At 38.8% G+C, this 115343-nt stretch carries 93 protein-coding genes (2 of these 93 cut by a window edge); 39 read left to right on the top strand and 54 right to left on the bottom strand.

The genetic code is table 11. From position 1 onward, the window contains the following. On the top strand, positions 1-993 hold the 3' portion of the coding sequence (locus H5115_RS00720; protein ID WP_182753076.1) for a TonB-dependent receptor. It extends 1977 nt beyond the left edge of the window; the window shows 993 of its 2970 coding nt (coding positions 1978-2970); the start codon falls outside the window, past its left edge; its stop codon occupies positions 991-993. Between the two features lie 78 nt (positions 994-1071). Continuing rightward, complete coding sequence (locus tag H5115_RS00715) at positions 1072-7233, top strand: pectinesterase family protein (protein ID WP_182753074.1); 6162 nt, start codon at positions 1072-1074, stop codon at positions 7231-7233. Between the two features lie 609 nt (positions 7234-7842). On the opposite strand, the gene H5115_RS00710 is transcribed toward H5115_RS00715, so the two are convergent. From H5115_RS00710 to H5115_RS00685, 6 genes are all read right to left on the bottom strand, one after another. Further along, a complete protein-coding gene (locus H5115_RS00710) occupies positions 7843-8862 on the bottom strand; it encodes a LacI family DNA-binding transcriptional regulator (RefSeq protein ID WP_024609071.1) in 1020 nt (339 codons plus the stop codon). A gap of 190 nt (positions 8863-9052) precedes the next feature. After that, positions 9053-10354: a TRAP transporter large permease gene (locus tag H5115_RS00705; RefSeq protein ID WP_182753072.1), complete on the bottom strand. Its 1302-nt coding sequence runs from the start codon at positions 10352-10354 to the stop codon at positions 9053-9055. Further along, a complete protein-coding gene (locus H5115_RS00700) occupies positions 10354-10842 on the bottom strand; it encodes a TRAP transporter small permease (protein ID WP_182753070.1) in 489 nt (162 codons plus the stop codon). Before H5115_RS00700 ends, H5115_RS00705 begins: the two co-directional genes overlap by 1 nt. 9 nt (positions 10843-10851) lie before the next feature. Further along, positions 10852-11829 carry a TRAP transporter substrate-binding protein gene (locus tag H5115_RS00695; protein ID WP_033020923.1) on the bottom strand — a complete coding sequence of 326 codons (978 nt, stop codon included), beginning with the start codon at positions 11827-11829 and terminating at the stop codon, positions 10852-10854. Positions 11830-11870: 41 nt separating this feature from the next. Further along, positions 11871-12713, bottom strand: coding sequence for a 5-dehydro-4-deoxy-D-glucuronate isomerase (kduI, locus tag H5115_RS00690; RefSeq protein ID WP_182753068.1), 843 nt, complete (start codon positions 12711-12713; stop codon positions 11871-11873). A 23-nt stretch (positions 12714-12736) separates the two neighbouring features. Beyond that, positions 12737-13501, bottom strand: a complete 765-nt coding sequence (locus H5115_RS00685) for an SDR family oxidoreductase (RefSeq protein WP_182753066.1) — start codon at positions 13499-13501, stop codon at positions 12737-12739. 186 nt (positions 13502-13687) lie between these two features. Between H5115_RS00685 and H5115_RS00680 the strand changes: the two genes are divergently transcribed. Genes H5115_RS00680 through H5115_RS00670 form a run of 3 tightly spaced genes read left to right on the top strand, consistent with a single transcriptional unit; the run spans position 13688 to position 17582 of the window. After that, on the top strand, positions 13688-15145 hold the full coding sequence (locus tag H5115_RS00680) for a tagaturonate reductase (protein WP_004334823.1): 1458 nt from the start codon (positions 13688-13690) through the stop codon (positions 15143-15145). Position 15146: 1 nt separating this feature from the next. After that, positions 15147-16634 (top strand): UxaA family hydrolase, encoded by a 1488-nt coding sequence (locus H5115_RS00675; RefSeq protein WP_182753065.1) that lies wholly within the window; start codon positions 15147-15149, stop codon positions 16632-16634. Continuing rightward, a complete protein-coding gene (locus H5115_RS00670) occupies positions 16635-17582 on the top strand; it encodes a sugar kinase (RefSeq protein WP_182753063.1) in 948 nt (315 codons plus the stop codon). A gap of 205 nt (positions 17583-17787) precedes the next feature. Here the strand turns inward: H5115_RS00670 and H5115_RS00665 are convergent, their stop codons facing one another. Then, entirely contained in the window at positions 17788-18540 is a 753-nt protein-coding gene (locus tag H5115_RS00665; protein ID WP_182753062.1) for a siderophore-interacting protein, read from the bottom strand. A gap of 110 nt (positions 18541-18650) precedes the next feature. Here H5115_RS00665 and H5115_RS00660 point away from each other — a divergent pair, with 110 nt between their 5' ends. The 3 genes from H5115_RS00660 (at position 18651) to H5115_RS00650 (ending at position 20812) form a co-directional block, all read left to right on the top strand. Further along, a complete protein-coding gene (locus tag H5115_RS00660) occupies positions 18651-19070 on the top strand; it encodes a MarR family winged helix-turn-helix transcriptional regulator (protein ID WP_182753061.1) in 420 nt (139 codons plus the stop codon). Between the two features lie 81 nt (positions 19071-19151). Further along, on the top strand, positions 19152-19565 hold the full coding sequence (locus H5115_RS00655) for a S24 family peptidase (protein WP_004334808.1): 414 nt from the start codon (positions 19152-19154) through the stop codon (positions 19563-19565). Beyond that, on the top strand, positions 19553-20812 hold the full coding sequence (locus H5115_RS00650; RefSeq protein WP_182753060.1) for a Y-family DNA polymerase: 1260 nt from the start codon (positions 19553-19555) through the stop codon (positions 20810-20812). Before H5115_RS00655 ends, H5115_RS00650 begins: the two co-directional genes overlap by 13 nt. An 11-nt stretch (positions 20813-20823) precedes the next feature. On the opposite strand, the gene H5115_RS00645 is transcribed toward H5115_RS00650, so the two are convergent. The 5 genes from H5115_RS00645 to H5115_RS00625 form a co-directional block, all read right to left on the bottom strand. Further along, the gene (locus H5115_RS00645) at positions 20824-21294 is read right to left on the bottom strand and encodes a hypothetical protein (RefSeq protein WP_182753059.1); all 471 of its coding nucleotides are present in this window, start codon (positions 21292-21294) and stop codon (positions 20824-20826) included. Positions 21295-21733: 439 nt separating this feature from the next. Further along, positions 21734-22252 carry a DUF4240 domain-containing protein gene (locus tag H5115_RS00640; RefSeq protein ID WP_182753058.1) on the bottom strand — a complete coding sequence of 173 codons (519 nt, stop codon included), beginning with the start codon at positions 22250-22252 and terminating at the stop codon, positions 21734-21736. Beyond that, complete coding sequence (locus H5115_RS00635; protein ID WP_004334795.1) at positions 22252-22443, bottom strand: YwbE family protein; 192 nt, start codon at positions 22441-22443, stop codon at positions 22252-22254. The genes H5115_RS00640 and H5115_RS00635 overlap by 1 nt, the downstream gene beginning before the upstream one ends. 68 nt (positions 22444-22511) lie before the next feature. Further along, complete coding sequence (locus tag H5115_RS00630) at positions 22512-22793, bottom strand: hypothetical protein (RefSeq protein WP_182753057.1); 282 nt, start codon at positions 22791-22793, stop codon at positions 22512-22514. A gap of 15 nt (positions 22794-22808) precedes the next feature. Further along, positions 22809-23021 (bottom strand): hypothetical protein, encoded by a 213-nt coding sequence (locus H5115_RS00625; protein ID WP_004334789.1) that lies wholly within the window; start codon positions 23019-23021, stop codon positions 22809-22811. A 100-nt stretch (positions 23022-23121) separates the two neighbouring features. Between H5115_RS00625 and H5115_RS00620 the strand changes: the two genes are divergently transcribed. Further along, a complete protein-coding gene (locus H5115_RS00620; RefSeq protein WP_004334787.1) occupies positions 23122-23928 on the top strand; it encodes an ion transporter in 807 nt (268 codons plus the stop codon). Positions 23929-24011: 83 nt separating this feature from the next. On the opposite strand, the gene H5115_RS00615 is transcribed toward H5115_RS00620, so the two are convergent. From H5115_RS00615 to H5115_RS00525, 19 genes are all read right to left on the bottom strand, one after another. Beyond that, positions 24012-25151: a DUF748 domain-containing protein gene (locus tag H5115_RS00615; RefSeq protein WP_182753056.1), complete on the bottom strand. Its 1140-nt coding sequence runs from the start codon at positions 25149-25151 to the stop codon at positions 24012-24014. Positions 25152-25380: 229 nt separating this feature from the next. Continuing rightward, complete coding sequence (locus H5115_RS00610) at positions 25381-27270, bottom strand: bifunctional diguanylate cyclase/phosphodiesterase (protein ID WP_220487150.1); 1890 nt, start codon at positions 27268-27270, stop codon at positions 25381-25383. 338 nt (positions 27271-27608) lie between these two features. Then, entirely contained in the window at positions 27609-28748 is a 1140-nt protein-coding gene (gene asd, locus H5115_RS00605; RefSeq protein WP_182753054.1) for an aspartate-semialdehyde dehydrogenase, read from the bottom strand. Between the two features lie 203 nt (positions 28749-28951). Beyond that, positions 28952-31648, bottom strand: coding sequence for a TonB-dependent receptor domain-containing protein (locus H5115_RS00600; protein WP_182753053.1), 2697 nt, complete (start codon positions 31646-31648; stop codon positions 28952-28954). A gap of 64 nt (positions 31649-31712) precedes the next feature. Next, the gene (locus H5115_RS00595; protein ID WP_182753051.1) at positions 31713-35801 is read right to left on the bottom strand and encodes a hypothetical protein; all 4089 of its coding nucleotides are present in this window, start codon (positions 35799-35801) and stop codon (positions 31713-31715) included. A 296-nt stretch (positions 35802-36097) separates the two neighbouring features. Then, entirely contained in the window at positions 36098-37426 is a 1329-nt protein-coding gene (locus H5115_RS00590) for a lipopolysaccharide assembly protein LapB (protein ID WP_182753049.1), read from the bottom strand. Between the two features lie 44 nt (positions 37427-37470). After that, positions 37471-38076 (bottom strand): energy transducer TonB, encoded by a 606-nt coding sequence (locus tag H5115_RS00585; RefSeq protein WP_182753220.1) that lies wholly within the window; start codon positions 38074-38076, stop codon positions 37471-37473. Positions 38077-38088: 12 nt separating this feature from the next. Further along, positions 38089-38502, bottom strand: a complete 414-nt coding sequence (locus H5115_RS00580; RefSeq protein WP_004334764.1) for a biopolymer transporter ExbD — start codon at positions 38500-38502, stop codon at positions 38089-38091. Positions 38503-38555: 53 nt separating this feature from the next. Beyond that, positions 38556-39083, bottom strand: a complete 528-nt coding sequence (locus tag H5115_RS00575; RefSeq protein ID WP_182672359.1) for a MotA/TolQ/ExbB proton channel family protein — start codon at positions 39081-39083, stop codon at positions 38556-38558. 3 nt (positions 39084-39086) lie between these two features. After that, positions 39087-40454: a MotA/TolQ/ExbB proton channel family protein gene (locus H5115_RS00570; protein ID WP_182753047.1), complete on the bottom strand. Its 1368-nt coding sequence runs from the start codon at positions 40452-40454 to the stop codon at positions 39087-39089. 10 nt (positions 40455-40464) lie between these two features. After that, complete coding sequence (locus H5115_RS00565) at positions 40465-41217, bottom strand: DUF3450 domain-containing protein (RefSeq protein WP_004334751.1); 753 nt, start codon at positions 41215-41217, stop codon at positions 40465-40467. A gap of 251 nt (positions 41218-41468) precedes the next feature. Next, positions 41469-42083 (bottom strand): DsbA family protein, encoded by a 615-nt coding sequence (locus H5115_RS00560; RefSeq protein ID WP_182753046.1) that lies wholly within the window; start codon positions 42081-42083, stop codon positions 41469-41471. Between the two features lie 13 nt (positions 42084-42096). Next, on the bottom strand, positions 42097-43179 hold the full coding sequence (locus H5115_RS00555) for a GGDEF domain-containing protein (protein WP_182674677.1): 1083 nt from the start codon (positions 43177-43179) through the stop codon (positions 42097-42099). A gap of 5 nt (positions 43180-43184) precedes the next feature. After that, positions 43185-45074: a methyl-accepting chemotaxis protein gene (locus tag H5115_RS00550; protein ID WP_182674679.1), complete on the bottom strand. Its 1890-nt coding sequence runs from the start codon at positions 45072-45074 to the stop codon at positions 43185-43187. A 256-nt stretch (positions 45075-45330) separates the two neighbouring features. Continuing rightward, positions 45331-46587 carry a sugar MFS transporter gene (locus H5115_RS00545; RefSeq protein ID WP_182753044.1) on the bottom strand — a complete coding sequence of 419 codons (1257 nt, stop codon included), beginning with the start codon at positions 46585-46587 and terminating at the stop codon, positions 45331-45333. An 88-nt stretch (positions 46588-46675) separates the two neighbouring features. Further along, positions 46676-47566 carry an ABC transporter substrate-binding protein gene (locus tag H5115_RS00540; protein ID WP_182753043.1) on the bottom strand — a complete coding sequence of 297 codons (891 nt, stop codon included), beginning with the start codon at positions 47564-47566 and terminating at the stop codon, positions 46676-46678. A 78-nt stretch (positions 47567-47644) separates the two neighbouring features. Further along, entirely contained in the window at positions 47645-48157 is a 513-nt protein-coding gene (locus H5115_RS00535; protein ID WP_024595017.1) for an RNA methyltransferase, read from the bottom strand. After that, positions 48157-48669 carry a YcgN family cysteine cluster protein gene (locus H5115_RS00530; protein WP_004334734.1) on the bottom strand — a complete coding sequence of 171 codons (513 nt, stop codon included), beginning with the start codon at positions 48667-48669 and terminating at the stop codon, positions 48157-48159. Before H5115_RS00530 ends, H5115_RS00535 begins: the two co-directional genes overlap by 1 nt. Positions 48670-48766: 97 nt before the next feature. Continuing rightward, positions 48767-50608, bottom strand: a complete 1842-nt coding sequence (locus tag H5115_RS00525; RefSeq protein ID WP_182753041.1) for a DUF885 family protein — start codon at positions 50606-50608, stop codon at positions 48767-48769. Positions 50609-50762: 154 nt separating this feature from the next. Between H5115_RS00525 and H5115_RS00520 the strand changes: the two genes are divergently transcribed. Together H5115_RS00520 and H5115_RS00515 are read left to right on the top strand one after the other, a co-directional pair. After that, the gene (locus H5115_RS00520) at positions 50763-52040 is read left to right on the top strand and encodes an amidohydrolase family protein (RefSeq protein ID WP_182753039.1); all 1278 of its coding nucleotides are present in this window, start codon (positions 50763-50765) and stop codon (positions 52038-52040) included. Between the two features lie 218 nt (positions 52041-52258). Continuing rightward, complete coding sequence (locus H5115_RS00515) at positions 52259-54679, top strand: TonB-dependent siderophore receptor (protein ID WP_182753037.1); 2421 nt, start codon at positions 52259-52261, stop codon at positions 54677-54679. 138 nt (positions 54680-54817) lie between these two features. Here H5115_RS00515 and adhP read toward each other — a convergent pair whose 3' ends face one another. Further along, positions 54818-55828: an alcohol dehydrogenase AdhP gene (adhP, locus tag H5115_RS00510; RefSeq protein WP_039487721.1), complete on the bottom strand. Its 1011-nt coding sequence runs from the start codon at positions 55826-55828 to the stop codon at positions 54818-54820. Between the two features lie 204 nt (positions 55829-56032). Between adhP and H5115_RS00505 the strand changes: the two genes are divergently transcribed. Further along, complete coding sequence (locus H5115_RS00505; protein WP_024596846.1) at positions 56033-56578, top strand: GbsR/MarR family transcriptional regulator; 546 nt, start codon at positions 56033-56035, stop codon at positions 56576-56578. Between the two features lie 40 nt (positions 56579-56618). Here the strand turns inward: H5115_RS00505 and H5115_RS00500 are convergent, their stop codons facing one another. Together H5115_RS00500 and H5115_RS00495 are read right to left on the bottom strand one after the other, a co-directional pair. Beyond that, positions 56619-57635: a lytic transglycosylase domain-containing protein gene (locus H5115_RS00500; RefSeq protein ID WP_182672371.1), complete on the bottom strand. Its 1017-nt coding sequence runs from the start codon at positions 57633-57635 to the stop codon at positions 56619-56621. Next, positions 57628-57915, bottom strand: a complete 288-nt coding sequence (locus tag H5115_RS00495; protein WP_008134235.1) for a YcgL domain-containing protein — start codon at positions 57913-57915, stop codon at positions 57628-57630. Before H5115_RS00495 ends, H5115_RS00500 begins: the two co-directional genes overlap by 8 nt. Before the next feature lie 155 nt (positions 57916-58070). On the opposite strand from H5115_RS00495, the gene minC reads away from it, so the two are divergent. Genes minC through minE form a run of 3 tightly spaced genes read left to right on the top strand, consistent with a single transcriptional unit; the run spans position 58071 to position 59855 of the window. After that, positions 58071-58775, top strand: a complete 705-nt coding sequence (gene minC, locus H5115_RS00490; RefSeq protein WP_024596847.1) for a septum site-determining protein MinC — start codon at positions 58071-58073, stop codon at positions 58773-58775. Between the two features lie 5 nt (positions 58776-58780). Beyond that, the gene (gene minD / locus H5115_RS00485) at positions 58781-59590 is read left to right on the top strand and encodes a septum site-determining protein MinD (protein ID WP_004334708.1); all 810 of its coding nucleotides are present in this window, start codon (positions 58781-58783) and stop codon (positions 59588-59590) included. Between the two features lies 1 nt (position 59591). Continuing rightward, positions 59592-59855, top strand: coding sequence for a cell division topological specificity factor MinE (gene minE, locus H5115_RS00480; RefSeq protein WP_004334706.1), 264 nt, complete (start codon positions 59592-59594; stop codon positions 59853-59855). 371 nt (positions 59856-60226) lie between these two features. Here minE and rnd read toward each other — a convergent pair whose 3' ends face one another. The 3 genes from rnd to H5115_RS00465 form a co-directional block, all read right to left on the bottom strand. Beyond that, complete coding sequence (gene rnd / locus H5115_RS00475; RefSeq protein WP_182753035.1) at positions 60227-61357, bottom strand: ribonuclease D; 1131 nt, start codon at positions 61355-61357, stop codon at positions 60227-60229. A gap of 51 nt (positions 61358-61408) precedes the next feature. After that, complete coding sequence (gene fadD / locus H5115_RS00470; RefSeq protein ID WP_002960239.1) at positions 61409-63061, bottom strand: long-chain-fatty-acid--CoA ligase FadD; 1653 nt, start codon at positions 63059-63061, stop codon at positions 61409-61411. Positions 63062-63176: 115 nt separating this feature from the next. After that, complete coding sequence (locus H5115_RS00465; protein WP_182753033.1) at positions 63177-64028, bottom strand: alpha/beta hydrolase; 852 nt, start codon at positions 64026-64028, stop codon at positions 63177-63179. A 411-nt stretch (positions 64029-64439) separates the two neighbouring features. On the opposite strand from H5115_RS00465, the gene H5115_RS00460 reads away from it, so the two are divergent. Continuing rightward, complete coding sequence (locus H5115_RS00460; RefSeq protein WP_182733022.1) at positions 64440-65729, top strand: alkaline phosphatase; 1290 nt, start codon at positions 64440-64442, stop codon at positions 65727-65729. A 95-nt stretch (positions 65730-65824) separates the two neighbouring features. Here the strand turns inward: H5115_RS00460 and H5115_RS00455 are convergent, their stop codons facing one another. From H5115_RS00455 to H5115_RS00435, 5 genes are all read right to left on the bottom strand, one after another. Continuing rightward, positions 65825-66154 (bottom strand): hypothetical protein, encoded by a 330-nt coding sequence (locus tag H5115_RS00455; protein WP_182753031.1) that lies wholly within the window; start codon positions 66152-66154, stop codon positions 65825-65827. 68 nt (positions 66155-66222) lie between these two features. Beyond that, positions 66223-66924 carry a tRNA (adenosine(37)-N6)-threonylcarbamoyltransferase complex dimerization subunit type 1 TsaB gene (gene tsaB, locus H5115_RS00450; RefSeq protein ID WP_182753029.1) on the bottom strand — a complete coding sequence of 234 codons (702 nt, stop codon included), beginning with the start codon at positions 66922-66924 and terminating at the stop codon, positions 66223-66225. Positions 66925-66933: 9 nt separating this feature from the next. Continuing rightward, a complete protein-coding gene (locus H5115_RS00445; protein WP_002960248.1) occupies positions 66934-68850 on the bottom strand; it encodes an ATP-dependent DNA helicase in 1917 nt (638 codons plus the stop codon). Positions 68851-68956: 106 nt separating this feature from the next. Next, a complete protein-coding gene (locus tag H5115_RS00440) occupies positions 68957-70819 on the bottom strand; it encodes a M28 family metallopeptidase (protein ID WP_182753028.1) in 1863 nt (620 codons plus the stop codon). Between the two features lie 64 nt (positions 70820-70883). Beyond that, positions 70884-73070, bottom strand: a complete 2187-nt coding sequence (locus tag H5115_RS00435) for a M4 family metallopeptidase (RefSeq protein WP_182753026.1) — start codon at positions 73068-73070, stop codon at positions 70884-70886. Between the two features lie 648 nt (positions 73071-73718). Between H5115_RS00435 and H5115_RS00430 the strand changes: the two genes are divergently transcribed. Together H5115_RS00430 and H5115_RS00425 are read left to right on the top strand one after the other, a co-directional pair. Next, positions 73719-75002: a sodium:proton antiporter gene (locus H5115_RS00430; protein WP_182753024.1), complete on the top strand. Its 1284-nt coding sequence runs from the start codon at positions 73719-73721 to the stop codon at positions 75000-75002. A gap of 283 nt (positions 75003-75285) precedes the next feature. Continuing rightward, entirely contained in the window at positions 75286-77139 is a 1854-nt protein-coding gene (locus H5115_RS00425; RefSeq protein WP_182753218.1) for a cytochrome c/FTR1 family iron permease, read from the top strand. Positions 77140-77253: 114 nt separating this feature from the next. On the opposite strand, the gene H5115_RS00420 is transcribed toward H5115_RS00425, so the two are convergent. Continuing rightward, positions 77254-77490, bottom strand: coding sequence for a hypothetical protein (locus tag H5115_RS00420; protein WP_002960256.1), 237 nt, complete (start codon positions 77488-77490; stop codon positions 77254-77256). Between the two features lie 419 nt (positions 77491-77909). Between H5115_RS00420 and hisG the strand changes: the two genes are divergently transcribed. The 10 genes from hisG to H5115_RS00370 all read left to right on the top strand — a co-directional run bounded on the left by hisG (position 77910) and on the right by H5115_RS00370 (position 85832). Continuing rightward, complete coding sequence (gene hisG, locus H5115_RS00415) at positions 77910-78809, top strand: ATP phosphoribosyltransferase (RefSeq protein WP_002960257.1); 900 nt, start codon at positions 77910-77912, stop codon at positions 78807-78809. 5 nt (positions 78810-78814) lie between these two features. Next, positions 78815-80116 (top strand): histidinol dehydrogenase, encoded by a 1302-nt coding sequence (gene hisD / locus H5115_RS00410; protein ID WP_008138593.1) that lies wholly within the window; start codon positions 78815-78817, stop codon positions 80114-80116. Beyond that, a complete protein-coding gene (gene hisC, locus H5115_RS00405) occupies positions 80106-81215 on the top strand; it encodes a histidinol-phosphate transaminase (RefSeq protein WP_182753022.1) in 1110 nt (369 codons plus the stop codon). Before hisD ends, hisC begins: the two co-directional genes overlap by 11 nt. Then, the gene (gene hisB, locus H5115_RS00400; RefSeq protein WP_182753020.1) at positions 81212-82273 is read left to right on the top strand and encodes a bifunctional histidinol-phosphatase/imidazoleglycerol-phosphate dehydratase HisB; all 1062 of its coding nucleotides are present in this window, start codon (positions 81212-81214) and stop codon (positions 82271-82273) included. Before hisC ends, hisB begins: the two co-directional genes overlap by 4 nt. Next, positions 82270-82860 (top strand): imidazole glycerol phosphate synthase subunit HisH, encoded by a 591-nt coding sequence (hisH, locus tag H5115_RS00395; protein WP_002960265.1) that lies wholly within the window; start codon positions 82270-82272, stop codon positions 82858-82860. Before hisB ends, hisH begins: the two co-directional genes overlap by 4 nt. Before the next feature lie 33 nt (positions 82861-82893). After that, positions 82894-83628: a 1-(5-phosphoribosyl)-5-[(5-phosphoribosylamino)methylideneamino] imidazole-4-carboxamide isomerase gene (locus H5115_RS00390; RefSeq protein WP_002960267.1), complete on the top strand. Its 735-nt coding sequence runs from the start codon at positions 82894-82896 to the stop codon at positions 83626-83628. Then, positions 83610-84389 carry an imidazole glycerol phosphate synthase subunit HisF gene (hisF, locus tag H5115_RS00385; RefSeq protein WP_002960269.1) on the top strand — a complete coding sequence of 260 codons (780 nt, stop codon included), beginning with the start codon at positions 83610-83612 and terminating at the stop codon, positions 84387-84389. Before H5115_RS00390 ends, hisF begins: the two co-directional genes overlap by 19 nt. Continuing rightward, positions 84380-84994: a bifunctional phosphoribosyl-AMP cyclohydrolase/phosphoribosyl-ATP diphosphatase HisIE gene (hisIE, locus tag H5115_RS00380; RefSeq protein WP_182753018.1), complete on the top strand. Its 615-nt coding sequence runs from the start codon at positions 84380-84382 to the stop codon at positions 84992-84994. The genes hisF and hisIE overlap by 10 nt, the downstream gene beginning before the upstream one ends. 108 nt (positions 84995-85102) lie before the next feature. Next, positions 85103-85642 (top strand): hypothetical protein, encoded by a 540-nt coding sequence (locus H5115_RS00375; protein ID WP_182753016.1) that lies wholly within the window; start codon positions 85103-85105, stop codon positions 85640-85642. Position 85643: 1 nt separating this feature from the next. After that, positions 85644-85832, top strand: a complete 189-nt coding sequence (locus H5115_RS00370; protein ID WP_165723885.1) for a DUF1289 domain-containing protein — start codon at positions 85644-85646, stop codon at positions 85830-85832. Between the two features lie 72 nt (positions 85833-85904). On the opposite strand, the gene H5115_RS00365 is transcribed toward H5115_RS00370, so the two are convergent. After that, on the bottom strand, positions 85905-86420 hold the full coding sequence (locus H5115_RS00365; RefSeq protein WP_182753014.1) for a gluconokinase: 516 nt from the start codon (positions 86418-86420) through the stop codon (positions 85905-85907). Between the two features lie 150 nt (positions 86421-86570). Here H5115_RS00365 and gntU point away from each other — a divergent pair, with 150 nt between their 5' ends. Next, entirely contained in the window at positions 86571-87914 is a 1344-nt protein-coding gene (gntU, locus tag H5115_RS00360; RefSeq protein WP_182753012.1) for a gluconate transporter, read from the top strand. Positions 87915-87995: 81 nt separating this feature from the next. Here gntU and gntR read toward each other — a convergent pair whose 3' ends face one another. The 3 genes from gntR to H5115_RS00345 form a co-directional block, all read right to left on the bottom strand. Further along, positions 87996-89006, bottom strand: coding sequence for a gluconate operon transcriptional repressor GntR (gntR, locus tag H5115_RS00355; protein ID WP_182753010.1), 1011 nt, complete (start codon positions 89004-89006; stop codon positions 87996-87998). A gap of 224 nt (positions 89007-89230) precedes the next feature. Further along, the gene (locus H5115_RS00350; RefSeq protein ID WP_101162859.1) at positions 89231-90502 is read right to left on the bottom strand and encodes an O-acetylhomoserine aminocarboxypropyltransferase/cysteine synthase family protein; all 1272 of its coding nucleotides are present in this window, start codon (positions 90500-90502) and stop codon (positions 89231-89233) included. A gap of 310 nt (positions 90503-90812) precedes the next feature. After that, the gene (locus tag H5115_RS00345) at positions 90813-93332 is read right to left on the bottom strand and encodes a bifunctional diguanylate cyclase/phosphodiesterase (RefSeq protein ID WP_220487148.1); all 2520 of its coding nucleotides are present in this window, start codon (positions 93330-93332) and stop codon (positions 90813-90815) included. Between the two features lie 204 nt (positions 93333-93536). On the opposite strand from H5115_RS00345, the gene H5115_RS00340 reads away from it, so the two are divergent. Both H5115_RS00340 and map read left to right on the top strand, forming a co-directional pair. After that, entirely contained in the window at positions 93537-93743 is a 207-nt protein-coding gene (locus tag H5115_RS00340; protein WP_024596935.1) for a ParD-like family protein, read from the top strand. Further along, on the top strand, positions 93736-94512 hold the full coding sequence (gene map, locus H5115_RS00335; RefSeq protein WP_024605997.1) for a type I methionyl aminopeptidase: 777 nt from the start codon (positions 93736-93738) through the stop codon (positions 94510-94512). Before H5115_RS00340 ends, map begins: the two co-directional genes overlap by 8 nt. Before the next feature lie 105 nt (positions 94513-94617). Here the strand turns inward: map and H5115_RS00330 are convergent, their stop codons facing one another. The 3 genes from H5115_RS00330 to H5115_RS00320 form a co-directional block, all read right to left on the bottom strand. Beyond that, positions 94618-96789 (bottom strand): S46 family peptidase, encoded by a 2172-nt coding sequence (locus tag H5115_RS00330; RefSeq protein ID WP_182753009.1) that lies wholly within the window; start codon positions 96787-96789, stop codon positions 94618-94620. Positions 96790-96887: 98 nt separating this feature from the next. After that, positions 96888-98966 (bottom strand): bifunctional diguanylate cyclase/phosphodiesterase, encoded by a 2079-nt coding sequence (locus tag H5115_RS00325; RefSeq protein ID WP_182753007.1) that lies wholly within the window; start codon positions 98964-98966, stop codon positions 96888-96890. 179 nt (positions 98967-99145) lie between these two features. Continuing rightward, positions 99146-100933, bottom strand: a complete 1788-nt coding sequence (locus tag H5115_RS00320; RefSeq protein WP_182753005.1) for a M61 family metallopeptidase — start codon at positions 100931-100933, stop codon at positions 99146-99148. A gap of 204 nt (positions 100934-101137) precedes the next feature. Here H5115_RS00320 and H5115_RS00315 point away from each other — a divergent pair, with 204 nt between their 5' ends. From H5115_RS00315 to H5115_RS00290, 6 genes are all read left to right on the top strand, one after another. Continuing rightward, complete coding sequence (locus tag H5115_RS00315; protein ID WP_182753004.1) at positions 101138-102673, top strand: GGDEF domain-containing protein; 1536 nt, start codon at positions 101138-101140, stop codon at positions 102671-102673. A 62-nt stretch (positions 102674-102735) separates the two neighbouring features. Next, entirely contained in the window at positions 102736-104079 is a 1344-nt protein-coding gene (gene ppnN, locus H5115_RS00310) for a nucleotide 5'-monophosphate nucleosidase PpnN (RefSeq protein ID WP_182753002.1), read from the top strand. A 10-nt stretch (positions 104080-104089) separates the two neighbouring features. Beyond that, a complete protein-coding gene (xni, locus tag H5115_RS00305) occupies positions 104090-104863 on the top strand; it encodes a flap endonuclease Xni (protein WP_024596930.1) in 774 nt (257 codons plus the stop codon). 69 nt (positions 104864-104932) lie between these two features. Continuing rightward, positions 104933-105316, top strand: a complete 384-nt coding sequence (locus H5115_RS00300) for a DUF3192 domain-containing protein (RefSeq protein WP_024596929.1) — start codon at positions 104933-104935, stop codon at positions 105314-105316. A gap of 11 nt (positions 105317-105327) precedes the next feature. Next, positions 105328-107016 carry a hypothetical protein gene (locus H5115_RS00295; RefSeq protein ID WP_182753000.1) on the top strand — a complete coding sequence of 563 codons (1689 nt, stop codon included), beginning with the start codon at positions 105328-105330 and terminating at the stop codon, positions 107014-107016. A gap of 206 nt (positions 107017-107222) precedes the next feature. Then, on the top strand, positions 107223-108230 hold the full coding sequence (locus tag H5115_RS00290; protein WP_002960311.1) for an isocitrate dehydrogenase: 1008 nt from the start codon (positions 107223-107225) through the stop codon (positions 108228-108230). Positions 108231-108300: 70 nt separating this feature from the next. Here H5115_RS00290 and H5115_RS00285 read toward each other — a convergent pair whose 3' ends face one another. Next, positions 108301-111315 (bottom strand): immune inhibitor A domain-containing protein, encoded by a 3015-nt coding sequence (locus H5115_RS00285; RefSeq protein WP_182752998.1) that lies wholly within the window; start codon positions 111313-111315, stop codon positions 108301-108303. A 489-nt stretch (positions 111316-111804) separates the two neighbouring features. Between H5115_RS00285 and H5115_RS00280 the strand changes: the two genes are divergently transcribed. Then, the gene (locus H5115_RS00280; protein ID WP_182752996.1) at positions 111805-113529 is read left to right on the top strand and encodes an acetolactate synthase 3 large subunit; all 1725 of its coding nucleotides are present in this window, start codon (positions 111805-111807) and stop codon (positions 113527-113529) included. Next, on the top strand, positions 113529-114026 hold the full coding sequence (gene ilvN / locus H5115_RS00275; RefSeq protein ID WP_002960314.1) for an acetolactate synthase small subunit: 498 nt from the start codon (positions 113529-113531) through the stop codon (positions 114024-114026). Before H5115_RS00280 ends, ilvN begins: the two co-directional genes overlap by 1 nt. A gap of 93 nt (positions 114027-114119) precedes the next feature. Here ilvN and H5115_RS00270 read toward each other — a convergent pair whose 3' ends face one another. The 3 genes from H5115_RS00270 to H5115_RS00260 form a co-directional block, all read right to left on the bottom strand. Continuing rightward, on the bottom strand, positions 114120-114395 hold the full coding sequence (locus H5115_RS00270) for an HU family DNA-binding protein (protein WP_002962474.1): 276 nt from the start codon (positions 114393-114395) through the stop codon (positions 114120-114122). 210 nt (positions 114396-114605) lie between these two features. Next, the gene (locus tag H5115_RS00265) at positions 114606-115145 is read right to left on the bottom strand and encodes a DUF3833 domain-containing protein (protein ID WP_024596925.1); all 540 of its coding nucleotides are present in this window, start codon (positions 115143-115145) and stop codon (positions 114606-114608) included. A gap of 1 nt (position 115146) precedes the next feature. Then, a protein-coding gene (locus tag H5115_RS00260; protein ID WP_165724281.1) for a chalcone isomerase family protein crosses the window boundary here: on the bottom strand, positions 115147-115343 show its final stretch. 292 nt of this gene lie beyond the right edge of the window; 197 of the gene's 489 nt are visible here — the last part of the coding sequence; its start codon lies beyond the right edge, outside the window; its stop codon occupies positions 115147-115149.

The following is a 115343-nucleotide window of genomic DNA, read 5'->3' as shown; positions in this document are numbered from 1 at the left end:
TTTTTCCCGAGTATTCATGTTCGCTATGAGCCGAGCGATCAAATTTTGGTACGTACTTCATTATGGACCAGTTACACCCGGCCTTCTTTTAAACAAGCTCGTGGTTTTGCTAAGTTTGATGACGACATAAGCCTATGCAATCCAACAACGAACAACTGTTACAGCTCGCCAGATGGACAGAGCGCCATTGACCTTCAAGGTTATATTTTAGGACCCGATAACGCAGTACAAGTTGGTAATCCTAATCTAGTAGCCATGACATCTGACAACTTTGATGCATCATTTGGCTGGTATCCATCAAAAGAGTTATTTATGGAAGCTGCGGTATTTTACAAAAATATCGATAACTTCATCGTCGATGTCACCGGTATTCAAATGGGGATAGACGAATTACCACTGACTTTACCAGTTAATCAAGTGTCTGACTTTGCAATTCCACAAGATCTTGTTCTTAATCAGGTCGATATAACTTTAAACGGCGATAAAGCGACTGTTTATGGTATTGAATTGAGTTACAACCAGTTCTTTGAGAATGGCTTATTTTGGCAAAGTAATATGACATTTGTAAAAAGTGAAGCTGAGCTCGATGCCACTATTCGTCATGATAAAATGCCACTGCCTGGTCAGGCTGACGTTACCGGTAATATTGCGGTGGGCTGGGAAGATGAGTCATTCTCATTGCGTCTAATTAGTAATTACCGCTCAGATATTCTTGAAGAGGTTGGCTCTTGTCCCGTATCAGCTTCTGTATCAGACCCACATACCTGTAAGTCATGGGCTGATATCTACCAAGACGATATCTTAACCTTTGATATGAAAGTGAAATATGACTTTACGAAAAGCCTCAGCGTGTATTTTGACGCGATTAACTTAACCGATGAATCAGATTTACGTTATTTCAAAGGTAATGATTTATCCGGTGGTGAAATCCTCTATCAACGTGAAGATTATGGTCGTACGTTCCAGTTAGGTATGAATTATAAGTTTTATTAACAGCTACTAATAATGAAAAACGTTAATTTCACACACAATTAACGCGTTAATGACGCGCTTTCATCCTTGGAGGGATGCATGAATAATACAATAAAAATACCATCATGTTTGCTGATCACCGCGATTTTAGCAGGCTGCGGTGAAGAAAGTTCTATCAATGTCAAAGAAGCCCCGTTACCACCAGTGCAAGGGGTGTTTGTTGACAGCCCTGTTGCAGGTTTAACTTATAATAGCCCATCGGTTACTAATGGCGTAACCACAGCTGATGGACAGTTTGATTACTTTAGGGGGGAGGCTGTCGTGTTCTCCATTGGTGAGCTTACCTTCCCTACAGTTGCCGCAGCAAATGTGCTTACGCCACTCGCTGTATTTTCAACCGATACAGTATTTCATCCAGCAGTTATTAATAGCTTGCGCTTATTACAATCGTTAGATGTTGATGGCGATCCAAGTAATGGGATTACCATTAGCGCACAGGCGGCACAAGCAGCACAGATGACGCTTGGTGAAGGACAAACAGTTACTGATTATTTCAGTAGCGACGAGTTTGAGGCGAACGTTAATGCGTGGCTCGCTGATGCAGGCTCGGCTAATACAGCGTTAGTGCCTGCTGATCAGGCTATTGTGCACTTTGTTGATTTTATTTTTAAGCAATACAACAGCACGCAACCTTTAGCATTTAATACTGCCGATTTTAGCGGAACAATGTATAACCCATTAGTGCAAGGCAGTGAGGCAAGTATTGCACAGTTGATATTAACGCCCGTTGATGAAGCAAACCTTAGTGGAACATTCAGCCAAGTAGTGGATGGTAGCGAAACAGTAACAGGCAATTATTCGTTTTTATTTGGTAATCGCGTACTTGCACTGACCTCAGGTGAAGGCGAATCAGCTACCACTGAGTATATAATTTCTCGTTCCCATAATACGGTTAATAATACCTATAGTGTTTGTGCCACCAGCGATCCAAGTGCATTGGCAACACTGGTGCTTACTTGTGATAGTAATGATGATGCTAAAAACAATATTTTAGTGTTCTCCGAACAACAAGCTCAAGAAGAGTTAGTTAAACTCAACGATTTAGCTCAGCAAGCTGGTTTAGCCTTAATTGAAGAGTTTGATACTGACACTGAAACATTTTTCTCATCGAGCTATAAAAGCTTATCGGATGAGCAAGGCAGCGGCCCGTTATATTTTAAAAGTGGCGGTAGTGCAAAAATTGACGATGTAGCAGGCCAACTAATTCTTGAAGGCGACCGTATTACCATCGGTAATACCCTGCCCGGCAAAGAATCAACAGCGACTGATAGCTCAGGTGTGGGGATTTATAATTTAAGCGAAGGGTTTACCATTAGCTTTGATGTTGTTTCTCATAATAGTGCTGGTGGATTATCGCTTTATGTTGATAATAATACTGCCAGTCAAAGTAATTCAGTGCATGGTGGCGCTTCAAAGTTTTATGGTAAAGACATAAACGAAACCAACACCCCTGCAGGTCAACGGTTTTCATATACCTACATTCCAGGCGAAGATGTAAATACTGGCCCTGATCTGACTCATGTCGATGCCCGCGGTATTTTAAATCCTGAGATTAAAAATTCATATTTCCAAATACGTACAGACTCTGCGGCAATGATTGTCATTGATAATTTAACTATTGAAACGGTGGCGACAGATGTGCCAGATGTTGAACCGCCCGTTGAGCCACCCATTGATCCGCCTATAGAAGGTGAGATCCCAACGGTAGAATTACCAATCACCACTGACTTTACCACGCTCACTGCAGATATTTTCTCTGTTGATCATCAAAAAATTATTGATGCTAACGGCGATGAAATCCCCATGTTTAGCAAAACAGGCGGCTCAGTCACTGTGATTGATACTGGATTAGAACTCAATGGAGGTCGTTTCACATTAGGTAACACCACCCCAGGTATTGAAACAGCAGCAACAGATACCACCACCAGTGGAGCGCTGGATTTGTCTCGTCCGTATCAAGTGGTGATGGATATCGTCAGTGTGAGCGACCCTGAAGGGGATAATAAATTCCAAATCTATGTGGATAACAACTCATCAAGCAGCTCTAAATCAATCCATGGTAATGACTCACGTTTTTATAATGAATTGATCAACTCGCTTACTGCTGGTCAAACTTTAACAGTTCCAGGCCAACTTGCGACTAAAAATTCATTTTTACAGCTACGTACTGAAACAGGTGGCACTGTGGTTATCAATAACCTCAGAGTTGAGTATGTTAAAGATCCATCAGTATTTAGCTGCGCAGATGCGCCAGAGCTGTATTTTTGTGATGACTTTGCCAATGGTGATTTAACTAATTGGCAAATTTTAGCCAAGCCAGATAACACTGAAGCCCCAATGGGTGAGTTTGATGTACTCAACATTATGGGTAATAACATGATGCGATACACCGCAGGCGGTGCTGGTGGCGAGCTAATTTTGGCAACCGAAGAAGCTATGGCAAACGTGCCTGCTACGGGCAACTATTTTGTTGAAGCGAAAATTCGCCCACGTCAGAACTCTACAACAGCCTATAAGCAGATCTTTTTGATGGCACGCTATTTAAATGCCGGTAACTGGTACGCTGGTGGCTTAAATGTGCAAAACTCATCAAGCAGTACCCAAGTGGAAGTTGCCGTTAGTAGCGAAGGATCAATTTCGCGTCCAGTACAAACAAAATCACCAATCTTACTCGGTGAAAAAGGCGCTACAGAAGATGGCGTTTGGTACACCACTCGATTTGAGATGATTGATGATCAACTTACCGTATACTTAGATGGTGAGAAAATGGGCTCTGCGACTGATACCAGCTATACAGCGCGTGGCTTAATTGGTGTGTTTACGAATAATCGTTCGTTTGAAATTGATGATGTAAAAGTGGGCGACCCTAGCATCAAGCCAATTCAGTTAACCCTTGATTACAAAGAGCCTAATTGGGATACAAGTACCAGTATGGATCCATTGTTGATCAACGTTACAGCGATTAAAAACGACGGTATCACAGCCGACACCTACACGGTCACTTCAAGCAATGAAGCAGTGGTGAGCGTTACAATCGATGCAAATACGATCACCCTTACACCGATTGCTGCAGGCGATGCAACGGTCACGTTTGTATCGGGTTCAGATCCAAGTATTACGCGTACTATTAAAGTCTCTGTTGCAGAAGGCTTTGTTATGCCAACCGCTGACTATGGTGACTTAACAGATAAAGTGATGCCAGCGATTGCTAGCGATAACCAATTTGTTGATACCCAGTTATCGCTTACTTTTGATAATGCCCCTACGTTTGGCAGTTTAGGTGAAGTACGTATTTATAAACAAAACGACAACTCCCTTGTTGATACCCTCAAAGTCGGTAAAAATGTCGATGTGATTGGTTACACCGGCCAAGATAGATTGCGCTCTGTGTACTACTACCCACTCACGATTGAAGGCAATACCTTAACCATTAAACCGCATAATAATTTGCTTGAATATGGCCATACCTATCGTGTTGTCATTGGTGATGACGTGGTACTAGGCGCACAACTAAACGGTGATGATTTTATTGGCCTCGGTGATAACAGCCAATGGACGTTCACCACTAAAGTAACAACGCCTGCAGGCAACCAGGTACTAGTTGATGATGACGGTGTTGCTGACTTTAGAACCGTGCAAGGTGCACTTAACTTTGCAATGGCAAGCCTTTCTAAAGATGAGCAAACTATCATTTCAGTCAAAGATGGTTTCTACAACGAACTGCTGTTCTTACGTAATAAAAATAACGTAACAATACAAGGACAAAGCCAAGACAATACTATTATTAAGTACGAAAACTACGAAACTCTGAATATTGGCTCAGGTGGCAGTGCGCCAGTAGGTTCAGGCACACCGAACGGTGGTCGTAGTGTATTTTTAGTTGAAGGTGCCGATATGTTGACTCTCAACAACCTAACATTGAAAAACACCCATTTGCGTAACAAGGCTGATGAAAATCAAGCTGAAACGATTTACTTTAATAGTAATGGTCGTTTAGTGGCTAATAATGCCAGCTTTATTAGCGAACAAGATACCCTATTACTTAAAGGTTACACTTGGTTTTATAATAGCTTAGTTGCAGGTAATGTTGACTTTATTTGGGGCTACCCGGTCACTGCATTATTTGAAGACAGTGAAATTCGCACCATTGGTGACTCCAAAGATGGTGATCCAACTAAAGACTCATCAGGTGGTTATGTGTTACAAGCCCGCGTACCTGTGCAAACAGATCCTGGCTTTATCTTCTTAAATAACCGCTTTACTCATGGCCCAGGACCAATTGGCAATGATGTGTTAGATAATTCAACCTATATTGCGCGCAGTGGTGGTAGTGGTAGTGATAGCTACTTTGATAACATTACGCTTATCAACAATAAGTTTGACACTCACATTGCAACCTCAGGTTGGTCATTAAACAAGGTTCCAAATCCTGAAATTGCAACGGCTACCAGTGGCTGGCGCGAGTATGGCAGCATGGATTTAGCAGGTAATGCCCTTGATTTAAGTGCCCGTGTTGGCGGTTACATTATGCAAGACAGCGACGTGGTTAACTTACTTGAGCGTAACGCTATTTTTGCAAGCTTTAATGATGGCCAAGGTTGGACACCTGAACCACTCGCTATCCCAATCTTGCCAGATGAGCCAATTGCAATAACACCGGTGAATAATAGTCTGGGTTTTGCTGGTTATAATTTTAACCTAACCGGTGGCGAAGGTGGAACAGTAGTGACCGTTGATAATGGCACAGCGCTTAAATCGGCTTTAGCACAAGCAAAATCATCAGGTGTTCCAGTGACTATTTATGTCGATGGTGTCATTACTGATGCAAACAGTGGCGGCGATAATTCTTCTATCGAAATTAAAGATATGGATAATATCTCAATCATTGGTGTGGCAGATCGTGGTGAGCTAAGTGGTATCGGCATTGCTATTCGTCGTGCTAATAACATCATTATCCAAAACTTAAAAATCCATGAAGTACTTACCGGCGGTAAAGATGGTATTTCGATTGAAGGTGATGAAAATAAACCTACCGCGAATATCTGGATTGATCATAACGAACTATATTCATCGTTAAATGTTGATCAAGATTATTATGATGGTTTAATCGATTCTAAATCGGGTGCTGAAAACATCACCATTTCATATAACTATATTCACGATAGTTGGAAAACATCGCTACATGGTCACAGTGATGATGACTCAAGTAGCAACAAAAATCGCCATATTACATTCCACCATAACCGCTTTGAAAACATCATATCGCGGGTTCCTTTATTTAGATTTGGCTTTGGCCATATATTCAATAACTATTACAACAATATCACCTCTAGCGCGATTAACTCACGAATGGGCGCAGAGCTACATATTGAGAATAACTACTTTGAGCATACTAAAAATCCTGTGGTCTCTTTTTACTCAAAAGTAATTGGTTATTGGAATACCTCGGGTAACTACCTAGGTGAAGGTGTTACTTGGGGTGATGTGGCTGACGGAGATGTGGCTGCAGAGGTTACTGCCACTGGTATGACACCCACCAGCTCATACCAAGCACCTTACGAGTATAAGTTAACACCAGTAATGGATGTTAAAGCGCATGTTATTGCCCATGCCGGCATTGGTAAAACGGATCAAAGCGATTTAGACATCCCTGACATTGCAGCGCCAAGTGAACCACCTGTTCAAGAGCCGCTTGGGTTACCCTTTACTGAAAATTTTGCTGCAGCGAATACGGACGAGTTTTTTAGTAATAGTTATCGTGACTTATCGGGCTTAGCTGGATCTGGTACGCCGCTGTTCCACCGTGTAACAGGCGCTATTGATGTATCAGCAAGCCAATTAACCATGACAGGGGCACGCATTAGTATAGCGAATACTACCCCTGCGGTTAGTACAACCTCAGCAGATGCAAGCACCACGGGGTTACTTGATTTAAGTAACAGTTATCAAGTGAGCTTTAAAGTCGTGACTGTAGCAGGCAATACTACAAAAAGCTTCCAAATATATGTAGATAACAACACCTCTGGTAGCGCTAATTCAATCCACGGTGGTTCATCGAAGTTCTACTCAGTACAGCTTCAAGACTTAGTCCCAGGTCAAACGTACACCGTCGATGGGTTGGTAGCCACAGCTACCTCATTCATCACTCTCAGAACGGAAAGTGAAGCAACTATCACATTGGATGAAATAACCATCCAATAGTTGTAATGGGAGAAGCCAAGCGCTGCTTTCACACAATTTGATAGTTACCAATACCCTCGCCCCGTACAGCAAGGGTATTTTTTTATCCATATCATTCCTTTCTCTTTGTGCAATAAAATCTTCAAGTTAATAATTCACAAAGAGATTAACAGGCGCTGCGGTTAAAGAGCGAGGGCATGAAGTTAACGTTATTAAATTGAGTTAGTAATTTTTCAAGTACGACTGCATAGATGCAGGAGATAGAGTAATGCAGGAGCAATTGCCAAGAACACCCTATCAAAATTTCTGCCTTGTTATCACTGTATTTATCTGTCGCTATAAATGGTCAGTAACTTAATACGATTAATATCAGGCGGTGCTTACAGCGCTCAAAATGTTCCAGATATTAAAAACGAGCGCTATGCATTTTATCCTTTAGGCAGCATATCGGCCGTTTCGTTTAACACCGATATTTCATGCTCTTTTATCAAAGGTGCTCCTCAAATTTAATTAACTCATGAATTAAATCAAAAAATTATCATTGGATTACGGGTAGGAGTAAGCGCCATAGTGTCAGTAAGACGCTTTGTATGCCTGTAACAAAAATATTATGAGAGGGGGTTAATCGGACTATTTAGCGCATCTGTTGGTAGATTCACGCTTCACTAAATAAGGGGTGACTACGTCATCTAATTTAATTTTTTCACTTTGTGTCGATTGGCTTTTATTGATGAGTTTTTGCACCGCTAAACATGCCATATTTTGTACCGGTCTTCGAATAGTCGTTAGCGATGGAATGATCCTTGAAGCCAAAATATTATCATCAAAACCTGCCACTGATAGCTGTTCTGGTACTTTGATATTTAAATTACTGGCAACCCGTAATACCCCCGCCGCCATTTCGTCGTTGTTAGCAACAATGGCCGTTGGTCTTGGTTCAGTGCTTAACAACGTCATAGCGCATTCAATACCACTTTCGTAACTATTTTTTCCTTCAATAATACGATTTCCAGGCAGTTGCACATTACATTGTTGCAGTTCAGCTAAAAAGCCGGCTAAGCGTTCGATTGAAGAACGATAAACTTGCGGTCCAGAAATAAAACCAATGTCTTTATGGCCAAGTTCAACCAAGTAGCTGGCCATTTCTTTCATTGCTTCGCGTTCGTCTGAGACCACAATGTTATCAGCATCATCTAAATCTACCGATGCTAAGCGCACATAAGGACAACCAGCTTCACGAATTGCTGCAGCTAACTCTTTGTTCTCAGATACTGGCGGTAAAATAATCACGCCATCAAGCTTAGAGCGAGAGATAAATGACAGGCAATCATCAATAAATTCAGCTCTTTTAGAGTAACTAGGATGAACAACCAATTCATAGCCAAGTTCAGAGCAGACGCTTAATGCACCTCGTTGCACCTGATCAATATACAATGCATCGGGGTTATCATAAATTAAACCTAATAAGTAAGAACGACTCGATGCCAGCCCCCGTGCTTGTTTGTCAGGAGAAAAACCAACTTCGCTGATAATTTTAAGCACTCGCTCCCGCGTCGCTTCACCCACAGCGGGAGAGCGGTTGATCACACGTGAAACTGTGCGCTTTGAAACACCGCACAGCTTAGCTACATCATTAATCGTTACTGACATAAAAGTTCCTATTTAGGATGATTGCAAAGTTTAACACTAACCGTAGATCCATAGAAGTAGTTAGTCAGCTCTTGTTATACATTGACTACTTTGATTTAAAAGAAAAATGGAGCTGTAGAGCTCCATCACAGATTTGTTTGATTAAGTTGATCTAAACGCTGATAAATAAATTATCCTAAGTTCAGGTTAGTTACTCGATTAAACCAAATAAACGCGGTAACGTTTCACTGATTGCCGGTACATATGTGACCAACATCAAGACTAAAAACATCACAGCATACAACGGCATCATTGGCCTAATTATTTTATGTAACGATGTTTTCGCCACCGCACAACTGACAAACAGCACACTCCCAACTGGCGGAGACACCAAGCCAATTGATAAGTTTAATACAATCATAATACCAAATTGAATCGGCGACATACCAAATTGCTCAGCTACCGGTAAAAAGATCGGTGTAAAAATCAATACCGCAGGTGTCATATCAATAAACGCGCCAACCAAAATTAAAATCAGGTTGATCAACAACAAGATTAAAATCGGATTATCACTGAGTGTTAAAAAGAACTCACTGACCAGCTGTGGAATATGTGTATATGACAATAACCACGACATGCCCGATGACGCGGCAATGATCAGCATTACAATAGCCGTTGTTTCACAAGCTTTTAGCAATATAGCGGGCATTTCAACTATATTGATTTCTTTGTAAATAAATACCGACAGTACTAAAGCATAAATAACGGCAATAGCGCCTGCTTCAGTTGCGGTAAATACACCGCCAATAATGCCGCCAATAACAATAAAAATAAGCAATAAGCTTGGCAAAGCTGCGAGTATTTTTTTCATCACAATGTTAAATGGCAGTCTTGCTGTTACAGGGTAATTGTTGCGAATAGAGTAAATAGCGCAAACAATCATCAACGCTAGCCCCACTAAAATTCCCGGTAAGTAGCCAGCAATAAATAATGCCGCAATCGACACCCCACCACTGGCGATGGCATAGATAATTAAAATATTACTCGGTGGTATTAACATGCCCGTAGTGGCTGCACTTGCGGTAACCGCCGCAGCAAAACTAGCACTGTAACCATGTTTTTTCATTTCTGGCACCATAAAACTACCAATCGCCGATGTGGCTGCAACGGCAGATCCTGATATTGCACCAAATAACATGCACGACATTACATTTACGAGTGCCAAGCCGCCGGGTAAAAAGCCTATCATCGCCATAGCACATTCAATCAGCCGTTTAGCAATACCGCCTTGGCCCATTATCAATCCTGACAAGATAAAAAATGGGATTGCCAATAATGCGAAACTATCAATGCCACCGGCCATTTGCTGGGCTATGGTCGTGGTGGCAGGCGTAAAATCAATGTGCATTAATAACGCTGCTAATGTTGATAGCGCAATACACAAAGAAATAGGTACATTGATAAATAACAATACAAAAAAACAAACGATTAAAACAATTGCTGTTGAGTCCATTACGCTTGCTCCGTGAATGTTTGCTGTGCATAATTGATGAGGTTTTCAATGCAATTAATCACAATCAACACCCCGCTCAGCGGTAAAACGATATACACATAACCCATGTTGATCTCAAGCGCCGCTGACATTTGCTTTAATTCAAAGCTCAACATCATCAATTGGCTGCCGCCATACACTAAAATACTTAACGCCGTGATCAGCACGCAGATTTCGATTACAAATGAACACTTATACCTAAGTGACGGGATCATTTTTTGATAAAAAAGATCAAGCCCTAAATGTGCTTTGGTGCGATACGCATACGAAGCGCCCAAGACACCAATCCAAATCAGGATAAAACGCGCTAACTCTTCGGTGTATGAGCTCGGTGCACGTAAAATAAATCGTGAAAATACTTGCCAACAAACAACGGTTACAATTGCTATCATGGCCAAAATCAGTAATCGCTCGATGATGCGATTTAAGTGTGTGTTGAGTTGTCGCATTGTTTGCTCCTACATGCTTTTTATTTTTTTTATGTGAGCTGCAACCGCTGTATCAGCGAACGAAGCATGAAAATCAGCCACTTTATCTTGAAACGCTTGTTTGTTAGGATAAGTCACTTGTACGCCTTCTGCGATCACGGCTTTAAGCGCCTCATCAGATGCGTTTTGCCACAATGAACGTTGGTACTCAACTGAGTCGGCCATTGCTTGGGTTAACCACTGTTGTTGTTCATTGTTAAGTGAGTTCCAAACTTTTAAGCTTGCTAAAATCACATCAGGAACAAACGTATGTTCGTCCAGCGAATAATATTTAGCGATTTCGTAATGACGAGATAAGTAATAGCTTGGCGGATTATTCTCTGCGCCATCAACTACACCTTGTTGCAGTGCGGCATACAATTCGCCCCATGCAATCGGTGCTGCAGCGCCGCCTAACGCTTGTACCGTCGCCACAGCTGTAGGGCTATTTAACACGCGAATTTTTTTTCCTATTAAATCATCCGGGGTATTAATCGCGCCATTGGTGGTATAAAAGCTGCGGCTGCCTGCATCGTAATAGCCCAAACCTTTAAGCCTTGCAGTGCTTACTTTATTAAGTAGCTCGGTGCCTAAATCGCTTTTAAGTACACGCCAAAAATGTTCGCTATCGCGAAACAAATACGGAATGCCGAATACTTTCATTTCTGGTACAAAACCTTCCAGTGGGCTTGCCGACACTTTGGTGATTGATAAACTACCGATTTGCAACAACTCAATGAGTTCACGTTCAGACCCCAACTGACCACCTGGATAAATAACAATTTCCATTGTGTCATTAGAATAAAATGCCAAACGTTTAGCCATATATTCCATTGCTTGATGTACCACATGACGCGTGTCTAATGTATGTGCTAAAGTTAATCGCACTGTTTTTTTGTCATCGCTGCAACTAGTTAGCAAAAATAACGACAAAAACAGCATTATCTTTATGAGAAGATTTCTATTCATTATTATTTCTTCTTATCGCTATATGATCATGAAAGAGCTGATTATCTCAGCTCGCCCGGTTGATATTTATCCATATCATCATAATCGAGGTTTTCGCCTGCCATACCCCAAATAAAACTGTAGTTTTGTGTGCCAGCACCCGAGTGAATTGACCACGGTGGCGATACCACGGCTTCCTCGTTATGTACCCAAATATGGCGTGTTTCAGTCGGCTCGCCCATAAAGTGACACACAGCTTGCTGCTCTGGCACTTCAAAATAAAAATACACTTCGTTACGACGATCATGCTGATGAGCAGGCATGGTATTCCAGACGCTGCCTGGTTTTAATTCCGTTAGCCCCATTTGTAGTTGGCATGTTTGTACTACGGTATTGATCAGCATCTGATTAATATCGCGCTCATTGGAGGTTTCAAGCGCACCTAAATGCAATACATTAGCATCATTACGCGTCACTAACTTATTTGGATATTTGTGGTGAGCTGGTGCAGAATTAAGATAAAATTTTGCAGGATTGCCACTGTCATGACTAGTAAACAGCACCTCATTGGTATCTTTACCTAAATACAAGGCATCTTTATAGCCAAGCTGAAAATCTTCTCCATCAGCAGTTATCGTGCCGCTGCCGCCAACATTGATCACACCAAGCTCTCTACCTGTTAAAAAGTTTGCTGCTTTTAAGTTGTCTACCGTTTCTAACCTAAGCGGTGCTCTGGTTGGCACCGCACTGCCCACCATGAAACGCTCGTAGTGGGTGTATAACCAATAAATGGTGTTCTCTTGCATGAGTTTGTCGACCAAAAACTCATCTCTTAACTGTTGGGTGTCATAGCCTTTAACTTCATTTGGACCAACGGCATAACGTGACTCTATTTGTGTGTTCATAACATGCTACCTAAAATTAAAAATTATCGTGCTAACCAGCCACCATCAACGGCAAGAATATGGCCATTGACATAGTCACTGGCTGTTGAAGATAAAAATATGGCTGAACCAATTAAGTCTTCTGCTTCACCCCAACGCCCCGCAGGGATACGCCTTTCAATTTCACTATTACGGGCGGCATCATCTTGTAATGCTTGGGTGTTGTCGGTTCTAAAATAACCTGGCGCAATAGCATTAACCTGAATATTGTGTTGCGCCCATTCGTTTGCCAGCGCTTTAGTAAGACCCGCTACCGCATGTTTGCTCGCGGTATATGCTGGTACTGTCATACCGCCGCTGTATGACAGCATTGAGGCAATATTAATTATTTTTCCAAACCCTTGTTTGATCATGTTTGGCGCAACCGCTTGGGCCAATAAAAAACTGGCATCAAGGTTTACTTTCATCACGTTCTGCCACTGCTCATACGGGTAGTCAACCGCTGGGCTGCGAAATATAGTGCCGCCAACATTGACCAAAATATCTATTTCGCCATGTTCCGTTAACGCTTTGTTTGCTAATGCATTAACTGAGTCTGCATTACTCAAATCAGCAGCATAATCAAAAGCCACACCGCCACGTTCTTCGATCATCTGACACGTTGCTTGGCAGCCACGCTCTTTGCTACTACTGCAAATAACCTTTGCGCCAGCAGCGGCTAAACCCAGTGCAATTTGTTGACCCAGGCCGCGGCTTGCACCTGTGACGAGTGCTGTTTTTAAAGTTAGATCAAACAAGGTGGCTGTCATTTTAAACTCCTGTATTAAAGTATTTATTACGTAATTACTAATTCAATGTAAATTGAATTAACTAAACTTGTTAACACTCATTCTTCGCTACCGGTGGCAATTTGTCAAATACTATTTGCCACCGGTGGCAAATATGACTAAGATATAAATATCAATCAGCCCATATAACGTTTATAGGTTCTTATTATGCAAGCACTGAATAGAAAAAACTTTAATAAAGACAAATACCCAACAAAAATAATGCAATACGGTGAGGGGAATTTCTTGCGTGCATTTATCGATTGGCAAATTGATAAACTCAATGAAACAAGTGTTCTAAACGCCGGCGTTGCAGTTATTCGTCCTATTGATTATGACGCAATTCCTTTACTTAATGTTCAAGACGGTTTGTATACCACTATTATTCGTGGCTTAAACGAGCAAGGTGAAACCGTCGCCGATCATCGTATTATTAGTTCAATCAATGAAGAAATTCCTGTCTATAAAGATTTTCCGCGTTATATGGCATTAGCTGAGAATCCGGATCTGAAAATTATTTTTTCAAATACCACTGAAGCTGGTATTGAATATATTGATACTGATAAACTCGACGACGCTCCCGCTAAAGCATTCCCAGCTAAATTAACGCAGTGGTTGTTCCATCGCTTTAATCACTTTAACGGCTCAGCTGACAGCGGTATGGTGATCATCCCTTGTGAGTTAATTGACTACAATGGCGAGAAACTCAAAGAAATCGTGTTTCAATACTGCCAACTTTGGCAACTACCTGAGGCGTTTTCAAGCTGGTTGAATGAAGCTAACCACTTTTGCTCAAGCTTAGTTGACCGTATTGTCACCGGCTTCCCCCGTGATGAGCATCAACAACTACAAGAATCGTTAGGTTATTTAGATAACTTTATGGTGACCGCTGAGTACTTTCACTTGTTTGTTATTCAAGGACCGCAGCATCTAGCACAATTATTGTGCTTGCAAGACAGTGATCTAAATATAAAAATTGTTGATGATATTTCACCTTACAAACAACAAAAAGTCGGTATTTTAAATGGTGCTCATACGGCTTTAGTGCCACTAGCTTACATGGCGAACATTGATTCTGTTGGCGATGCGCTCGCCGAGCCTTTGTTTGAAAAATACTTAACACAATTAATCTTTGCTGAAATTATTCCCACTCTTGATTTACCTGAAGATGAATTAAAGCGCTTTGCCAATGATGTACTGAATCGCTTTAGAAACCCGTATATTTGCCATTTATTACTGTCTATTTCGCTCAACAGTATGACTAAATTTAAGACACGTATTTTGCCGCAGTTGCACACCTATATGAAAACAAATAACGCAGTACCGAATATGATGGCACTGGCGATTGCAGGGCAAATTTTGATGTATAAAGGTCTACGTAATAAGCAGCAAATTGAATTGAGCGATGCACCACAATGGTTAGAACTATTTAATACCCTGTGGCATGACTTTGATAACAATACCCTGTCCTTAAACGCGCTTGTTGAACAAGTACTAGGGGCACAGTGGCACTGGGAAAGCGATTTAAATACGCTGCCAGAATTAACCAATACAGTCACAACTCACTTACGTAATATGCTCATCGAGGGTGTAGTAAGTACACTAACCAAACAGTTAGGCCAATAATATGAAACCATTAATTAAACTACACCCAACTGATGATGTTGCCATTGCAATGCGTAATATCACCGCTGGTGAAATATTGCCCGTTGATGGCGAAGAGATCTTAGTCAATGAGAACATTGATAAAGGCCATAAAGTGGCGCTGCGTGATATTAATAAACAAGAGAATGTTATTAAATACGGTGCCCCCATTGGCTTTGCCCTAGAGAATATTCAAAAAGGCGGTTGGGTGCATACCCATTGCGTTAAAACCACCCTCAATGATGAACTGGATTATCAGTATATTCCCGAGTTTATTGAACAAAGTGAAGCGACCCCTTCGCCTGAAGTAAATATTTATCGTAGACAAAACGGTGAAATTGGCATTCGTAATGAAATCTGGCTGATCCCTACGGTAGGCTGTGTCAATGGCATGATCAACCAAATGATCAAAGAGTTTAAACTGCGTCATCCACAATTAGAAATTGATGGCATTTATGCGTTTCCTCACCAGTTTGGGTGCTCTCAGCTCGGTGATGATTTAGACACAACACGGATACTGCTACAAAACATGGCACTGCATCCAAATGCTGGTGGCGCTTTAGTCGTTGGCTTAGGCTGTGAAAATAATCAATTACCGGCATTTCGTGATGGCTTAGGGGATTACGATGAAGGCCGCATTAAGTTTTTGATCACCCAACAAGCGGATGACGAAATTGAAGAAGGCGTTGCGCTAGTTGAACAAATTTATGCCCAAGTAAAACAAGATAAACGTCAACCAGGTACTTTATCTGAAGTAAAGTTTGGCCTTGAATGTGGTGGTAGCGATGGTTTGTCTGGTATTACGGCGAATCCGATGCTGGGTTATTTTTCAGATTATTTAATTGCTCAAGGTGGCACAACGGTATTAACCGAAGTACCTGAAATGTTTGGCGCTGAAACTTTATTAATGTCGCGCTGTAAAGACGAGGAAACCTTTAACAAGCTCGTTAACATGGTTAATAACTTTAAAGGTTATTACAAAGCTCATAATCAACCTATTTATGAAAATCCGTCGCCAGGTAATAAAAAAGGCGGGATCACTACCTTAGAAGATAAATCATTAGGGTGTACGCAAAAAGCCGGCACCAGCAAAGTACAAGCGGTTTTGCACTATGGTGAGCGCCTGCAAATACCTGGATTAAATCTATTGGATGCACCAGGTAACGACCCTATTGCCACCAGCGCACTTGGTGCTGCAGGTTGTCATATGGTGTTATTTACCACTGGTCGCGGTACGCCTTATGGTGGATTTGTGCCAACGTTAAAAATTGCTACTAATTCAGAACTTGCCAATAAGAAAAAACGCTGGATAGATTTTGACGCTGGCGTTTTAATTAACGATGTCTCAATGGAGCAAGTCCACGGGGAGTTTGTTGAACTGCTAGTCAACATCGTAAACGGCCAGCCAACTTGCAATGAAATAAACGACATTCGTGAAGTCGCTATTTGGAAAAAAGGAGTGACGTTATAAATGACAGCTAAGTCCATCGCAATTATTGGCGAATGTATGGTTGAGCTTAGCGGCCAACCATTTACTGCCATGCAACAAAATTATGGCGGCGATAGCATGAATACCGCCATTTACTTAAAAAAACTCGCAGGCAATGAAGTAAACGTCAATTACGTCAGTGCCATGGGCACTGATCCACTAAGTCGTGCACTGATTGAAAAATGGCAAGCTCACCATATTAATACTGACAATGTGCTGCTCAGTCATAACAAACAACCGGGTTTGTATATGATTCAAAACGATGTGTCAGGGGAGCGTACTTTTCAGTATTGGCGTAGCGACTCAGCCGCTAAATATTTATTGCAACATGCTGATTTTAAAAAAGTGCTAACCAGTCTTGCCGAAGTTGATGCTATTTATTTATCGGGGATCTCGCTGGCAATTTTAGCAGAGCAAGATTGCCATACTTTACTCAGCCATTTAGCGTTACTAAAACAGCAAGGGATAAAAATTATTTATGATAGCAACTATCGCCCTGCATTATGGTCAAGCAAAATGCACTGCCACCTTGCCAATAATAAAGCATATGCACTAGCCGATTTAGCATTAGTGACCTTTGACGATGAAGCACAATTATGGGGAGATAGTAATGTTGCGAAATGTACCGAACGTTTGCACCAACAAGGGGCTCACGAGGTCGTTGTAAAACTCGGCGCGGATGGCTGCCAATACAGTATAAAACACCCTGATAATTCAATTTCAGTCGAGCTATTTAATACTGTCACTGTAGAAAAAGTGATCGACACTACCGCCGCAGGTGACTCATTTAATGCCGGCTTTTTATCTCAGTGGTTAACAGAGCAGCCTATAAAGCAGTGCGCGCAAGCAGGTAATTTACTGGCCACCCAAGTGATCCAAAAGCGTGGAGCAATTGTCGAGATTAACATTGCGACAATCAAAAACTACTAATGCAGTTAGCGCTTTATTTAGCCCGCTAGAAGTTAAATGCTTAAATCGATTAGTTAAGACTCTTTAACGTCTGACACCGAACCTGAGTGCATACCTAAGTTTACTTATTCTAAAGTAAGTGCTGTGAGACGCTTATTTTTTTTAAGTAAACTTCCTCTCATGGGTATGCACTCTAATTTATCATTACTACAACATTCACTTATGGCTAAGGGGCTGGTTTGCCATCGGCATCGATGCCACGCTTCCAATACGCTGAACACACTATTTTTGCACTGGGGACCGCAAACTGCTCTTTCGCAAGGTTTTGAATTGTGCGCACAAGTGAGCCTTCAAGCCCCATAAAAACTAATGGTGTGCCCGTGTACTTATTTAAACAGTGCGCGACCTGCTCTACTAACTCTATTTGTGGCTCAGTCGTAACTAACCACTTAATACGATGTTTAGTATGCACCTCTATTGTATCTAATTTGATGATATCTTGGGAGTCTGTAACGTGTATGACCACATCAACATCAGCTGTTGCAGGTAGTTGTTGTAAATAGCCGTTAATAGCATTAACTGAGGTTAAATCAGCAATCATCAAATACTGCGACTGACTAAAATCCCCCAACTTTTTAGGGCCAGGGCCTGCAATTGCGAGTTTATCACCAGGTTTTGCTTGTTTAGCCCAATCAGTTGCGATACCACGATGCTGATTGACGACAAAATCAAGCGTAATTGTATGGTTAATAGTATCAATCGCTCTGATTGTATATGAGCGCTTAGGTGCTGGTTCAGCTGCTTTGAGGTCAATTTCAACCTCATCTTGTCCAGCATGTGGTAATAGTACTTTTACGTACGCACCTTGTTGATCCGCAGGAAAATCATGAAACTCATCTGAGCCAACAACCAAACGCTTTAAATGCGGAGCTATCGCTGTTGTGCTTATTACGGTTGCACGACGTACTTTTCTACTCATTTTCATCTCCTCAGAAGGTTTATTTACATGTTTAATTGCACAACGCCCCATTGGTTGATAAAATCAACTATAACAAATTAATTGACTTTGTCAACTACATTGAGAGTTTTATGAATACACCTTTATCAAATACGCTGTTTGAATTGATACAAAATTACCGCGTCACAATTCGTGAAGCAATTAACGCAGGCGAACTTGGTATAAATGCTATGCACGTACGCTGCATACATATTATTGCGAACGTAAATAACTGTACGGCTAACGATATTGTTACTAAAACGCAGCGCGACAAAGCGCAAATAGCACGTTTAATTAAAGATCTTATTGGCTTAAATTTAATAAATAAACAGGCAAGTGAGCACGATAAGCGCTGCTTTATTTTGTCGCTCACAGAGCAAGGTAAAGTTCTTTTTGATAAGTTATTAGCCTCAGAGCAGAAAATAAATAATCAAATGTGTAAAAACTTAAACCCTCAGCAAATCAAAGACTTTTTAGATATCGCACAGCAAATGATCAAAAATATGGATTGATCGGTTATACATTCCTTGGCATAACTTACACAAAACACATATACTGTACACTTATACAGTGTATGCATTTTAGGTTGTGTTATGTTTGTAATTCCCATTTATATAGAAGCAGGCGTGTGTGGTTTTGAATCGCCCGCAGCGCAGTACACCGAGCTAGGTGTAACCCTTGATGAGCTTTTAATAAAGCACCCAAATGCTACCTTTATTGGCCTAGCATCGGGCAACTCTATGCAAGAAGTCGGAATTTTTGAAGGGGACTTATTAGTTATCGACCGTGCAGAGCCTGCAGAAAATGGTGACGTTATTGTTGCTAACTTAAATGGTCTTTTTGTATGCAAACTGCTTGATAAAACCAATGCGCGGCTGCTTTCAGCGTCTTCTTTACATAAGCCTGTACAACTCACCTCTGCAGACGAGTTTCAGCTCGAAGGCGTAGTAACGCTATCAATAAGAATGCACAGGCAAAGCCCAGAGTTACTAAAATGTATGCCTTAGTTGATGCTGTGTCGTTTTATGCCAGTGCCGAAAAAGTATTCGACCCTGCTATTCGATCCAAACCCGTGGTTGTACTTACCAATAACGATGGCTGTGTATGCGCTATTTGCCCTATTGCTCGGCGCTTAAATATTCCTAAATTTGGCCCGTACTTTAAAGTTAAGCATTTACTTGAGCAAAACAACGTTGTTATTCGCTCTAGCAATTACGAGCTTTATGCTGATTTAAGCGACAAAATGATGAATATCATCGCTCGCTTTTGCGATACACAGCACATATACAGTATTGATGAATCGTTTTTGCACTTTGATGGCTACACATCATTAATTAAAGACTGGCATGAATACGGTCATACAATAAGGCGCACAGTATGGCGCGAAACAAAGCTTCCTGTAGGTGTTGGTTTTGGCCCGACCCCTACTTTAGCAAAAGCCGCTAACCATGCCGCTAAAAAGCTCAGTGGTTTTAATGGTGTTGCAGTAATAAATAGCGAACAAACTCGCCAAGCTATTTTACAAAGAATGAGCTGCGAAGATGTGTGGGGAATAGGCCGGCGGCTAGCTAAAAAACTTAAAATAATGAATATACACACCGCCTGGGATCTTGCTCAGCAAAACCCTAGAGCAATGCGCCGTGCATTTAGTGTGATTGTTGAACGCACAGTAAGCGAGCTTAACGGGATAACATGTTTAAACTGGGATGATGTACGACAAGATAAGCGGGAGATTTATTCAACCCGTAGTTTTGGAGAGCGCATATGTGAGCCAACAGCACTTAAAACAGCGCTAATTAACCATGTAACCACAGTGGCTAATAAATTAAGAGCGCAACACTCGCTCACTCACCAGCTTTATATTTTTGCAGCCAGTGGCGCGCACGAAAATAGATATTATAAAAAATCGTTTGTGTATAAGTTCCCCTCACCCACTAACGACACCTGCGTGATGGCTAATGCTGTATCTGAGGTATTTAATAAGATTTACCAACCCGGTATACGGTTTTATAAATGTGGTGTAGGCGCGGTAGAGCTAATATCAGAACAGTTTCAGCAAAATGACTTATTTAATAAAAGCCCTGATAATCCTAAACTTATGCAATGCTTAGACACAATTAACAATCGATACGGAAAAGGAATGCTAAGCCTTGCAAGTAGTAAATTAAATGACCGGTGGCACATGAACCGTGATTTTTTGTCGCCGCAGTACACTACGCGTTGGCGCGATATCCCTAAAATATACTGCGAATAATTTGCTACTTACTAGATGCTTTCTTTACTCTCATCTGCTTTTTTAAATGTGCACTCTACATTAGGTTCGCTCAATGTGTATTTGAGTGTGTTATCGGCTAAAAACTTGATACTTTGACTGATTGTTTTTTCGTTTGCTGGGCTTTCACAACGGCTCATTCTTAAGCCGTTTTCAAGGCCATCACTTTTATATTTAAGCGTGCTGGTTATAAAGCAAAAGTTTGGTTTTTTAATGGTTCGGGTACCATTGTGGAGCGATCCAAATACAATTTGCTCACCAAGTTTAAAACCCGCACTTAAATCACTTTCATCTGTCAAACTCAAATTGCTGTTAACGCATAACCCTGAGTTGCTCGACATAACTTCGTAGGCACCTAATTTTGACTTTAAAAGCGGTATAAATCGTGTTTTATTACTCGGCTCAGAAAAAGCATTTGCACTTGTAAAAGCGACAGTTAATAAAGCGAGTGTTAAATATTTCATTTCGTGGGTGTATCCTCGTGAGTCAGCGTGTTAAATAATAGCAAAATGCCTAATCACTTAGCTTTTATAACTTTTAACAACTATAACAGAGATTTACTATAAAAGGAGAGAAGTCGTATTCAGGAACCAAGACACGAGCAGCTAAGGGAGCTTTGCTCGACTATTACTAATTCTTACATGTGTGTAAGCCAGTAAGATAACGCAAGAGCAATTACCGTTCCCATTAGGTTACAAACCTCGTGCCGCGAATAAATCCCTTAGATTGAACACATTTAAATCCACAAAGATTCCTCCTAGATACCACATTACAAACCATTTTGCTGTTAAGTACTTTAGTTAATACGTAGTTAAACAACAAAACGATTTATATCAATGCGCTTACTTGTAGGGAAATTGAACTCATTAAATTGTTTAAATAGTGTACAAATTACTATTTATTTTATTGCCAGTACTTTGCAAATAATAAAGGGTAGCTTTGCTTTAAAAACTTAGGTTTGCCTTTAAAACGTTTACCTTTGGGTTCATCACTGCCTGATGGAATAAACGGTAATTCATCTTCGCTGCGTTCTTCAAATAATAAACCGGCTATTAAATCATACTCATCAATATACGGGTAAGGCTGCTCATTTAAGTAATAAACAGGTGTACACTGCGCTAACGAATCAGCATTTTCTAAAGCGTTTTCGAATACTGTTTTACCGCGTGAAATTAACCAACATCTAAACTCGCTAAAACCGTAATCGTCGTTACATCCAGCCATCACAAAGGCGGCACCAAACAAATCCCAGGTAAAACATTTACGCATATGTATGCCAAAGTGTTTATCAAAATCAATAAGGTGCTGATCGCTTAAATCATTCAGTTTGTTTTTTAGGTTATCGCTCACACTTTGCGGATCGAGCCCTAAATCCGGCGTTGTTACTAAATCCCAAAAAGCCTGCTCTGTTAACGTAGCCATTATAAAATCTCTTTTACTCGGCCAACTTGACCATCTTCTAAACGTACTTTAATGCCGTGTGGGTGATTTGGTGATTTTGTTAAAAGGCGCTCAACCACACCTTCTGTTAATGTGCCGCTGCGTTGATCTTCTTTTAATACAATATTTACTGTGGTACCTGGTGAAATTTGCGAACGCGAAGGAACAGCCATAATTTAAACCCTAAAAATAATTTATCTAATTATAACGTCCATGTGATGTCATACCAACTAAACCGCTGTTAATTGGCTAAAAATGAGATGTGTGCTGGTTTTGCGTTCAACTTAATAGCTGTTAGCTGGCTAAGTATAATCTGCGTTAACTCATCAAGTTGCGGTTTTGCATCTTCACCGGCTATCTCATCAATAAAGTAACATTGTACTTTTAACGTGTTTACTTCGTTATTTAAATCAACTGTATGCGTTAGATAATCAAAACCAATTACCATTTCTTTTATTGCTTCGCATGCATTAGTAAGCGCTAAGCGAATTTGCTTATCGCGCTGTTTTTGAGTTTTAGTCATAAATATAAAGGTTACTTATTTAGTCTGGGCTTGTTGCTGTTTTTTAAACTCTTCGTAGTTAGAGTCTTGTTTATCTAGGCATTCGTAATATTCTTTGTCAGCTTTATAGTTACACTCATCAAGGCGCGCCGATTGTAATTCATGAAAACGTGCATCAGAGCTGCAACCAGCCAAAACACATGATCCAATAATAAGTAATGCGCTGCTTTTTAGTTTATTGATAAACATTAAATTTCCTTACACTTTCTATATCGAAAAAGCGTTAAATTATTACGATACTATTGTATATTAGCGCCATAAAATCTTAATATCCAAAGGATCTATTACTATGATGTCGCAGTTACAAAAGTTGTTTCAGCGTATAGACAAAAGCAAGATATTTCAATCATTTGTTATAGCTGTAATTATTGTTTCTGCCCTTACAGTAGGTGCACACACTTACTCACTACATCCTACCGTAGAGCTTGCTCTTAATTGGATGGACGTTGGCATTACTGCATTCTTTTTAATTGAACTAATAATCCGCTTTGTTGCAAGTAAAGGCATTAAAGACTTCTTTTCTAAGGGATGGAATATATTTGACACTATCATAGTATTGGGCAGTTTATACCCTGCTGCTGGCTCTACAATGTTAATTGCTAGGCTGTTGCGCATATTTAGAGTGTTACGATTGGTTTCGATGATCCCAGAGCTGCGCTTATTGGTTAACTCATTGCTCAAAGCCATTCCGCAAATGGGTTATATAGCCCTGTTAATGTTTGTTATTTTTTATATATACGCTGCAATGGGTAGCATGATGTTTGCTGAAATCAACCCTGTACTTTGGCAAGACGTCTCAATATCAATGCTTACCTTGTTTAGAATAGCAACGTTTGAAGATTGGACCGACATAATGTACGAAACAATGGCGGTGTACGAATTAAGCTGGATTTATTACCTTACGTTTATATTCTTAACTGCATTTGTATTTTTAAACATGATGGTAGGTGCAATACTTGAGGTAATGAGTGAGGAGCACCGAAATGCCCGAGAAGAGCTTGCGGATAACGATTCTCTACCTGCAACACAAGGTCAGGTAAATGAGCTACAAGTACAAATTGCAGAGCTTAAAGCGCTATTAAGTAAAGACAAATAGAAATATCTAAACTAAGTAACACCAACATCAATGATGTTGGTGTTACTTTGAGTTAAACGTTTAATTTGGGAAATATAAATACATTAATTACTTTTATTACTTTTATAACTTAAAGATTCATCACTCTTTGGATCTTCAAAAGAAATAACATTATCCACTTTCATTTTAAACGCATCAAAAAAAGCATTTTCTAAAACCGAAATAACAGCTTGAAAAGTCGAAACATCCGTATTATCTAATTGCCCCTCTATAGGAATGCGTGCAGCAACAAGTTTAGACTCATCGTTTTCAAGTATAGAGCCCAGTAAATCTACACTGCCTTCAAATATAGCAGTAAAGATACCGTCATCATCTTTTTCTATATCTTCTCGCCAAGAAAATACACTCAGGTTTTGAACACCCGCTTTTACATAACCATTTAAGTTATTATCTTTAGCCACAAGTTCCATAGCGCCATCAATGCCCCCCGCTTCAATATCAAACGGTGTATACACTTTAAATACAGTGTCGAGATTTTTAACTGAGAAGCGCTGTACCTCTGCGTTAAAATCAAAATTAGCGTGTTTACTAAAAGGGTCTAGTTTGCCATGAAGCTTTAATGCGGCCTCCCCCATTAACGCCCCCTCTACGTTTAGAGTAGTCACAAGTGTTTTTGATAGGTTTTGCGCATTCGTTATATTTTCAATTTTGGCATTAATATTTGATATAAAAGTGGGTTTTTCACCGCTATTGGTTGAGTTAACTAAGGTTAACTTGCCTTGCTCAATTATTAAGGTATCAATAGAAAACAGTACTAAGTCATTCGCCAGTCCCACCCAAGTGGTTTCATCTTTTACTTGTTTATTTTGCTCAGAAGCATTGGGGTCTTTATCGTAAATAACTATCTCAGGACGCGTAAAAGCCATATTTGTGACTAAATTCCCTTTTAAAAGGGCTGACCACGCAAGTGAAAAATCGAGAGTTTGAATACTCAGTAAAGGCTTAGGAGCTGAAGTTGCATCAACAGCGTAAATTTCAACGTCGTCAATCGCGTAGGCACCGCGATATAAAAACAAATCTACATCACCAACATGCCCCGTAACACCTTGCGTATGTTTTAGCTGATAATTTACGTACTGCTGAAGCGCATAAGGTGCGGCTATTCTGGCAATAATAAGGACTAATAAAATAACCGCAAATGAGTTAAACCATTTGCTATGAAATACATTAGAAACCGAGCTCATTGTAATTTCCTTTACCTAATACTTTCAAATGAGTATTTTAAACATGTAAGAATTACGCAAAATTGTAACAACACTACGTAAATCGTATTTAAAATACATCGCTAATAGCCTAAGTGAAGTTAAAGTGGCTAATTTAAGTATTAACAGCAAAGGTTATACCAATTTAAGATTGCTACAAAAAATTGGGTTTATGCAGCAATGCTTAACTAAGTATAAACAGCTAGTGACTTTAATATATCAAGGATAGTGCTTGATCAAATCTAACTGGTTTACTGAATATAAAACCTTGGTATTTATCAATCTCTAAGCTTTGTAATAACGTTAACTGAGCGGAGTTTTCTACGCCCTCCGCTATTACTTCGCAACCAATCATATGCGACATGTTAGTTACCGCAGATACAATACTTTTATCTTTTGAGCATTCACAAATGTTATCAATATAAGATTTGTCTATTTTAATGTAATCAACTGACAGCTCTTTTAAAACCGATATAGAAGAAAACCCAGTACCAAAGTCATCAATAGAAATACGCACTCCAGTATTTTTTATGGCCGTAATCACTTTTGACAAATACGGTAAATTTTTAATCATGACTGTTTCTGTTATTTCTAAATGCACATTGTATGGTTTAACTGCGTATCTATTTAAAAGCGCAACTAAAAAATCTAAAAAGTTATGGTTTTCTAGTTGCAGCACCGACACATTAATCGACAATCCAATATTACTATTTACGGCATTTAGCCTACTTAAGCTCGCAATAGCTTGCTCTAGTACAAATTCGCCGAGTATATTAATTTTTCCATATCGCTCTGCAATATCTATAAATTCTGAAGGGGGAATAAATTCATCATTAAACTGCCAACGAAGTAGTACTTCAAACGTGGTTATTTCATTTGTGCTTATATCAACAATAGGTTGATAGCACAGATGAAAGTCACCTTTTTCTACGCACTCTTTAATTGAGCTGCGCAGTACTTCTTCTCTTTTAAGCGATTCATGCATTCGCTCGTCAAATACCGATATTTCATTACGGCTTTTCTTACCTTCATACATAGCTACATCAGCGTATTTAATCGCCTCTGCAAGGCTAAAATTTTCGCGCGTAAAATACAGCCCAACCTTAAAAGAGGGATTTACTTGATAGCTGTCCATGCTTACTGTTTTCGTTAAGGTTTTAACTAATCTAAAAACACAGTCAAAAAGTTCATCTTCGGTATTGGTGCGAGAATAAAAAATAAACTCATCACCTCCCCATCGACAAGCAATAAAGTCGCCTTGGGTTTGTGTTTCAACTAATCGTTTACCTGTTTGGGCCAGCACAAAATCACCAAAGTCATGACCGTATTTATCGTTGATAATTTTAAAATCATCCATATCTAAAAATAAAACGGCTTTAATATCATCATTTTGATTGGCTAAATCAAGTTCAACATTAGAAACAAAACTCCCCCTGTTAAACAATTTAGTTAGATTGTCTTTTTGTTCTAAAGAAATTATTTGTTCGGTACGAAGTTGTACTTCGTTTTCTAAGTTTTCAATAAATTGATCTAACTTAAGTTCGTTATTAATTGATGATTTTACATCTTTTGCACTACGCGAAGCCGTTATAAAACACAAAATAAACCATAAAACGAGCCCTAAAATACCGAGTACATTCTCATCTTCAATAGGCTGTAAAAGTAATAAAATACTAAAAGGAACTAGTAAACAGGTTATATACGACAAGGATGAACGAATATCAGAAGCTAAAACGTTTACACCGCCACCAGCAAGTGAGCTAAAAACAACAAGTGATACAAATTTTTCCTGCATTTGCATGTTTTCGTAAAACAAAATAGGGAAAGCAGCCCATGTTAAAGCCGTTAGTAATAAACCTATAAAATACAGGTGATATTTAAAAGCATGGGTGTTGTTAACAAATACATGGCTGGCTATTCGAAGTAATGAAATAAATGATAACGTAAAAAGCCAATAGAGTTTTTCTTGCGAGGCGCTATGGTTAATACTGCTAAAAATAAGAAAACAAGAAACAACCGTATTTATAGCAATTGCAGAACTAAAATAGGAGCTAACAAATGCCAATCGCTTATTGGCAAAGTTATTTGTGTGAGAGGTCATTAATATTACTTGAATAGGCTGTTGCACAATGTAAACAGTTTACTTAAGTTCAATAATAAACAAAAGTGAACATTCATAAAAAAGTATTATTTTAGCCTCTTAAGCGGTTTTATAAGCCATTGAACTAAAAAGGGCTGGCAAATTGCCAACCCCTTTTGTTAATACTGATTATATATTATACCAATTCGCTTAATTAAGTGATCTATTTTGAGGGAAGAAAATCGTGTCGATAACAAGGCAAAAATTTCGTTATTTAGTTGTTCTATATCAGAAATATTTAACGTAGTTAGCGTCAGATTTAACCCCTCAAATTGATTAAGTATTATTGCGAATTGGTATTACTCACCATCAACAATTATGCGTAACATACGACGAAGTGGCTCTGCCGCGCCCCATAAAAGCTGATCGCCTACTGTAAATGCGCTAAAGTATTTTGGTCCCATCGCTAATTTACGAATACGCCCAACAGGAATACTTAACGTACCAGTTACTTTAACAGGTGTTAAGTCTGTGGCACTGATATCGCGCTCATTTGGAATTACTTTAACCCACTCGTTGTGAGACGCTAAAATTTTTTCAATTTTTTCTACGCTAATATCTTCACGCAATTTAATAGTCATCGCTTGTGAATGACAACGCATAGCGCCAATACGAACACATAAACCATCAATAGGCACTGGTTGCTTAGAAGAGCCTAAAATTTTATTGGCTTCTACTTGCGCTTTCCACTCTTCTTTAGACTGACCGCTTGGCATAGGTACGTCAATCCATGGGATTAAACTGCCCGCTAGTGGCACACCAAATTGGTCTTGTGGTAAATCGCTTGATGCCATTGTTTCACTGACTATTTTATCAATTTCTAAAATAGCAGAGCTTGGGTTATCTAGTTTATCTGCAACAGTTGCATGAATAGCGCCCATTTGTGCAATAAGCTCTTTCATATTTCGTGCACCAGCACCAGAGGCTGCTTGGTAAGTCATTGGGCTTACCCATTCAATTAGGTCTTGCTCAAATAAACCGCCTAATGCAAGTAGCATTAGCGATACTGTACAGTTACCGCCAACAAAAGTTTTAACGCCTTGCTCTAAGCCTTGTTCAATAACATCTTTGTTTACGGGATCTAGCACTATTATGCTGTCCTCACTCATACGCAGTGCTGAAGCTGCATCAATCCAGTAACCATCCCAACCCGACTCGCGTAATTTTGGATATACCGCATTGGTGTAGTCACCGCCTTGGCAAGTAACAATAATATCCATTTTAGCAAGTTCGCTAATGTCACTTGCATCTAGCAATGGTTTTGCGTCGCCTGCTATATCAGGGCCTAGTTGACCCGCTTGTGAGGTGGTGAAAAAGGTGGTGTCGATATGGGCAAAATCACTTTGCTGCTGCATACGTTCTAATAACACAGAGCCTACCATGCCACGCCAACCGACTAATCCTACTTTTTTCATTGTTTGTTCCACTGTTTGATTCATAAAAGATGCCTTAATACATTAAAAATTAAATTCATTGCGTGAGATTTAATTTTCATTAACGTCAAAATAACACCACCAGCGCGCTAAAACTAGTGAATAAAGTAGAACTTAAATATTTTTCATAGTCATAAAAAAGCCCTGTATTAAATACAGGGCTAATAGGTAATTAGGTTTTATTATATCCCCCTTCCTTGGGTATAAAATTAAAACTCGTAGCTAAAGCTTAAACTAAACTCAGTGCCTTCTTCTTGACGCCAAAGTGTTAAGTTTTCTTGTTCAATTTCTTTTTCTTGGCCAAGTATATTTTTAACTTTAAAATTAACTTTAGTATTAAAGTTAGGGAAGTAAGAATAAACTAAATCAAGAGAATGAAATGACTTTTCCTCTGCGTCTTCGTTACCACGCGTACCTGGTACGATTATGCGCGGCCCAAACACGTTATAAACAACTGAAGTAGAATGAAAACCATCAGCAGAGTCATAACCCATTTGTAAGTTTGCTACCCATTCAGAATGACCAACTAAACGACGTTTATTATTAGTAACAATGTTAGAAACAGAGTCAGCTTCAAGCGCCTCTTTTAGTTGTTGTTCAAATAATGAATCAACCCCATCAGCATCGTTTATGCCAAGCTCAACACTTGAATCCGATAGAGTAACGTTACCTGATAAAAATATGGCAGATAAATCACTATGAATAAAACTAAAGTCAGTTAAAAAGTCTACCTCAATACCTGTTAGTTCACCCGACTGCGCATTTGCTGTTAGTAATTGCGGAGCAGCTCCACCAACACCCGCTAACTCAACCATTTCAATTGGGTTTTCAATATCTTTATAAAACAAAGCAACTGATAGATTGTTTCCTGAAGGCATGTACCACTCAAACCTAAAGTCAGCATTTTTTAGCTTAGAGCTTTGAAGTGTAGGCGAGCCTCGCACTAAAAACTCTGTTAGTGGGTCAACATAATAAGTTGAGCTTACATCACGCATATCTGGGCGAATCGTCGTTTCACTTAAATTTAAGCGAAACTGCATTTCTTCATCCATAATATAAGTAATTGCTAAAGAAGGAAAAAAGTTATCTTCTTTTATTGCAACTTCGCTCACTTCTTCAATTGTTCCATCAAAGAAATTAGTATGAGCCTGAAAAGGCACTGATATTTGAGAAAAGTCTTCCCAACGAATACCACCGGTTATACGCCATGTGTTTTCGTAGAAAAAGTCGGCCATAAAATAATAAGCGTCTAACTTATGTGCAGCGCTGTACTTATCACCATCTGCGGTACCATCATCAAAAATACCAGAGCCTGTAATACTTGTATAAAACTCACTATTAGCTAAATTTTCGTCAGAAAAAATTTGGTCTATGTTTGAGCCAAATGTATATTCATCTGTTATACCACGGTGCGTAATACCAAATTGAATATTACTTGCATCACGTTTTTTTTCAGAAAAATCGCCACCCACCTTAAGCTCTAACTCATAGCCATCACCATAAAATGGGATACTCATATTCCAACCATATGTATCTACGTCATCATGCAAAGTTTGATAATCACGCGTTACGTTAGTAGCAGCAACATCTTGTAACTGTTCTGATTCAAAAACACCATCATTTAAGTTAGTTTGAAAAACAACATCCAATGCGCCAGGAGCATCTCTGTTGGCGCGGCTTGTACCGGCATACCAATCAAAAAATAAATTTTCTAATTCAGGAAAGTTATGCGTCCCTTTGAGCTGCGTAGAGAACATTTCACGCTCTTCATACATAACGTCAACACGGCGTAACTCAGTAACACCTTCTTCAGACTCGTTAGCATCGAAAAAGTCACGATTACGCACTCTGTCACTCATATCATGAAGAGCTATATTCGTTAGTTCAAATTTATGGTTATTATTAAATTCATAACCTAAATTTAATGTGCCACTCCAACGAACGGTTTGTTCAGTAGATATGCCATCATAAGTTTGTGCAAAACATTTATCTTCGCAGCCCAAACTCCCTAAATTTGTACCGCTTTGCTCTTTAACTACTTCCCATTCATTGTCATAGGAAACAGCGGCTAGAACGCCAAAAGTACCTACTTCAGACTCAAACCTATCACCTAGTGCTACTGAAAAATTCATGCCTGGATCAACGTCTTTCTCATTAGGTCCAACTTGCCAATCTAGAGATTGTAAGAGCGCTTGACGCTGCTCAAGCGTAGTACTGCTGTCACCTTCAAGTCCTGCATCACTTTTAAGCGCTGTAGAAATTAATGAAGGTAAAGCACGTGTACCATCATCGCGCCCCATCCAATCATCATCACCACCACTGTAAAAATAACCGGTGTCACTGTTAGAGGTGTTATATGTAGTACCTAACTGTATTTTAAACAAAAAATCAGAAGGAATAGATTTGGTGCGTATATTTACATTACCACCACCAAAGTGCGCTGGCATATCAGGAGAAAACGATTTCTGCACACTTAAACTTTCAATAATATCCGATGGAAATAAATCCAGTGGAACAACTGATCGAGTGGGATCTGGGCTTGGAACATACATGCTATTAAGTTGGGTACTTGAATAACGCTCACCCAAACCACGAACATAAATATATTTACCATCGACTAAGGTTAAACCAGTCACACGACGAAGCGCTGAAGCTGCATCGCCATCACCTGTGCGTGATATTTGATCAGCACCCATAATATCAGCAACAAATGCCTGATTTTGACGCTCTTGTAGTACTGCGCCTGCACTACCTTTTAGTCGCTGGCCAACAGCAACTACTTCTTCTATTTCTTGCTCTTCGGCTTCGGCTGCTATAGCTGTGTTTACTGATAGCCCCATAATTGCAGCCATAACTGCGCAATTTAGTTTACATAGAACAAGAGAAGAGGGTTTAAAAGATTTCATTTTTATACTCCGAAACAAAACAAGACATTAGCCGAGCTTTCGCTCGGCTATAATGTGGTTTGGATTAAAGGCCTACCTTAACCCAACCTGCTGTCCAGTCTGTTTGTGCATCCATTGCACCAATGTAATCTACTGAATCAAAGTAACTATCTAGGCTTGAAGAATCAAAACCATTACCTAACAGTAATGACTCAGCCGAAGGCATATATCCGTTATCTGCTAAACCAAGGTCTGTGGCTGCTTGCACAGAGTTACCTGTTTGACCTAAGAACCAAGACTCAACATTACCAGTACCAATAGCTTGTGTACCAAAGTTATTTGCCGTTTCACATGCAACAACTGAGTGAGTAACAGTTAATGTACCATCCTCTGCGCGAGGAGCTGAATCTGAACCTACACGTAAACAATTTGAATAATCTGCCCCGCCTGTCACAACCACGTTCTTAAGCATACCCGCAGTGCCTGCACGTAGACGTATACCGTTAACCCCAACATTACCAATAATAGTAACATTAGAAATTGTAGGCATTGTGAGTGGAGTTGCACTTGAATCAAACTCAGAGTTATCCGCCTCAATTGCATTATCACCTGTTGAGTCAGCTTGCTTGATAAGTACGTATTGCGCTTTACCCGTCCAACCAAATGACCAATCTAGTGAGTCATCACCAATATTAGTTAAAACCAGGTGACTGATGTTTGCAGTACCACCGAAAAATTCTACACCATCGTCCAGATTTTCATGAACGTGAATGTAATCAAGCTCTGTTTGACTACCAACACCAGCAAGCGTAATGCCGTTTAGCTCATCTCCGTTACCAAGCGTTTTACCTGCTTGTTTAACTGCCACGTATTTTAAAGTACCTGAGTTATCTTCTGGGTCATTACCACCAAATTGGCCAGCGTCACCTTCAGCAGACACACCACAGTTTGCAAGCTCATCAGCGGTAGCTTCGCCTTCTTGATCGCCACACGAGTTAGCCGGTGCATTACCTAAAAGCACTAAACCGCCCCATTGACCAATAGTCGTTTCGCCACCAGTAACATCTTCAATAGACGTCATAGTAATTGGCTGAGTTGCACTGCCCACAGCCTCTATTTTAGAACCACGGCGAACAACTAAAAAGTCATCACCCGACTCGCCAATAAGCGTAGTACCAAATTGAACATATAAAGTCGTTTCATCAGCGCGGTCATTACCTACGGCTGTACGGCCTTTGAGAATCCAATGGGCATCGTTAGTTAATGTTACGTCTGAAGTGAATACAACATCAGAAGTTAACTGATAAACTGGCTTGTCTGTGATTTCAGGAAAGCTCGCTGATACATCAGTAGCAAAACCCTGCTCTAAGGCATTTTGAATATCATCAGGAAAACTTGGTGTTATAGCAACTGTCCAACCATCCATCCAGTTATTATCGCCATCAAACGCACCAATATAATCTGTTTTAGTAAAGAACGAATCAAGGTCTGACGAATCAACACCCGAACCTAATAATGGTGAGCTAGATTTAGGTGTAAAGCCATCGGTTGCTAAACTAAGGGCAGCAGCTGTAAGCGTTTGGTTACCTGTTTGGCCTTCGAACCAAGATTGCACGTTACCACCACCAATTGCTTCACTACCAAAGTTATTATCTTCACTACATGCCACTACTGAGTTTTCAATAGAAAGCTCTCCAGATTCTGCATTTGCTACAGAGTCAGAACCCACACGTAAACAGTTTGAGTAACCTTCAGGTCCTGTAATTACTACATTACGTAGAACGCCCGCTGTACCTGCACGTAAACGAACACCGTTAGTGCCATCAGCACCCACAATTGTTACGTTAGAAATTAGTGGCTTTGTTAAAGGTGTAGCATTTGAATCAAATTCTGAGTTATCCGCTTCAATAGCGTTATCACCACCAACAGCACTTTGTTGAATATAAATATTTTGCGCACGACCTGTCCAACCAAACGACCAATCAAATGCATCATCACCAATATCAGTAAGTACTATGTTACGAACATTTACAGTACCACCAAAAAACTCAACGCCATCATCAAGGTTTTGATGAACTTGGATATATTCTACTTTTGTTGCAGAGCCTACACCCGCAAATGAAATACCATTAAGCTCATCACCGTTACCAAGAGTTTTACCTGCGTGCTTAACGACAATATAACGAAGAACACCTGAGTTATCATCGCTAATATCGCCACCAAACTGACCAGCGTCACCTTCTGCAGATACACCACAGTTAGCAAGTTCTTCAGCTGTCGTTTCGCCAGTTTGATCGCCACACGAGTTAGCAGGAGCATTACCTAAAAGTACTAAACCGCCCCATTGACCAATTGTTGTTTCAGCGCCTGTTACATCTTCAATAGATGTCATTGTAATCGGTGCAGTTGCATTACCATTTGCGTTAATTTGCGAACCACGACGAACAACTAAAAAGTCATCACCTGATTCACCAATTAATGTCGTGCCGGCTTGAACATAAAGTGTTGTAGCGTCTGCACGGTCATTACCTACTGCAGTACGGCCATTTAAAATCCAATGTGCGTCATTTGTAAGTGTTACATCCGCTGTAAACGTTGTATCTTCAGCTAAGCGATATACTGGCTTATCTGTAATTTCTGGAAATTCGCTAGATACGTCTGAGGCTAAACCTTGTGATAGCGCATTATCAATATCAGTAGGGAAGCCACCATTGATACCAACAGTCCAACCTTCCATCCAATTAGTTGAGCCATCAAAAGCACCAATTTGCGTATTTGCAATAAGTGGCGAGCCAGCAAGAGGTGTATAACCGTTGTCATCTAACATTAAATCAGCTGGGGTAAGTGTTTGGTTAGCGTCTTGGCCTTCAAACCAAGATTGTACATCGCCACCGTTAATAACTTCGCTGCCAAAGTTATTCGCTGCAGTTTGACAAGCAACTATAGAGTTTGTAATCGTAAGTGTGCCATCCTCTGCACGAGGTACTGAATCAGAGCCTACACGTAAGCAGTTTTCATAAGTAGCTGGGCCCGTTACAAATACATTTTTAAGAACCCCAGCAGTACCCGCACGTAAACGAATGCCGTTATTGCCCTCAGCACCCACAATTGTAACGTTTGAAATAGTAGGTAAAGTTAATGGCGTGGCACTTGAATCAAATTCAGAGTTATCAGCTTCAATAGCGTTATCGCCTACGTTAGCCGCTTGCTGAATATAAACGTTTGTAGCTGAGCCCGTCCAACCAAAAGACCAATCTAGCGAATCGTCACCAATATTTGTAAGTACAACATTGCTTACATTAACGGTACCACCAAAAAACTCGATACCATCATCAAGATTTTCATGTACTTGAATATAATCAACCGTAGTTGCAGAGCCAACACCGGCAAACGTAATACCATTTAACTCATCACCATTACCTAACGTTTTACCGGCTTGCTTAACAAGTACATACTTTAAAGTACCTGAGTTATCATCACTGATATCGCCACCAAACTGACCTGCATCACCTTCAGCCGACACACCACAATTAGCAAGTTCATCAGCTGTTGCTTCACCTTCTTGGTCGCCGCAAGAATTTGCTGGCGCGTTACCTAATAATACTAAACCGCCCCACTGACCAATCGTTGTTTCTTGAGCTGTAACATCTTGAATTGAGGTCATTGTAATGGGCTGACTTACAGTCCCTACCGATTCAATTTGTGAACCGCGACGAACAACTAGGAAGTCATCTCCTGTTTCGCCAATAATCGTTGTACCTTGCTGAATATAAAGCTTGGCGTTATCTGCGCGATCATTACCAACCGCAGTACGGCCATTTAAGATCCAGTGTGCGTCGTTTGTTAACGAAACATCAGTAGTGAACACAGTATCTGCAGCTAAGCGATAAACGGGCTTATCTGTAATAGATGTAAACTCACTAGAAACATCAGTTGCTAAACCTTGAGTTAGTGCATTATCAATATCAGTAGGAAAGCCAGTGGTAGCATTTTGTGAATCATCACGTGATGACGTTTCACCACTTGTATCGTCACCGCCTTCAATAACGTTAGTTACTGTATCACCTTCATTAATAGTTGTGTCGCCTTCAGATACTACTAAGTCTCCACCACAACCAGCTAAAGATACTGCAGTTGCAATCAAACTTACTTTGAATAAGTCAGATAATTTCATTGTTCACTCCGTTAAAGTATTTAATTATTTTTTAGGTGCTCAAATAAACTCAAGTCACCATAAAACACTTAAATAATGCTTTAAGGTCACTTGAGTTTAGCTGCGGTTACAATACGGGAGACTTATGACAAAGTAGTTACAGTTTAATAACCATAAGATGACAAAAGTAACTTATTTAAAATCAAACAATTGGATGCTTTTAGAGACGATAAAAACCGCCCTGAGGCGGTTTTAGTGTTGCGATTATGAACTGGTTTTACACGCGTTACTTGTTAATTAGTAAAGCGCTTTAAAATTTACAGTAAAGCTGTTCTAAGTGTTTCTGCATGCACTTTTTCGCGCTTTACATATTTGATCCACTGCTGTGCTAAACGCTGAGATTTTTTATGTTTTTCTGCCTGCTCAAACGCTAAAATTGATGCATCAAAATTTTGCATGTTGTACTGCGCCATACCCAGTGCAACAAATGCATTTGATTCAAAATCAAGACCACCTTTATCAAGTGCTTTACGCGCTGCATCGGCGGCTTCTTCATATTGCTCTGTATTTACAAATACTTCGGCTAAACGTTGATCGTATTTACCGTGTTCAGATAAATCAGCAGCTTTTGCAAAGTAGGTAATAGATTTTTCATCTTCTTTAGCTTGGATCATCGCCTCAGCAACAAAAGCGTAGTTTTTTGCTGTTTTTTCAGCAATATCTTTATCAATGGCATCGCTCATCACTTTTGCAGCTTTAAACGCTAAACCATTATATAAATACACTTGCGCTAATTGGCGTAAATCAGATTTTGAGGTTAAAAATCCTTGCTGGTAAGCGGCTTCAATTACCGCCAACTGTTGTTTTTCCCTACCTGTTTCACCATACATACCCGATAACTGCACCCAATACTCAGGCTTATTATAAAGCTTTACCATGCGCTCAAGCACTTCAACAACTTTGTCAGTTTGATTAAGCGAGTAATACATTGCACGCTGTAGTACTAACCAGTTTTCCTTAGGGATTTTGCCTTCGCTGTCGCTTAAAGCAATCACTTGAGATATGTACTCAAGCCCTTTTTTATAGTCTTTTAACTGATAGTATGTTTGAGCCCTTAACAAGTAGTAGCCTTCTGTTTTAGGCTGGGTGTTAATACTGTCCCAGTCATCTAAAAAAGAGATAACTTTAGTGTAATCACTATTAGCCATAGCCAATTGAGCCAAGCTAAATGTAGTGCTTAAACGAAGTGACTCAGGAATGGCTTCCTCAGCTACCACTTTTTCAAACGAAGCAATCGCTTTTGGTAAGTCGTTTTCGTTGTAATAAATAAACCCGTAAAAGTTATGCATCATTGCCACTTCGTACGAGTTCATGCTTGCAGCTCGCTCTTGAATGCTATCAAGCGCTTCAAGTCCACCTTTAACATCACCATCGTCAGCAAGTTTTTGCGCACGAGCAAGCTGGCTATAAACCTTTTCACGCAGTGCTGGTACACGTTTCGTTTTTTGTTCTTGCTCTGCATATGCCGTAGCTACATTTAGCCCTGGAATTAGGCTTAGAGCACTTGGTGCAACAATACTTGTGCTTACTGCAGCGGTACAAAATAGTGTTAACTTTAAAACTTTAGCTGTAGGTAGTAATTTCATAATCGCCTCGCATTTCTGTCCGTTTACTCGTGGTTAATTACTAATTAACCGCTAATTTGGAAAGATATTTTGTTCTGAACACCTGCAACTTCAACGGCTTCACCGTTTACTACGCGCGGTTTATATTTAAATTTAAGGGCTGCATCCATCGCGGCTCTATCAAAGAGTGACTCAGGCTCTGCTTTTACTACTTGTGGGTCGCGTACAGCGCCTTGTTTAGTTACTGTAAATTCAACAATAACGTAGCCTTCTATGCCACGTGATAACGCACGGCGCGGATAAACAGGGGCCACCTTAACAATCGGTAAGTATTCACCATCACTTGTTTCAAGTGCTAACCCGCCGGCTAAATTTACATCCGCATCTACATTGGCACCAAAGTCAAAGTTGTTAGCATTTGCTGTAGCATCACTATTTTGCATTTGCGGTGATTCCATTGGTGGTGGCGGCTCTTTTGGTGTTGGTGGCTTTTGTGGCTTACGCTCTTTTTTTTGTACGGTTTCTTCTTTTTTCAAGCGAACAAAATCAAGTACGTTACCCTTTACCGGATCCGTCATAGCGCCTTCACCGCCAGTGATCAGTGCCTGCATGCCTAAAAACAACATAAAGGTCACTACACCGGCTATCACTAATGCAACTAAATATCGCAACATAACTAGCCCTTAAGACGCATCTTGTGCGGCAATTGATACATCAAATGCGCCCGCCGCGCGCGAGGCATCCATCACCTTAATTAACATTTCGGTAGTGGCTTTTTTATCCGCTTGAATCACAACGCTACCTTGTGGATTTTCTGCTTTTAAACGCTCGATATTGGCTTGTACTGCGCGCACATCAATTTGACGTTTATTAATCCATATCTCGCCTGTATCAGAAATAGCCACTAAAATATTAGCACGCTCTTTTTTAACAGCTGTTGCGGCTTCTGGGCGGTTTACATCAATACCGGCTTCTTTAACAAAAGAAGCAGTTACAATAAAGAAAATAAGCATGATAAATACAACGTCTAGCATTGGGGTCATGTTTATTTCTTCAGCTTCGTCTTCTTGAAATAGGTTTCCTAACGGGGCTCTCATTTTTATTCTCCTAGGATGAGCGGCTTTATAAGAGCCGCTTATCAAAATTTTGCTTAATGGTCTAAAACCATGCTGTCTTGTAGTAGTTCTACTTCGCGCTTAGCTTTTCGTTGTAAGTACGTTGAGGCAAATACCCCAGATAACGCACCTACCATACCTGCCATTGTCGGGATAGTTGCTTTAGATACCCCTGATGCCATTGAGCGGGCACTACCTGTGCCGGTAATTGCCATTACATCAAACACTTCTATCATGCCTGTTACCGTGCCTAACAAACCAAGTAGCGGGCACAAAGCAACCATCACGTTAATCAAAGAAAGATTGGTGTTTAAGCGCATACCAGCTCGCGATATCATCGCTTCGCGTATTTGCTCTGCATTCCAGCTATCTCGTTCTGCACGGTTAATCCAAGTGGCTTTAAGAGCGTGTTTATAGCTTCTAAAACCATTAAAAAAGTAAATAAATCGCTCGAGTATCAATAACCACATCGCGAAGATTAACACCCCGATGACCAAGAGAACTTGGCCACCGGTGTCGAGAAAATCACGGATAGCATTGATTGAGTCAATCAATAGCACCATGGTTTATGCTCCTTTCTCGCTTCGCTCTGCAATAATACCGGCGCTCTGCTCTTGGATAGTTAACAAGATATTTTTAGCGCGCGTATTAAGTAAGGTGTATAAAAATACCGTTGGTATGGCGACCACTAAGCCCAATACCGTTGTTACTAGTGCTTGAGAAATACCACCCGCCATTAATTTAGGATCCCCAGTACCAAATAAGGTGATTGCTTGGAATGTATTAATCATGCCGGTTACCGTACCTAATAAACCTAACAGCGGTGCAACAACAGAGATGATTTTGATAAGTGTTAAATTACGCGTCACTTTTGGCATTTCACGTAAAATAGCTTCACTTAATTTAAGCTCCAGTGTGTCGTGTGAAACACTTGGAAATTGATCTTTTACTTTCATTACGCGTCCAAGCGGATTGTCATCACGTGCAACTGTATCTTTAAGCTGGCGACGAATTTTACCGCCCATGATTAATAATGAGAAAAAACGCTCAAGTGATATAAGAAGTGCAATAACACCTACGCCTAAAATCACATAACCCACTGTGCCACCTTGATGGACACGCTCTTGTGTATCGGGTGCTTGTACTAATAAACCAAGTATAGAGCCACCTGTTGGGTCAAGTGCGAATTGCACCACACCAGTTTTAGTGCTTTGTAGCTCTTCTGCTGTTGCAATAAAGCGCGATACAGGTTGGCGAGTTAATTCACTCAAATAATTAGTCGAGGAATTAAACTCTAAATACTTACCGTTTGATATAAGGTTAAATGCGCCCACTCGCACAACTTCTTGCTGTGCTTTAGTACCGCCTTCAACAATAACACTTGCGTTAAAACGACTTACTTTACCTTGCTCGGTCATTTCGCGTTGTAATTCAAACCATACTTTTTCAATATCTTCTATTGAAGCAAGTTTTGAAGTTGAGCCCATCTTTTGAGCAAGGTCATCCATAAACGTACTGCGCCCAGCAATCTGAGCAGATACTATTGATGTCGCAAATTTATTACTAGAATCCCCTGCAACTTGCTGAAGAACGCCAAACAACTCTTTAAGCGAACCCATGCGTTTAGAAAGCGTGTCTGTTAAGTTAGCAAGTTTTACTTCGTTTTCTTCAAATTGCGTTTCTAGACGTTCAGATTCCACCAGCATTTGATTGCGCTTTGCTTGGGTATTTTTAAGCATTTGTACTTGCTCGTTTTGGCGAGCCGCAAACTCTTGTTCACGTTGTTTATTTTGCTCGCTTTGAGCTGATTTACCATTTTCGAGCGTTTTAAGTAATGAATCTAAGTTCATTGGCTCTGCCGCTATACTTGCACCAGTAATGCTTAGGCTTGCAGCAAAAAGAGCTATTTTTGTCATTTGAGTAAACAATTTCATTTTCAACCTCTTATTCTGCTGCATGTACTGGCAGAGTTAACATATCTGGGGCAAGTTGTTTACGCGCAATGCGTAAACCTTTATTAATTTGGCTTATTGTAGAGTCTGGTAATGCTTCAAATGATTTTGTGTCTGCATTCCAACTACCTGCTTTTTTGCCATCGCGTGTTAAGTAAATAAGCTCTAAACGGCCAATGCGTAAAAAATCAACTTCACGCTCTTTGTCATCCACATTTAAAAGTGCGGTATAAGCTTCAATAGTGCGCCCGTAGTCAACTTCTACTTGATACGCTTCAAGTACACGGCGGAATTTTTCACTTGAGTTAATATCAGCACGATTCATCATTTCTTTTAAAGACGTAACGCGCTTTGTGCGCTCATCAGCTAAAAATGGAATATCCAAAGATACAAACTGCTCAAGACCTTCAATCATTCTAAGCATTAGCGGCGTAATTTGACGTTCAATAATAGAAACCTGATCCATTGACAGGTTTAAAGATTCCATCTCTTCTATTTGATTATTTAATTGTTTAGTTAGCTGGGCGTTGTATACAGCTAAACCATCAATCTCTTTATTGAGGGTTTTAAATTGCTGTAAACGTCCTTGCATTGAATCTGCAATCTTGTCTATTTTTGTTTGTGATTGCGCAGCTGATTTATTAATTTCACTGCTTTTATCAATAACCTTATCTAAATCGTTTGCGTGTACTGCTGCGCTTGCGGCCACAATACCAGCTAAGATTAATGGTTTAACGCCTTTCATCGCATACACCTTTACTCGTTAGTTAGCGGATTTGCTAGTTTGTTTTTTTAGGTCATAAACTTTGTTATATAAATAATTTATGACTTAATAATTCAATGAGCAGGAGTTTATAGATGAAACATGACAAGGATGTTGCGCAAAAAAGTCGCTTTTATGACAATGGTAACAATTAAGACTTACGAGGAGGGTTTAACGCCAATAAGGGTACTTGCTGGCCAAATACCCCCTATTAATAAGATGCAATAAGGTGGTTAATCGAAAATTGAATTAATTTGATTAAGAGAATAGTGCCAATCGGTATAATTAATTTCTATAGGGTGAGCTTTATTATCTTTAATAAGCACTAGTGAGGGAAAACCTTGAATTGGTAAAGTGCGAACAAAGGATAACTCCGCTTTGAGCTCCTCATTAAGCTCGCTTGACGCTAGCTGCTCCGAAAACTCATCTTTATTTAAGCCAATTTTTTCAGCCAAACTAATTAATGTACTTTCATCAGACGGGTTTTGTGCGTTTAGATAATAAGCGTGTTGAATAGCTGCCACCATTTGAGCTTCTTTACCCGCTTTACGCGCTATAAGTGTAGCTCTGCATGCGGGATACGTTGAACGCCTTGGCTGGCAGTTGCGCCAAAAATCATAATTAAATTGCGTACCTAACTGCGCTGAAATTTTATGCCAAGTCCCTTCAAGCATCTCTTTCATATTTTGTGGCATTGGGTCTTGGCTATCGGGTGCTAGGCCACCTACTTTATATTCTATTGCCACTTTACCAGCAAGCTCTGATTTTAGCTTAAGCCAGGTTGGTGAGTAACCCCAACACCAACTACACATTGGGTCATAGACATATATTAACTTACTTTGAGACATATTAATCCTTCAACTAGTTTGAGACGACTCTATTGCGACCTGAAGCCTTTGCACTATAAAGAGCTTCATCAGCTTGCTTTAACGAATCATCATAATCAGTTACTTTATTTACTTGGGAAATACCAATGCTACAGGTGATTGAAATACGCTGCTTGTCATCAGTAAATATAACATGCCCTGCCACGGCTTCTCGAAATTTGTTCGCAATTACAGAGGCTGCAGAGGCAGTGAGCTGCGGTAAAATAACAACAAATTCCTCACCGCCATAACGGGCCTTTAACGCAGTTGCCAAAAACTGAGACTCAAGAAGTTTGGTAAATTCTATCAATACCGTATCACCAAAATCGTGGCCATGCGTATCGTTTAAAGATTTAAAATTATCTAAATCAATTAACAAAATTGAAAAAGGTAAGTACTGCTCTGGGCGTGTTTGAGCAAGCTTTAAAAAATGAGAGGTAATAAAACGCCTATTTGCTATGCCAGTAAGGGGGTCAGTATAAGCATCTTGTTTTTGCTCTAGCGTAATATCGGCAATAGCCATGTGGCTTTTATGCCTAAAATACTCACCAATAAATGAGAATAAAAATACCATAGAAAAGGACGCTATAAAACGTGTTTTTTCTACGTTGCCATAGCTAACTTGACCAAAGTCAGGGCCGTATAAAATAACAATACAAGAAAACAGTAAGGTACAGCCTAACCAAGCACCTAATCTAACCCCTAAAGATGCAAACGTTACGACAGGATAAAACATTAGCCAATATAGCGCGGTATTATCTTTACCGCCGGTATAAACAAGTGCAACAAACATCATGCACACAATGCTCACACTTATTAATGCCACAACTTGCAGGTTACCCGTTTTTATAAAGTAGATAGAACAGCTTATATTTGTAATGTTAACGATAATTAATGAAGCGGTTAGTAGTGGCGAATAAAGCTTATAATTAAAAAACACTAATACTGCGATCAACACAATTGAAATCCCAATCATGGTAAATAAAGAAAACGCTTTGCGTTGCATGTCTGAGCTATAAACACTGTCGATATTTATTAGACTGAGCCAATTTGGTTTATTCACATTTTTTTTAGTCATTAATTTTATACTTTAAACTTTTGAACCATATTTTCTAAAGCACTAAACTGTTGTTTTAGTTTGGTACACTCGTCAAGCGTGTCATTTAAGTTGGCCTTGCCTTGTATACAAAGCGAATTAATTGTTTGAATATCTGTATCTAATAACTTAACAACTTGGTTTTGCTCATCTGTTGCAGTGGCCACAGAGTGATTTGCATCGTTAATTTGTTGAATCGCTTGTATAACATGACTCATTAAATTGCCAACAGCATCGGCTTGTTGCACGCTTTTTTCACTGCCTTCAAGGCTTGTTTTCATAAGCTCTACAGCAAGGTTTGAGCCTTTTTGCAACTGACTAACCGTGTCTTCAATCTCTTGCGTTGACTGTTGAGTGCGGTGCGCTAATTGGCGAACTTCATCTGCTACAACGGCAAAACCGCGTCCCGCCTCTCCTGCTCTAGCGGCCTCAATTGCGGCATTAAGTGCCAATAAATTAGTCTGCTCGCTTACACCTTTAATAACTTCAAGCACTTGGCCAATACTGGCTGTATGCGAATTTAAACTGTTTATAGTTTGCTGAGCTTTTTCCATATTACCCGAGAGCTGGTGGATAGTTGCAACACTGTGGCTTAATGCTTCTTGGTTTTGTGTTGAATGTTCATCTGCATTTTTAGCAAGCTGCGATGCACTCTCTGCATTACTTGAAATATCCATTGATGTAGCTGAAAACTGGTTGATAGCCGCTGCAACACTATCGGTTCGTTTACTTTGATCATCATACATAGACAGCGAAGAATGTGTTTGTGATACCAAGCTCTCAATAGCTGTATCTAATTGCTTTGTAGACTCTTTTACTTGCTCTATTGAATGCTGAATTTTTTCGATGAAAATATTAAATGAATAGCTTAAATCGCCAAATTCATCGTCGTTTTCAACGGTTAAACGCCTTGTTAAATCGCCCTCACCTTGTGCTATATCTTTAATAGCATCGTTTAAACGATTCATTGGCTGCATTAAATAGCGTAATAAAAGCTGCATCATAATTATAATAGTGATAATTCCTATCACCATAAAAACAGCTGCGGTTTGGCCAAAATTAGAGACACTGGCATACGCTTTATCTTTGTCTATAACAACACCTAGGTACCAATCTACGTTTTCAATACCACTAATTTTTGTAAACGAAATAAGCTTAGACTCTCCGTTTATCTCGTACTGGGTAAACTCACTTTGTAAAGGCGTATTAGTGCCAAAGATGTCTGATGTATTTTTTAAGTTTAACTGAGCATTTGGATGGCTTAACACTTGGCCTTTGCTGTCGAGTAAAAAACCATAACCGAGTCCTAAAAAGTCAATATCGTTGATAATTTTTGTCACGGTCTGCATATCAATATCGGCACCTGCAACGCCGCTAAATTGGCCATTTTGGAGTATGGGTACTACCGCTGAAATTGTAAGCTCGTTAGTGGTTACATCAATATAAGGAGTTGTAAAAGCGGTATTTGATTTGTTTTCGACTAATTTATACCAAGGGCGAGAAGTCGCATCAAAATCTGCAGGTAATACAACTGATTGATCGTTTAATATAAACGTGCCGCTGGATTTACCTATATACGTATTTTTAAAGCTTCCAGCAAGCTCTGCTGTATTTAATTGTGAAAGGGTGAGTGCTTTAGAATCATTCGCTTTATGGGTTTTAGCAATTGATATAACAATCGCCAACTTTGCATTTAACCAACTCGCTATATTTTGTGAAACAGATTCGGAATTTTGTTGCAATACCAAGCTTAACTGCTGCTCGGTTTGCTTGCGCATCGCAATGTAGTTATTAAAAGTAAATAATCCTAGCACCAAAACCAAAATTAAGGAGGCTGCAATAGTCACTTTGGAAGTAAATTTCAACGAGTTAAGCATATACATCCTTTTTATTATTTATCGTTATTAGCCTTACTGTTTTAGCAAAAATTTAGCTAAATGTCCTAGTAAAAGAGACTTACAGTTAGGTTATTGATGAAAAATAAGAATAAAGGATTGCAAAACAAGAGGGTTTTGTGGGTAACTGGCTAATATTAAAATAATTAATGACTAGATTTATTTTTCATGGAACGTTCCTATTAAATGTAGCTTTATAAGTGACTGAATACGTATTCAGTCACTCTTGTATAGTCTGTTATTTCCACTTATTTGCTAAGCGAACAACATTTAAACCGTACCATGCAATAAATACATAACATAACATTGGAACAAAAAAGCTTTGCTGTATATTTACTGTATCAGCTATAAACCCTTGCAGTAATGGTACAAGTGCACCACCAACAATTGCTAAACATAACCAGCCAGAACCTTTGCTCGTCAATGATCCTAGTCGCTCGATTGCAACTGAAAATATAGTCGGGAACATAATTGAGTTAAATAAACCAATTGCCAATACTGAGTATAAAGCGACGTCACCTTGAGTAAAAATAGTGATTAGTAATAGCGCAATAATACTAAATGCATTAAACGCTATAGCTTTAGAAGGTGCAATCTTTTGTAATAATACAGAGCCAATAAAACGTCCTACCATTGCCCCGCCCCAGTAATAACTAATAAGTGCGGCCGCAGTATGCTCTTCAAGCCCTGCTATGTGCGCCTCACCAAAGTAGTTAACTAAAAAGCTGCCAATGGCAACTTCCCCACCTACGTAGCAAAATATAGCAAGTACACCCATAGTTAAGTGCGGTGCTTGCATTAACGAACGAGATTCAATTGCTGTATTATTTTCCTCTTTGTGGGCTTCAATTTCTGGAAGCTTTATAAAGGCAAATACAATAGCGATAAGTAATAAAGCGCCAGCAAGCATTAAATAAGGCACTTTTACAGATTCAGCAGTTGCTGCCGATGCGGCTAAACTACCTGCAGTACCGAAAAATAATAAACCACCAACATAAGGCCCAACGGTAGTACCAAGCGCATTAAGTGCTTGTGCTAAATTTAGACGAGAAGAAGCTGTTTTTTCGCTGCCAAGAGCAGCAACATAAGGATTGGCAGAAACCTGAAGTACTGTTACGCCTGCAGCAAGTACAAATAAAGCGCCTAAAAATAGCCAATATTCATGTACTACAACAGCAGGGTAAAACAACATACACCCCATTGAAGCCACAATTAAACCAGTTAAAATCCCTCTTTTGTAACCAAATTGCTTAACTAAAAGCCCCGCAGGAATAGAAACAATAAAGTAAGCCCCAAAAAAGCAAAACTGTACTAGCATCGCTTCAAAAAAGCTCAAATCAAATACGCCTTTTAAGCGTGGTATTAGTACATCGTTTAAAACAGTAATAAAGCCCCATAAAAAAAATAGGGTCGTCATTGCAGTCAGTGGAAACAGATAATTTTTATTTGGCTGTTCGTTGACCGCGAATGATTGGTTTGTATTTATTTCACTCACGTCGTTTTCACTCCATTAACAAGTTGAAAACGATTTTACATGTTTAAATATAAATTAGTCAGCGCACTTATGGAACGTTCCAGCAATGTTATTCACATTGCGTGTTGGTCGCACTAATAATTCGGTCTATTTCGCCACTGTTATTAAACTGATAAAGCCCTTCGTTTATATCCTCTAATACTAAAAGCCAGTTATGCGCACGCTTACTAATGGCAAAATATAACGAGTTATATTGCAAAGGAATGCTTTCTTGCTCAATGGAAGAAAGCAAAGACTGTTTTTCAGGTTTAGTTAAAGAGGAGTAAGCCACAGATGATTTCAAAGCTTGAGGATCGCCTATAACCAAATCAACACGCTTAGCAGTCAGTAGCTTAACAAGCTGTAAATCATCAACAGAGGTGATAACTTCAAACTCGCCATTGTCCATCATGGCATCAAACTCTGGCGTATTTTGATACCCTCGAACAACACCAATCTTAAGCCCTTTGAGCGAGTTCAAGTTTCCTGTGAAATGGTCTGTATCGCCTTTCCTTTTTAAAAAAGCAATTTTGCCACCTTTAAAGGAATTAGATAAGCCGAGTAATTCTCGACGTGTTTTACCATCAACATAATCGGAGGGGGCTGTATCTTCTATAAAGTATTCAGGCATTAGTATGTCAGCCCTGCCTAGTTCTACATTTCGTACCGCTCTTGCCCAAGGCAAAAATTCAATATATACGCTGTAGCCCTTACTATTTAACAAGGCAATTGAAAATTGATAAACCCAGCCTTTATTACATACATTATTACCAATATAGGGAGGCCAATCGAGTGTGGCTAGATGAAGTGTTTGTTTGGAGTTTTTAGCTTCATAGAGCACCCCTGATTTATGGGAATGCCCAGTTAAGGTGTGTTGAGTACCATTTTGAAAATACTCAACCGATGTTTCAGCAAAACTATTACTAGTTGTTAGCAATAATATAAAATAAAACCAGCGCATTTTAGTATCTATTTGTGATTAATAGTGTTTTTAAGTTTAGCTACTACTATCACTTTTGCACAAATAAACCTTAACTAATCAGCTTTTTTGCCACCTCATTTTATTGTTTGTATCACGAGAGCTAATAATAGTATCGTCACTACTCTCAACGCCGCCTAATTTAGCTAAGCGGTCATACAAAACTACATTACAGGTTGCCGCTAAATTCATACAGCCAATAGTTGGAATATATACCACTTCATCACACCACTTTAAGACGTCTTTTGATACAGAACCATCTTCGGGGCCAAATACATAAAATGCATTTTCAGGATGTTTAAACTCAGGTAAAGGTGTTGCACCTTCAATAAGCTCAATAACCACAACCGTTGCGCCTTGTGGCTTTATTGCTTCTAAATTATCTGTTTCGGTTAAAGGAATACGCTCCACTACATTTTTTGTATCTGTATGGAATTTTTTGGCATTTAAGTAGCGATTACCGGTAAAAAAAACTTGTTTAGCGTCATAACAGCCAGCTGCTCGCAATACACCACCAACATTAGTCGGGCTTTTAGGATTGATTAAACCAATTACGGCTTGTTGTTTACTCATTAATCTACGTCCTTTGTTGGCCATTCTGCAATGTACAAATCAAAGTCGTCGAGCTTTACATCGCAATCTTTTACTGTTTTGTCTTTTACAGAAATACCTAGCTCATGCATCTTTGTTTTATCACCATTATTTAATAACGGATGCCAAGAAGCCAAACCACGACCTTCATGTAAACGACGGTAACTGCAGCTTTGTGGCATAAAAAAGATGTCTTTAAGGTTTTCTTTTGTGAGTTTTACACAAGAAGGAACAAGCGTTTGGCGGTTTTCATATTCGCTACAACCACAGGTGTTGTTATCAAGATACTGACATACAATATTAGTAAATATTAATTGCTCACCTTCGCGTAACTGATCGGTGGCGGTAAATTCGTCTTCATCTTCGCTATCAATAAACGTATTTAAACAACATTTTCCGCATCCATCACAAATGGCTTCCCATTCGTTTTGACTCATGTCGCTTAAGCTTTTTTTAAGCCAAAATTGTGTATTTGCTAATTGTTGATCAAACATAGTTTACTCGTGCCCCCTAAAGAGCGCGCATTCTAACGTATTGCTGTAAATGGCGCAAAGCCAATACCCTTTCAAAGTACTGGCTTTGCGCTACAAATTAGCTTTGAGATTTAACCCAACGCTTAATTTTTTCCTCAAGGATTGGCATTGGCAATGCGCCATCAATTAATATTTGCGTGTGAAACGCTTTAATATCAAATTTATTGCCGAGTTCTTTTTTAGAAAAATCACGTAATTCTTGAATTTTAAATTGCCCTAACTTGTAAGAAAGCGCTTGTCCTGGCCATGCAATATAGCGCTCTACTTCAGCAATTACATCACTTTTAGCCATAGATGAGTTAGCAAGCATGTAGTCTATACCTTGTTGACGCGTCCACCCTTTTGCATGAAAACCAGTATCAAGCACTAAACGCATTGCGCGTAATTGCTCGTCTGATAAACGCCCGTACCACATATAAGGGTCGGTAAATAAGCCTAGCTCTTTGCCTAAGCTTTCTGCGTAAAGCGCCCAACCTTCTGCGAACACGGTATAGCCACCAAATTTACGAAAATCAGGTAAGCCCTCTATTTCTTGCTGAAGTGCTATTTGAAAGTGATGACCCGGGGCTGCTTCGTGAATCGATAAAGTTTCGAGTAAAAATTTAGGCTGCGCTTTTAAGTTATAAGCATTGATATAAAAAATACCAGGGCGAGAGCCATCAGGCGCCGGAGATGCATAAGATGCACCAGCTGCCGACTGCGCTCTGTAGGCTTCAACTGCTTTTACAACGTAAGGTGCTTTGGGTGCTATGTTAAAAAGTAGAGATAAACGCGCATCTATTTTTTTCTTAACGTTTTCATATGCCGCAATTAACTCCTCGGGCGTGTCGTAGTAAAATTCATCTGAATCACGTAAATGATCAAAAAATTCAGATAGCTCACCTTTAAAGCCTACGGTTTCTTTTACTTTTTTCATTTCGCTTAAAATGCGCGACACTTCACTTAAACCAATGTCATGAATTTCGTCTGCAGATAAGCTAAGCGTCGTGTTTTTCTTAATTTGGTATTCGTACCATGCTTTACCGTTTGGTAAGTCACTGTAACCTACGCTTTCTCGACTATTAGGAATATATTGATTAGCTAAAAAGTCACTCATACTTTTATAAGCTGGTACTAAGTGCTGCATAATCAATTGACGATACTGCGCTGTAATTTTTTGCTTTTGCTGTGCGCTAAACGATTCTGGTATTTTTTTAATTGGTCCCCAAAATAGTGAATCCTCTGGATTTTTAACTACATGAGCTGCAAATTGTGGCTGTAATTTTTCAGCAAGTGGTTTTGGTAACGTAATACCTAGTTTGATGCCTTGCGCCATTGAACGCTCTACACTTGCAAGCCACTTTACAAAACCTTCGCTACGCGAGATAAAAGCCGTGTAATCTTCAACGGTATTAAACGGCTGAGCACTTTGACCTGAACCAAAGCCTGCAAAGGTGTTATGCGCACCCGCCATTTGATTTATTGGTAGTAAATAATCAGGGAACTGCATGCCTTCTAATTTGAGTGCAAGGTCGCGCTCTAATATTTCAAAACTTAAAAGCGATTGCCCTGTTAACTGTGCTTTATCTATAAAGTTTAATCGCTGTTGATATTTTTTATAAAAAGCGGCTTTTTTAGCTCTATTTTCTTTTGAAATCACAGGCGTGAATTGATCGTTAAACTCATTACGACCATTGTACGTTGCGCTGATGGGACTATATGTGAGCGATTCATCGTAATACTGTACAACAAGTACATCGAGTTGTTGCTCTGCTGAAAGCTCTGAAACAATACCTGCTGATGCGTTAACTGTGTTTAACTGTGTACTGGTATTAGTGTGTGTACTAAGCTCAGTATTCATACAGCCACTTAAAGCAAACATAACGCCACTGGCAACTAATGCTAATTTAATTGATTTCATGTTAATCCTTTTTAATATCGTTTTTTAATTATGCGCATTAAAGCGTGCTTAATAAAGAAATTACGATAGATTGCATTCATCGTATTAAATTTGCACTTTTATCTGAACTTGTTACATTTCTATTAATTAAAATATGATTTAAAAGAAAAATAAAATGAAAAAACAACTACTCAGCACCTCTATTGCCTTACTTTGCTTAACCGCTTTTAATACCCATGCAGTTACATACCTATCAGCTAAAGCCATGGTTGATGTTAAAGATGGCAAGCTCATTAAATCGCCCTTAATTACTATTGATGATGGCGTAATTACAAACATTGAACAAAATAAAAAACCAACGCTGACTAAAGATGATAAACATATTCAACTCCCTGATTTAACCCTTATGCCAGGTTTAATGGATATGCATGTGCATTTAACAAGCGACCCTACGGTTCCGCGCAGTGAACGTTTAGGCCAGTCAGTTCCTAGAATGGCGATTAAAGCGGCTCATTTTGCTAAAAAAACCTTAGAAGCTGGATTTACAACAGTACGTAATGTTGGCGCAGAAGGTTACAGCGTCATAGCCGTGCGTGACGGTATAAATGCGGGTGACATAGCTGGCCCTCGTATTTGGGCTGCAGGCCCATCACTCGGCATTACTGGCGGGCACTGTGATAACAACCGCCTACCTCCTGAGCTTAAATATACTTCAAGTGGCGTCGCAGACGGTCCATGGGCTGCGCGTATAAAAGTACGCGAAAATATTAAATACGGGGCAAATGCTATTAAGTTTTGCGCCACAGGTGGAGTATTTTCAAAAGGGACTAAAGTAGGTGCACAGCAGTATTCTTTTGAAGAAATGAAAGCCATTGTTGATGAAGCCCATATGCGAGATTTACCAGTAGCTGCTCACGCACACGGTACAAGCGGTATAAAAACAGCCATTAAAGCAGGTGTTGATAGCGTAGAGCATGCGAGCTTTTTAGATGACGAAGCGATAGCGCTTGCCAAAGAGCATGGAACTTGGCTTTCTATGGATATTTATAATACCGAATATACGCTCACTTATGGCGAGCAAAACGGCGTAGACGAAGAAAACCTAAATAAAGAGCGCCAAGTGTCTAAAAGGCAACGTGATAGCTTTAGCCGTGCTGTAAAAGCGGGTGTTAAAATGGTGTTCGGTACCGATGCAGCAATTTACCCGCACGGAGATAATGCAAAACAGTTTAGCCGCATGGTTGAATTTGGTATGACAGAACTACAAGCAATCCAAGCATCAACGATTAATAGCGCGAAACTATTAAAAGTGGATAATCAGTTAGGACAAATTAAAACCGGATTTGCAGCTGATATAATTGCGGTTAAAGCAAACCCTCTTAAAAGTATTAAAACCTTAGAGGCAGTACCTTTTGTAATGAAAGCAGGTGTTGTTTATAAAAACCAATTGTAAATACACGCTATTAAGGCTGAGTTTACTCAGCCTTAATAAAACTCCCACCCATATTGAATATGCCATAAAAGGGTCACCGCCCCCCTATTAGACTCGCTTTTGTCTATTAATTATCCGAACAGTTTTATTTAATCAAATAAAATGAACTTTCCATTCACTTTAAAAACAATAACCATTATCATTCGCGCAAATTCAATAACGCGAATAGTTATCACTCTATGAAAACGTTTAAGTACTCTCTTATTACTCTTGCTTGTTTAAATGCAAATATGGCATTTGCCCAAAATACACAAGTTGATGCTGATATTGAACGCATCAGCGTATACGAAAAACAAAACCGCGTGGTGATGAGCTCAGGTCTTGCTACTAAATCAGACATGTCTTTAATGGAAACACCTGCACCGGTTGTAATTATTGACCGAGAACTGATTGAATCTCAAGGTGTAGATAGCCTACAAGATTTAGTTAGAAACGTAAGTGGTTTAACACAAGCAGGTAATAACTACGGTATTGGTGATAACTTAGTAATTCGTGGTTTAGATGCAAACTACACCTATGATGGTATGTACGGTGGTGCAGGCTTGGGTAATACATTTAACCCAACTCGTTCACTTACAAATGTTGAATCTGTTGAGGTTTTAAAAGGCCCTGCAACAGGTTTATATGGCATTGGTAGTGCAGGCGGCGTAATTAACCTAATTGAAAAAAAACCAGAGTTTGAAGAAAAACACAAAGTATCGGCTGAGCTTGGCCAGTGGGATAGCTATTCATTATCGTTTGATAGCACTAACGCTATAACAGATGATTTAGCTTATCGTGTAATGGCTAAAACAGCGTCAAGTGACGGCTTTCGCGATTTAAAAGAAGATCGCGACGAAATTTATACCTCACTTAAATACGTGCTTAATGACAGACAAAACATCATGCTTTCTGCAGCCTATATAAAAGATGAAATAGCGGTTGATTCTATTGGTCACCCTATTCGTATTTACAACGCAGAAACTGCAAACGGTTTAAGCGCAGGTGAAGTAACCGGTGCCGATTTAGTAAACGATCCGACAGGAAGCGGCGTACAGTTAAGTGATGCACAACGCGACCAACTTGCTAATTCGCTATCTGCATCTGATGGCTTAACACCTTATAGCTTTGGCACAAATGGTATTATTTCACCAATGGCTGATGCCAACGAAGGTGAAGAGCTGCGTTTTAAATTGACGCATAACTACTACATTACTGACGATTTGTTTTTAAACCAGCAGCTACAGTACCGCAACTACACATCTAGTTTTGCACGCCAAACAGGTGCATATAACTACGTCTATTCAACGCGCAGTGGAATTATCAATAATGACCCCCGAGCTCCATTAGTTGAAGACGGTGTACTTTACCCATATGCAGCACGCCGCCAAGAATACCGCCAAGTAGAAGCAGATGAAAAATCATGGCAGTACTTCTTAGATTTACGTTATGACTTTATGTTAGGCGACGTAGATAACGAATTACTAGTTAACGCCAACTACGAAGATAGAGATATTCGTTTTAAACAATTCTCAATATGGGATCAAGATTACGTACTCACAAACAATGATGGTGATGTAACGTACCAAGGTTCTTTGCCGTATATTTACGATATAAGAGAACCAAATTGGCCAACCGGTAACTTTGAAAATTACGATCCGCTTAAAACAAGTGACTACAATAAAAAAGTACAAGCATGGGGCTTAGGCATTCAACATGTTGGTTACATAACTGAAGAACTTACAACGCGTATTGGTGTGGCATATAACCGAATTGAGCAAACTTATGAGCACTTTGGTGTTGATGAGCGCTACAGTTCTAGCCGTGCAGAGCCAACGCCTGAAGCGAGTACATCAGATTCTGGCTTAACGTATAACCTTGGTGCAACGTATCAGCCATCTGAAGATTTATCTGTATTTGTAAATCATTCTAAAGGGCGTACAGCGTATAGTGTATTAGGCTCTGTGGCAGGTAACGAAGCTGACCGAGAAGATTCAGAGTCTATAAGTAACGACCTAGGCTTTAGATTTAAAGCATTTGATGACCAACTACTCGCATCTGTTGTTGTATTTGAAAGCTCTCGTACTAATTTAGAATATGCAAACCCGCTTTATGACGCATTAACATCAGGCTCAGATGTACCTGAAAGCTATTATGATGGTAAAGAGCAAACAAAAGGTGTTGAGCTTGATTTAAATGCTTACTTAAACGATAAATGGAAAGTAAACGTAAACGGTATTTATCAAGATGCACGTGACAAAAGTAATCCTAACAGCAGCAGTTACGACACACGCCAAAAAGGTGTGCCTTACGTAACAGCAAGTACGTGGGTAACCTACTACGCAGATATGTTTAATTTACCTGAAGCTGTAAATATAAGTGGTGGTATTACATTTGTAGATAACAGAAGTACTAATTCAAGTTCGTTTTCGATTCCTGATGGTTATGTACCAAGTTATACGACTTACGATACAGCTGTATCGTATACAACTGATAAATGGCATATGCAGTTAAACTTAAATAACTTGTTCAACAAGAAGTATTATTCAAAAGCAATGTTTTTAGGTGGTATGCCAGGCGAAGAGCGTAATGCAAAACTAAGTTTTAGTTACACACTTTAATTGGTTAACCTGAACTCTGGATAATAAATCTATCTCAAGCAGCTATTTTCAGCGCTCAGGTTAGTTAAATACTTAAAAAGCACGGTTTTCTAATTTAGAAGCCGTGCTTTTTTGTGTTTTATAAACGCTTAATCTAAATTAAATAGTAACCACTATGCGACCGTTGATTTCACCTTTGAGCATATCATCAAAAATTTCATTAATGTCCTCTAAACGCTTTTCTTCGATAATTGCTTTTACTTTACCTTGAGCGGCAAATTCCAAGCATTCTTGCAAATCTTTACGCGTACCAACAATAGAGCCAACTACTGACACACCATTAAGCACAGTATCAAAAATAGGAAGCGGCATATCCTCTGCAGGTAATCCCACTAATACACATTTACCGCCACGGCGTACACTTTTATAGGCTTGTTCAAACCCCGCTTTAGACACCGCAGTACACACAACACCATGCGCGCCACCGACTTGTTCAAAAATAGCTTCGCTCGGAACAACTTCTTTAAAATCGAGGGTGATATCTGCGCCTAGCTCTTTAGCAAGCGCGAGTTTTTCTTTGCCTGTATCAACAGCTATTACATTAAAACCCATTGCTTTAGCGTACTGTACTGCTAAATGACCAAGCCCGCCCACACCAACAATAGCAACCCACTGCCCTGGTTTAGCACCAGATACTTTTAATGCTTTATAGGTTGTAACACCTGCACAAAATAATGGAGCAGCCTCAGAAAAGCCTAATCCCTCAGGTATTTTTACAACGTAGTCGCCATGCGCTAAACAATATTCTGCATAACTACCATCAATAGAATAGCCCGTATTATGCTGCGATAAACACAGTGTTTCTTTACCATCTAGGCAAAACTCACAGTGCCCACATGCACTATAGAGCCAAGGAATACCGACTCTGTCGCCAACTTCTAAATGTTTTATATTGCTTCCGACTTTTTCGATAACACCGACACCTTCATGCCCTGGTACTAATGGCATTTTTGGTTTTACTGGCCAATCCCCATGACAGGCATGTAAATCGGTATGGCAAACGCCACAGGCCGCTATTTTTACTAAAACATCGTTTATTCCCACCTCAGGAATTGGTAAGTCTGTTATTTCTAATTTACCTTTGTATTGAGTATTAATTGCAGCTTTCATAGTCATTCCATCGTATGTGAAAAAATTAAAAATAAGATTTTATTTACGTATTGTTGTGTACAACATATCCCAATATAGATGTATAAATATTAATCTAAATCATATTTTAGTCATTTAAATTAACTTATAAGCCTGCTAAGAACTTGCTATCCATAATGAGCGTGCTAGCATTTACTTTCTGAAATTACTGAAAGTTACTAAGCTATGAGTTTATCCGAAAAGAATTTTGCCTTTGTAATGCATTGTGGTGAGATGGGCAGCCGCTGGGGATTCAATCGTACGATCGGACAAATGTGTGGTTTGCTGATTATTACTAAAAACCCAATGACAGCTAATGAGATTGCAGATGCGCTTAGTATTTCTCGCGGTAATGTAAGTATGGGCATTAAAGAGCTGCAATCATGGCAGTTAATTAAAGTACAGCATATTCCTGGCGATCGTAAAGAGTACTACGCCCCTGCTGGCGATATTTGGGATATGGCAAATCGCGTATTTGAAGAACGTAAAAAGCGCGAAATTGAGCCCACCTTAACGCTACTACGCGATAACTTATTAGACGAAGCCAGTAACGACGATGAACTTTACGCACAAAAACAAATGGGTGAGATTCACAACCTACTTGAAACAGTCACTAAATGGTCATCAGAACTACAGCGTTTAACGCCAGAGCAACTTAATAAGCTAATGAAGCTAGGTTCTGGAATTGGTAAAGTTATTGACCTAAAAGAAAAGATATTCAAAAAAGAATAAAGCCGCAATTGCGGCTTTATTTATAGGTATATTTTAAAAATTAGATTTTTGGATAACCAATTCTATCCGACAAGTAACCTACACTAGTAGCAAAGTAATACGAGCGATTCCAATGCATAAACACTTTGTAGTTATCGTACGCTAAGTACATACGGCCATTTATATCATCAGGCATAACCAGCGCAGCACTTACGTCTACATTAGGTAAATCAGAACCATCAGCTTTACGAACACCCAGTGCTTGCCAATCAGCTAATGAGCGCTCTGAGTCGTTCCAATATTCTAACCACTGCTTGCGAGTTTTGGTACCACGCACTAAAACGTATTTACTATCAAAGTTTTCAGGTAACTGAACTTGGCGACCCCACGTAAGAGAGTCGTTCCAGCCTTCTTGCTTTAGATAATTAGCAATTGAGGCAAAAGCATCTTCTTTTGTAGTCCAAATATCTTTACGACCATCGTTGTTGTAATCAACCGCGTAAGCATTAAAAGAGGTAGGCATAAATTGCGTTTGCCCCATTGCGCCTGCCCAAGAGCCCTTAAATTTATCAAGCGTTATGTGGCCCGACTTTAAAATATCCAGTGCAGCCCAAAGTTGGCGCTTATAAAGTGCTTCTCGGCGTCCATCAAAAGCAAGTGTCACTAATGATGAAATAACATTATGACCGCCTTGAATTGTACCAAAGTTACTTTCAAGCCCCCAAAGCGCGACTATAAAGCGTGCTTGTACGCCAAACTCTTTCGCTACTTTTTCAAGTACCTCTTTGTTTTCTGCGTAAAGCTTACGTGCGCGGTCAATTTTCCATTGTGGTACACGTTTTGGTAAATACGTTTCAAGGGTTTCTTTTACTTCTGGCTGGTTTTTGTCAGCCGAAACCACTTTTTCTTTATACGTTGCTGTTGCAAACGCATCGTCAATAAGTTTGGCTTCGTAACCTTTTGCGATAGCTTCTTGCTTTAAATTCGCTAAATAATCTTGAAATTCAGCCTGAGTTTTTGCCATAACAGGTGAGCTTAAACATACACCACATAATATAACGATAAGTTTTTTAATCACTATCAACTCCATTGTCTTTTCGTAATTGGCTTAGCAAATTTTGCTCAGGTGGTGGAATTTGTAAGTAGTAGCCTTTATCAGGATTTGATAACGCTGCTTTTACAGTTTCTAAATCTGCCCCACCTAAATGCTCACGTTTTGCTAAATTGATGATCATCACATAAACAGGTTGACCAAACATGGTCATCAAAGGTTCCGGAACTTTACTAAAATCATCTCTTTTTTCAACAAATAAGAACGTATCCGCTTTTTTCTTACTTTTATATACTGCAGTGAGCATTATGGCCCTATAAATTCTTGCTTAACAATGCCGCACACTATAACATGAGAGTAATAATAAGTTAGAAAAATTAGATTAGAAATTTCAATAAAGGCCCTATTCAGCCTACGTTTATCTAAAATTAATTTCTAATCAGACAAATCAATTGAGCGTGTATGTCGGACCAAATTTTTGAGTTAAAAGGGAATCTTTTTACGTTATCAGTTTTGCATCTTTATAGTACTGATATAAACCTTTTAGCAGAACAACTGTATGTAAAAATAGCCCAGGCCCCTAAGTTTTTTGAGGGTGCGCCTATTGTCGTTAATTTAATAGAAATTAAAAACAGTTCACTTGATTTTGTTCACTTAAAATCATTAATCGAGCGAATGAGTTTTAATGCGGTTGGTGTGTGTAATGGCTCAGATGAGCAACATACTCAAGCAAAGGCCGCTGGCTTATCTGTTTTAAATTATTCACAAGACGTTAAGAGCGAACCTGTTAAACAAGAGCCCAATACATCGATTGTAGAAAAAACGGTGCATTTACCAGCGCAAATTATCAGCGGTACAGTTCGCTCTGGACAACAAGTTTATGCAAAAGATAGAGATTTGATAGTACTTGGCGCAGTTAGTCATGGTGCGGAAGTCATTGCCGATGGGAATGTGCATATTTATGGCACGCTACGCGGTCGCGCTATTGCAGGCGCAAAAGGTTTTAAAGAAGCACACATTTTTTGCCAAAAACTTGAAGCCGAGCTGGTTTCAATAGATGGTAATTACTGGATCAGTGATTCGCTACAAGGTGAACATTGGGGAAATGCAGTGCAAATACAACAAAAAGACGAATCATTAGAAATTTCAGCTTTGGTTAAAGGATAAATCTCATGGCAAAAGTAATTGTCGTTACCTCAGGTAAAGGCGGTGTTGGTAAAACAACATCAAGTGCTGCAATTGGCACAGGCTTAGCGTTAAAAGGCTATAAAACAGTTATTATCGACTTTGATATTGGTTTACGTAACTTAGATTTAATTATGGGTTGTGAACGCCGCGTTGTTTATGACTTTGTAAATGTAATTAATGGTGAGGCAAACCTTAACCAAGCGCTTATTAAAGATAAACGTGTAGATAAATTATTTTTACTACCTGCTTCACAAACTCGTGATAAAGATGCTTTAACACGTGAAGGTGTTGAACGCGTACTAAATGAACTAAAAGAAGACTTTGATTACATAGTATGTGATTCACCAGCAGGTATTGAAGCTGGCGCTATGATGGCAATGTACTTTGCTGATGAAGCAATTGTAACAACAAACCCAGAAGTGTCGTCAGTTCGAGATTCAGATCGTATTTTAGGTATTTTACACAGCAAATCAAAACGTGCTGAAGAAGGCCTAGAAAATATTAAAGAACACTTACTATTAACACGCTATAACCCTGGTCGTGTTGAAAAAGGTGAAATGCTATCGGTAGAAGATGTGCAAGATATTCTGTCAATCCCATTATTAGGGGTTATTCCTGAATCGCAAGCGGTATTAAGTGCTTCAAATTCAGGCCAACCTGTTATATTGGATACAGAATCTGATGCAGGCCAAGCTTATTCTGATGCAATTAACCGCTTACTAGGTGAAACCGTCGATTTTCGCTTCTTAGACGTTGAGAAAAAAGGCTTATTTAAACGGATTTTTGGAGGTTAACGTGTCTTTACTTGACTACTTCCGCTCAGAAAAGAAAAACAGTGCGTCACTAGCAAAAGAGCGATTGCAGATCATTGTCGCGCACGAGCGTTCTCAACGAGGAACGCCGGATTACTTACCACAATTAAAACAAGATATTTTAGATGTGATCCGTAAATACGTGAACGTAAGTACCGATGCAGTTCAGGTTCAGTTTGATCAAAACGAAGACGATTTAGCCGTACTTGAGCTAAACGTTACACTACCTGATGAAGAAAAGAAGTAATTGAAGAAAGGGCGCTTTATAAGCGCCCTCTTTATTTTCTTTTACTTTGTAATAACTTTCTAAATATCTACGTTTTAATCCCTTGCATGCAACTAAAACTTTTTCACTACGTAACACAAAAATTATAGATAATACCAATTCGCTTAATTAAGTGATCTATTTTGAGGATGGAAAAACGTGTTGATAGCTAGGCAAAAAAATTGCTATTTAGTTGTTCTCGGCAATTGCTCCTGCATTGCTCTACCTTCTGCATCCATGCAGTCGTAAATGAGATTTTTTTAACACAGGTAACGACACGTTTAGCGCCGCAAAATGATTAAGTATTATTGCGGATTGGTATAAGTATTACACAGTAAAAAAAATATCTAGTCTTAAGTATCCCATTCTTTTAAAGCGTCTTTAAAATAGTTATAGCGCCAAGAGCTTAATAAATCAGGCTTAATATGGCTTTGTTTTTGCTCATTAGTTAACTTCCAATTCCAACTTATCAATTGATTAATTTGCTTTTTAGAGGCCATAACGTCTTCTGGTATATTGTGCTCTTTAGCGACTTTAGTGATCTTTTGTTTAATATCTTTGGCTACTTTTTTATAGGTAGGAAAATCAATTAAGCGCTTAAGTACTTCAGGATGCTCAGCATCTGGTACTGCTTTGGCAACTTCAATACACTTGATTATATCTACACCAGAGCGGTTAACTTCAATAGCTTCAACTCCTGGAATTTGACGTAGAGCATTTAAACTTGAAGGACCACGTTTGGCAATTTCAGTCATGTTATGTTCTTTTAACACAAAATTTAGCGCTAAATTTTTCTTAATGGCTTTGTTTCTGCGCCATACAGCAAGTTCTTTTAAAACCGCAAGTTCGTGCGGTTTGAGTTGCCATGCATTTTTAATATCTTTATATAAAAGCTCGTCTGGTGTTTGAAACGCACGTTTTTTAGCTATCAGCTCACTCTCGTTTACTACAATGTCAAAGAACCCAGCGGCATTAATACGCTCTATAATCAGCTCGAAACACGGCAATAAGTAAAAAGTATCTGCAGCAGCATAATCTAACTGTTTTTTAGTTAACGGACGTTGCAGCCAGTTAGTTCGTGACTCACTTTTATCTATTTCAATACCTTGCAACTCTTTTACCATAAGGGCAAAGCCCATACAGTTACCTTCCCCAAGTAACTGCAACGCAAATTGTGTATCAAAAAGTGGGGATGGAACAAAGCCTGCGTATTTTTGAAAAACCTCAATATCTTCTGAAGGAGAATGCAGTACTTTTAAAACACTAGGATCTTTTAGTATTTCCCAAAAATCGAATAATGAGAGCTCAGCTAACGGATCGATAAGCGCTAAATGCTCACCATCAAAAACTTGGATAAGTGCAACTTCTGGATACAAAGTGCGACGACGCATAAACTCAGTATCAATAGCTAAAATAGGCTTATTTTTTATTTGTTCAACAAAAGTGTTCAGTTGATTTTGGGTTTCGATCAATTGGTATTGCACTTAATCTCCTACAATAAAAAAGCCGACATATGTCGGCTTTTTTATAGGTTGCTAATCTTTCAAGGCTCTTCGGAGTATTTTACCTACGTTGGTTTTAGGTAACTCATCCCTAAACTCTACCAGTTTGGGGACCTTGTAATTAGTTAAATTATCACGACAGTGACTTATTATATCTTTTTCAGTTAAAGAAGGGTCTTTTTTAACAACAAAAACTTTAACTTGTTCACCACTTACATCGTGAGGAATACCAATAGCAGCAACTTCAAGCACACCTTCGTGCATAGCCACTACCTCTTCTATCTCATTAGGGAAAACATTAAAGCCAGATACAATGATCATGTCTTTTTTGCGATCTACAATAAAGAAGAAACCTTCATCGTCATAAGTTGCAATATCACCTGTTGCAAACCAACCATCTTTTAAACATTCAGCTGTGGCATCTGGTCGCTTGTAATAGCCCACCATAACCTGCGGGCCTTTCACACACATTTCACCCGGTTCACCTTTAGCAGCCTCTTCACCGTTATCAAGTATTAGCTTAATTTCAGTATTAGGCGCAGGCAAACCAATAGAGCCGTTATATGCTTCTAAATCATAAGGACTAATAGTTACTAATGGAGAACATTCTGTAAGGCCATAGCCTTCCATTAATTTTGAGCCAGTCACTTTTTGCCACTTTTCAGCAACAGGACGTTGCACGGCCATACCGCCACCAAGTGACATTTTTAAATGACTGAAATCAAGTTCAGCAAAACCTGGTGTGTTTAATAAACCGTTAAATAACGTATTAACACCAGTAATAGCTGTAAATTTATGCTGACCTAGCTCTTTAACAAACCCAGGCATATCTCGTGGATTTGTGATTAATATATTTAAACCACCGTACTTCATAAACGTCAGGCAGTTAGCTGTTAAAGCAAATATATGATAAAGCGGTAAAGCGGTAACAACAACTTCTGTACCACGATTTAACACTTTGTCTAAACAGCCTGAAACTTGCTCAAGGTTACCAACCATATTGCCATGGCTCAGCATTGCCCCTTTAGATACACCTGTTGTGCCACCTGTGTACTGTAAAAAAGCAAGATCTGACAAGCTCATTTCAGGACGTGTATATTTAGTTTCGTCTGCAGCTAAAACGTCTGAAAAGTTAATTGTGTTTGGTAAGTTGAACTTTGGCACCATTTTTTTAATGTGCTTCACAACAAAGTTAACTATGTGCTTTTTAAGCCCACCAACCATATCGCCTACTTGCGTTACTACAATGTGTTTAACATCAGTGTGTGCAAGTGACTTTTCAAGTGTGTCAGCAAAGTTTGCTAAAATGAAAATAGCGGTAGTGTCAGAATCCTTTAGCTGATGCTCTAATTCACGCACAGTGTAAAGTGGGTTAACATTTACAACCACACAACCTGCACGTAAAATACCTAAAATGGTGACTGGTGTTTGTAGTAAGTTAGGCATCATTACGGCAACTTTGTCGCCTTTTTTAAGACCTAAATCATTTTGAATGTAGGAGGCAACCTTTTTTGTTGCTGTATCTATTTCGCTATAAGACAGCGTTTTACCCATATTAGTAAATGCAGGTAAATCGGTGTAGTCAGTAAAACTTTTTTCGAACACTTCGAGTAACGAGTTGTAATGCTCAGGATCGATTGTTTCAGGCATACCCTCTGGGTAGCGCTTAAGCCAGATTTTTTCCACTCTTAGCCCCTGTTTATAATTATATTTTTATTAACCTTAATCTAAGTAAGGCGCTTTAACAATTGAGCAAATACTCTAATGGAGGAATAATCCCACATTTTACGTAAACTTACAATTAACATGCACCATTTTGCAGCATAAAGTCTTGAATATGCTTAAAACATAGTTCACTACTTTGCATATGACAGTGGTGCCCACCATCTACATTAATTACCTTTAAGCTATTGTAATAACTAATATACTTTGCCAGATTTTGTTTTACAAACGAATAACCTTCGTTACCTAAAATTAATTGACACGGTGCAATTAAATCTTTTATTGCACCAATACATTGCGCCTCATCAAACCTAAAACCTGAGTGATTTTTAAGCTTTGGATCAGTTGTTAATGTATAACCATCTAAAACCGATTTTATATTTCGCTGCATTAAAAGAGCAATAAGCTCATTATTCAAATCGGTTGTTTGAGCACGTGCTTCATAAATAAGCTCCTTCGATTTATAAACTCTCTGCTTCTTATTTTTTAAACGCGCTCTATTTAATACTGCACTTTTTAGCTGTTCACATACGCCTTCGCTAGGAGTCGTAACACACCCAATCCCCTCAATAAAGGTAACAGATTTTACATAATCACCAAAGCAACTAGCAAAAAGCCCTGCAACCATGGCTCCCATCGAATGCCCAACTAAATGAACTTTTTTAACACCAAGCGCATTAATAAGTTGGTACACATCATCAATATAATCAACAAAATAATAATGTGCATCATCACTTCGCCAAGATGATAAACCATGCCCAACAAAATCAATACAGTACCAATTGTGCTTTGGCTTAGCTTTACTTAACATTGGCATAAAACTGTGGCAGTTATCTAACCAACCATGCAACGCTATTACTATTTCTTCCCCAGAACCTACTTTTAAGCCATGAATATTCAAGTTATTGGTTTCAATATTAAATGGCTGCACGGCAAGTCCTTTATTAATTTAGAGCATCATTATTTATAGCATACAAGTTGTCAGACCACTAACCGAGAAAATGGTGCCAAATTCGCTATTTAATTATCTTGATGATCTAAAGAAAGCAAAAAATATAAAATAAAATTTAAACAATATCATAAGTTTAATTACATAAAAAATAAACTGACCGATTTAAATATGTTTACTTTGTATACCTTTTAAACAATTTAAAGGTGATAGCATTATATGTACTTAAGCTATAACAAGTATAATTTAAATAAATAGAACTAACAGCGTTAACTACAATTCTATTCATATAACCCTAAATTATAAATATCTTCGATATTCATTTATTTATCATACTATCTGTATACAATATCAGCGGCTATTAAATAAGGTACACTCATAAGGTACACAACCATGAAAAAACAGATCAGCTTATTAGCGCTTTTATGCACCGCTTCTGGTGCTTACGCAGAATCAGCACCTAAAAATGTAATTTATATGATTGGTGACGGCATGGGTCCAGCTTACACCACGGCTTATCGCTATTTTAAAGACGACCCTGCAACAAAAGAAGTAGAAGGCACGGTTTTTGACACTATTTTAAAGGGTATGGCTCGTACCTACCCTGATGACCATACTTATGTGACAGACAGCGCAGCAGGTGCTACTGCACTTAGTAGCGGTCATAAAAGTTACAATGGCGCAATTGCAGTAGATACAGACAAAAAATCAGTTAAAACCATGCTTGAAATAGCAAAAGAGCGCGGTATGACAACAGCGCTTGTAGCAACTTCACAAATTAACCACGCAACTCCAGCAAGTTTTGCGGCGCATAATGAATCACGTAATAATTATAATGACATTGCCAATGATTACATCGACAATAAAATTGCGGGTAAATTACCGGTTGATTTAATGCTTGGTGGCGGTACTAAATACTTTATTCGTGATGACCGTAATTTAGTTGATGAATTTAAAGCCGCTGGTTATCAATATGGCGACGACATTAAAAACCTAGGGCAAATTACACAAATACCTGCAATTGGTTTATACGCATCTAAAGGCTTACCTTTTGCATTAGATGAAAACCCAACTCGTCTTACTCAGTTAACGTCTAAAGCACTTGGTTTATTAGATAATCAAAACAAAGAAGGCTTTTTTGTGATGATTGAGGGCAGCCAAATTGATTGGTGTGGTCACTCTAACGATATAGCCTGTGCAATGGCTGAGATGGATGATTTTGCTAAATCAATCGAAAAAGCAAAAGCGTATGTTGATAAAAACAAAGATACTATTTTAGTCATTACTGCAGATCACTCTACAGGAGGTTTAACCCTTGGCGCACATGGTCAGTACAAATGGGAAACTGATGTAGTAAAAGGTGTTAAAGCAACTGCTGGTAAACTAACTCAACTTTTACTGGATTCTGATGATTTAAAACCAGTATGGACTGCTAACACCAATATTGAATTTACAACTGAAAACCAAATAAAACTTGAGCAAGCTAAAAAAATGGGTGAAAAAGCGCTTAATTTAGCTGTTAAGAGTATTATTAGCGATGCAAGCTTTACTGGCTGGACAACAGGCGGACATACCGCTGTAGACGTGCAGGTATTTGCCTATGGTAAGGGCAGTGAGCAATTTATTGGTTCACAAAATAATACTGATATAGCAGATAAGCTGATTGGCTTTATTAAACAGTAAGCTTTACGTGGTTTTGAACACAAAAAGCCCGAACAAATGTTCGGGCTTTTTATTAAATTTTATAGCTATATTTATCTAAAGCGCTTAAATAAGCATTAAGCGTATATATCAACGCCTATTAAATTTTGTACTTCTGCTCTGCGTTCTAAATTGGCAAATTCAGTATAAGTAGAAATCGCTTTGCTTACTTGAGCTGTCGGTTGGTCGTAAATTGTTTGGCTGTATTCATTGCTTTTAGCACTGCTTTTAAACAGCTGATTAGCCAGTTCAACACCCTCGACACTGCTTTTTACATAATCGGTATTCGTTTTTTTAGCAGCCGGTTGGTCTAATAAACTCTGTGGTTTATTAGTAACAACTTTAGTAGAGCTAACCCTACCCGGAATATCTCCGGTAAAAAAACCTGAACCAATAGGCAGCGTCATTACGCGTCTCCAACCTTAATATTACATAAAATTATGATTTAAAAACAACCAATTTGCAAATAATATGATTACTCACGTCCTGGTAGCTTTTTCCACGTTACCGTATCGCGCACATATTTAGGTTGAGCGTCACTCGCTTTTACAACGTCACCCGCTAAAAACGCGGCTTCAACATGCGCTAACATATAACGTGCATCAGGCAATGTAATATCAGTATTAATTGTCACGTTTTCAAAGTCATTAAGCGCATCAGGATAGGTTTTAAAACCTGTGCCCACTGCTACAGATGGCTCAGTGGTTGCTATATACTCATTGTTTAGTAAATCAGGTTTTATAACGCATTCTTGGTTAACTAAAAGCATTAGATTATTTTGCGCTTGGTAATGTGCAAAGTATATCTCACCCATGCGTGCATCTATGCTTGGATAAACACTAAGACTACCGTTTTGTTCAAATGCTTGTTGCGCCATAATAGCCAAAGTAGACACACCTACAAGCGGCAAATTAGTTGAATACGCTAAACCTTGTGCTATTGCTACACTAATACGCACACCGGTGAAACTACCTGGCCCTTGGCCAAAACCGATTACGTCTAAATCTTTTAATTTACAGTTTGCTTTAGTTAACAGTTCATCCACAAGTGGAAGTATTTTTTGGCTGTGCTGCTGCGGACACTCTTCAAAATGATGAAACGTTTGGCCCTGGTAATGTAAAACAATTGAAAGTGCTTCAGTTGAAGCATCAAGGGCAAGGATATTACTTTTGATCATTTTAGTACTCTAATTAATTTGTTTTAAAAATGTATTGGCATCTTCTAAGCTTCGCGTGCGGCGCATCGGTGGTAAGCTTTTCAAAAATACTTGGCCATATTGGCGTGTAACTAAGCGATTATCGCATATTACAAGTACGCCTTTGTCTTTACTATCTCGAATTAAACGCCCTACACCTTGCTTTAGCGCAATAACAGCCTGCGGTAATTGTATGTGTGAAAAAGGGTCTTTTCCCTGCATTTGGCAATCTTGCATTTTAGCTTGTAGCAATGGATCGTCAGGGGCTGCAAATGGCAATTTGTCTATAATAACACAGCTTAATGTACTGCCGCGTACATCAACACCTTCCCAAAAAGAAGCCGTGCCGAGTAATACCGCATTACCATGGCGAGTAAATTTCTCTAAAATTATACGCTTAGACATTTGCCCTTGCATATAAACTGGGTAGTCTATTTGTGTAGTTAGCCCTTCGGCAACTAAGTGCATCATTCGATAGCTCGTAAATAACACAAAACAACGCCCTTGCGCTGACTTTATAAGCTCAAGTGTTAGTTTTACAATTGCATGTGGCATATTATCAGCGTGCGATTCGGGTAAGTAGCGAGGTAAACACAGCAGCGCCTGATTAGGGTAATCAAATGGGCTATCTACCATCATACTTTGTTTTGGTTTCAAACCTAGGCTTGCATTAAAATGCTCTAGTTTGTTATCAACCGAAAGTGTGGCAGAAGTGAATACAAATCCTGCGCCCGTGTCTTGCATCATTTGAGCAAACTTAGCTGATACATTCAATGGCGTTATATTAATTGTTAAATAACGGCGCGTTGTTTCATACCAATAACTAAAGCCGGTTTGGGCTGTATCAAAAACCCGCTCTAACTGCCCTTTAAACGCAAGTGCACGTTCAAATGGATGCTCAATTTTGTCGCTTCTATCTAGGCAAAGTTTAAGTACTTGGTAAACAAAATCTAAATCACTGATCACACGATGGAGCGCCGCGCAAATTTGTTTATCGCTTAGTTTTTCTCGCCAATCGCCACGGCTGCCATCAACACCAAATTGTAAACGTAAATCAGCAACGCTTGTCTCAAGCTTGTTTAAGCTTTTACCAAGTTGCAGCATATCGGGAATTTCAGCTCTATAAATAGCACGTAAATCATTAATTAAATCTACCAACTTTTTAGTGCTAACACTTTCACCAAAGTAATCGCTGGCAATTTCGCTTAACTGATGGGCTTCATCAAATATGTAAGCATCTGCTTTTGGCATAAGTTCAGCAAAGCCACTTTCTTTTACAGCCATATCAGCAAAAAACAAATGGTGATTAATTACAACCACATCGGCATCGGCCGCAGTTAAACGTGCTTTGCGTATATAACAGCTTTGAAAATCTGGACACTCTTTACCTAAACAATTATCGGCTGTTGAATTTACATAAGGCAGTACTTTGGCATCATCTTCTATACCTATACAATCAGCCAAATCGCCCGATTGTGTTTCGCTTGCAAACTTAGCTACCATAGCTAGTTGATGCATTACGTCAGAGTCGTCAGTAGGTACATGTGCAACATGTTGATTAAGTCGGTAGGTGCATAGGTAATTGGCGCGCCCTTTTAATAAGGCGGTTTTTTTTGAAGCACTTAAAGCTTTAACTAGTTGCGGTAAATCTCGGTGATAAAGCTGCTCTTGTAGAGCTTTAGAACCTGTTGATATTATCGTGCGCCCTTTTGACTTAAGTGCAGGGGCTAAATATGCAAATGTTTTACCCGTACCCGTGCCTGCTTCAACAACTAATTGCGAACTGTTTTTTAATGCATCCGCAACAGCTACTGCCATATCAATTTGTGGTTGGCGAGGCGTATACCCATCTAAAGATAACGCTAAAGGCCCGGTTGCACTAAACAGCTGTTTGATAATACCAATCACTTTACAATAAATAATAGCGGGATTTTACGTAAGCTAAACATCAAGGGCAAGTAATTAAGTAATCGGTTTGAGTATATAAATAAGGGAGCAGAGCTCCCATTAGTTATTATTGCGCATTTATAGTTAAGGTTATTCCACTAGCTGCGCTGTACCCCTTTAAGTCAATATACCACTTGCCCGCTTGTGGGTTGGTAATACTACACGTTTCAGCATTACCATTTTTATACGGTCGACATTGATATACAGATTCAGTTGATTGAGTGGCAAAATTCACATATAAATCGGCATCGCCTGAGCCACCAGCCATAGTTATATTTAGAGAGAAATACCCTGCTTCTAAGTCTTGTGTAAACCGCCCCCAATCTCCCGTAGCAACACTAATATCAGTTTCTGTTCGATTAATGGGTTCAATCGCTGTTGTTTCACTATAACTGGCAATAAGAGAAACATTAGCAATAGCGTTCCATGCTTCTACCATAACGTAATAAATACCGTTTTGGGCACTCGCAATATCACAACGTTCATTGCTCGATGATGTTGTACTTTTACAATCAAAATTTTCTAATGTAGGCGCTGTATTAAATTTAACATATAGGTCTGCATCACCACTGCCCCCTGAGGTAGTAAAGTTTAAGTTACTTACGTTATTAGGTACCTGTAGCGTATAGATAAGCTGCGCTTTAGCATCACCTGCAAGGCCAGAAACTGCAACACCATTTTGTAACTCATTATTAGCTGGTGGCACTATATCACCAGCATTTTTTGCCATTTCAGCTAAATAACTCACAGCAAGTTTTGCAAATTTACTAGCGTGGTCAGCATCAAAATTAGCGTCATTCTGTGTATGAATTAACGGATTAATATCAGCCATCCTAGATTCAAATGGCATTGATGCTGCAAAGCCTTGTTGATACCATGATGCATGATCAGAACACCCATACCCACATTGGTCAAAACCATGGGTAATGTTAGGTAAGTAGGTATCAATTAACTGACCTAAAAATTGGTTTTGAGCATTTGTAGTGTAATCAGTCATCATTACAATATCTTCGCTACTACCATTGTTTCCAGTCATATCAAATTGCACCATGCCGATCACATTTTTTCCTTGTGATTTATAAGATGAAGCAATATCTTTTGAACCTCTTAAACCAACTTCCTCTGCAGCAAAAGCCATTATATGAATTGTTTTTTGCGGTTTATAATCATTTTCAACAATCGATCTTAACACTTCAGATAATACAGCAATCCCCGATGCATTATCATCAGCCCCTGGTGAGCGACCATTGCTTGGATTTGATTGATTAATTGAGTCTAAATGCCCACCGATAATGACAATTTCATCAGCCTCTTCATCTCCTGCAATAGTAACAATGACCGACGACTGCGCCCAGCTATGAGTAAAGTAATCAACATTTATATCATTACGTGTAGCTGCTAACTGTTGCCAGTAATCTTTTAGCCATTGTGAGGCATCTACCCCAGTTTGAGCCGTGTAATAGCGATTATAAAAGCTACTCATCAAATTAACTGTGTTCGTCAAATTATTTGGACTAATACTATTTATTAATTGCTGAGTTGTTTGCGGATTGTCAATGCTATATGTAGCAGCTAACGTACTTAGATTCTGATTTTGAACGGCAGCTAACTGCTGAGTGTATTCATTAGCCTCGATTAACGAATCATGAGCAACAAACCCTCCACAGCGATGATAATTATCATGCATAAACTCACTCAATTGAATGATATTTCCCTGATCGATTCTCATTAAGTTTACCGAATCCATATTTGTATTCTGTACACTTAATAATTGATCGTTTTGTGTAAATGTTTTTTGAACTTGCTGATAATGTTTTGCAGCAACTGGGTCAATACTAACCCAAATGCTTTCATTATTTTGAGCATATAATGACGACGATGTTAAAAAAGTAAATGCGCATAATAGGGAAGTATAAATAGAAGTTTTCATCAGTATTCCTTGTTATTAAATACAACTTTAAAAGAAAGGGAGCTATTGCTCCCTAAAAGTAGGTTTAATTTGCTGAAATACTAAGCGTTACACCACTTGCAGAGCTATAACCACGTAAGTCTATATACCAAGTGCCCGCTTGAGGAGCATCAAAGGTACAGCTTTCACTATTACCATTTTTATATGGGCGACAAAGGTATGTCCCCGTACTTGATGCTGCTCCATAATTTACATACAAATCAGCATCACCACTTCCACCAGATATAGAAACATCAAGTGATGAATAACCCTCATTTAATGTTTGTGTAAACCGCGTCCACGAACCCGCACCAACACTCACATTAGTTTCAGTTACATTGATAGGAGTAACATCGCCCCCATTACTGCCATCAAAGCTACCCGTTAGAGAAACCCCAGAAATTGCATTCCATGCCTCTACCATCACGTAGTAAGTTCCGCTTTGAACATTACTAATTAAACAGCTCTCAGTACTTGATGAAGTGGTACTTTTACAATCAAAGTTATTTAACGTTGGTTTTGATCCAAATTGTACATAAAGATCAGCATCGCCTGATCCACCATTTGTATTAAACACTAAATTACTTGCTCCAGCAGGAACCTCTAGCGTAAAAAACAACTGCTCTTTAGCTGAGCCACTTATACCAGTACGAGTTACGCCATTAGTTAAAGCTTCATCGTTAGTTGGAGGAGGTGTTGAGCTACACGTGCTACCTGAACTTAAATTAGAGTTTACTCCCACAGCACTTAGCGCTGCTTGTACATCACTTGGTTCATAGTTTAAATCACAAGCTGCATCCATTACGCCATTACCGGCTAAATCCCAATTTGTACTTGCGCTCCAATAAAGCTGATTAGCTCTAGTCATTACAATAAATGCTTTTTTTGTATCCCAACCGGGTGTGGTAGCCAAATTATAAAAAGCTTTATTAAATACACCAGAGCTATGGTGCACATCCATCCCAGAATAATAACTTGATTGGTTATCTATTGAATTACCATCTTGCGTTGGATTATTCATGTAGCGAAGCGCACCATTGCCTTTAAATATGTCTTGGCCGACTAGCCAATCATTAGTGCCTTTCATATAAAATTCGGCCGCTTCACCCGCCATATCAGAAAAGGCTTCATTTAAACCGCCTGATTTTCCGCTGTACACTAAGCCAGAGTTTTGTTCAGTAAATCCATGGCTTACCTCATGAGCAGACACGTCTAGACTAACAAGCGGATAAAACGTATTTTGGCCATCACCAAAGGTCATGGCGCTGCCATCCCAAAATGCATTTTCATAGTTACTACTGTAGTGAACTCGCATTTTTAATTGAAACGTAAGTGGTGGCGTACCGATCCAATCGTTATACATATTAAAAATTACATTTCCAAAATAATGCGCATCATTGAGAGGAGAATAAGCACCATTTATTTCTTTAAATGTATTTTCAGGACAAGTAAAAGAATATGCAGACGTACCACTAGTACCACCGTTGAGGTTTATGGTGCGCACGTTTGTGTTGTTCATCGTACAGTTATTGCCTGACTGGGTAACATCTAAACTATCAAAGTCAGTACCATATATGTATTTTCCTGTTTTTAAATTTCCACCTGGACCTGTAGCATCTGCATGCTGAAGATTGTCAAAGCTAAGCAGCACTTCGCCAGAGTTAGCATCAATAATCTGATAGGGTCTAGAAGGCGATTTACCATAGGTGACATACGACACCTCATAAACCAAGTGCGCTTTGCTTTGCTGATCGACCCAAATAGCCAATCTTGATTTTTCATTATGTTTTTTTAAGCCAATTGTTTTTGCTGCAATACCCACATTTTGGCTTTGGAGCATCGCCTGTTTAGCTGATAATTTAGCACTAACATCGCTTATATCACCTTCAATGTCATACACTGCCGCGCCGTGCGCTTTTTTTAGCATGCCGTTTTTAAATGTTAAGCTTAGTGTATCCCCTATCACGGGTAACCCCTGGTAGGTTTGTTGATACCGGCGAGTCACCTCCCCGTTATTGCTTGTAAACTCTTTTAATACAACTAATTCGTTCCTTACACTCAACCCAATCAATTCTTGAGGACTTGTAGATAATATTGATGCAGAGTTTGATTGCACCATAGTATTTATAGCCGGTTGTTGATTTAGGTATTTCTTATTCGCAGCTACTGCATCTGTTGCTTGAACAAAAGTTAAAGCAGCAAAAGTTGCTAATGTGATTTTTGATAAATTCACGTTTACGCTCCGTTAAAATATTTAGTTTGTAGTGGAATTGTATTAACCGGAACCACCTGTACCCGATTAAGGATCAAGCATATGTTACAAATTGAAGATTTAAAAATTAAACATTTAATTTACACGTAAAGTATTAGTTTAAAATTTAAACTATTCAATTACAGTTAGTTACTGATTTAATGACAAGTAATCAAAATCTCACTTTACATTTTGTAAACATATATTTACTTAAAATTACATTAGCCAGTATTTAAAAAAGGATTAGAAAAAATTGAAGAAGTTTAAAAAATGGCTGGTGAAAACAAAAAATAGAGTTTTATTTTTTGATTAACAGAGAGTGGTAATTAACGCAGTTAAAAACATTTAAGTACATATTAGAAGGAGCGCTTTCGACAATAGAAAAGGACTATTTAGAGCAATGTTTTATATTGGTTTAGTCAACTACCTGCACCAAGTAACCTAGTATTAAAAAGTGCATTACAAAACGTAACAATAGAAATTATAAATTAACTAAATGTCCTGCAGGACATAATAAATATAGCTAATCAAACCATAAAGACTGTGACACAGATAAAGCACAGGAGTACCATATGCCGCGTTTATACTCCCCTTTTTCGTTTGTCGTTAAAAAAATAGTAAGGTTAGCCAATGAATGCTTGGTATCTCATTTGTTTTCTCTCTGCCATTGCAATTTTTATTGCTTTTGCAAACCAATATATCCTCAAAATGCAAACTACAATTGCCATTACTACAGGCTCAGTTGTTATTTCTTTATTATTGATTATTGCCGTTAAATTATTAGGCGATCAAAATGCGTTAGCCATGACCCAAATTGTTTCCAGTATTAACTTTAACGAGTTATTACTCAAAGGTATGCTCGGATTTTTACTTTATGCTGGCGCATTGGAAATTAACCTTATGGCGCTTCGTAAACAGCGCTGGGAAATAACCGCACTAGTGCTATTTTCTACTATTGCTTCCACTTTTATAGTCGGTTATTTAAGTTTTTATCTATTTGCCTTATTTGGCTTTGATGTACCGTTTATATACTGTTTATTATTTGGCGCGCTTATTAGCCCAACCGACCCTATTGCTGTACTTGCTATTATTAAACAAATGCGAGCGCCAGAAGGAATCTCAGTTCAAGTAGAAGGTGAGTCGCTATTTAACGACGGTATTGGTTTAGTAATATTTACGACCATTTTTTCGGTTGCTTTTTATGGCACCGATGCACAATTTGGCGATATAGCAGAACTCTTTTTTGTAGACGCCCTAGGCGGCATTGCGTTTGGTTTGGTTATCGCTTTGGTTGGCCACTTTTTAATTATTAACAGCCGCGATGTAAACATTCGCTTATTGATAACCTTAACTATTCCTACCGCAGGTTTTGCTGCTGCAAATATTTGGGAAATATCAGGCGCACTTGCCATGGTAACGAGCGGCATATTAATGGGTAACATTACTCGTACTAAAGCAACAGAGCGCACGGGGCCTGAAGATACTCGTTACGTAAAAGATTTTTGGCATGCAACCGATAGCTTTTTAAATGCCCTACTGTTTTTAATAATAGGTATGCTAATTGTGACTATGCCTATTACAATCGGGGAAATTGGCTTAGGCTTACTAATGGTACCTGCAGTATTACTAGCACGCTTTATTAGTGTAGGCGCACCCTTTGTTATCTTTAAACGCTTTAGAAGTTACGATAAACACAGTGTTAAAATTTTAACCTGGGGTGGGCTACGCGGTGGTCTTGCACTGGCAATGGCGGCAGCAATCCCACGCGAGCAAGTTTTTGTAGGCGGCTCTGACCTACATAACCTAATCGTTATTGTTACCTACGTTGTGGTTATATTTTCTATTATTGTACAAGGCTTAACTATTTCGCCGCTTATTCAAAGCAGCATTAAGTCAGCTGAGCAAGCAAAGTAATAAATGCTTTGTGAGCAATCAACTCAGTAACCAAGTTATTATATAAATCACTTGGTTACTGTTACTCACGTGTTACAAAAACACTTTAAAGTTTTATAAATTGTTATCCTTTTTATTTATCTTCTTTGTTTAAATTAATCCGCTTGAAATGCAAATGAAAACAATTATAATTTTGGCTTTTCCTCTGTAGGGCTTTTCAATGTCCAAAAATAATTCTCACGTGTTTTTAAATTTGGTCTCTCTGGGCAAACGACAATTTCATTGTTTTTTTGTGCTTTTTATAATGGCTATGGCAAGCTTTAATGTGTCGGCCTCACCTAATGAGCAAACAAAAATAAAACAAATTGCACAGCTTGCAGAGTATGTAGGTGTAGATTACGTGGCAGCTGTTGGAAATGGTGAAATACTAGACCCCGACGAATATCAAGAAATGACTGAATTTTCGCACGTCATTATTGAACAAGCTGGACAGCTATCAAGCCAAACCAATGAGTTTGATACAGTAAAGGCACAAGCTAAAGCACTGCATACAGCGATTGCTAATAAAGCGAGTGTTGCCAATGTACGTGCAGCAAGCTCAGCGCTTCGTGAGTCGCTGCTTACCTTTATGCCACAACTATCATTACCTACATCGCTGCTTCCGGTTGAGCAAACTAAAGCGCTTTTTGCTACTAACTGCTCAATGTGTCACGGCCCTAGTGGTCAAGGCGACGGCCCGCTTGCAAAAAATTTATCGCCAGAGCCTACCAACTTTACCGATGAAGAACGCGCAACAAACCGCTCATTAATGGGGTTATTTGACGCTGTAAGTAACGGCATTGACGACACGCCTATGGTTGCTTTTACCCAATTTAATGAACAACAACGATGGTCTTTAGCTTTTTATGTAGGTAGCTTGGCATTTAAAGATGTTCAAAAACCACAAAATGTAGAACAAAACATTACCGCTTCGCAGATTGTAAACCTAAACCCTGCACAATTATCGGCAGGTCAAAGTGAAGCACAAGCACATTACGTTAAATGGCTTCGTGGTAATCCAGAGCTATTATTTAGCGCTAACAAAAATCCGATAACAGTTACTCGCACGCAGTTACTTGCAGCGCAAGCTGCGCATGCTAAAGGCAATTACTCACAAGCAAGTGATTTAGCAATTAGCGCATACTTAGATGGCTTTGAGCTTGTTGAAAACAACTTAAATGCCTACGACGAAACACTGCGTAAAAACATCGAAGTACAACTGATGAACCTACGCCAAACATTCAAAAACGAAAAAGATACAGCCGTCGTTGCCGAAAAAGTAAATGCCGCACTAACACAACTCGCTAAAGCAGATAGCATGCTAAACGAAACCAAGCTAACTGATGGCGCTCTACTTTCTGCTAGTTTAATAATATTACTGCGAGAAGGCTTAGAGGCACTCTTAGTTATTATTGCCCTTATGACTGTGCTTATTAAAACGAAACGTCAAGATGCGCTTAAATATGTACATATTGGTTGGGTAACAGCACTTATTGCCGGTGGCTTAACATGGGCTGCTGCGCAAACATTAATAGAAATAAGTGGTGCAAGTCGCGAAGTTATGGAAGGTGCTGGTGCATTGTTTGCCGCTGTAATCTTACTGTATGTTGGCGTATGGATGCACAGTAAAACAAGTGCGCAACAATGGCAAAAATATATAAAAGACAATATAGATAAGCGTCTTGAGTCGGGAACACTTTGGGGATTAGCGGGGCTTTCTTTTATTGCCGTGTACCGAGAAGTATTCGAAACCGTATTGTTTTATCAGTCTTTATTAACGCAAAGCTCGCCTGCTCAATATTCATCTATTGCATCGGGTTTTGCGATAGCTGTAGCAATACTGGCTATTATTACGTGGGTATTAATTAAGTACTCAATTAAATTACCGGTTGCTAAGTTTTTTGCAATTACCACTTACCTATTATTCGCACTCTCGTTTGTGCTTATGGGCAAAGCCGTTATTGCATTACAAGAGGCCGATATAATAGGTATTGCCCCGCTACCAATGAGCTTTGAAATAGCATGGCTTGGTATTAAGTCAACATGGCAAGGTATTGTAGCTCAGGTATGCGTGTTCGCTATATTTAGCTTTTATATATTTAAAAGCAAAAACCAATAGTAATGCCTATCTGCTTAAGAGTTTAAGCTAATTGGCATAAGCAAAATACATAGTAAAAAGGCCCGCAAGGGCCTTTTTAGTTAATTGCTTATGTATTTAGTAAAATTGGTATTATCAAGCCCATGTATCTAAATGGGGGTTTTCGTCATCATCTACGTTAGACTTTTTTTTACTATTTTGGTCGTCAAGCATATTGAGCTTTTTCTTTTTTTGTAACTCACGCCTTTTTTTATTCTCTAGCTCCACTTTTTCAGCGGCCGATCCACTTTGCACACCCGCAATATGAAAAGCACTTTTTGACTCAACTTCTAGCCTGGTTATTCTTCCTAAATAAGGAATCATGATATCCATACACACTTCCTTAGTTTACTGTTAAATTATCTAAACGCTTGGTTTGGCTAATAAACAAACAAATATATGCAAAAATTGCACTTTCCTTCTTAATATTATCGACAGTTATAAGATATGCTTTAATTAAGCTAAAAAAAACTTGCCATAATATCGCTGTTTATGTTTTTATGAATGCGAAATTTATTTAAACAGATAACAACTGAACGTTACTATAACAACGAGCAGTTACATAGGATAAAAAATGCGCTTAAACCTGACAACAGTACATCATCACCACCATTCACCGGAATAACCTGTCAGGTCTTTCGCTGAGAGGTTATTCCTAAAAGGAACCTCTGGCGATTCAAAAAACATTGATTCATTTTCGCCCTGAGGTTCCCCTCGGGGTTTTTAGTTTTTAAATTAAAGGAAAATGAACAATGAGTAACACAAATCGTCTACGTATCGCCATCCAAAAAGGCGGCCGCCTATCTAAAGATTGTCAAGATCTGTTAAAACAGTTAGGTGTTAAACTTAACCTTCGTGAACAACGCTTAATTGCACACTCAACTAATATGCCAATTGACGTACTACGTGTGCGCGATGACGATATTCCTGGTTTAGTAATGGACGGTGTATGTGATTTAGGTATTGTTGGCGAAAACGTACTAGTAGAAGTTCAAGCAGAACGTGAACGCCAAGGTGTTCCAAGCGAAGTAAACAAACTTTCAAAACTAGATTTTGGTTACTGTCGTCTTGCACTTGCATGGCCACAAGAGCTAGGCGCTCGCGATAAGAGCTGGTTTGAAGGTAAACGTATTGCAACTACCTACCCAGAAATTTTAACTCAGTGGTTAAAGCGCGAAGGCATCAACGCAAGTACAGTAATGCTTACTGGCTCTGTTGAAGTAGCACCACGTGCAGGTTTATCTGATGCAATTTGTGATTTAGTATCTACTGGCGCAACACTTGAAGCTAACGGCTTAATTCAAGGTGATACAATTTTAGAATCAAACGCATGTTTAATTCAAAATAAAGATCTGCAAGACGCTGACAAACTAGCACTAATCAATAAGCTTATGCCGCGCCTACGTGGTGTTAGACAAGCTAAAGAAAGCAAATACATCATGCTACACGCACCAAAAAACAAACTTGATGAAATTTGTGAAATTTTACCTGGTTCTGGTCAACCGACTCTACTTGCCCTTGCGGGTAATGAGGAATACGTAGCACTGCACATGGTAAGCAGCGAAACATTATTTTGGGAAACAATGGAGCAGTTAAAAGCCCTAGGCGCTAACTCTATTTTAGTTATGCCAATTGAAAAAATGATGGAGTAAGTACCATGCTTCGTTGGAATGAGGAATCTTCACAAGTACAAGCAGCGGCGCTAATGCGCCCTGCAGTTTCTGTAAGCGCAAAGGTTGAAGCAATATGCAAAACAATTTTAGCTAATGTAAAAGAGCAAGGCGATGAGGCCTTACTTAGCATGGCCAAAGAGTTTGATAATAGAGCTAACCCACGTTTGCGCGTACCGCTAGATGAAATTAACGCATCTGAGCAAGCACTAAGTGCTGAGCTTAAATACGCAATTGACACCGCTTATGCAAATGTTAAACGTTTTCACGAAGCGCAGTTGCCAAAAGATATTAAATTATCAACCCAACCAGGCGTTGTATGTGAACTGAAATATCAAGCCATCGAAGCAGTCGGTATTTATGTACCCGGTGGCAGTGCTCCACTGCCATCGTCGGTTATTATGCAAGGTGTATTAGCACAGTTGAGCGGCGCTAAAACCGTTGTACTTGCTACGCCGGTACAGGGTGACAAAGCAATTAACCCTGCTATTTTATATGCAGCTAAGTTATGTGGCATTACTACTTTGATAGAAAGTGGTGGCGCAGGCGCAATTGCAGCAATGGCTTATGGCACCGAATCGGTTCCTAAAGTAAACAAAATTTTTGGCCCAGGTAATAGCTTCGTAACAATGGCTAAACAGCTCGTTGCGCAAACTATTCCAGGTATGGCAATTGATATGCCAGCAGGTCCTTCTGAAGTATTAGTTATTGCAGATGAACGTGCAAACCCAGAATTTATAGCCGCCGATTTACTCTCACAAGCAGAGCACGGCGCAGACTCGCAAGTTATTTTACTATGTAACAGCGAAAGTATTATAGAACAAACTCAGCAGGCACTTACACGCCAATTAGCTAATTTGAGCCGCAAAGAAACAGCCGAGCAAGCGCTCGCTAATTCTTCACTTATTTTGGTTGATTCAGTTGAGCAAGCATTTGACGTATCGGCGCAATACGGCCCAGAGCACTTAATTTTACAACTAGGCGCTGCAACACCTTATCTAGATAAAGTTAAAAATGCAGGCTCAGTATTTGTAGGTGACTACACACCAGAATCTGCAGGCGATTACGCATCGGGTACTAACCACGTGTTACCAACATATGGTTACAGTGCAACTTACTCGAGTTTAAACTTGCTTGATTTTTTTCGTACATACACAGTGCAAACAATTACTAAAAGTGGTTTAACACAGCTTTCAAAAGCAATTTTACCACTTGCAGATGCAGAAGGCCTTGATGCCCACGCTAATGCGGTTTCAATTCGTTTAGAGGCAATTAAAAATGAGCAATGAGAGCGCACAAGCGTCTAGCTTATTACCTAAGAATATTGCAGCCCTTGCTGCATACAGCTCTGCAAAAAGTGAAAAGCTAACCGGTACTACGTGGCTAAATGCTAACGAAAGCCCGTATGCTAAAAACCTTGAACTGAGTATTGAGGATTTAAATCGCTACCCCGACCCACAACCGCAACTGGTTATTGACCGTTACGCCGCTTATACAGATCTTGAAAGCGAAAATGTATTAATGACGCGCGGCGCAGATGAAGGCATTGAGCTTTTAGTGCGCACATACTGTGAGCCAGCTAAAGATAGTATTGCGCTATTTTTACCAACCTACGGTATGTACAAAGTTACCGCCGATACACACAATGTTAGTATTAACGCGCTTACCCAAGAATTATTATTAAATGGCAGTGCTGACGAAATAGTTGCAGCTGTTGGCAGCTCAAAACTGGTATTTATTTGTAACCCAAATAATCCAACGGGCAGCCTAACACCACTTGATAAAGTAAAAGCGATTTCAACAGCACTTATGGGTAAAGCACTGGTTATTGTTGACGAAGCCTATATAGAGTTTTGCCCAGAGCAAAGCGCCACAAAACTTATTAATGAGTTTAGTAATGTAGTGGTTTTGCGTACGCTTTCTAAAGCCTTTGCGCTAGCAGGGCTCAGAACGGGCTTTACGCTTGCACAAGCAGCAACACTAGCGCCAATTCGTAAAGTCATTGCGCCGTATCCGGTATCAGGTGTTGTAGCAAATATTGCAGCACAAGCAATTGCACCCGATGCAATTACATCAATGCGCCGCCAAGTTACTATTTTAAATAGCTTAAAAGCTAAGTTGGTAGATTGGCTAAACGCCTCCCCTGCTGCATTAAAAATTCTCACTGGTGAAGGTAACTTTGTTACTTTAAAATTAGCCGATAAAAACTACTTTAAAATTGCACTTGAGCAAGGTTTGGTTATGCGCGCTTTTACACTATACGGTGAAGACGACTGGCTACGAATTTCAATTGGCAGTGAACAAGAACTTGAACAAGTAAAAATTTGGTTAGATGGCTTACAAACGCCGGCTACCGCAGCATCTTTAGCAGGAAACGAAGTATCATGAGTAACCCCTATTTATTTATAGACCGCGACGGCACTATTATTGAAGAGCCAATTACCGACAAACAGGTAGATAGCCTTGAAAAGCTAGCATTTTTACCTGGTGTTATTCCTGCGTTATTACAATTACAAGCCGCAGGTTACCGTTTAGTAATGGTGTCTAACCAAGATGGTTTAGGCACAGATAGCTTTCCTACTGCTGATTTTGACATAGCACAAGACAAAATGATGGACATAATGCAAAGCCAAGGCATTAGCTTTGACGAAGTATTAATTTGCCCACACTTTGACGAGCAAAACTGTGATTGCCGTAAACCTAAAACGGGCTTACTTACCGAGCTTATGCGCTCTGGCAAAGTAGACTTAGCGCGCTCTTTTGTTATTGGCGATCGCCAGACCGATATTGGCCTTGCTCAAAACTTATGTTGTGAAGGTATTTTATACGAAGGCGATTGGAGTGCGATAGTGACAAAATTGACTACCGCAAACCGCGAAGGTCGTGTTACACGCAACACTAAAGAAACCCAAATTGATGTAGCCATAAACCTAGATCAAACTAAAAATGGCAGCATAGACACCGGACTTGGCTTTTTTGATCACATGCTTGATCAAATTCGCACCCACGCAAACATTGGTTTAAACATTAAAGCCAAAGGCGATTTACACATAGACGAGCACCACCTTGTTGAAGACATTGGTATTGCTCTTGGTGTCGCACTTAAACAAGCGCTTGGCACTAAATCGCAAATTGCACGCTATGGTTTTGCGCTCCCTATGGACGAGTGTAAAGCTGAAGCACAAATTGATTTATCGGGCCGTGCATCATTTGTATTAAACGCTAACTTTAGCCGCGAAAAAGCAGGCGACTTAGACGTGCAAATGGTTGAGCACTTTTTCAAAAGCTTGAGTGATAACGCCGCTATTAGCCTTATTTTATCGGTAAGCGACGGTAACTGTCATCACCAAGTAGAAGGCTTATTTAAGGCGTTTTCACGTGCTCTTCGTATGGCAGTGGCACAAGACACGACCCAACAAACAGCCAGCTCTAAGGGATGTTTATGATTGCCATAATTAATACCGGTTGTGCCAATATAAATTCAGTACGCTTTGCGTTTGAACGCTTAGGCCAAACGCCAACAGTTATTACTTCACCAGAGCAATTAGCGGGTTTTGAGCGCGCTATATTGCCAGGTGTAGGTCACGCGTCGGTTGCTATGAAACGCCTAGTAGATAACGGCTGGCAACAAGCTATAAATGAATACCAGCGCCCGCTTATGGGCATTTGTTTAGGTATGCAGTTACTGTGCGAAAGCACCGAAGAAGGTAACGTACAGTGCCTAGGTAAAATACCAGGGCAAGTAAAAGCGCTTGATGTAGGCAATTTAACGTCGCCGCATATGGGTTGGAATAACTTAAGCGTTAACAAAGAGCATGCATTAACTAAAGGGCTAACGCTTGATGAGCAAGTGTATTTTGTTCACAGCTTTGCGCACACCGTCAACGACGCCACACTAGTGAGCGGCGAATATGGTCAAACCTTTTCAGCCATTGTTGCTAAAGACAATTACGCAGGCATGCAATTTCACCCAGAGCGCAGCGCAAAAGTTGGCGCACGTTTATTACAAAATTTTGTTGATTGGCAGTTATAAGCTGCCCATTAACTAACAAAAAAGAGATTATTTGTGATTATTCCAGCATTAGACGTATTACAAAATCAAATTGTGCGCTTGTACCAAGGTAAATACGACACAGCACAGTTTTACCCTTTCGAACTTGGCGCGCGTTTAAAAGAATACGCCGACAGTGGCGCAGGTAAACTACACCTTGTGGATTTAGAAGGTGCACGCGATCCAAGTAAAAAGCAGTGGAAACATATTCAAGCTGCAACCAAAGCACTTAATGTACCGTATCAAGTGGGCGGCGGTATTCGCTCAGAGCAAGATGTAAGTGATTGGCTAAAAGCCGGTGCAAACCAAGTTGTTATTGGTTCAATGGCAGTAGAAAAACGCGAACAAGTAAAAGCCTGGATTGAGCAATTTGGTGCAGAGCATTTTGTAATTGCTCTTGATGTAAATAAAACAGCCACGGGCTGGGCACCTGCTACGCACGGTTGGTTAAGTGAATCTGAATTTGGTTTACTTGAGCTGGTAGATTTTTATGTAAGCTTAGGTGTTATTGATTTTTTATGTACGGACATCAGTAAGGATGGCACGATGACGGGTCCATCGTTTGAGCTTTACGAAGATCTAACTCGCCATAACAGCACAATTAAAGTGCAAGCCTCAGGTGGCGTAAGCTCACTAGATGACATTAAAAAGCTTAAAGAGCTTGGTGTGGGCGGCGTTATTTTAGGTAAATCATTGCTTGATGGCGCATTTAGCGTTGAGGAGGCATTGGCATGTTATCAAAACGCATAATCCCGTGTTTAGACGTTAAAGACGGCCAAGTAGTTAAAGGCGTTAAGTTTAAAGGCCATGAAATAGTTGGCGATATTTTAACAATGGCTAAAGCCTATAGCGAAGCTGGCGCCGATGAACTAGTTTTTTACGAAATCAGCGCAAGCGTTGAAAAACGCCTACTTGATGTAAACTGGGTAGAGAGCATTGCACGCAATATCGACATTCCATTTTGTGTAGCGGGCGGTATTAAATCAGTGGCTGATGCAGCGCGGGTACTTGAGCGCGGTGCTGATAAAATAAGCATTAACAGCCCTGCTATTGCGCGTCCTGAACTTATTAAAGAATTACACGATGAGTTTGGTAAGCAATGTGTTGTTGTAGGTATTGATAGCTTTTTTGATGAAATTACCGGCGAGTATTTAGTTTACCAATTAACCGGCGATCCTAATGCATCAAGCCGTACGCGTTATAAAACACAAGAATGGGTTAAACGCGTACAAGATTTAGGAGCAGGCGAAATTGTATTAAACTGTATGAACCAAGATGGCGTTCGTAACGGTTACGATAACGAGCAACTCAGTAAAATTCGCGAGCTGTGTGACATTCCTTTAATCGCCTCTGGCGGTGCAGGTAGTATGCAAGATTTTGTTGATGTATTTAAACAAAGCAAAGTAGATGGTGCACTAGCCGCCAGCGTTTTTCATAAAAATGTGATTAACATTGGCGAACTAAAACAATTTTTAACAGATAACCAAGTGGCAGCAAGATTATGCAAGTAACACAACAAAACCAAGCTCAAGTCGATTTCGCTAAAAGCGACATGATCCCTGCTATTGTTCAAGATGCCCGCTCGGGTGTTATTTTAATGCAAGGCTTTATGAACAGCGAAGCACTCGCTGTTACCCTTGATACCAATAAGGTAACGTTTTACTCGCGTTCAAAATCGCGTTTATGGACTAAAGGCGAGTCATCAGAAAACTACTTAAACGTAGTATCTGTGCATACCGATTGTGACTACGATTCAATTTTAGTACTTGCCAACCCAGAAGGCCCTACGTGCCATTTAGGCACACAAAGCTGTTTTGGTGATGAAGCAAAACCAAGTTTAAGCTTTTTAGCACAGTTAGAAGATGTGATTGTTGCGCGTAAAAATGACGACCCTGAAAAAAGCTACACTGCCTCATTATTTGCAAAAGACTTAAGCCGTAGTTGTCAAAAAGTAGGTGAAGAAGGCGTAGAAGTTGCCCTTGCCGCTATGAAACACGATAACGATGAGCTAACAAACGAATCTGCTGATTTAATTTATCACCTGACAGTATTGCTACAACGCCAAGGCTTAGCCCTTGAAGATGTAGTTAAATGCTTGCAAGGTCGCCATAAATAGCATTAGTTGTAACTAACAAAGAGGCTCATATTTATATGGGCCTTTTTATTTTTACAGTAAATCACGTGTGATATAGTGCGTGGCTAAATTAATCGGTTACTGTGAACTATGAAAAACTATATTATTCCTTCTATTGTCGCGTTTATTTTAGCGGGCTGTACCAGCAAAACTAATCAGACTACAACTACAACAACCACTACTACTACAACGAATCAGTCTGTAAAAACCACAGTAACACTCGATGAATGCAGCACCATAAATAACCTTATAAGCAGTTATGAGTCTGGTTTTAATTCAATCAAAACAGATAAAGTAAATAACCAGTTTACTAATCAATGGCGTACTAGTGCTCATATGATTGGAGCAAACTGTACGGTTACTTTAAATAAGTCAGAGCAAGCAAGCTACCAATGCCAAACACCTGTTAAAACACAAACGCAAACAATAAAGTCTCATCAAAAACTGGCTAAGCAATTACGCCAATGCTTAACCAAAACAGGTTGGTTGGAAAGCCAAAAAGAAACAGCAAGTTCAATTTACAGCACCTTTGTACTTGATACTAAAACCCCAGTCATTACACTTGCTACTAATCAAGAAGGTAACGGGTTTTCTTCTCGCTTTGAAATTGCACCACCACTAGGACTTTAATATGCGCCAATTAAATCAAAACAAAAAACAATCTAAATTTAAAACTGATTGCCTAGGAATATGCGAAAGGCGCAGCGGTTACTGCACCGGTTGTGGGCGTACTAACGAAGAAATTTTTGATTGGATAATATTATCTGAAGATGAAAAAAAAGCGATTTTAGAAACACCACGAGCAGACGCTAACTCATAACAAATAAAGCCTTTAAATGTTAAAAGTAACAGTTAATTGATTAACTAAAAACTTTTTACTTGTTGTGGCTATTCATTTAGTTGCGCTAATACAGCTTTCGACTACTTGCTCAAATGAGTTATTAATATCTATATTTATAACATTGGGCTCATCTTCTTTTGGAACTTCTAGCGCTTCAAATTGGCTTTTGAGTAAATCAACAGGCATAAAATGTCCTTTTCTGTCCTGCATACGGCTTTTAACCAGCTCAAAATCACCAAAAAGATGTAAAAAGGTAATGCCTGTATTTCCATCACATATTTGTTCTCGGTATTTCTTTTTTAATGCTGAGCAGACTATTACCGCGACTTCATTTTTCTTTTCAATGCTAAATGCAGCATCACGTATTCTTTCGAGCCAAGGCACACGATCAGCATCATTTAAAGGCTGCCCAGATGACATTTTTAATATATTAGCCTTGGGATGTAAGTCGTCTCCGTCGATAAATTTAGCGCCAATGCGCTTTGCTAATGCATCACCCACACTTGACTTTCCTGTGCTTGAAACCCCCATTACAATATAAATACGACCTACATTTGTGTTACTCATGTATTTCCCCTCGCCTTAATTTAATAATTAATTATTTTCAATGTATATATTATATTGAGTTACGGGTAACATGTTACCCGTAACAAATACGAAAGTGAAGTTAAACACACACTAAACATCATAATTCACACTGAATATAAGTAGGGAAAAATGTCAGATTTATCATTAATACTAACAGCGGTAGGCTCCATATTTTTATTGCTTTTTTTAGTAATGAAAGTACGACTACATGCTGTCGTCTCTTTGATCCTTGTTTCTATGATTGCAGGGTTATTCTCAGGAATGAGCCCAGAAATAATTGCCGCTACAATTCAAAAAGGAATGGCCGGAACACTTGGCTTTGTAGCGGTGGTGGTCGCTTTAGGCGCCATGTTTGGCAAAGTAATGGAAGAAACCGGCGCGCTGGATCGTATTGCCCACACACTTTTACACCGTTTTGGAGAAAAAAACGCTAATTGGGCGCTTACCTTTACGGGCTTTATTTGTGCCCTCCCCCTCTTTTTTGATGTAGCCGTTGTACTTTTAATCGGTATTGTTTTTGCTGTGGTAAGAAAAGGCGGTGGTAGCGTTGTTAAAATTGGTATTGGGCTACTTGCTGGAATAGCGTCTTGTCAGGCGTTTCTTATTCCTGCGCCAGGGCCGATTTTGGTTGCCTCTCAATTAGGCGCTGACTATGGTTATATGATTTTATTTGGCCTTATTGCTGCCATACCGGCAATGATTATAGGAGGTCCAATTTGGGGCTCTATTATTTCTAAATCTATTCATGTAGAACTCCCAAAACACGAACAAATCGACGATAACCAAAGAGTTGGTAAAGGCGCGCCTAGTTTTGGATTAGCATTAGGTTTAATTGCTCTGCCGTTAATTATGATTAGTTTAAATACTATTGGTAGCCGCTTTGTTGAAAAAGACTCTGATTTATATAATTGGTTAGCCTTTATAGGTCATCCATTTACAGCAATTTTAGTTGCCTGCCTAATGGCATTTTATTTGCTCGGTGCAAGGCGCGGTGTCCCTAATGCTAGAATCATGGAAATTTGTGGTAGTGCCTTACAACCTGCAGGAATTATTATTCTTGTCACTGGTGCCGGTGGGGTATTTAAACAAGTATTAGTTGATTCAGGAGTAGGTACGGCACTAGGTAATTACTTAGCTGGCTCAGGCTTACCGATTGTAATACTCGCTTTTGTATTATCAGCCGCTGTGCGGGTTATTCAAGGCTCTGCGACTGTAGCTATGCTTACAGCGTGTGGCTTAATTATTCCAATGCTTCAGCCTTTAGGCCTTGATGGAGCGCAGCTTGCCGCTGTCACCATCGCTATTGGTGGGGGCTCTATTGTGCTCTCCCATGTAAACGACTCAGGATTTTGGTTAGCGAGTCGCTATCTCGGTTTGAGCGAAATGCAAACTCTTAAAACATGGACAGTTATGGAAACCATTATTGGTACTGTTGGCGCACTTGTCGCTATGATTATTTCTCTGTTTTTGTAAATTTACAGTACGTAGATTTATCATCACACATATAAAAATTACCTGAGCCTTTTGTTATTTAGGCTCAGGTAATTTAAGTATTTAAACACTCTCACCTAGATGAACTATATAACCAGTATCAATTACTTGCTTATAATTCATGCTAGTATCCAAATCGGAATTAATCCGGCTCAACAACTCTCTTCCCGCAACATTACCTATCTGATAACGAGGGGTGATCACACTTGCTAATTGAGGCACCATTGCTTGGCCAATATCATGACCATGAAAACCCACAACCCCCATTTGGCTAGGCACTAAAATGTTGTTTCGCTGGCATTCAAAAATAGCCCCAATTGCTAAATCATCATTAGTACAAAACAAACAGTCAGTATTTGGGTAGTCAGTACGCGCTTTTTGTAAAAGTTCGGCGCCTAAACTATAAGATGAAGCTTGATCAGTCATCACACTTTTAGGCGTAAAGCCTTTAGCTAACATAGCATCTGAATAACCTTGAAATTTTAGGCGTGTTCGTACATCGAGCCTTGCACCTATATAAACAATATTGCGATAGCCTTTATTTAAAAGTGCCGTCGTCATATCAAAAGCGGCTTTAACGTTATCAAAACCAATCGCTTGCTGCATAGGAGAGTGATGCGTATCCATTATTTCAATCACAGGTACGCCTGACGTTTCAATCATTTTTAGCGTTCTGTCTGTGTGTGTGGTTTCTGATAAAATTAAACCATCAACGTGATACGACAATAGATACTCAACCCGTTTTTCTTCAATTTCAGGGTTATAACCATAATGGGCTAACATTGTTTGATACCCTGCAGGCCCTGTTACATCTTCAATGCCTTTTATAACTTGAGCAAACACGTGATTCGTTAACGATGGGACTAGTACACCAATAGAGTAGCTTTTAGCATTAGAGAGTAAATCAGGGGCTTTATTTGCAATGTAACCTAGCGTATCAATAGCTGCACTAATTTTAGTGCGAGTAGACTCTGATACTTTTTCCGGATTACGTAAATAACGACTCACCGTCATTTTGGTTACACCAACCGCATCGGCAATATCTTGAAGAGAAGAACGTTTGTTTTTTTTCATCACACACAATTAAATAAAATGTTACTTGTAACATACCAACTATTGTGAAAAATCACTACTTTTAGCCATTTTTATTTAAGTTAAAATAATAAATATTTAGCCTACCGCCTGTATTTAAACTGTTGCTAAATGATTGGTTAAAAAGGTTTAGAAAACCTAAACCTTTTTAACCAACGATACTGTATTTACAGTAAAGTTGAACAAGCATTTCTAAATAATTTAATTTAAGCCTTATCGAGCGCTTGGCTTACATCGGCAATTATGTCAGCAATGTTTTCAATTCCGACTGACAAACGGATTAAATCGCGACTTACACCCGCATTAGCAAGCTCTTCATCATTTAGTTGGCGGTGTGTAGTTGACGCAGGATGGCACGCAAGCGACTTGGCATCGCCAATATTAACTAAGCGTAAAATCATGTTTAGCGCATCAATAAAACGAGTACCCGCTTCTAGGCCACCAGCAATACCAAAGCTTAAAATACCCGATGCTTTACCACTGGTAATTTTTTGGCTCATTTCGTTATACGGGCTTGATTTAAGCCCTGCGTAATTAACCCAAAGCACTTTTGGATGATTTTCTAAATACTCAGCTAGCTGCTGTGCATTCTCGCAGTGGCGATCCATTCTTAAGCCTAAGGTTTCAAGGCCAATTAAAATGTCAGATGCGTTTTTAGGCGCAAGCGCTGCGCCAGTATTTCTAAGTGGCACTACTCTACAACGTCCAATAAATGCAGCTTCAGCAAAAGCTTCGGTATAAACCACATTGTGATACGACGGATCGGGCTCGTTCATCATTGCAAAGCGCGTGGCATTCGCTTTCCAATCAAATTTACCTGAGTCGACAATCATGCCGCCAATAGCAGTACCGTGCCCGTTTATATACTTTGTAAGTGAGTGTACCACTATATCGGCGCCCAGCTCAAATGGGCGGCATAAATACGGCGTAGCCACGGTATTATCAACAATAAGCGGCACACCTTTGCTGTGTGCAATACGTGCTAAACGTTCAATATCAACAATATTACCTGCAGGATTACCAATAGATTCACAAAAAACAGCGCGGGTGTTGTCGTCAATTGCATTCTCGAACGCGGTAAAGTCATCGGCTTTAATCATGCGTGCTTCAATACCTTGCCTAGGTAGTGTATGAGCAAATAAGTTATACGTGCCACCATATACTTGGCTGGTGCTTACAATGTTAGTACCGACTTCACACAAACATTGAATAGCATACGTAATAGCAGCCATCCCAGAGGCAACAGCCAGCCCACCAATGCCCCCTTCCATCGCGGCAATACGTTGTTCAAGTACGGCATTGGTTGGGTTCATTATGCGGGTGTAAATATTTCCAGGTACTTTTAAATCGAATAAATCAGCGCCATGCTGCGTGTTGTCAAATGTATAAGAAGAAGTGTGATAAATAGGCACGGCTGCCGATTTGGTCGTAGGCTCAGATTCGTAACCGTGGTGCAGTGCTAATGACTCTAATTTCATAATTATTTCCTTCAATTAATTTACCACTAACCTAGCACTTCTTGGTTATAAAATGTACATGAAATATATTTAAGGGTGTTAAGGTGATTTGATTTAAGTTAAAGGGGGATAATAGCTATGAGTTCAAGGATTATGTTCTTTTGAACTTTTTAGAAAAACCATATAAAAAAACTTTATATGGCTGTGTTCTTCCATTAGGTAGTAAGTTATTTTAAGGTTATATTTAATGAATTAGTATTAAGCACTAAATAAAACAAGCTTAATCGAAATATGTATTAGAAACTTTAGAGGACAACATAAATTACTAATATTATTTGTATTGTATGGCTCGAATATATTCAATAAGTTGGTCAACAGGAAGCGGCTTTGAGAAAAAGTATCCTTGAATCCTAATACCTTTATATCTAGATAAGTGTGTAATTAGCTTTCCATCTTCTACCCCCTCTACTACCACTTTCTTGCCTAAGTCATAACAAACTTTGATAATGGTATCTAAAAGCTTTCGTTCTTTCGTATCTTTATCCGCTCCAAGAGTAAACTCTCGATCAATTTTAATAATGTTCGCGGGCTGATTAGCAAGATATGACAAACTTGAAAAACCAGTCCCAAAATCGTCTATAGCAACATTCAAACCTGAATTAATTAATTCAAGTAATGTTTTCTCTATAGATGTCTTTTCTTGAAAGGAGGACTCAGTGACTTCAACAGTGAAATTTTTATATGTGATGTTATTTTGAGTAAGTAAATGGAGTAAGTCGATAGAAAAATTGTCTTTAATAATCTGCTTAGTTGAAAAATTAACTGCTACGGTTATATTTTGCAGTTGCGAATGTTTTTTTATATCGTGAAGGACTTGATTTAAAACTTGTTTACCTACTTGAACTATTTGACCCGTAGTTTCTGCTACAGGGATAAATTTTGCCGGAGAGATCCATTCACCGTTACAACACCACCTAACTAGCGCTTCAACACCTACAATTTGGTTCCCATTCAAGTTATGTATAGGTTGGTAGAACACTTCTAATTCGTTGTTCTTTAGAGCCGTGTGTAAATTATTTCGGATAATAATTTTTTCGCTGTGCTTATCATCCATTATTTGTTGATAAAAGTGTATTTGATTCCCTCCAAGCTCTGTAGATTTTTCAAGGGCTATATTTGCTTGCTGAAGGTTAAGCTTAAAATTAAATAATTCGGGGGTTTGATAAAATACCACTCCAGCACTTGCAGTAAGATTGAAGTCAAATGTGTCTATACAGTACGCTTTAGATAAATCGAGTATTAGAGCCTCAATTTTTTGCTCAAGGATAGCTGGTGTAGTATCTGTAAAATATAAAACAAAGCTATCGTTAATTCCCTTAGAAATTAATACTCGGTTGTCAACATTTATACTTATTCTTTCAGAAGCTTTTTTCAGAATTTTATCACTGATTTCATAACCTAAAGAGTTATGTATCTCTTCATAAAAATCTAGTTTAACTATTACAGTTGCAAAATTACTATATCCTCTAACCGAGCTAAGCTGCAGAAACTCTTCTTCCAAAGCTTTCAATCTCAGTAAACCAGTTAATTCATCATGCTTTGTACTAAACTCTAAGGCTCTTGATGAATCAGCTACCAGTACAAAAATAAATATAAATAGAAACGTAAACCATAATATTAATTGATCAATTATGGTATCAATGTGTATTGCTTCATAGTCATTGATAAAGGTATAGACATTATGTTCAACTAAACCCATCACATTTATTTTTTCAGTGATAAAATGGTTATAACGGCTAGTTAGCTTGTTTAAATCAGACTGAGTTTTATTTTTATAATCTACTGAAAAGTATACATTTGGAGTTAATTCTAAATATGTATCATACCGACTAAGATATTTTAAATAACTTTTCTCTAATAATAAGTTCATATCTAGTAAATTTAATATATAAAAACGACTTTGATTCGCAAGTTTAACAGGAGCTAAAAACATTAAAATTGGTATATCGGAGTCTAGAGTTAATGAGTTAGCTGCAAATTGGACTTCCTCTATATCTCTTTTAAGCCATAATTTTATTGTAGGTTTTTCTAGCATTCCATTTAAGTAAAAACTGCTAGAAAAATTATCGCCTGAAATATAATTTAATTCATTATCAAGAACTAAAACACCTTTGATTATATTATAATCACTAATGTAATTTTTTGAGTCTATATTAATTAGACGCATAAAATCTTCAAAACTAACTTTTTCTACTCTAGTCTTTATTCTAGCTAGAGCTTTTTTCTGTGAAGCCAAAGAGCGGTTTATCATTGTTTCTAATAAGTGTATTTTTTCTCTTGCATTAGCATCTTGGGTTCTGACTAGATTCAAAGATGACTGATGCCACACAGTTGAACCGATTAATACAACTATAAATACGACTAATTTTATTTTTTTCATTTCATTTATTTTTATATTTTTATGAAAAGCTTTGATAGTAATTGCTGAAAAACAAGTAAACATAAAAATGGCGTACAATGATAAAGTAAATGGCTTGTTATCAAGGCTTCCCAGATCGAAATTAACCTGCATATGAAATAAAAAAGAAAACTGAATAAATAGAAAACACAATGCAGCAACTGTAGCTATTGCGATGCAATACTTCTTTGCATATAGACTTACTTTTTTTATGGTTGCTAAAACGCCTGCAATTAACAGTGAAATTATTGCCGTCGTGGGGCTTATCACCTTCATTAATTCATACCCAGAAAAAGTAGATTCAACCATTCCTAGTGCAAAAATAATACAGTGAAAATACAAAATAGCGCTATATAAAATACTAGTCGCACTTCTTGTCACATTCAATCTCATATCATAACCCGTTAAATTTATCAGCTGCCCCAATGCAGTTTAAAAGGATTGCTTATATAATTCAATGCAAACATAAAGTATTACTTATTAATCATTTTTCTTGTGAAGTGGCCGAGAAATACACTTTTGATTGTAAGACCTCCAAGTTGACATCCATGTTTTCATTATATACGATACATGCATAAATCATATACGGTATATATAATGGGAATAGTGAAAATATCAGATGGGCTGCATGAAGAAATTAGAAAATCGAGTAATATCATGTCCAGATCTATCAATTCACAAGCAGAGTTTTGGATTAAAATAGGCATGCTTGCTGAGTTAAATCCGACACTTACCTACCATGAAATAATTAAAAAACAACTCATAAAAGAAAAGCTTACTATTCAGGATCTTTTGCATGAGTAAAGCAACAATAAAGACTGATGCAGAAATTGAGCTGATGAGAGAATCAGGAAAGCTTTTAGCTCAGGTATTTAAAATGCTTGATGATTTTATTTGCGAGGGCATAACTACGTTAGATATAGACACTAAAGTAGAAAGCTATATTACCAATGTGTTACATGCTCGTCCTGCCAGTAAAGGCCAATATGGCTATCGGTATTCATTGAACTCATCTGTTAATGACGTAGTGTGCCATGGTGTACCCAATAATATTTATAAATTAAAAAACAAAGATATTTTAAATATTGATATTACCTTAGAGAAAAATGGTTATATCAGTGATTCAAGTAAAATGTATACTTTTGCAGCGACAAGCTCAGAAGCCAAACGATTGGTTAAAACGACTTATGATGCTATGTGGGAAGGTATTAAGGTGGTAAAGCCAAAAGCAACGCTTGGTGATATTGGCTATGCTATTCAAAAGCACGCTGAATCTTCTGGTTATAGTGTAGTACGTGAATATTGCGGTCATGGTATTGGTAAAGAAATGCATGAAGAGCCGCAAGTTTTGCATTATGGTAAACCTCATACAGGGTTAGTACTTGAAGCAGGTATGACCTTTACTATAGAGCCTATGATCAACCAAGGTTCCAAGAAGGTAAAAACTAAAAAAGATGGATGGACAGTCGTAACAAAAGACAAGAAACTTTCTGCTCAGTGGGAACATACCGTTCTAGTAACAGAAACGGGCTTCGAAGTTTTAACACTTCGCGATGAAGAGAAGCGTGCTTAGCAAAACTAAGTTATGCTACTGACGTATACAAACCGTAACCCATTATGATTAATAAAAAAGGCGCTTCCTTTACGGTAAGCGCCCTTCTCTTATCTCACTAATTACCTATTTCACGATTGTCATTTCGTCTAACAAGTTTTGTGCATTATCTACTTTATCCATTACCCACAGCATGTAGCGCGAATCAACGTGGATAGAGCGATTAAGCTCAGGGTTGTAATCCCAGTCACCAATAATACTTTCGTAAACACCGTCAAACAGTAAACCAACAAGCTCTGCTTTGCCGTTAAGTGTTGGCGAACCTGAGTTACCACCGGTAGTGTCTACATTTGATAAAAAGTTAACAGGTACTGTATTCATGCCGCCCGTGTAATCACCGTAAAGCTTGGCTTTAATTTGCTCTTGTAACTTTTTAGGTGCATTAAATGGGTCAACATCGGTGTTTTTAGCTAGTAACCCTTCAAGCGATGTAAAAGGTGTTGCTACCAAGCCGTCTTGAGGTGAATAGCCGCCTACAGTGCCATAGGTTACTCGTAGTGTGCTGTTGGCATCAGCGTATACAGGTTTGTTTTTAGCTTTGTTAAACGCAATTATTGCGCTCATTAGCTCAGGGCGAGCCGCTTGTAATTTACCTGCAAGTGCTTTTGATTTATCTTCCTCTGCTTTCATTACTTTAAATATTGCTTTAGCGTACTGCACAAATGGGTCTTGGCTTTGATTTAGCTGGCTAAACAATTGTTCAAATAATGAATTGCGAACAGTGGCATTATCGAGTCTTGACTGCTCATACATGCTATCAAGTAACGCGCTTTGGGTTGCTTTATCAAACCCATTTTGTACTTTAAATACGTTATCAACCTCGCTAAAACGCTCTTCTTTTGGAAGTGCTGCATACAGTTCTAAAAAGTGCAGTAAAATAGCTTTGTCTACTTTGCTATCATAACGGCGCGTCATGCGCTCAAGCCCTGCTTTAATGCGAGGTAAGTCACGTTCTTGATAACCAGATTCACGTTCGCTATTTGGCTTTTGCTTTTCATAAGCTAAGCGGTATAAACGTCGTGCTGTGCTGATCATCTGTGAGCGATGTACATAACCTAACATTCGGTCGCGTTCACTGTGCTCTTGTGATTGTGCAATTAGCTCAGATAGCTCACCTAATACGCTTCCGTATTGCTCTTTACGCTCACCATCGCTATTGATCCATTGTGTTAACTCTTGCTCAAACTGTTTTTTGCGCTCAAGCATAGTGCCTTTTTTGAAGCTTTCGATCATCGAACCATAGTTTTTAATATAGTTGTTATAACCTGCAATGGTGCTTTCGTAAGCAATACGCGCTTTACTGCCGTCTTCTGAGTTTTCTTCAATAAGCGACACGTATTTTGAGTTATGAACGCGTGCTTTAGGGTAGCTGTCGTTAAATACGTTATCTACCTCTGTTGCTATACGGTAGCGGTTAGTACGCCCTGGGTAGCCTGTAACCATTACAAAGTCGCCTTCTTGCACGCCTTTGGCACTTACCTTTAGGTAAGAGTCTGGTACGTAAGGTACGTTGTCTTCGCTGTATTCTGCTGGTTTACCATCTTTGCCTACGTAAGCACGGTAAAAACCAAAGTCGCCAGTATGGCGCGGCCACATCCAGTTATCTATATCGCCACCGTAGTTACCTACGCCCATAGCCGGTGCATAAGATAAACGTACGTCTTTAATTTCAAGTGACTTAATTAGGTAAAACTCTAAGCCACCATGAAACGAATACACGTTACAACGATAGCTTTCGTCGGCTTCACACTGGGCTACTAGCGCTTTTTCGTTTTTTACTATTGCGTCGTAGCGTGCTTTACCGCTTAATTTTTCGATACCTTTATTAACTTTATCAGTCACATTAGTAACTGTTTCTGTGACGTATACGCGTGAACCCGGCGTTGCTGGTAAATCCTCAGCAGGACTTTTAGCTAAAAAGCCATTTTCTAAAATGTTGTTTTCAGGTGTTGAATTGTATTGCACCGAGCCATAAACACAGTGATGGTTTGACACAACTAAACCCTTAGGCGATACAAACGATGCTGTACAGCCACCTAGGCTAATTACCGCATTCATTGGGAATTCGGTTAATTTAGAAATAGATTCAACATCAATTTCAAGCCCTTTGGCTTTTAAAATTGATTCTAACTCAGGAAGTTGGTGTGGTTGCCACATGCCTTCGTCGGCTATGGCACTACTCGCAAGTGATAAAGAAAATGTGGCTACTAATGTAGCTACAAGAGGTTTTAAACGCATTATAGAATCCTTTTTATTTGTTTCTATAACAGGTTACTCGTCAGTAGCTAATGAGGTCAATAGCCGTGCAATGATTTGTTACAATCGAGTGTTAAATCTTACTTTTTATCAAAATTCATCGAAAAATCAAGAAACTGTTTTGCTGGTATTGGTTTGCTAAAGTAAAAACCTTGCATAAAATCACAGCCTAATTTGTTCAATAAAGTAAGCTGCTCTTTTGTTTCTACGCCTTCGGCTACCACTGTCAGCCCTAAACTGTGTGACATGGCAATAATTGCCTTTACGAGATTACAATCTTCATTGTTTAGTACAATACCGTCAATAAAACTTCTATCTATTTTGAGTACATTAAAAGGGTATTCTCTCAAATAACTTAACGATGAATAACCTGTACCAAAGTCATCCATTGATAAGTTAATGCCTAATGCTGTTATTTCAGTCAGTATATCAACAACATTAGTGTGGCAACTCATCAGCACTCCCTCAGTTATTTCAAGCTCTAAATTTTCGGGATTTACGTTTGCTTCACTCAATGAGTTTTGAATAAAACTGAGCAGCCCTACGTCCCTAAATTGGCGAGGAGATAAGTTAACAGCCATGGTGTATTGCTGTGTGCGTTTACAAGTACTTTGCCATGTGTTTAAAAAATCTAATGCTTGGCTAATTACAAACTTGCCAATGGGTACAATTAATCCTGTATTTTCGGCAATAGGTATAAACTCATCGGGTGTTACATTACCTAGCACAGAGTTATGCCAGCGTAATAACGCTTCTGCACCAATGATGTGTTTATTTTTGGCGTCAAATTGGGGCTGGTAGAATAACTCAAATTCATTACGTTCAAGGGCGCCACGCATCTGCTCTTCTATTACTAGTCGGCGCTGAATAATTACATTCATTTTTTTAGTAAAAAATGAATAAGTATTACGACCATATGATTTTGCTTGATACATTGCGGTGTCAGCATTTCGTAATAAATCAGCAACGGTTGTACCATTTTCTGGGTATATGGCTACACCAATACTTGCTGTTAGTATGTGTTCCCGGCCCTCTATTTTAAAAGGGGCTCTAAAGTTATTGACCAGTTTTTCAGTAATTTTTAGCGCTGCATGGTGATCAGTTATACCTCGCAGTAATACGATAAACTCATCTCCACCTAGGCGCCCTACCGTGTCGTCTTTTCGCAATGCCTCTTGTAGCCTTTGCGCTGATTCAATTAAAAGTTTGTCTCCTGTTTCATGGCCTAACGAATCATTTATTTTTTTAAAATCATCTAAATCCAAAAACAGTACCGCTGCTTTTTCGTTATTTCTTTGTGCTTCAATAAGTAATTGCGACAAACGATCAAGTGCTAAAAAACGATTTGGAAGTAAAGTTAGACTATCGTAATACGCTTGATGTCTAATTAGTTCATCTGATTTATGCTGTTCTGTAATATCTCGAATAATAACCATTAACTGATTATGTTCTGTTATTTTATTTATTCTTGCTTCAAAAAAAACGAGCCCATGGGGCAAAGCTAGCTCGTATTTAAAGCTCATCATCTGCTCTTTTTCTAATACGAGGCTGATATAGGTTTCAAATTTTTCGGCTACATCGCGCGGGAGTACATCACCCATTTTTTTACCAATAAATTGCTTGGGCTTGGTGTAGAGATCTGTTTCATTACTGGCATGATACTCAATAATAGTTCCATCATTTTCCATCAAGAAAAATAAGTCAGGAATTGCCTCAAAAATAGTTTTTAGCATATCCTCATTAAATGATGCATCTGCTTGTGCCTTTTTAACCTCAGATAAGTCAATATCAATGCAATACATTTGTTTTGTATTATATTGATTTGTAAGCATAACATGGCTAGAAAAAACAGATACACTTTCGCCATCTTTACCTTTTAGGGTAATTTCGGATGCTGGAATTTCTATGTCTTTTTCTACCCAATCACTGTGTGCGTCAATTACAAATTCACACATCGGCTCTGGAATTATAAGGTCTTCTATTTTTTGCCCTATGGCTTCTTCTTTTGTGTATCCGTAAAGTCGCTCACTGCCTTCATTCCAATAAATAACACGACGTTCATTGTCATAACCTTGAACAGAAATTACATTTACCGCATGCAAATAGTCGTTAATTACAAATTGGTTGGTTAAGTCTGAAGCAACGTCGTCTAATTTCATTTTGAGGATATATCCATAAGTAATTTTATTCAGTAATAAAAAATACCAAATAATAATTAAATTTAATTTTAATATTAAATTTCCATGTACATTATATACGCCATTATACAAAACAAAAAAAGAGCCGAAGCTCTTTTTTAATAATTGTTAACTTTATTTAAACTCTATAAAAACTGAATTTATTTTTTTGTCACATCATTTGGATGTTCCACACCAATCCATGCTTTGAAAAGCGCTTTTTGCTGTGGCGTTGCCTCTTTATCAGCAACTACTTTTTTAGGCTTATCAAAATCTTCTGATAATACTAATGTTAAGCTTTCAAGTGCATCGCGACGAAGATAGTCAACAGTTACTTTGTCGCCTGCCTTAAACGTTTCTAGGCTGGTTTTTAAATCTTTACCTACGTGATGTTTGTTTATAGCGACAATTTTATCATCGGTAGTTAAACCCGCTTTCCACGCACTGCCACCACGGCGTACATAACTTAACGTCAGTAATTCACCCGTGTTTTTAGCGGTAGCATCAATACTTGCAAGTGCTTTTGCTTTTTCAGGACGCTCAAACTTTAAACCTACTTTAGTAAGTAAGTCGTCAAAGTTAATACTTGCAGGCGACTCTACATTTTCTTGCCACCAGCTTGAATAATCACGTCCTGTTAAATCTTTTAAGATATTAAGTACATCTGTATCTGTAAATCCAGCGGGCATTTTATGATTGTTATAAAGTGCTTTGTGTACGTCTCGGTAGCTTATTTTACCTTGGCTTTTTTCTAGTAAGTCGATATCTAAAGCAAGTGAAAGTAACGAGCCCTCAGAATAAATATTGGTGCTGTAGTTACGTGCATGATCGCCACCTTGATTAATCCATTTATCAAAGCTTGTTTCGCTTGCGCTTTGTACTTCACGGCCCGGTGTTTGCAAATGACGATTAATTGTTTTACTCATCACTTTAAAAAATTCATCCGTTGTTTGAATGCCTGAGCGCACTAATAAATGATCTTCAAAATAACTTGTTGAACCCTCTGCAATCCAAAGCAGTTTAGAGTAATTCATATTAGTGTAATCGTATGGCACTAAACCTTGAGGGCGATATGCTTTTACATTCCATGTATGAATAAATTCGTGTGCGGCTGTGCTAATAAAACCTAAGTAATCTTCGCGACTACCAAATCGGTCACGTGGTCGTTGAATAATTGTTGAGTTTAAATGCTCTGTTGCACCACCAGCTCCTGATGTTGCATGCACCATAAATACATAACGCTCATACGGATAGCCATCCCAAATTACATTACCCGTGGCAACTAATTTTTTAAGATCTGTAAGCATTAGCTCTACATCGTAGTTACCATCGCCCCAAACAACTAAGTCGTATTCACGCCCTTCTACTTCAAATGTGTGTAGTTGGTTAATACCCGTTTCGATTGGTGAATCAACAAGTACATCGTAATCGGCAGCTTTAAATGAGTTTTTGCCTTTTAAATTGTCCATACCCGATACAGAACGCCACTTTTTAGGTACGTCTAAATTAACGGTTACAGGCTCTTGTCGAAACGAGTCACTGAACATAAAAAAGCCTGACGCATCTATAAATGCGTGGCTGTCGTCAATGTGGCGAGCACGTTTACCAAGCTCATTTGCATACACTTGGTAGTCAACATTAACTTCTGTAGGTTCATTAAGATGTACACGCCATGTACTGTGATCTATTTTTTCCCATTTTAGTTCTTTGCCATCTTCATCTTTGGCTTTGAAGTAGCGAATGCCATTTGCAAGGTTTAACATTTCGTAGCGACCCGTGCGCCACGCAGGAAGTTTTATATCAAGGTGTGCTTGCGCTGTTTTTGGAAACTCAACACTTACATCACCTAAATGATGCTGTGGTTGCGAGATTTCTAAAGAATAATTTACATCGGCAAATACAGGCGCTGAACATGCAGCTAAAATTGAAAGGGCTAATAACTTTTTCATAGAGACTCTTAGTGGAAACTTAATTGCTTACAAGACTAACAAGCCCCTATTTAAAAGTGAATTAAATACGATAAATGACCCTATATACGAGTTTATAAGTAGTAGCTTATTAAAATTTCTAAGTTTTTTACTAGATAACTACACATAATAAAAATTTGTTGTAAACTGAAGATAATGAAATTAATTTGATGGCGGTATGCTTAGGTGTCACAAAGATCTAACGCAACAGATAAAAAGCTAAAACAAGCAATTGATGCGCGTATGGCTGTTGAGAGCGCTCGTAAACATCAAGTAGATGTTCTATGTGACTTTACAGCTAAACTATCGTTGAGCTGTAAAGGACTAGATATCGAGTTAGATAATCGCCTCGCCAAATTTAGAAGTGCGCTTAATAAAGGCATGAGTTTTGAAAACCTTGCTCCCCTTATTAGTGAAACTTTAGCCCTACTTAAAAACCAAGAATCGATTCAACAAGCTCAGCAACGTAATTTATTCAACAGTGTTCAAAGTGCCGGTAAACAATTACAAAAAACCAAAGGTTTACCTGACGATACTCGTAGAACTCTAAGAAATTTACTCGATCACGAGATTAATAACGTTCATTCAACTCATGGTTACATTCCGCTACTTGATCAACTTATTAGCTTTTATCATGAAGCGTTGCTTACCAAACAAGACCCTCAAGTTGATCAGCAGCGCCCAATAAAACAGGCGCGTGCAAAAAAACTACTTGAGCTCGCTAATGAACTTATACTTGAAGAAGAAGCTACGCTAAAAATTAATAATATAAAAAATAATATTACAGAAAGTGACTCAATAGATACATTACTTGATGTTGCAATTAGTATTATTGATGTAGTGGTAAAAAATATAAGTAAAGAGCGTAAATCCGCGCAAAGCTTTTTAGTTTCATTAAATCAAACCCTCGAAGATCTTCATAACTCTATCGTCTCAACTAGCAAGCACTCTGAGTCTATGGAGGTTGAGTTTGACTCACTTAATAAAAGCATTGAACTAAAAATAAAAAATCTTAATGAGCAAACGCAAAAAGCTACATCAATCTCATCTTTAAAAGAACTCGTAGATAACGAATTAAAATCAATAAGCGAAGATTTTATAGCAAAAGAAAAGTTAGAACGAAAAGACAGAGAAATGCTTAGTGCTAGTTTTAATGAAATAAATACTCGAATTGTTACTTTAGAAGATAAGTTAACAACGTATAAAAAACGCTTAAACGAACAGCGCTTTAAAAGCTTACTAGATGGACTTACAAAACTGCCTAACCGGGCTGCATTTGACGAACGTTACAATCACGAAATGCATTTGTTTAATGTGCAGCCATCAGATGTTACGCTTGCAGTTATTGATGTTGACCACTTTAAATCTATCAATGATAGATTTGGCCACACCGCAGGTGATATTACCTTACAAGTTATATCAAAAGCGTTGCAAAAATCGGTAAGAAAGTCTGATTTTATAGCGCGTTATGGCGGTGAAGAATTTGTACTATTAATGCCAGGTGTGTCGCTAGAAAACGCAACGTTACCCCTGGATAAAGTAAGAAAGGTAATTAAAAATATACCTTTTAAATTTAGAGAAAAACAAATTGAAATCACTATTTCGGTAGGTGCAACTCAATTTAAGAAAGGCGATACCCTATTAAAGGCATTTGATAGAGCTGATGATGCACTTTACGAAGCCAAAAATTCAGGGCGAGATAGACTTTGTACCAGTAAATAATGTCATAGCTATTATAACTTTTATGACAAGTAGTTTTACGATTTAGTAGTAGGAGCACGTCTATGTTAATACAGTTAAACCCAACTGGGGTTTTAGATTTACTGTCGCAATTAGAAGTTGATTTATTAGAGCAATCGTCTGCTAGTGAGCGTTATAAATTATTTAGAAACTGCGTACTTGCAGTGCTCAATGTAGGTAGCCATACCGACAACAGTAACGATATATACGACAAATACAAAGATTTTGATATTCGTTTAGTAAGCCGCGAACGAGGTATTAAAATTGAGCTTGAAAACCCACCCGAAACCGCATTTGTTGATGGCGAAATAATTACAGGTATTCACGAACATATATTTTCTGTTATTCGTGATATTTTGTTTATTTGTCAAAAATACGAAAAAGATTTAAAAGAGCAAAAAGCCATAACCCATATGGTGTTCGATATGCTCAGAAATGCAGGTGCACTGCGTGTTAAAAGCGAGCCTAACATGGTTGTTTGCTGGGGCGGACATTCAATAAACGAGGTTGAATATAAGTACACAAAACAAGTAGGTTACGAACTTGGTTTACGTGGATTAAATATTTGTACCGGTTGTGGTCCTGGTGCCATGAAAGGCCCAATGAAAGGCGCAACTATTGGCCACGCAAAGCAACGTAACACCGATAATCGCTACTTAGGTTTAACAGAGCCAAGCATTATTGCTGCCGAGCCACCAAATCCTATTGTAAACGAACTCGTTATTTTACCTGATATTGAAAAACGCCTTGAAGCTTTTATTAGAACAGCTCACGCAATTATCATTTTTCCTGGTGGCGCAGGTACTGCTGAAGAGTTGTTATATTTATTAGGCATATTGTTGCACCCAGATAATACTAAGCAATGTTTACCTGTTATTTTAACTGGCCCCAAACAAAGCGAGGCGTACTTTAAAGAGCTATGCGAGTTCGTTGAAATGACACTTGGTAAGGAAGCCTTGGATAAGTTTGAAGTAATTATTGATAATCCTGAATTAGTCGGTCAAAAACTAAAGTCATCGATGGCTAATGTTCGTGATTACCGTAAAAGTGAAGGTGATGCCTACTACTTTAACTGGACATTAAAAATAGATAACGACTTTCAACAACCTTTTGCACCAACACATGAAAATATGGCAAGTCTAGATTTACACCTTGATCAGCCTAAACAGCTACTCGCGGCTAATTTGCGTAGAGCTTTCTCTGGTATTGTTGCTGGTAATGTAAAAGACGAAGGCGTTAGAGCCATTAAACTAAACGGTCCATACATTTTAAGTGGCGAACCTGCCCTTATGACAAATATGGATAAATTATTACAGGCATTTGTTCTTCAAGGTCGCATGAAGCTCCCTGGTAGTAAATATGTTCCATGTTACAAAATAAAAGCATGAGTTTTATAGTTTGAAACCCCATTTACTTCTTATTGATGCGCTTAATTTAATTAGGCGCATTTACGCCGTTGACGCAAATCAAAAACATCATAGCGACGAGCAAATGATACAAACGTGCTGTGCACGTGTAGCCCACGCCTGTAAAAAGCTTTTAGATACGAGTAATGCAACCCATGCCATTGCTGTGTTCGATGGTGACAAAAGCTGGCGTTATCATTTTTATAAAGACTACAAACATTCACGCGCGCCAATGCCCCAAGTATTAAAAGATGCTCTATTGCATTTTAAAGCCGCAATTGAAGAAACAGGTATTGTAGTATTTGAGCCTATTAACGATGAAGCTGATGATATTATTGCAACGCTTGCCTTTAAGGCATCAAATAATCAAATAACGAGCACTGTTGTTTCTACTGATAAAGGCTTTTTACCTTATATTGGCCCTTACATTACAGTTTACGATTACTTTAAAAAGCTCTATCTAGATGAGACAAGTATAAAAGAGCGTTTTGGTGTTGAGCAAAATAAACTCGTTGATTTTTGGGCATTAGCGGGCGATAAAACAAATGATATTCCGGGAGTTAAAGGAATAGGTACTAAATCTGCGCAGCAAATAGTTAATAACTATAATTCAATTGAACAAGCAGCCGAAGATGAGTCTCTAAGCCCGAGTATTAAAGCAAAGTTAGCCGCTAATATGGATATGTACGTAATTTCAAAGCACTTGGTTAGTTTACGCACCGATATAAATTTAGGTTTTAGTTTAAAGCAGTTAAGGCTTAATTAGTCGCAAGTTAATAGCCTCTAAACATTACAAAACGTATACTGATATTAGTTACCGGAGTCAGAGTAAGCCATATTGAAAAAATTTATCCGATATTTAATTTTAGGTTTAGGGCTATATGCACTGATAGCTGCATTGGTGATTACCTTTTATAAAGACGATCCTCAAGCTATGATTTGGCAAGACCGAGAGGCTTTCAATAAACGTTACATCGAAAAACTATCACTTGAACAACCAACAACACTAAATAGTGTTCTTGATTACTTAGGCAGCCCCGATCTTACTTATGCCAAACGAGATGGTGAACAAGTATTTCAGATAGTTTTTTATCGTACACAACATAAAACATCTGACGGTATTACCACTATGGATGAATGTACTGGCCTATTATTTAAAAATGGGCAGCTGTTTTTATGGGGCCCGAGTGCATACAATAAATACCAAGAACAAAATTAGGTGAAGGTTTAATGGATGAAGCTGTTTCAACTACCTTAGAGCAGCTGCTTAATAATACGCAGCTGTTTTTAAGCTATTATAACAATAAACAAAAATGGACAGCTCTATATCCAATGGCAAGTAAGCTAGCTGAGCAATATAGAGTGCTCTACAGCAAACAGCCATTCGCATTACAATCCCGATTGACGCTTTATAACCCAAGTTATTCTTATGCAACAAATTTAGTTGTTAGTCAGAGCGTCATAACGGCTGCACTGTGTAAGTCTCAAAATTATAATAGTGCCTTAAGTGAGCTATACATAGTCACTACTCTCATTGAGCATTTATGTGTTGGAGCGCAATTAAACAAGCTTTGCGAGCAAACACCTTTTCAAGATTCCGATAAAAAAATTTGGAAAATGCGTCATCAGTTAGCAGCAAAAGTAATGTTAGCTAGTGGCGATTCAGCCAAACCTGTTACGCAGTTACTAGCTAAATTAAATAAGTATAAACAAGCATTGGTAAGTGCTCCTAAAATAATGCTTTACGATGGAGGCATAACGCTAATTGCTTTAGCAAATATTATTAGCATGAACATTACGAGCAATACGGCTAATAAACATATTAGCTTATATAAAGCACTTACCGATTTGTACATTCGCACACCTAACTTGTTCGCACTGCAATTAATTAAATCACTAATAGCGCATTTAGGGCCATTATTACCGGGAAGCCGCGTTTTATACGCTGAGCAAACCATGATTTATTTAGCAACTGATGCACAACAACGGCATGTTTTAATTAGTACAGCAAATCCAAATAAATTAACTTGGTACAGAGTAAAAGCAACGCTTAACGATAATCCAAAACAATGGCATTGCACTGATAAAACCATTAGCTTTAAAGTATTTAACAGTGAACATGTAAAACCACAAAGTGAGCTTGAGGTTGATAAGGCACAATCTTTACTTGAGCTAATAAGTAATATTAAGTTACAGCACGAATACAGCTATAAAGGATTAAGCCTGCTGATGGCGCCTCACCCTCAGGTAGTTGCTAATTTATGTGAGGCTGTAAAACCATATAATAAAGAACATCAGCCCGCAAAAGACTTAAAACATAGTTTATCTATGGTCGGTTATTATAATGCACCTGCAATAATTCAACGGGTTGTTTTTGAACAATTAGTTAATGTTACCCCACATCCATTGCAAGCCTACGTAACTAACAGATTAAATGGGTTAGTAAAAATAATGGCTTTATTGGTTAGTAAAAATGATCACGACCAGTTTGAGCACATCACTTTACCTTTATACGCTTACGCCCATTTTTTATTAACGCAATGCAGTACACAGCTTTCTCGTAAAACACTGATTGACGACACACCAAATAAAACATTGAGTGCCCCTATATGCTCCTATTTTGGGGTAAATTCAATTAACACCGAACAACTAACACAACAGCTTACTCATTTATTGAGTGATAACCCATGGACTGCAGCACTCTTAGAGGCAGAGCAAACACCTAAAAAGCACTTAACTGATGCCCATAAACTTTGGATTACACTTAAAATTGTTGCTCAAAATGTGTTTAAACCAGAACTTTCGCTAACTCCGTGGCAGCAGCAAACGTTAAATGAACAGCTAAAAATACTCAAGTGGCATAACCAAGCTGATTTTTATCAACAATTAGAATCTCTCGAGTTGTTTAATAGTATTTAGTTTATTAGAAGCTATTTTATGTCTTTATACCCATTATAACTTTCGTGTATACCCAGTATTTTTTGTATAAACTAGCAAAATGGGTAATAAATTGGTATAAATGCGCCCTTAAATTTTCAAGCACGTTCACATAAATGTTCTAACAAGCGGTTACTCTCTCAGAGTAATAATTTATGTGCAAATCAAACTCTTTAAAGGAAAAGTCAATGGCCAAACAAACCATCACAGTGATCAAAGGCGACGGCATCGGTCCGAGCATTATCGACTCAGCACTTGAAATATTAAAAGCCGCAGGTTGCGACTTTGATTATGAATTTGTTGATGCTGGCCTAGCTGCACTTGAAAAAACAGGTGAGTTATTACCGCAAGAAACAGTTGATACAATTGCTAAAAACAAAATCACTCTTAAAGGCCCATTAACTACGCCTGTAGGTGAAGGTTTTACATCTATTAACGTAACACTTCGTAAGCAATTTGGTTTATACGCTAACGTACGTCCAGTTAAATCATTTGTTGGTACTAAAGCACGTTACGACGATATTGATATCATTACTATTCGTGAAAACACGCAAGGTATGTACTCAGGTGCTGGCCAAGTAGTAAGTGAAGACGGTAATGAAGCACAAGCAAAATCGATAATTACGCGTGAAGGCGCAGAAAAAATCGTAACTTTTGCATACGAGCTAGCGGTACGCGAAGGTCGTAAAAAAGTAACTGCAGTTCATAAAGCTAACATTTTAAAATCAACATCTGGTTTGTTTTTAAAAGTAGCACGTGAAGTAGCTGAGCGTTACCCACAAATTGAATCAAATGAAATGATTGTTGATGCAACATGTATGAAGCTGGTAATGACACCTGAAGAGTTTGACGTAATTGTTACGACTAACTTATTTGGTGATATTTTATCTGACCTTTGTGCTGGTTTAGTTGGCGGTTTAGGTATGGCACCTGGTGCTAACATTGGTGAAGATGCAGCAATTTTTGAAGCTGTACATGGTAGTGCACCAGATATTGCTGGCAAAAACCTAGCTAACCCAACATCTGTAATTTTAGCATCTATTCAAATGCTTGAGCATTTAAATATGGGCGATACTGCAGAGCGTATTCGTAGTGCTGTTGCTGATGTAATTAAATCAGGTGACCGTACAACTCGCGATTTAGGTGGCAGCCACGGTACAACTGATTTCACTCAATCAGTAATTGACCGTTTATAATTAATATTTGTTATTGATTTAAATAGCCCGCTAATTTAGCGGGCTTTTTTATGTTTGCTAACTGCGTTTACTACCTAATGTATTTATGCAAGTTAGTATTAAACCTAAATAAACTTAACAGTAGTAATCCTAATAAACCCGCCAGTGATCCGCCACTTGAACCCGAACTACTTTGTTGTTTTTGTACAGTAGCAGATAACTCTTGAGTAAAAGTATCATTGGTTTGAGTATCAGTAACATTCAACGTTACGTTATAAGTCCCGTCAGCTTGATAAGTATGCCTTGGGTTTTGTAAATTTGATAACGCACTGCCATCACCAAAATCCCAACTGTAAGTGTAACTATTAAAGCCGCCGGTTACTTGGGCATTAAATTGTGCGCTTAAATCACTAACTGTAGCGTTTGCGTTTATGCTAAGCGGAACATTAGCAGTTACATCAATCGCTTTTGATTGTTCAGTGCCGTCGTCATCTGTCACTGTAAGCGTTACTTGGTAATCGCCAGAGTACAAATAATTATACGTAAGCGATTGAGTCGCTAAAGTACTTCCATCTCCTAGCTGCCAATTATAAGTATAAGGTGCAACTCCACCTGTAAGCGATACCTCAGCTGTTAAAGTTCCTTGGTTTATTTCATATTCAATTTCACTTACAGTTAATGGTTCAACTAATGTAACTTGTGCTACAGCTACTTGCTGTGAAGTACCATTATCTGCCATAAACTCAACGTTATAAGTGCCATAGTCTTGGTATTCATGAGTAGGCGTTAACTCTGTGCTGGAGCTCCCGTCGTCAAAACTCCACGTAAATTTGTCCGCTGGAGTAAGTGCAAAACCTTCTACACTAAAATTAACGGTTAAACCGTTTTTAGTAAAATTAATTCCCTTAGTAACATCGTAAGTAAGCTCTACTTCTATATCTTCACTGTCTGCTGACTGGCTTATAATACTAAACCCAAAACCAACCTGTGGAAGCACAACACCCGATGGTTTTTGCGCTGCAAAGCTATAATCGGTTTTATCAGTAAACCCGGTGATAGCTGATAAATCATCATCACCTAACGCTGCCCTTTGTTGATATAGGCTAAAAGCAGCATCACGTATTTGAATTGCTGAAGCAGCCGGAGTTTGCGTACTGCCCTTATTTATTGATCGCTGATCGGCATCTACCACTAATGCAAAACCACTGCCTGGATGCTCGGTAGTATTATTATCTGCTTGAGATTCATTGCTGTACCACAATAATAAGCCTGGTGAGTACTGCTCAGCTTGTAAGCTACTGTCAACGCCTGTGTATGAACGCAATTGTAAATAGTAATGTGATGGCGATGCATATGTGTAACTACCAACTTTTTCAAAGCCATTAAACTCAGTGTTAACTTGATCTTGTGCATTATTTTGCCAAATTAAAGTATCACTTTGCTCAATGCGCATATCATCAACAACAAAACCATAATAATGTGTGTTCGCATCTGTTATGTATTCAATTTTTAAATCAATTGTTTGCCCAGCATAAGCTGATAAATCAAACTTATGGGTTAAATAGCCGTTAGGTTGCTTAGCATCACTATTAAGAAATGAATCACCTGAGATATACGGACCAATATCACCGTAGTATGGATTAAGCGCTTGCGTATAATTACTCGCGATTGGCTCGCCATTTACTTTTACTTGAACTAAATCGTAATCGCGCTCAATACTGTAATAAGCAATAAAGCTTAAAGTAAGTGTCTCAGTTGTGCTTGGTAGCGCTATTTTATTAGCTAAGCTGTTGCTAATATTGTCGCCTGTATTTGAATAGTATTGAAAATCGCCTTCTACTGGAGCCCTAAATTTTTCGAGCCTTGGTGGTAGTGCTATTTTTATTTGATTTTGCTGTTGTGAAGTACTCGCAGTATTAATTAATGTTTGCTGTGAGTTAGCCTCTATCTCATCCATATCAAGCGTAAGCTGGTTAACCCAGTTACCCTGGTACCGCTTTTGTAAATATTCAAGCGCATAAGGGCTAAACATAACTGGCTCTGAGCCTCTTGGCGAACCAGCCCAACTTCCTGTCGACATAACTGACCAAGACGCGACAGGCTCACCTACCGTGTTAGATTGTAAGTCGTATTCATCTAATAATCCTAAATCATGCCCAAACTCATGCACAACCACACCAATCCCAGCATCAATAGGGTTAATGGTATAACCAAAGAGCTTAATGTTGCTGCCTGCAATCTCGCTCGGCCCGCTATTTTCATCAAATACATAGTAGCGGTGCGACCAAATAGCATCGGTGCTTAGGTAACCGCCACCCGCTTCTTCGCCAATACTTGAATGAAATACCATTACATGGTCAATAATGCCATTAGGTTCATTAATGATACCGTCGCCATCAATATCATCTAAATCAGTTAAGTCATAATCCGCTAAATTAATATTAAACTTTGCAACTGCTTTCTCCACAGCCTCTTTAATTAAAGCGGGCGCATTTATATCCCGTGTACTGCCTTGGCGCTCACCATATATTTTTGCATTGCTATTAGCGGTTACCCAACCATATACCTGCCCGCTAAAGTTTAAGCTATTTCCCGAAGCCGCTTTATAATAATCAGCAGCCGTTTTTAAGCTTTGTCCATCAGGGCCTGTATAACCTTGAGTATTAAAAAGCATTTGCTGATAGTGCTCAGTTGAATAATCAGCGTAAAACATATCGGTGTCTTGCTCTACAAGTTGATTGTCGTCATGTTTAAGATCAGGAAAATCAATTAAAATACCTAACACTTTTACATCATTAACGCTTTGATCTGGCACTAGCGACGTTGAAAAAGCGACCTGTTGTTTATTTGTATTTGAAAAAACGTTGGAAGAGGATTTAAATAGCCTAAAGCCGTTTTTAATAGAGTGATTGGCAACGTCTTTGTTACTCATATATAACTTAAATGAACTATCTAAGTCACTTGAAGATATTTGGTCTCTTTTTTTAAGCCAATATAAAATACGCTCTTCGTTAGTTATACCAACATCATGCGGACTTAAGTTATTAGCCACCACCATAGGGCTTAATAGCGTAGTTAAAAGCGCAATTAACGTCACTTTTTTCACTGTGTTTTCCTCAAACATAATTATGTAGCAATCATACCTAATAATAGAAATTTAAACATGCGATAAAAACATATAGTTAACATATGCAATTGAAGCTAATGGTTCCTCACACTCTTATATATCTAAAATCGAACTTACGACCTAAAGTGCATAATTTCTGCCAGCAAGCTCAATTAAACACTGATTTTCTGCAGGTTTAAATTAAAAAAAGCCACAAAACGAATTTAAAATGCAAAAAACAACTTTCAAGGTTGACATAAAGGTTCAAAACCCTTAAAAATAAACCTATACAAAATCTTTAATTTAAAAGCAGTGTTTTGCTAAGTAGAGTAAAAACTATGAACACACACATTAATCTTTTAGTCGTACTCGTACTGGTCTTAGTTATAAGCCCAGCGGGGATGTATTAAAAGGTGATACTGCTTTTTAAAAACCCTCGCACTACGCGGGGGTTTTTTTATGCATAAAAAAGCGCACAGAGGAATGAGGATGAGCAAACAAGAATATAATGGTTCTGAACTAGTAGTTCAGGCATTAAAAGAGTTAAAGGTAAAATACATATTTGGCTATCCCGGTGGTTCGGTTTTAGACTTGTATGATGCACTTTTTCAGCAAAATGACATTGAACATATATTAGTACGTCACGAGCAAGCTGCAACACATATGGCTGATGGCTATGCCCGCGCTACTGGAGACGTTGGTGTTGTACTTGCAACCTCTGGCCCTGGCGCTACAAACTGTATTACAGGTATTGCAACGGCCTACATGGATTCAATTCCTATGGTTGTGTTATCAGGCCAAGTGCCTACAAATTTGATTGGCGACGACGCATTCCAAGAAACCGACATTGTGGGTTGTTCTCGCCCTGTAGTTAAACACAGTTTTAACTGTAGAAGTGCTAAAGACATCCCTACAATCTTAGCTAAAGCTTTTTATATTGCTAGCACTGGTCGCCCAGGTCCTGTCGTTGTTGAGCTTCCAAAAGATATGCTTAACCCTGCTATTAAGTTTGAATACGAATTTCCTAAAACTACCGAGCTGAGAACGTACAGCCCTAATACTAAAGGGCACTCAAAACAAATTCGCAAAGCCGTAACAGCGATTTTAGAGGCCAAAAAACTGGTTATCTACTCTGGTGGTGGTATTGTTATTTCAAATACATCAGAGCAATTAACGCATTTAGTTGAATCATTAAATGCCCCCATTACAAATACACTAATGGGATTGGGTGGTATTTCAGGTGTGCATCCAAACTTTGTAGGTATGTTAGGCATGCACGGCACGCTTGAGGCAAACAAAGCAATGGCTAACGCCGATGTGATTTTAGCGCTTGGTGCCCGATTTGATGACAGGGTAACTAATAATGTTCAAAAGTTTTGCCCTAATGCCACAATTGTTCATGTTGATGTTGACCCAACTTCAATTTCTAAAACAATTAAAGCACACATACCAGTTGTAGGTTGTTTAGCAACCGTACTTGAACAACTACAAGCGGGTATTGATAAAAGCCCAATTAAAATAGACCGCAGCGCGCAAGAAGATTGGTGGCGACAAATTATCAGCTGGCGCGAACAAAAGTGCTTAAGCTACAACACTGATGGCGACAAAATTAAACCACAAGCTGTAATTGAAGCGGTGTATAAAGCCACTAATGGCGATGCTTACGTAAGCTCTGACGTTGGTCAGCATCAAATGTTTGCAGCGCAATATTATCCATTTAAGCATCCTCGTCAATGGATCAACTCAGGCGGCTTAGGCACCATGGGCTTTGGTTTACCTGCTGCAATGGGCGTAAAGCTAGCCTTTCCTGATAAAGAGTCTGTGTGTATTACGGGTGATGGCTCTATTCAAATGAATATTCAAGAACTATCAACCTGTTTACAGTACAACCTAGCGGTAAAAGTTGTATCACTTAATAACCGCTCTTTAGGTATGGTACGCCAATGGCAAGACATGGTTTACGGTGGACGTCATTCATCATCTTACATGGATTCACTACCTGATTTTGTTAAGTTAGTTGAAAGCTACGGCCATGTAGGCATACAAGTAAACACACTAGATGAGTTACAACCTGCTATCGATAAAGCAATGTCAATTAACGACCGATTAGTCTTTTTAGATATAAACGTTGATGAAAAAGAACATGTATACCCAATGCAAATTAAGTTAGGCGGCATTGATGAGATGTGGTTACGTAAAGGAGTAAAAGCATAATGCGTCGTATTTTATCTATTTTATTAGAAAACGAACCAGGTGCCCTATCACGTATTGTTGGGCTTTTTTCACAACGTGCATATAACATCGACAGCCTAACTGTGGGCACAACAGACGATCAATCATTGTCGCGTATTACCATTACCACTATGGGTGATGACAGAGTTGTAGAGCAAATTACAAAGCAGGTTAACAAACTAGTCGACGTGCTTAAAATTATCGATTTAACAGAAATGAGTCACATTGAACGTGAGCTATTGCTTGTTAAGGTATTTGCTCAAGACGAGACGACTCGTGCAGCGGTTACGCGAGTAGTTGATGTGTTCCAAGGTGCTATTTTAGATATGGGCCGACAAAGCTATAGTCTACAATTAGTGAGCAGTACAGACAAAATAGAGTCGTTTTTAGACACTCTTCGTCATGAAACCGATATTATTGAAGTTGTACGTTCTGGCGCTGTTGGCATTGGTCGAGGCGATAAAGCCTTAAAAGCATAAATTTATAATATAAAGGCATCAATTGATGTCTTTATTAAACATAAAAAAAAAAGAGCTAATTAGCTCTTTTTTTAATTTAATTCGTTAAACCTATTAAGGGTTTACTTGGTCTTTAAGACCTTTACCTGCTTTAAAGCTTGGGATAGTTGCCGCTGCGATTTGGATCTCAGCACCCGTTTGTGGGTTACGGCCAGTGCGAGCTGCACGTTCTTTTACTGAGAAAGTACCAAAACCAACTAATGCTACTGAATCACCTTCTTTTAAAGAAGAAGTTACAGCACCTGTAAACGCGTCAAGAGCACGAGTAGCAGCGGCTTTAGAGATTTCTGCATCAGTAGCAATTTTTTCAACTAATTGAGCTTTATTCATTGTTAGATTCCTATTCGTTATTATTTTGCCTTCGCAAAACCTATCTTTATGCATTTTTAAAGAGTTAGCAACAGCAAATTGCATTTTTTGCTTAAATTCTTAAAAAATGAGTAAAATTTAAATAATTCTCTGTAAAATACAGCGTGTTGGGTTAACAAAGACTTAATTTGAGTACAATTTTGGCGCAAGTTAAGCAACTGGGTAAATAAGCTATATTTTTTCGATCACTAAGGTCACTTCCCCGACCTCGACTCCAAACTTAACAATAGATGTGCGGTTTATCAAGCGCGATTGTGTAACCAGGTACATCCAATCATCAAAATTTACTTTTAAAGTACTGCCATCGTATGGAAGCTCTACATCGTAATTCCAATGAAATACGCTGCCATCACTTCTACCTTTTGCAGTACCTATAACATCATCTGCCACACCCGTTAAACTATTGTCTTCGTTTAACGTTATTTTCCAAATACGCTTTTGAGTTTCGCCATCGTCATAAACAAAGTCTTCTTCAATAACACCCTGGTTACCATCCCAGTTCGCATTCATATCTACGACAAGCTTGCGGGTCAATTCACCCTTAAAGTCTTGTACAACACCGTAGGCTTTCAAATTTCCACTAAAAAATGTTTTAAAGTCAAAGTTTGGCGATGTATTTTTATAATGCTCTACATTTGGTGCCGAACAGCTTATCAGCAACAAAGCAGATAAGCATACAAGAGCTGTTTTAAACGCGTTAAATACATTCATATTAATTCCCTAATAGTTGCTTTCGTAGTTTCGGCTCAGAGGTTTTTTCATCCAGCCAAATGGCTAAAAAATCACTCGAAAATTGAGGTTCATTTATTTCGCCAATTTTTTCATCATTATGATAAAAAGTACTCATACCCTGCTCATTTGTGACTAACGTTAGCGAATCACCTTGTCTAATATCAGGCCAAATAGACA

The sequence above is a fragment of the Pseudoalteromonas sp. SR44-2 genome (assembly GCF_014163745.1).
Lineage (GTDB): Bacteria > Pseudomonadota > Gammaproteobacteria > Enterobacterales > Alteromonadaceae > Pseudoalteromonas > Pseudoalteromonas distincta.
The sequence above is the reverse complement of the archived record's forward strand: the minus strand, read 5'-3'. Positions and strand labels throughout refer to the sequence as shown.

Bases quoted from the DNA above. Each gene is read 5' to 3' on its own strand.
- H5115_RS00715 (WP_182753074.1), top strand. From the start codon at position 1,072: ATGAATAATACAATAAAAATACCATCATGTTTGCTGATCACCGCGATT.
- H5115_RS00710 (WP_024609071.1), bottom strand. From the start codon at position 8,862: ATGTCAGTAACGATTAATGATGTAGCTAAGCTGTGCGGTGTTTCAAAG.
- H5115_RS00705 (WP_182753072.1), bottom strand. From the start codon at position 10,354: ATGGACTCAACAGCAATTGTTTTAATCGTTTGTTTTTTTGTATTGTTA.
- H5115_RS00700 (WP_182753070.1), bottom strand. From the start codon at position 10,842: ATGCGACAACTCAACACACACTTAAATCGCATCATCGAGCGATTACTG.
- H5115_RS00695 (WP_033020923.1), bottom strand. From the start codon at position 11,829: ATGAATAGAAATCTTCTCATAAAGATAATGCTGTTTTTGTCGTTATTT.
- kduI (WP_182753068.1), bottom strand. From the start codon at position 12,713: ATGAACACACAAATAGAGTCACGTTATGCCGTTGGTCCAAATGAAGTT.
- H5115_RS00685 (WP_182753066.1), bottom strand. From the start codon at position 13,501: ATGACAGCCACCTTGTTTGATCTAACTTTAAAAACAGCACTCGTCACA.
- H5115_RS00680 (WP_004334823.1), top strand. From the start codon at position 13,688: ATGCAAGCACTGAATAGAAAAAACTTTAATAAAGACAAATACCCAACA.
- H5115_RS00675 (WP_182753065.1), top strand. From the start codon at position 15,147: ATGAAACCATTAATTAAACTACACCCAACTGATGATGTTGCCATTGCA.
- H5115_RS00670 (WP_182753063.1), top strand. From the start codon at position 16,635: ATGACAGCTAAGTCCATCGCAATTATTGGCGAATGTATGGTTGAGCTT.
- H5115_RS00665 (WP_182753062.1), bottom strand. From the start codon at position 18,540: ATGAGTAGAAAAGTACGTCGTGCAACCGTAATAAGCACAACAGCGATA.
- H5115_RS00660 (WP_182753061.1), top strand. From the start codon at position 18,651: ATGAATACACCTTTATCAAATACGCTGTTTGAATTGATACAAAATTAC.
- H5115_RS00655 (WP_004334808.1), top strand. From the start codon at position 19,152: ATGTTTGTAATTCCCATTTATATAGAAGCAGGCGTGTGTGGTTTTGAA.
- H5115_RS00650 (WP_182753060.1), top strand. From the start codon at position 19,553: ATGTATGCCTTAGTTGATGCTGTGTCGTTTTATGCCAGTGCCGAAAAA.
- H5115_RS00645 (WP_182753059.1), bottom strand. From the start codon at position 21,294: ATGAAATATTTAACACTCGCTTTATTAACTGTCGCTTTTACAAGTGCA.
- H5115_RS00640 (WP_182753058.1), bottom strand. From the start codon at position 22,252: ATGGCTACGTTAACAGAGCAGGCTTTTTGGGATTTAGTAACAACGCCG.
- H5115_RS00635 (WP_004334795.1), bottom strand. From the start codon at position 22,443: ATGGCTGTTCCTTCGCGTTCGCAAATTTCACCAGGTACCACAGTAAAT.
- H5115_RS00630 (WP_182753057.1), bottom strand. From the start codon at position 22,793: ATGACTAAAACTCAAAAACAGCGCGATAAGCAAATTCGCTTAGCGCTT.
- H5115_RS00625 (WP_004334789.1), bottom strand. From the start codon at position 23,021: ATGTTTATCAATAAACTAAAAAGCAGCGCATTACTTATTATTGGATCA.
- H5115_RS00620 (WP_004334787.1), top strand. From the start codon at position 23,122: ATGATGTCGCAGTTACAAAAGTTGTTTCAGCGTATAGACAAAAGCAAG.
- H5115_RS00615 (WP_182753056.1), bottom strand. From the start codon at position 25,151: ATGAGCTCGGTTTCTAATGTATTTCATAGCAAATGGTTTAACTCATTT.
- H5115_RS00610 (WP_220487150.1), bottom strand. From the start codon at position 27,270: ATGACCTCTCACACAAATAACTTTGCCAATAAGCGATTGGCATTTGTT.
- asd (WP_182753054.1), bottom strand. From the start codon at position 28,748: ATGAATCAAACAGTGGAACAAACAATGAAAAAAGTAGGATTAGTCGGT.
- H5115_RS00600 (WP_182753053.1), bottom strand. From the start codon at position 31,648: ATGAAATCTTTTAAACCCTCTTCTCTTGTTCTATGTAAACTAAATTGC.
- H5115_RS00595 (WP_182753051.1), bottom strand. From the start codon at position 35,801: ATGAAATTATCTGACTTATTCAAAGTAAGTTTGATTGCAACTGCAGTA.
- H5115_RS00590 (WP_182753049.1), bottom strand. From the start codon at position 37,426: ATGAAATTACTACCTACAGCTAAAGTTTTAAAGTTAACACTATTTTGT.
- H5115_RS00580 (WP_004334764.1), bottom strand. From the start codon at position 38,502: ATGAGAGCCCCGTTAGGAAACCTATTTCAAGAAGACGAAGCTGAAGAA.
- H5115_RS00575 (WP_182672359.1), bottom strand. From the start codon at position 39,083: ATGGTGCTATTGATTGACTCAATCAATGCTATCCGTGATTTTCTCGAC.
- H5115_RS00570 (WP_182753047.1), bottom strand. From the start codon at position 40,454: ATGAAATTGTTTACTCAAATGACAAAAATAGCTCTTTTTGCTGCAAGC.
- H5115_RS00565 (WP_004334751.1), bottom strand. From the start codon at position 41,217: ATGAAAGGCGTTAAACCATTAATCTTAGCTGGTATTGTGGCCGCAAGC.
- H5115_RS00560 (WP_182753046.1), bottom strand. From the start codon at position 42,083: ATGTCTCAAAGTAAGTTAATATATGTCTATGACCCAATGTGTAGTTGG.
- H5115_RS00555 (WP_182674677.1), bottom strand. From the start codon at position 43,179: ATGACTAAAAAAAATGTGAATAAACCAAATTGGCTCAGTCTAATAAAT.
- H5115_RS00550 (WP_182674679.1), bottom strand. From the start codon at position 45,074: ATGCTTAACTCGTTGAAATTTACTTCCAAAGTGACTATTGCAGCCTCC.
- H5115_RS00540 (WP_182753043.1), bottom strand. From the start codon at position 47,566: ATGCGCTGGTTTTATTTTATATTATTGCTAACAACTAGTAATAGTTTT.
- H5115_RS00535 (WP_024595017.1), bottom strand. From the start codon at position 48,157: ATGAGTAAACAACAAGCCGTAATTGGTTTAATCAATCCTAAAAGCCCG.
- H5115_RS00530 (WP_004334734.1), bottom strand. From the start codon at position 48,669: ATGTTTGATCAACAATTAGCAAATACACAATTTTGGCTTAAAAAAAGC.
- H5115_RS00525 (WP_182753041.1), bottom strand. From the start codon at position 50,608: ATGAAATCAATTAAATTAGCATTAGTTGCCAGTGGCGTTATGTTTGCT.
- H5115_RS00520 (WP_182753039.1), top strand. From the start codon at position 50,763: ATGAAAAAACAACTACTCAGCACCTCTATTGCCTTACTTTGCTTAACC.
- H5115_RS00515 (WP_182753037.1), top strand. From the start codon at position 52,259: ATGAAAACGTTTAAGTACTCTCTTATTACTCTTGCTTGTTTAAATGCA.
- adhP (WP_039487721.1), bottom strand. From the start codon at position 55,828: ATGAAAGCTGCAATTAATACTCAATACAAAGGTAAATTAGAAATAACA.
- H5115_RS00505 (WP_024596846.1), top strand. From the start codon at position 56,033: ATGAGTTTATCCGAAAAGAATTTTGCCTTTGTAATGCATTGTGGTGAG.
- H5115_RS00495 (WP_008134235.1), bottom strand. From the start codon at position 57,915: ATGCTCACTGCAGTATATAAAAGTAAGAAAAAAGCGGATACGTTCTTA.
- minC (WP_024596847.1), top strand. From the start codon at position 58,071: ATGTCGGACCAAATTTTTGAGTTAAAAGGGAATCTTTTTACGTTATCA.
- minD (WP_004334708.1), top strand. From the start codon at position 58,781: ATGGCAAAAGTAATTGTCGTTACCTCAGGTAAAGGCGGTGTTGGTAAA.
- H5115_RS00460 (WP_182733022.1), top strand. From the start codon at position 64,440: ATGAAAAAACAGATCAGCTTATTAGCGCTTTTATGCACCGCTTCTGGT.
- H5115_RS00455 (WP_182753031.1), bottom strand. From the start codon at position 66,154: ATGACGCTGCCTATTGGTTCAGGTTTTTTTACCGGAGATATTCCGGGT.
- tsaB (WP_182753029.1), bottom strand. From the start codon at position 66,924: ATGATCAAAAGTAATATCCTTGCCCTTGATGCTTCAACTGAAGCACTT.
- H5115_RS00440 (WP_182753028.1), bottom strand. From the start codon at position 70,819: ATGAAAACTTCTATTTATACTTCCCTATTATGCGCATTTACTTTTTTA.
- H5115_RS00430 (WP_182753024.1), top strand. From the start codon at position 73,719: ATGAATGCTTGGTATCTCATTTGTTTTCTCTCTGCCATTGCAATTTTT.
- H5115_RS00425 (WP_182753218.1), top strand. From the start codon at position 75,286: ATGGCTATGGCAAGCTTTAATGTGTCGGCCTCACCTAATGAGCAAACA.
- H5115_RS00420 (WP_002960256.1), bottom strand. From the start codon at position 77,490: ATGGATATCATGATTCCTTATTTAGGAAGAATAACCAGGCTAGAAGTT.
- hisG (WP_002960257.1), top strand. From the start codon at position 77,910: ATGAGTAACACAAATCGTCTACGTATCGCCATCCAAAAAGGCGGCCGC.
- hisD (WP_008138593.1), top strand. From the start codon at position 78,815: ATGCTTCGTTGGAATGAGGAATCTTCACAAGTACAAGCAGCGGCGCTA.
- hisC (WP_182753022.1), top strand. From the start codon at position 80,106: ATGAGCAATGAGAGCGCACAAGCGTCTAGCTTATTACCTAAGAATATT.
- hisB (WP_182753020.1), top strand. From the start codon at position 81,212: ATGAGTAACCCCTATTTATTTATAGACCGCGACGGCACTATTATTGAA.
- hisH (WP_002960265.1), top strand. From the start codon at position 82,270: ATGATTGCCATAATTAATACCGGTTGTGCCAATATAAATTCAGTACGC.
- hisF (WP_002960269.1), top strand. From the start codon at position 83,610: ATGTTATCAAAACGCATAATCCCGTGTTTAGACGTTAAAGACGGCCAA.
- hisIE (WP_182753018.1), top strand. From the start codon at position 84,380: ATGCAAGTAACACAACAAAACCAAGCTCAAGTCGATTTCGCTAAAAGC.
- H5115_RS00375 (WP_182753016.1), top strand. From the start codon at position 85,103: ATGAAAAACTATATTATTCCTTCTATTGTCGCGTTTATTTTAGCGGGC.
- H5115_RS00370 (WP_165723885.1), top strand. From the start codon at position 85,644: ATGCGCCAATTAAATCAAAACAAAAAACAATCTAAATTTAAAACTGAT.
- H5115_RS00365 (WP_182753014.1), bottom strand. From the start codon at position 86,420: ATGAGTAACACAAATGTAGGTCGTATTTATATTGTAATGGGGGTTTCA.
- gntU (WP_182753012.1), top strand. From the start codon at position 86,571: ATGTCAGATTTATCATTAATACTAACAGCGGTAGGCTCCATATTTTTA.
- gntR (WP_182753010.1), bottom strand. From the start codon at position 89,006: ATGAAAAAAAACAAACGTTCTTCTCTTCAAGATATTGCCGATGCGGTT.
- H5115_RS00350 (WP_101162859.1), bottom strand. From the start codon at position 90,502: ATGAAATTAGAGTCATTAGCACTGCACCACGGTTACGAATCTGAGCCT.
- H5115_RS00345 (WP_220487148.1), bottom strand. From the start codon at position 93,332: ATGAGATTGAATGTGACAAGAAGTGCGACTAGTATTTTATATAGCGCT.
- H5115_RS00340 (WP_024596935.1), top strand. From the start codon at position 93,537: ATGGGAATAGTGAAAATATCAGATGGGCTGCATGAAGAAATTAGAAAA.
- map (WP_024605997.1), top strand. From the start codon at position 93,736: ATGAGTAAAGCAACAATAAAGACTGATGCAGAAATTGAGCTGATGAGA.
- H5115_RS00330 (WP_182753009.1), bottom strand. From the start codon at position 96,789: ATGCGTTTAAAACCTCTTGTAGCTACATTAGTAGCCACATTTTCTTTA.
- H5115_RS00325 (WP_182753007.1), bottom strand. From the start codon at position 98,966: ATGAAATTAGACGACGTTGCTTCAGACTTAACCAACCAATTTGTAATT.
- H5115_RS00320 (WP_182753005.1), bottom strand. From the start codon at position 100,933: ATGAAAAAGTTATTAGCCCTTTCAATTTTAGCTGCATGTTCAGCGCCT.
- ppnN (WP_182753002.1), top strand. From the start codon at position 102,736: ATGTTAATACAGTTAAACCCAACTGGGGTTTTAGATTTACTGTCGCAA.
- H5115_RS00295 (WP_182753000.1), top strand. From the start codon at position 105,328: ATGGATGAAGCTGTTTCAACTACCTTAGAGCAGCTGCTTAATAATACG.
- H5115_RS00290 (WP_002960311.1), top strand. From the start codon at position 107,223: ATGGCCAAACAAACCATCACAGTGATCAAAGGCGACGGCATCGGTCCG.
- H5115_RS00280 (WP_182752996.1), top strand. From the start codon at position 111,805: ATGAGCAAACAAGAATATAATGGTTCTGAACTAGTAGTTCAGGCATTA.
- ilvN (WP_002960314.1), top strand. From the start codon at position 113,529: ATGCGTCGTATTTTATCTATTTTATTAGAAAACGAACCAGGTGCCCTA.
- H5115_RS00270 (WP_002962474.1), bottom strand. From the start codon at position 114,395: ATGAATAAAGCTCAATTAGTTGAAAAAATTGCTACTGATGCAGAAATC.
- H5115_RS00265 (WP_024596925.1), bottom strand. From the start codon at position 115,145: ATGAATGTATTTAACGCGTTTAAAACAGCTCTTGTATGCTTATCTGCT.